Annotated in this window: 85 protein-coding genes and 2 pseudogenes; 48 read left to right on the plus strand and 39 right to left on the minus strand. The window is 55.5% G+C overall.

What is annotated here, in order from left to right; all coding sequences use genetic code 11:
• The first annotated feature begins 214 nt into the window (after nucleotides 1-214).
• Entirely contained in the window at nucleotides 215-1864 is a 1650-nt protein-coding gene (locus WD071_RS00560) for an aminotransferase class V-fold PLP-dependent enzyme (protein WP_368046332.1), read from the plus strand.
• Nucleotides 1865-1870: 6 nt separating this feature from the next.
• Here WD071_RS00560 and WD071_RS00565 read toward each other — a convergent pair whose 3' ends face one another.
• Nucleotides 1871-2809, minus strand: a complete 939-nt coding sequence (locus WD071_RS00565; RefSeq protein WP_368046333.1) for an NAD(P)-dependent oxidoreductase — start codon at nucleotides 2807-2809, stop codon at nucleotides 1871-1873.
• 132 nt (nucleotides 2810-2941) lie between these two features.
• Between WD071_RS00565 and WD071_RS00570 the strand changes: the two genes are divergently transcribed.
• The 11 genes and pseudogenes from WD071_RS00570 (at nucleotide 2942) to WD071_RS00620 (ending at nucleotide 15069) form a co-directional block, all read left to right on the plus strand.
• Nucleotides 2942-4051 carry an ABC transporter ATP-binding protein gene (locus tag WD071_RS00570; protein ID WP_368046334.1) on the plus strand — a complete coding sequence of 370 codons (1110 nt, stop codon included), beginning with the start codon at nucleotides 2942-2944 and terminating at the stop codon, nucleotides 4049-4051.
• Nucleotides 4039-5139, plus strand: coding sequence for an ABC transporter ATP-binding protein (locus WD071_RS00575; protein ID WP_368046335.1), 1101 nt, complete (start codon nucleotides 4039-4041; stop codon nucleotides 5137-5139). The genes WD071_RS00570 and WD071_RS00575 overlap by 13 nt, the downstream gene beginning before the upstream one ends.
• Nucleotides 5140-5198: 59 nt before the next feature.
• The gene (locus WD071_RS00580) at nucleotides 5199-6095 is read left to right on the plus strand and encodes a carbohydrate ABC transporter permease (RefSeq protein ID WP_368046336.1); all 897 of its coding nucleotides are present in this window, start codon (nucleotides 5199-5201) and stop codon (nucleotides 6093-6095) included.
• A gap of 65 nt (nucleotides 6096-6160) precedes the next feature.
• On the plus strand, nucleotides 6161-6913 hold the full coding sequence (locus tag WD071_RS00585; RefSeq protein ID WP_368046677.1) for a carbohydrate ABC transporter permease: 753 nt from the start codon (nucleotides 6161-6163) through the stop codon (nucleotides 6911-6913).
• A gap of 16 nt (nucleotides 6914-6929) precedes the next feature.
• Nucleotides 6930-7211: a DUF2160 domain-containing protein gene (locus WD071_RS00590; RefSeq protein ID WP_368046337.1), complete on the plus strand. Its 282-nt coding sequence runs from the start codon at nucleotides 6930-6932 to the stop codon at nucleotides 7209-7211.
• Between the two features lie 127 nt (nucleotides 7212-7338).
• Nucleotides 7339-8967 (plus strand): annotated as a pseudogene (locus WD071_RS00595) (ABC transporter substrate-binding protein); the annotation flags it as partial.
• A gap of 40 nt (nucleotides 8968-9007) precedes the next feature.
• Complete coding sequence (locus tag WD071_RS00600; protein ID WP_368046338.1) at nucleotides 9008-10618, plus strand: amidohydrolase family protein; 1611 nt, start codon at nucleotides 9008-9010, stop codon at nucleotides 10616-10618.
• A gap of 46 nt (nucleotides 10619-10664) precedes the next feature.
• Nucleotides 10665-11882, plus strand: a complete 1218-nt coding sequence (gene purT, locus WD071_RS00605; protein ID WP_368046339.1) for a formate-dependent phosphoribosylglycinamide formyltransferase — start codon at nucleotides 10665-10667, stop codon at nucleotides 11880-11882.
• Between the two features lie 42 nt (nucleotides 11883-11924).
• Nucleotides 11925-13610 (plus strand): GMC oxidoreductase, encoded by a 1686-nt coding sequence (locus WD071_RS00610; RefSeq protein WP_368046340.1) that lies wholly within the window; start codon nucleotides 11925-11927, stop codon nucleotides 13608-13610.
• Nucleotides 13611-13635: 25 nt separating this feature from the next.
• The gene (locus tag WD071_RS00615) at nucleotides 13636-14172 is read left to right on the plus strand and encodes a gluconate 2-dehydrogenase subunit 3 family protein (RefSeq protein WP_368046341.1); all 537 of its coding nucleotides are present in this window, start codon (nucleotides 13636-13638) and stop codon (nucleotides 14170-14172) included.
• 36 nt (nucleotides 14173-14208) lie between these two features.
• Entirely contained in the window at nucleotides 14209-15069 is an 861-nt protein-coding gene (locus WD071_RS00620; protein ID WP_368046342.1) for a TIM barrel protein, read from the plus strand.
• Here WD071_RS00620 and WD071_RS00625 read toward each other — a convergent pair.
• On the minus strand, nucleotides 15060-16043 hold the full coding sequence (locus tag WD071_RS00625; protein ID WP_368046343.1) for a winged helix-turn-helix domain-containing protein: 984 nt from the start codon (nucleotides 16041-16043) through the stop codon (nucleotides 15060-15062). The two genes, WD071_RS00620 and WD071_RS00625, sit on opposite strands and share 10 nt — an antisense overlap.
• 191 nt (nucleotides 16044-16234) lie before the next feature.
• Here WD071_RS00625 and WD071_RS00630 point away from each other — a divergent pair, with 191 nt between their 5' ends.
• Entirely contained in the window at nucleotides 16235-16759 is a 525-nt protein-coding gene (locus WD071_RS00630) for a DUF4329 domain-containing protein (protein WP_368046344.1), read from the plus strand.
• Between the two features lie 62 nt (nucleotides 16760-16821).
• Here WD071_RS00630 and WD071_RS00635 read toward each other — a convergent pair whose 3' ends face one another.
• Genes WD071_RS00635 through WD071_RS00645 form a run of 3 tightly spaced genes read right to left on the minus strand, consistent with a single transcriptional unit; the run spans nucleotide 16822 to nucleotide 19822 of the window.
• Entirely contained in the window at nucleotides 16822-17568 is a 747-nt protein-coding gene (locus WD071_RS00635; RefSeq protein WP_368046345.1) for a DUF1080 domain-containing protein, read from the minus strand.
• Between the two features lie 29 nt (nucleotides 17569-17597).
• Nucleotides 17598-18665: a sugar phosphate isomerase/epimerase family protein gene (locus tag WD071_RS00640; protein WP_368046346.1), complete on the minus strand. Its 1068-nt coding sequence runs from the start codon at nucleotides 18663-18665 to the stop codon at nucleotides 17598-17600.
• On the minus strand, nucleotides 18662-19822 hold the full coding sequence (locus tag WD071_RS00645; protein WP_368046347.1) for a Gfo/Idh/MocA family protein: 1161 nt from the start codon (nucleotides 19820-19822) through the stop codon (nucleotides 18662-18664). Before WD071_RS00645 ends, WD071_RS00640 begins: the two co-directional genes overlap by 4 nt.
• 200 nt (nucleotides 19823-20022) lie before the next feature.
• Here WD071_RS00645 and WD071_RS00650 point away from each other — a divergent pair, with 200 nt between their 5' ends.
• Together WD071_RS00650 and WD071_RS00655 are read left to right on the plus strand one after the other, a co-directional pair.
• Nucleotides 20023-21303, plus strand: coding sequence for an MFS transporter (locus WD071_RS00650; RefSeq protein ID WP_368046349.1), 1281 nt, complete (start codon nucleotides 20023-20025; stop codon nucleotides 21301-21303).
• The gene (locus WD071_RS00655; protein ID WP_368046350.1) at nucleotides 21287-22204 is read left to right on the plus strand and encodes a hydroxypyruvate isomerase family protein; all 918 of its coding nucleotides are present in this window, start codon (nucleotides 21287-21289) and stop codon (nucleotides 22202-22204) included. Before WD071_RS00650 ends, WD071_RS00655 begins: the two co-directional genes overlap by 17 nt.
• Before the next feature lie 27 nt (nucleotides 22205-22231).
• On the opposite strand, the gene WD071_RS00660 is transcribed toward WD071_RS00655, so the two are convergent.
• Nucleotides 22232-23194 carry a glucokinase gene (locus tag WD071_RS00660; RefSeq protein ID WP_368046352.1) on the minus strand — a complete coding sequence of 321 codons (963 nt, stop codon included), beginning with the start codon at nucleotides 23192-23194 and terminating at the stop codon, nucleotides 22232-22234.
• 304 nt (nucleotides 23195-23498) lie between these two features.
• Here WD071_RS00660 and WD071_RS00665 point away from each other — a divergent pair, with 304 nt between their 5' ends.
• The 6 genes from WD071_RS00665 (at nucleotide 23499) to WD071_RS00690 (ending at nucleotide 30891) form a co-directional block, all read left to right on the plus strand.
• Complete coding sequence (locus tag WD071_RS00665) at nucleotides 23499-24521, plus strand: Glu/Leu/Phe/Val dehydrogenase dimerization domain-containing protein (RefSeq protein ID WP_368046678.1); 1023 nt, start codon at nucleotides 23499-23501, stop codon at nucleotides 24519-24521.
• A gap of 53 nt (nucleotides 24522-24574) precedes the next feature.
• Entirely contained in the window at nucleotides 24575-25681 is a 1107-nt protein-coding gene (gene pdhA / locus WD071_RS00670; protein ID WP_368046353.1) for a pyruvate dehydrogenase (acetyl-transferring) E1 component subunit alpha, read from the plus strand.
• Between the two features lie 103 nt (nucleotides 25682-25784).
• The gene (locus WD071_RS00675; RefSeq protein ID WP_368046679.1) at nucleotides 25785-26750 is read left to right on the plus strand and encodes an alpha-ketoacid dehydrogenase subunit beta; all 966 of its coding nucleotides are present in this window, start codon (nucleotides 25785-25787) and stop codon (nucleotides 26748-26750) included.
• 9 nt (nucleotides 26751-26759) lie between these two features.
• Nucleotides 26760-27893 (plus strand): dihydrolipoamide acetyltransferase family protein, encoded by a 1134-nt coding sequence (locus WD071_RS00680; RefSeq protein ID WP_368046354.1) that lies wholly within the window; start codon nucleotides 26760-26762, stop codon nucleotides 27891-27893.
• 95 nt (nucleotides 27894-27988) lie between these two features.
• Nucleotides 27989-29029, plus strand: a complete 1041-nt coding sequence (locus tag WD071_RS00685) for an endonuclease/exonuclease/phosphatase family protein (protein WP_368046355.1) — start codon at nucleotides 27989-27991, stop codon at nucleotides 29027-29029.
• 155 nt (nucleotides 29030-29184) lie between these two features.
• Nucleotides 29185-30891, plus strand: a complete 1707-nt coding sequence (locus tag WD071_RS00690) for a hypothetical protein (RefSeq protein WP_368046356.1) — start codon at nucleotides 29185-29187, stop codon at nucleotides 30889-30891.
• A gap of 90 nt (nucleotides 30892-30981) precedes the next feature.
• On the opposite strand, the gene WD071_RS00695 is transcribed toward WD071_RS00690, so the two are convergent.
• Nucleotides 30982-31758, minus strand: coding sequence for an SDR family NAD(P)-dependent oxidoreductase (locus WD071_RS00695; RefSeq protein WP_368046357.1), 777 nt, complete (start codon nucleotides 31756-31758; stop codon nucleotides 30982-30984).
• 437 nt (nucleotides 31759-32195) lie between these two features.
• On the opposite strand from WD071_RS00695, the gene WD071_RS00700 reads away from it, so the two are divergent.
• The 5 genes from WD071_RS00700 (at nucleotide 32196) to WD071_RS00720 (ending at nucleotide 38251) form a co-directional block, all read left to right on the plus strand.
• Nucleotides 32196-32645 (plus strand): Hsp20 family protein, encoded by a 450-nt coding sequence (locus tag WD071_RS00700; protein WP_368046358.1) that lies wholly within the window; start codon nucleotides 32196-32198, stop codon nucleotides 32643-32645.
• A 184-nt stretch (nucleotides 32646-32829) separates the two neighbouring features.
• Nucleotides 32830-34476 (plus strand): hypothetical protein, encoded by a 1647-nt coding sequence (locus WD071_RS00705; RefSeq protein WP_368046359.1) that lies wholly within the window; start codon nucleotides 32830-32832, stop codon nucleotides 34474-34476.
• A gap of 132 nt (nucleotides 34477-34608) precedes the next feature.
• Nucleotides 34609-35613: a zinc-binding alcohol dehydrogenase family protein gene (locus WD071_RS00710; protein ID WP_368046360.1), complete on the plus strand. Its 1005-nt coding sequence runs from the start codon at nucleotides 34609-34611 to the stop codon at nucleotides 35611-35613.
• A gap of 40 nt (nucleotides 35614-35653) precedes the next feature.
• Nucleotides 35654-36610 (plus strand): NAD(P)H-dependent flavin oxidoreductase, encoded by a 957-nt coding sequence (locus WD071_RS00715; protein WP_368046361.1) that lies wholly within the window; start codon nucleotides 35654-35656, stop codon nucleotides 36608-36610.
• A 21-nt stretch (nucleotides 36611-36631) separates the two neighbouring features.
• Nucleotides 36632-38251 carry an FMN-binding glutamate synthase family protein gene (locus WD071_RS00720; protein ID WP_368046362.1) on the plus strand — a complete coding sequence of 540 codons (1620 nt, stop codon included), beginning with the start codon at nucleotides 36632-36634 and terminating at the stop codon, nucleotides 38249-38251.
• Nucleotides 38252-38280: 29 nt separating this feature from the next.
• Here WD071_RS00720 and WD071_RS00725 read toward each other — a convergent pair whose 3' ends face one another.
• The 4 genes from WD071_RS00725 to WD071_RS00740 all read right to left on the minus strand — a co-directional run bounded on the left by WD071_RS00725 (nucleotide 38281) and on the right by WD071_RS00740 (nucleotide 44862).
• Nucleotides 38281-38865, minus strand: a complete 585-nt coding sequence (locus WD071_RS00725; RefSeq protein WP_368046363.1) for a MaoC family dehydratase — start codon at nucleotides 38863-38865, stop codon at nucleotides 38281-38283.
• 244 nt (nucleotides 38866-39109) lie between these two features.
• A complete protein-coding gene (locus WD071_RS00730) occupies nucleotides 39110-39742 on the minus strand; it encodes a cytochrome c (protein ID WP_368046364.1) in 633 nt (210 codons plus the stop codon).
• A gap of 78 nt (nucleotides 39743-39820) precedes the next feature.
• Nucleotides 39821-42361 (minus strand): TonB-dependent receptor plug domain-containing protein, encoded by a 2541-nt coding sequence (locus tag WD071_RS00735; RefSeq protein WP_368046365.1) that lies wholly within the window; start codon nucleotides 42359-42361, stop codon nucleotides 39821-39823.
• A gap of 329 nt (nucleotides 42362-42690) precedes the next feature.
• The gene (locus tag WD071_RS00740; protein WP_368046366.1) at nucleotides 42691-44862 is read right to left on the minus strand and encodes a winged helix-turn-helix domain-containing tetratricopeptide repeat protein; all 2172 of its coding nucleotides are present in this window, start codon (nucleotides 44860-44862) and stop codon (nucleotides 42691-42693) included.
• A gap of 521 nt (nucleotides 44863-45383) precedes the next feature.
• Here WD071_RS00740 and WD071_RS00745 point away from each other — a divergent pair.
• The 3 genes from WD071_RS00745 (at nucleotide 45384) to WD071_RS00755 (ending at nucleotide 49282) form a co-directional block, all read left to right on the plus strand.
• Nucleotides 45384-46955, plus strand: a complete 1572-nt coding sequence (locus WD071_RS00745) for a flavin monoamine oxidase family protein (protein WP_368046367.1) — start codon at nucleotides 45384-45386, stop codon at nucleotides 46953-46955.
• Between the two features lie 99 nt (nucleotides 46956-47054).
• Nucleotides 47055-47447: a hypothetical protein gene (locus WD071_RS00750; RefSeq protein WP_368046368.1), complete on the plus strand. Its 393-nt coding sequence runs from the start codon at nucleotides 47055-47057 to the stop codon at nucleotides 47445-47447.
• A 194-nt stretch (nucleotides 47448-47641) separates the two neighbouring features.
• Nucleotides 47642-49282 carry a long-chain fatty acid--CoA ligase gene (locus WD071_RS00755; RefSeq protein WP_368046369.1) on the plus strand — a complete coding sequence of 547 codons (1641 nt, stop codon included), beginning with the start codon at nucleotides 47642-47644 and terminating at the stop codon, nucleotides 49280-49282.
• Nucleotides 49283-49434: 152 nt separating this feature from the next.
• On the opposite strand, the gene WD071_RS00760 is transcribed toward WD071_RS00755, so the two are convergent.
• Both WD071_RS00760 and WD071_RS00765 read right to left on the minus strand, forming a co-directional pair.
• Nucleotides 49435-52476 (minus strand): efflux RND transporter permease subunit, encoded by a 3042-nt coding sequence (locus WD071_RS00760; RefSeq protein ID WP_368046371.1) that lies wholly within the window; start codon nucleotides 52474-52476, stop codon nucleotides 49435-49437.
• Nucleotides 52473-53588: an efflux RND transporter periplasmic adaptor subunit gene (locus WD071_RS00765; protein ID WP_368046372.1), complete on the minus strand. Its 1116-nt coding sequence runs from the start codon at nucleotides 53586-53588 to the stop codon at nucleotides 52473-52475. Before WD071_RS00765 ends, WD071_RS00760 begins: the two co-directional genes overlap by 4 nt.
• A gap of 136 nt (nucleotides 53589-53724) precedes the next feature.
• Between WD071_RS00765 and WD071_RS00770 the strand changes: the two genes are divergently transcribed.
• The 3 genes from WD071_RS00770 (at nucleotide 53725) to WD071_RS00780 (ending at nucleotide 59430) form a co-directional block, all read left to right on the plus strand.
• On the plus strand, nucleotides 53725-54357 hold the full coding sequence (locus tag WD071_RS00770; RefSeq protein WP_368046373.1) for a TetR/AcrR family transcriptional regulator: 633 nt from the start codon (nucleotides 53725-53727) through the stop codon (nucleotides 54355-54357).
• Between the two features lie 87 nt (nucleotides 54358-54444).
• A complete protein-coding gene (locus WD071_RS00775) occupies nucleotides 54445-56235 on the plus strand; it encodes an acyl-CoA dehydrogenase (protein WP_368046374.1) in 1791 nt (596 codons plus the stop codon).
• Between the two features lie 324 nt (nucleotides 56236-56559).
• Entirely contained in the window at nucleotides 56560-59430 is a 2871-nt protein-coding gene (locus tag WD071_RS00780; protein WP_368046375.1) for a TonB-dependent receptor, read from the plus strand.
• A 110-nt stretch (nucleotides 59431-59540) separates the two neighbouring features.
• Here the strand turns inward: WD071_RS00780 and WD071_RS00785 are convergent, their stop codons facing one another.
• Nucleotides 59541-59747 carry a cold-shock protein gene (locus WD071_RS00785; protein ID WP_070115710.1) on the minus strand — a complete coding sequence of 69 codons (207 nt, stop codon included), beginning with the start codon at nucleotides 59745-59747 and terminating at the stop codon, nucleotides 59541-59543.
• A gap of 353 nt (nucleotides 59748-60100) precedes the next feature.
• Here WD071_RS00785 and WD071_RS00790 point away from each other — a divergent pair, with 353 nt between their 5' ends.
• The 3 genes from WD071_RS00790 to WD071_RS00800 all read left to right on the plus strand — a co-directional run bounded on the left by WD071_RS00790 (nucleotide 60101) and on the right by WD071_RS00800 (nucleotide 63739).
• The gene (locus WD071_RS00790) at nucleotides 60101-61381 is read left to right on the plus strand and encodes a serine hydrolase domain-containing protein (RefSeq protein ID WP_368046376.1); all 1281 of its coding nucleotides are present in this window, start codon (nucleotides 60101-60103) and stop codon (nucleotides 61379-61381) included.
• A 62-nt stretch (nucleotides 61382-61443) separates the two neighbouring features.
• Complete coding sequence (locus WD071_RS00795; protein ID WP_368046377.1) at nucleotides 61444-62583, plus strand: beta-ketoacyl-ACP synthase III; 1140 nt, start codon at nucleotides 61444-61446, stop codon at nucleotides 62581-62583.
• A gap of 16 nt (nucleotides 62584-62599) precedes the next feature.
• Nucleotides 62600-63739, plus strand: coding sequence for a hypothetical protein (locus WD071_RS00800; RefSeq protein WP_368046378.1), 1140 nt, complete (start codon nucleotides 62600-62602; stop codon nucleotides 63737-63739).
• Between the two features lie 19 nt (nucleotides 63740-63758).
• Here WD071_RS00800 and corA read toward each other — a convergent pair whose 3' ends face one another.
• Entirely contained in the window at nucleotides 63759-64709 is a 951-nt protein-coding gene (gene corA / locus WD071_RS00805; RefSeq protein WP_368046379.1) for a magnesium/cobalt transporter CorA, read from the minus strand.
• 75 nt (nucleotides 64710-64784) lie between these two features.
• A complete protein-coding gene (gene ilvD, locus WD071_RS00810) occupies nucleotides 64785-66464 on the minus strand; it encodes a dihydroxy-acid dehydratase (protein ID WP_368046380.1) in 1680 nt (559 codons plus the stop codon).
• A gap of 221 nt (nucleotides 66465-66685) precedes the next feature.
• Here ilvD and WD071_RS00815 point away from each other — a divergent pair, with 221 nt between their 5' ends.
• From WD071_RS00815 to WD071_RS00825, 3 genes are read left to right on the plus strand one after another with little or no spacing between them, the layout of a single operon-like run.
• A complete protein-coding gene (locus WD071_RS00815; RefSeq protein ID WP_368046381.1) occupies nucleotides 66686-68512 on the plus strand; it encodes a PQQ-binding-like beta-propeller repeat protein in 1827 nt (608 codons plus the stop codon).
• 28 nt (nucleotides 68513-68540) lie between these two features.
• The gene (locus WD071_RS00820) at nucleotides 68541-70703 is read left to right on the plus strand and encodes a PQQ-dependent dehydrogenase, methanol/ethanol family (protein ID WP_368046382.1); all 2163 of its coding nucleotides are present in this window, start codon (nucleotides 68541-68543) and stop codon (nucleotides 70701-70703) included.
• Nucleotides 70700-71197 carry a methylated-DNA--[protein]-cysteine S-methyltransferase gene (locus WD071_RS00825; RefSeq protein WP_368046383.1) on the plus strand — a complete coding sequence of 166 codons (498 nt, stop codon included), beginning with the start codon at nucleotides 70700-70702 and terminating at the stop codon, nucleotides 71195-71197. The genes WD071_RS00820 and WD071_RS00825 overlap by 4 nt, the downstream gene beginning before the upstream one ends.
• 12 nt (nucleotides 71198-71209) lie before the next feature.
• Here WD071_RS00825 and WD071_RS00830 read toward each other — a convergent pair whose 3' ends face one another.
• Entirely contained in the window at nucleotides 71210-72178 is a 969-nt protein-coding gene (locus WD071_RS00830) for a diguanylate cyclase (RefSeq protein WP_368046384.1), read from the minus strand.
• Complete coding sequence (locus WD071_RS00835) at nucleotides 72172-73200, minus strand: response regulator (RefSeq protein WP_368046385.1); 1029 nt, start codon at nucleotides 73198-73200, stop codon at nucleotides 72172-72174. Before WD071_RS00835 ends, WD071_RS00830 begins: the two co-directional genes overlap by 7 nt.
• A 372-nt stretch (nucleotides 73201-73572) precedes the next feature.
• Between WD071_RS00835 and WD071_RS00840 the strand changes: the two genes are divergently transcribed.
• Both WD071_RS00840 and WD071_RS00845 read left to right on the plus strand, forming a co-directional pair.
• Nucleotides 73573-74973 carry an MATE family efflux transporter gene (locus WD071_RS00840; RefSeq protein ID WP_368046386.1) on the plus strand — a complete coding sequence of 467 codons (1401 nt, stop codon included), beginning with the start codon at nucleotides 73573-73575 and terminating at the stop codon, nucleotides 74971-74973.
• Nucleotides 74974-75018: 45 nt separating this feature from the next.
• Nucleotides 75019-75987, plus strand: coding sequence for an XdhC family protein (locus WD071_RS00845; RefSeq protein WP_368046387.1), 969 nt, complete (start codon nucleotides 75019-75021; stop codon nucleotides 75985-75987).
• Between the two features lie 22 nt (nucleotides 75988-76009).
• On the opposite strand, the gene WD071_RS00850 is transcribed toward WD071_RS00845, so the two are convergent.
• The 3 genes from WD071_RS00850 to WD071_RS00860 all read right to left on the minus strand — a co-directional run bounded on the left by WD071_RS00850 (nucleotide 76010) and on the right by WD071_RS00860 (nucleotide 79332).
• Nucleotides 76010-76633: an inorganic pyrophosphatase gene (locus WD071_RS00850; RefSeq protein WP_368046388.1), complete on the minus strand. Its 624-nt coding sequence runs from the start codon at nucleotides 76631-76633 to the stop codon at nucleotides 76010-76012.
• A 123-nt stretch (nucleotides 76634-76756) separates the two neighbouring features.
• The gene (locus tag WD071_RS00855; RefSeq protein ID WP_368046389.1) at nucleotides 76757-78175 is read right to left on the minus strand and encodes an amidase; all 1419 of its coding nucleotides are present in this window, start codon (nucleotides 78173-78175) and stop codon (nucleotides 76757-76759) included.
• Between the two features lie 62 nt (nucleotides 78176-78237).
• Nucleotides 78238-79332, minus strand: coding sequence for a CaiB/BaiF CoA transferase family protein (locus WD071_RS00860; protein WP_368046390.1), 1095 nt, complete (start codon nucleotides 79330-79332; stop codon nucleotides 78238-78240).
• 102 nt (nucleotides 79333-79434) lie between these two features.
• Between WD071_RS00860 and WD071_RS00865 the strand changes: the two genes are divergently transcribed.
• Both WD071_RS00865 and WD071_RS00870 read left to right on the plus strand, forming a co-directional pair.
• A complete protein-coding gene (locus tag WD071_RS00865) occupies nucleotides 79435-80205 on the plus strand; it encodes an SDR family NAD(P)-dependent oxidoreductase (protein ID WP_368046391.1) in 771 nt (256 codons plus the stop codon).
• An 11-nt stretch (nucleotides 80206-80216) separates the two neighbouring features.
• A complete protein-coding gene (locus WD071_RS00870; protein WP_368046392.1) occupies nucleotides 80217-81380 on the plus strand; it encodes an acyl-CoA dehydrogenase family protein in 1164 nt (387 codons plus the stop codon).
• Nucleotides 81381-81410: 30 nt separating this feature from the next.
• On the opposite strand, the gene WD071_RS00875 is transcribed toward WD071_RS00870, so the two are convergent.
• From WD071_RS00875 to nirB, 8 genes are all read right to left on the minus strand, one after another.
• Entirely contained in the window at nucleotides 81411-82607 is a 1197-nt protein-coding gene (locus WD071_RS00875) for a GGDEF domain-containing protein (RefSeq protein ID WP_368046393.1), read from the minus strand.
• A complete protein-coding gene (locus WD071_RS00880; RefSeq protein WP_368046394.1) occupies nucleotides 82507-83244 on the minus strand; it encodes a molybdenum cofactor guanylyltransferase in 738 nt (245 codons plus the stop codon). The genes WD071_RS00875 and WD071_RS00880 overlap by 101 nt, the downstream gene beginning before the upstream one ends.
• Nucleotides 83245-84510 carry a hypothetical protein gene (locus WD071_RS00885; protein WP_368046395.1) on the minus strand — a complete coding sequence of 422 codons (1266 nt, stop codon included), beginning with the start codon at nucleotides 84508-84510 and terminating at the stop codon, nucleotides 83245-83247.
• 72 nt (nucleotides 84511-84582) lie between these two features.
• The gene (gene cobA, locus WD071_RS00890) at nucleotides 84583-85377 is read right to left on the minus strand and encodes a uroporphyrinogen-III C-methyltransferase (protein WP_368046397.1); all 795 of its coding nucleotides are present in this window, start codon (nucleotides 85375-85377) and stop codon (nucleotides 84583-84585) included.
• Nucleotides 85371-88067 (minus strand): molybdopterin-dependent oxidoreductase, encoded by a 2697-nt coding sequence (locus WD071_RS00895; protein WP_368046398.1) that lies wholly within the window; start codon nucleotides 88065-88067, stop codon nucleotides 85371-85373. The genes cobA and WD071_RS00895 overlap by 7 nt, the downstream gene beginning before the upstream one ends.
• Nucleotides 88064-89311 carry an NAD(P)/FAD-dependent oxidoreductase gene (locus tag WD071_RS00900; protein ID WP_368046399.1) on the minus strand — a complete coding sequence of 416 codons (1248 nt, stop codon included), beginning with the start codon at nucleotides 89309-89311 and terminating at the stop codon, nucleotides 88064-88066. Before WD071_RS00900 ends, WD071_RS00895 begins: the two co-directional genes overlap by 4 nt.
• Nucleotides 89312-89322: 11 nt before the next feature.
• On the minus strand, nucleotides 89323-89679 hold the full coding sequence (gene nirD / locus WD071_RS00905; protein WP_368046400.1) for a nitrite reductase small subunit NirD: 357 nt from the start codon (nucleotides 89677-89679) through the stop codon (nucleotides 89323-89325).
• The gene (gene nirB, locus WD071_RS00910) at nucleotides 89679-92204 is read right to left on the minus strand and encodes a nitrite reductase large subunit NirB (RefSeq protein ID WP_368046401.1); all 2526 of its coding nucleotides are present in this window, start codon (nucleotides 92202-92204) and stop codon (nucleotides 89679-89681) included. The genes nirD and nirB overlap by 1 nt, the downstream gene beginning before the upstream one ends.
• A 614-nt stretch (nucleotides 92205-92818) precedes the next feature.
• On the opposite strand from nirB, the gene WD071_RS00915 reads away from it, so the two are divergent.
• Genes WD071_RS00915 through WD071_RS00925 form a run of 3 tightly spaced genes read left to right on the plus strand, consistent with a single transcriptional unit; the run spans nucleotide 92819 to nucleotide 96099 of the window.
• Nucleotides 92819-94156, plus strand: coding sequence for a CmpA/NrtA family ABC transporter substrate-binding protein (locus tag WD071_RS00915; protein WP_368046681.1), 1338 nt, complete (start codon nucleotides 92819-92821; stop codon nucleotides 94154-94156).
• Nucleotides 94157-94196: 40 nt separating this feature from the next.
• Nucleotides 94197-95198, plus strand: a complete 1002-nt coding sequence (locus tag WD071_RS00920) for an ABC transporter permease (RefSeq protein WP_368046402.1) — start codon at nucleotides 94197-94199, stop codon at nucleotides 95196-95198.
• A gap of 22 nt (nucleotides 95199-95220) precedes the next feature.
• Nucleotides 95221-96099, plus strand: coding sequence for an ABC transporter ATP-binding protein (locus tag WD071_RS00925; RefSeq protein ID WP_368046403.1), 879 nt, complete (start codon nucleotides 95221-95223; stop codon nucleotides 96097-96099).
• Nucleotides 96100-96112: 13 nt separating this feature from the next.
• Here WD071_RS00925 and WD071_RS00930 read toward each other — a convergent pair whose 3' ends face one another.
• From WD071_RS00930 to WD071_RS00940, 3 genes are read right to left on the minus strand one after another with little or no spacing between them, the layout of a single operon-like run.
• A complete protein-coding gene (locus WD071_RS00930; RefSeq protein WP_368046404.1) occupies nucleotides 96113-97375 on the minus strand; it encodes a nitrate- and nitrite sensing domain-containing protein in 1263 nt (420 codons plus the stop codon).
• Nucleotides 97376-97411: 36 nt separating this feature from the next.
• Nucleotides 97412-98527: a PilT/PilU family type 4a pilus ATPase gene (locus WD071_RS00935; protein WP_368046405.1), complete on the minus strand. Its 1116-nt coding sequence runs from the start codon at nucleotides 98525-98527 to the stop codon at nucleotides 97412-97414.
• A gap of 41 nt (nucleotides 98528-98568) precedes the next feature.
• The gene (locus tag WD071_RS00940; protein ID WP_368046406.1) at nucleotides 98569-99582 is read right to left on the minus strand and encodes an aspartate carbamoyltransferase; all 1014 of its coding nucleotides are present in this window, start codon (nucleotides 99580-99582) and stop codon (nucleotides 98569-98571) included.
• Nucleotides 99583-99719: 137 nt separating this feature from the next.
• Between WD071_RS00940 and sbcB the strand changes: the two genes are divergently transcribed.
• Both sbcB and WD071_RS00950 read left to right on the plus strand, forming a co-directional pair.
• Entirely contained in the window at nucleotides 99720-101174 is a 1455-nt protein-coding gene (gene sbcB / locus WD071_RS00945; protein WP_368046407.1) for an exodeoxyribonuclease I, read from the plus strand.
• Between the two features lie 113 nt (nucleotides 101175-101287).
• A complete protein-coding gene (locus WD071_RS00950; RefSeq protein ID WP_368046408.1) occupies nucleotides 101288-102442 on the plus strand; it encodes a 1-acyl-sn-glycerol-3-phosphate acyltransferase in 1155 nt (384 codons plus the stop codon).
• Between the two features lie 32 nt (nucleotides 102443-102474).
• On the opposite strand, the gene WD071_RS00955 is transcribed toward WD071_RS00950, so the two are convergent.
• Nucleotides 102475-104682, minus strand: coding sequence for a DUF349 domain-containing protein (locus tag WD071_RS00955; RefSeq protein ID WP_368046409.1), 2208 nt, complete (start codon nucleotides 104680-104682; stop codon nucleotides 102475-102477).
• Between the two features lie 103 nt (nucleotides 104683-104785).
• On the opposite strand from WD071_RS00955, the gene dinG reads away from it, so the two are divergent.
• On the plus strand, nucleotides 104786-107020 hold the full coding sequence (gene dinG, locus WD071_RS00960; RefSeq protein ID WP_368046410.1) for an ATP-dependent DNA helicase DinG: 2235 nt from the start codon (nucleotides 104786-104788) through the stop codon (nucleotides 107018-107020).
• Nucleotides 107021-107038: 18 nt separating this feature from the next.
• Here dinG and WD071_RS00965 read toward each other — a convergent pair whose 3' ends face one another.
• The 6 genes and pseudogenes from WD071_RS00965 to WD071_RS00990 form a co-directional block, all read right to left on the minus strand.
• Nucleotides 107039-107263, minus strand: a complete 225-nt coding sequence (locus tag WD071_RS00965; RefSeq protein ID WP_368046411.1) for a hypothetical protein — start codon at nucleotides 107261-107263, stop codon at nucleotides 107039-107041.
• 4 nt (nucleotides 107264-107267) lie between these two features.
• Nucleotides 107268-108191, minus strand: a complete 924-nt coding sequence (locus WD071_RS00970) for a peptidylprolyl isomerase (RefSeq protein WP_368046412.1) — start codon at nucleotides 108189-108191, stop codon at nucleotides 107268-107270.
• A gap of 77 nt (nucleotides 108192-108268) precedes the next feature.
• Complete coding sequence (locus tag WD071_RS00975) at nucleotides 108269-108844, minus strand: NTP transferase domain-containing protein (RefSeq protein WP_368046413.1); 576 nt, start codon at nucleotides 108842-108844, stop codon at nucleotides 108269-108271.
• 61 nt (nucleotides 108845-108905) lie between these two features.
• Nucleotides 108906-110084 (minus strand): annotated as a pseudogene (locus tag WD071_RS00980) (ribonucleotide-diphosphate reductase subunit beta); the annotation flags it as partial.
• 340 nt (nucleotides 110085-110424) lie between these two features.
• Entirely contained in the window at nucleotides 110425-113274 is a 2850-nt protein-coding gene (locus WD071_RS00985) for a ribonucleoside-diphosphate reductase subunit alpha (protein ID WP_368046415.1), read from the minus strand.
• A 203-nt stretch (nucleotides 113275-113477) separates the two neighbouring features.
• Entirely contained in the window at nucleotides 113478-115337 is a 1860-nt protein-coding gene (locus WD071_RS00990; protein WP_368046416.1) for a putative bifunctional diguanylate cyclase/phosphodiesterase, read from the minus strand.
• Nucleotides 115338-115343: the final 6 nt, after the last annotated feature.

Here is a 115343-nt window from a genome sequence, read left to right on the forward strand (position 1 = left end):
AAACGAGAGTCTTGAAACGAGAGTCTTGAAACGAGAGTCTTGAAACGAGAGTCTTATAAGCGAAAAAATATCTCTTAAATATATATTAATATGAGATAAAGTACCATTATAAGGCCGTTATATGGCACAAATGGGAACAATGTTTCATGGCATTTTGTTTATGATGAGCTTTAAATGACCACTAACAGCCCATCCGTTCCGATCTGAGACCACCATGAACAAGCTGATTCAGAAAATTCGTGAGGATGTCATTGGCCAGCGCCTGTCCATCGCCACACCCTTTGGTGACAAACCGCTGGTCTATGCCGACTACACAGCGTCGGGCCGTGGTCTTGGTTTTATTGAGGACTATATCCGTGAACAGGTATTGCCGTACTACGCCAATACCCATACTGAGACTACGTTTACCGGCGCGCGCACGTCGGCGTTGCGAGAGTCGTCGCGGCAGATCATCCGGCGGGCCGTTAACGGGAATGCCGATGACAAGGTGATTTTTTGTGGTTCCGGTGCGACCGCCGCCATCAACAAATTGATTGATGTCCTGAACCTGCGTTTGCCCGCTGATCTCGATCAGCGTTGCCGATTGACAGCGGCGCTGCCGGAAGACGAAAGACCGGTGGTTTTTATTGGCCCCTACGAACACCATTCCAATGAGCTGCCCTGGCGTGAAAGCATCGCCCGGCTGGAACTGATCCCACTGGACAAGCTGGGCGGCATTGATCTGGCGGCACTGGAGCGGGCGCTGGTCAGGCATCAGGGGCGCCGTTTGTTGATCGGCAGTTTTTCTGCAGCCTCCAACGTCACCGGCATCAGGTCGGATGTGCCTGCCGTCACCGCATTGCTCAGGCGTTATGGCGCACTGGCGTGCTGGGACTATGCTGCTGCGGGGCCTTACGTACGCATCGATATGAACGGTGAACAGCCACTGGATGCGGTGTTTCTGTCGCCGCACAAATTTGTTGGCGGCCCGGGTACGCCAGGTATTCTGGTCGCCAAGCGGGCGGTATTCCACAACACCGTGCCGGCCATGGTGGGCGGCGGCACAGTGTCTTATGTCACGCCGCAAGACCATGTTTATGTCACCGATATCGAGCGCCGGGAAGAGGGCGGCACACCGGCCATTGTGGAATCCATCCGTGCTGGCCTGGTGTTCTCCCTGCAGCAGCAGGTGGGCATCGACGAGATCCAGGCACGGGAGCAGGCAATGGCGGCCACCGTGATGAAACGCCTGCAGGCCTGCCCCAATATTGAAGTGCTGGGCAGTGCCAATGCGCACCGGCTGCCGATATTTTCGTTGCGCTTCTGGCACGGCGACAAGGAGCTGCACTACGGCTTTGTGGTGTCTTTGCTTAACGACCTGTTTGGCATTCAGGCGCGCGGTGGTTGTTCCTGCGCCGGGCCGTACGCGCACAGCCTGCTGGGCATGGACATGGCCTTGAGCAAGCGCGTGGAGGCAGCAGTGGTGTCAGGTGCGGGTTTGATGAGACCCGGCTGGGTGCGTCTCAATTTTAATTACTTCATCGATGCAGACGAGCTGGACTACCTGCTGGGTGCGCTGGCACTGGTGGCTGAACATGGCTGGCGCTTGCTGCGCTGCTATCGATATGATGCCGTGCATGGCGTGTGGCGGCATCAGGATGCCAACAGCGTGCGTCCGGATCCGCTGGCCGGCCTGGACTGGCAACAGGCGAAATCGGCAGTGGCAGCATCGGCTCATTCAATGACGCTTGTCGACGAACTGGCGGCTGCCGAAGCGCTGCTGTGCAGCAATGAGGTGGTGTCATCACCCTGCACAATGACCTTGTGTGCTGAGCACGAAGCCATCCGCTGGTTTGTGTTGCCGCGCGAGACCCAGGTGCCATAATCCGTGTTAATGATCTGCCACGCCCTTGCGCAGATTGGCGGCAGTCAGTTCCACCACGTTCTGCCGTGCTTCCGGCGTTATCCAGGCATTGTGTGGCGTGACAATCAGGTTGAGTTTCTCTGCCAGTGCTGACAGCAGGGCATGACCATGCCGGGGCGGCTCTGTGGGCAGAACATCAACACCCAGGCCGCCCAGCCGGCCCCGGCGCAGGGCCTCAAGTGCGGCTTCGTCATCAACGATGCCGCCACGGGCGCAGTTGATCAGCAGTGTGCCTGGCTTCATGGTGTCAAGCATGGCCTGGTTGACCAGATGGCGGGTATGTTCGGTGAGCGGACAGTGCAGGCTGATCACATCGGCCTTGGGGGCCAGCTCTGCAAGAGGTCTGCGTTGATCATTGGTTTCGTTACCCGGACGTGCACAAAAGCTTGTCTGCATGCCAAACGCTGTGGCCAGTTGCGCCACCCGATGCCCCAGTTCTCCCTGTCCGACAATCACCAGATGTTTACCATCAAGTTGCAGGGTGCGGTGATCCATCAGGCAAAAGGCCGTGCTTTGCTGCCAGTGCCCGTTGCGGACATCCTGTTGATAGAGTGGCAGGCGGTTGGCCAGCGCCAGCATCAGCATCAGGGTGTGTTGCGCGACGCTGGCGGTACCGTAGGCAGTGATGTTGCGCACGGTGATACCCAGTCTGGCTGCCGCGTCGGTATCAACATTGTTGGTGCCGGTGGCCATCACGCAGATCAGCTTGAGTTCGGGCAAGGCTGCCAGCGTGTCCGCCCCCAGCACCACCTTGTTGGAAATCGCGATCTGGGCGTCGGCCAACCGGGCGATACACTGGTCTGCCTCGCTGTGCGGGTGAATGACCAGTTCATCCACTGCCGCTGCCATCGGTGTCAGATCAACATCGTCGCCCAGACTGGTGGCGTCAAGAAGCACTGCTTTCATTCGAATATCCTGTCAGGTACTGCAAAAGCCCAGTTTAATGTGTTAATAATGCAGGAGCAAAATAACAACAGAACATAACAACACAACCGTCCGCAACAATTTACGACGACGATAACAAAGATAGGACAGGGGATGCTTGAACTGGCAGGCGTGAGCAGGCGACTGGGCAACGAGGATCATATCCACGATGTCAGTCTGCAGCTGGAACGCGGATCGATGAATGTGCTGTTGGGGCCAACCCTGTCTGGCAAAACCAGTCTGATGCGCCTGATGGCCGGGCTGGACAGACCGACCTCGGGCGACATTCTTCTGGATGGTGTCAGTGTCCTGGGTATACCCGTGCAGAAGCGCCGTGTGGCCATGGTCTATCAGCAGTTCATCAACTATCCCACCTTGACCATCTACGAAAATATCGCCTCGCCGTTACGAGTCGCACGCCTGGCCGCAGCCGAGATTGACCAGAAAGTGCGCCACGCTGCCGACCTGCTCCGGCTGACTGATTTTCTGCATAAGCGTCCCGCGGAACTGTCCGGTGGTCAGCAACAGCGCACCGCCATTGCCCGAGCGCTGGTAAAACAATCACAACTGGTATTGCTGGATGAGCCGCTGGCCAATCTGGATTACAAGTTGCGCGAAGAGCTGCGCCAGGAGCTGCCCCGTATATTTGCCGAGCTGGGCGCCATTCTGGTGTATGCCAGTACGGAGCCTTCCGAGGCACTGTTGCTCGGTGGTAACACTGCCACCCTGCATGAGGGGCGTGTCACCCAGTTTGGCCGCACCATCGATGTGTTCCAGCGACCGGTCGATCTGGTCACTGCGCAAACGTTTTCAGATCCCCCGCTTAATGTGGCCAGAGTCAGCAAGCACGGCGCGCAGTTGCGTTTGGATCAATTTGTGATTCCCCTTTCTGACGCGCAGGCAGCGCTGCCTGACGGTGACTACACGCTGGGCCTGCGCCCCTGGCATCTGGCGCTGGAACCGGAGCAGGATCAGGATAAGGGTGATGCTGCAGTCCCGGCCGGGTGCGCATTGGACGGATTGGTGAAGGTCACCGAAATTACCGGATCGGAAACCTATGTTCATGCGCAGGTCGGTGCGCAATCCTGGGTGAGTCTCAGCCATGGAGTACGGCATCTGGACGTGGGCACGGCGTTGCCGCTGTATTTTTCCCCGGCGAAAATCTACCTGTTTGATAATACGGGCCGCCTGGTGCTGGCGCCGGAGCAGTCATGGCAAAAATAACACTCAATAATATTGCCCATTCCTATGATGGCGGTGCGAACTACGCCCTGAAGCCCTTGTCCCATGCATGGCATGACGGTGGCGCCTACGCCTTGCTGGGCCCATCGGGCTGCGGCAAAACCACACTGCTCAATGTCATCTCAGGGTTGCTGCAGCCCAGCGAGGGTCAATTGTTTTTTGATGATGTGGATGTCAGCGCGTTGCCGACAGAGCGCCGCAATATTGCTCAGGTATTCCAGTTTCCAGTGCTGTACGACACCATGACGGTGGCAGAGAATCTGGCTTTTCCGCTGCGCAACCGGCGCGGCACCGACAAGCTCGCTGCGGCAGACATTCAACAGCGGGTGCAGCAGGCCATCACCCTGCTGGGCCTGGAAGTGCTGGCTAATCGCAAGGCCAGGGGCCTGAGCGCAGACGATAAACAGAAGATTTCCCTGGGCCGTGGCCTGGTCCGCACTGATGTCAACGCTATCCTGTTTGATGAGCCTCTGACAGTGATTGACCCGCATCTGAAATGGCAGCTTCGCACCCAGCTCAAGCAGATTCACCGCCAGTTTGGACACACGATGATTTACGTGACACATGACCAGACAGAAGCACTGACCTTTGCTGATAAAGTAGTGGTCATGCTGGCCGGTGAGGTGGTGCAGATGGGCACGCCGCAGGAACTGTTTGATGCACCCCGGCATACCTTTGTGGGCAGATTTATCGGGTCGCCGGGCATGAATATTCTGCCTTGTGAGTTGCAGGGCGCAGAAGCGATCATTGACGGCTATGCGGTTGCGCTGGCGCGTGAGTATCCCGCGTTGGCGGGTGTCATCGAGCTGGGCATACGCCCTGAGTTCGTTCGCCTCGCTGGCACGGGCGGTGACACGGGCGCACAGAGTGGTGAAGGCCTGCCGGTGCAGATTGTCGGCGTTGAGGATGTGGGTCGCCACCGCATTGCGCGGGCCAGACTGCACAGCCATACACTGGATATCATTGTGCCGGAGCACCAGCCGATCCCCGCTCAACCCCGGGTGGTGTTTGATCAAAGCAGAATCTGTATCTACCAGAATTCGCAGTTGGTGAGCTGGGAGGACGATTGATGAAGACCTGGAGCTGCCCATGAAAACCTGGAGCTATTCATGAAGACCTGGAGCTATACATGAAAACCTGGAACAACAAAGCCTGGTTTTTTGTGCTGCCCGTGCTGTTGCTGGTTGCCTTCAGTGCCATTATTCCGCTGATGACGGTCGTCAACTATTCGGTTCAGGATTCGTTTGGCAATAACGAGTTCTATTGGGTCGGGCTGGAATGGTTTCAGGAAGTGCTGGCGTCAGAGCGCTTCCACAATTCATTGATGCGCAATCTGTTGTTTTCCGCCATCATTCTGCTGATCGAAATACCGCTGGGCATCGCCGTGGCGCTGGCCATGCCCAGGCGTGGCTGGGGGGTCTCGGTGTGTCTGGTGTTGATGGCCTTGCCGTTGCTGATTCCCTGGAACGTGGTGGGCACCATCTGGCAGGTATTTGCCCGGGTAGACATTGGCCTGTTGGGCCACACCCTGACGGCCCTGGGCGTGGATTACAACTATACCCAGGACACCTTTGATGCCTGGGTAACACTGATTCTGATGGATGTCTGGCACTGGACCAGTCTGGTGGTGCTGTTGTGTTATTCCGGTCTGGTGTCGATTCCTGATGCGTACTATCAGGCCGCTCGCATAGACGGTGCTTCGCGCTGGGCGGTGTTCCGTCATATTCAGTTGCCCAAGATGCGGCGGGTACTGGTAATTGCGGTGCTGCTGCGTTTTATGGATTCTTTCATGATCTACACCGAGCCGTTTGTGGTCACGGGTGGCGGGCCCGGTAATGCCACTACGTTCCTGTCCATAGATCTGGTGCAGATGGCAATTGGTCAGTTTGATCTCGGGCCGGCTGCTGCCATGTCGCTGATTTATTTCCTGATCATCCTGGTCATCAGCTGGGTGTTCTATACCGTGATGACCCATCAGGACAGCGAGTCGGTGACCGACAACAGACAGGGAGGGGGTCAATCATGAGCGCTGTGACCGGTGCCGGAACCAGCAAGAGCTGGTTGCTGCCTACGTTCTATATTCTGTTTCTGATGCTGCCGTTGTACTGGCTGCTGATGATGAGCTTCAAAACCAATCAGGAAATTCTCTCGACGTTTTCGTTGTGGCCACAGGAATTTACCTTGCAGAACTACCGGACCATTCTCACCGACGCGAGTTGGTACAGTGGTTACATCAACTCCATGATTTATGTGGTGATGAATACGGTCATCTCTCTGGCGGTGGCCTTGCCTGCTGCGTACGCTTTTTCACGTTACCGGTTTCTTGGCGACAAGCATCTGTTCTTCTGGCTGCTGACCAACCGCATGGCACCACCGGCGGTATTTGTGCTGCCCTTTTTTCAGCTGTATTCCGCTTTTGGATTGATCGATACCCATATTGCAGTGGCACTGGCGCACTGTCTGTTCAATGTGCCGCTGGCGGTGTGGATTCTCGAAGGATTCATGTCCAGCGTGCCCAAGGAAATTGACGAAACTGCCTACATAGATGGTTACTCCTTTCCCAGATTCTTTGGCAAAATATTCATGCCGCTGATAGCGTCAGGCATTGGTGTGGCGGCATTTTTCTGTTTCATGTTTTCCTGGGTGGAGCTGCTGATCGCACGTACCCTGACAGTCACTGATGCCAAACCGATCTCGGCAATCATGACCCGAACCGTATCGGCATCAGGTCTGGATTGGGGCGTGCTGGCTGCGGCGGGAATATTAACAGTGATCCCCGGGGCATTGGTGATCTATTTTGTGCGCAACCATATCGCCCGGGGTTTTGCCCTCGGGCGTGTATAGACGGACAGGAGAGGCAATGGATTTATCGTGGATGGCCTGGACTACTCCCACAGCAATTTTTTTTGCTGTCATTGGCGGTCTCATTGTCGCGATGTGTGTCTGGGAAGCAATCAGCCCCGGTGGTCAACCGCGTAAGGGAATTCTCAGATTCGAAACCACGCGTGGTGATCGTCTGTTTGTCACCTTGCTGGGCAGTGCTTTTATTAACCTGGCGTGGCTGGCGGTGGCCGGTCCGCCGCTGTGGTGGGCGCTGCTGGCGTGTGTATTGTTTGCACTGATGGTATTTCTGCTGGTCTGAAATTTTTCCGAATCATTACAATAACTGGAGACGTGTCATGTTGCATAAAAAAACGGCTATCGCTGCGCTGGTCGGCGCGGCCAGTCCGCTGCTGCTACTGTCGGCATCACCCTTGCTGGCCGATACCGAAGCGGCCCAACGCTGGCTGGACGAGTTCCAGCCGTCAACGCTGAGCCGCGATGAGCAGATGAGCGAACTGCAGTGGTTCATTGACGCGGCGCAACCTTATCGTGGTATGGAAATCAAAGTGGTCTCGGAAACCCTGACCACACATGAATATGAGGCGCAGACGCTGGCGCGGGCGTTTACCGAGATCACCGGCATTGAAGTGACACATGACCTGATCGGTGAAGGCGATGTGGTGGAAAAACTGCAGACACAAATGCAGTCCGGTGAAAATATTTATGATGCCTATGTCAATGATTCAGATCTTATTGGCACGCATTTTCGTTACCAGCAGGTGCGTAATCTTACCGACTGGATGGCTGAAGAAGGCCGCGATGTAACCTCGCCGACGCTGGATCTGGAAGATTTTATCGGGCTGTCGTTTACCACGGCCCCGGACGGGAAAGTCTACCAGTTGCCTGATCAGCAATTCGCCAATCTGTACTGGTTCCGTTACGACTGGTTTACTGACCCGGAGATTAAAGCGCAGTTTCAGGCCAAATATGGTTATGAACTGGGGGTGCCGGTGAACTGGTCTGCCTATGAGGACATTGCTGAATTTTTCACCAATGACATCGGCACCATTGATGGACGTCGGGTGTACGGCCATATGGACTACGGCAAAAAGGATCCCTCGCTGGGCTGGCGCTTCACCGATGCCTGGCTGTCCATGGCCGGTGCGGGTGATGTGGGTATCCCCAACGGCCTGCCGGTAGATGAGTGGGGCATTCGTGTTGATGGCTGTCGCCCGGTCGGCTCCAGTGTTGAGCGCGGCGGTGCCACCGACGGCCCGGCGGCAGTCTATTCGGTGACCAAATATGTCGAATGGTTGCAGAACTATGCGCCACCGGAAGCGGCCGGCATGGTGTTCAGTGAAGCCGGGCCGGTGCCGGCACAGGGTAACATCGCGCAGCAGATTTTCTGGTACACCACCTTTACCGCCGACATGGTCAGGCCAGGTTTGCCGGTCATGAACGAGGACGGTACTCCCAAGTGGCGCATGGCACCGTCGCCGCGCGGCGCATACTGGGAGGAGGGGCAAAAACTGGGGTATCAGGATGCCGGGGCCTGGACGCTGATGAAATCCACACCCGTTGATCGGGCCAGTGCGGCCTGGCTGTACGCGCAGTTTGTCACCTCAAAAACGGTGTCGCTGAAAAAGAGCCACGTGGGCCTGACCATTATCCGTGACTCTGATATTCGTCACGAAAGCTTTACCGAACGCGCGGATGAGCTAGGCGGTCTGGTGGAGTTCTACCGCTCGCCGGCGCGGCTGCAGTGGACACCCACTGGCACCAATGTGGCGGACTATCCCAGGCTGGCGCAGTTGTGGTGGCAGAATATCGGCGATGCCGCCTCGGGTGCCAAAACGCCACAGGAGGCACTGACCTCGCTGGCCGCAGATCAGGACCGTTTGATGCAGCGCCTGGAACGGGCCAATGTCCTGGGCGAATGCGGACCACGGCTGAACGAGCCACAGAGTCGTGAATACTGGTTTGCCCAGCCTGGTGCGCCCAAGCCACCGTTGGCGAATGAAAAGCCGACGCCATTGACCGTGGACTATGATGAGTTGGTGCAAAGTTGGCAGTGATGCAATTGCCCGTTATCACAATCTGGAGTAGAGTCAGAGCATGAAAATACTGTCCCGGATAGCCGCTATCGCGTTGTTGACCTCCTGTTCTGTCGAGCAGGAGGAGGTTACTGTCGAACCACTGGATATACTGCTTACGGGCGGCATGCTTTATTCCGGTCTTGATGCGCCACCGGTAGCCGGCGACATCGGTATCATTGATGATCGCATTGTTGCCATCGGCGAGCTTGGTGGCAGAGAGTCAGCATTGACGCTGGATGTTTCCGGCCTGGCGGTTGTGCCCGGGTTTGTTGATATCCACAGCCATGCGGTGCGCGATGATCTGAATGACGGCATTTTCCGCTGGCCTGATGCCGAGAACCTGATTCGTCAGGGAGTCACTACCATCGTCGGTGGTCCAGATGGCAGTTCCCCGTTACCGATTACCGACACCTTTGATGCATTGGCGGCGGCGCCGGCAGCGGTCAATTTCGCTACCTTTGTCGGACATGGCTCCATTCGTGGCCTGGTTGTTGGCGAAGATGACAGGCCGGCAACAGAGGCTGAGCTGGAGCTGATGCAGGAGCAGGTCAGACTGGCAATGGAAGCAGGTGCTTTTGGTTTGTCATCGGGTCTGATTTATGCGCCGGGACGTTTTGCCCAGACCGACGAGGTGATTGCACTGGCCCGGGTGGCGGCGGCGTATGACGGTATCTATATCAGTCATATGCGCGAGGAAGGCCTGGCTGTGCTCGACAGTGTTGCCGAGACCATACGCATTGGCGAAGAGGGCGGCTTGCCCACGCAGATAACGCATCACAAAATTGTCGGCGCGCCGATGTGGGGCAATTCAGTGGAAACCCTGCGTCTGGTTGATGAAGCCATGGCCCGGGGTGTGGACGTTTCCATTGATCAGTATCCCTACACGGCATCATCAACCAGTCTGACCATTCTGTTTCCGGGCTGGAGTCTCGACGGTGGGCGTGCGGCCCTGTTGGCGCGCATGGATGACCCCGATCAACGCCAGCGCCTGAAAGACGACATTGTGTACAATATCGAGGTAGATCGTGGTGGCGATGATCCGGCCAACGTCGGCATTGCCAATTGTCCGCATGACAATACTATCAACGGTCTGAATCTGAGCGAGATTCTGCGCCTGCAGGAGCGTAATGTCAGTCATCAGAATGCCGCCGAGCTGTTAATGGAACTGGTTTACGCGGGCAATTGCAGTGCTGTGTTTCACGCCATTGATGAGGACGATGTGCGCAATATCATGCGCCATGAACGTACCATGATCGCCTCCGACGGTGGCATTGAGGGGCCGTCGGAACGGGTGCCGCATCCGCGTAACTATGGCACCTTTGCCCGTGTGCTGGGACATTATTCACGCGACGAAAATGTGCTGCCGCAATATACGGCCATCAACAAAATGAGCATGAAACCGGCCGATCGAATCAATCTGTATGATCGCGGACGCCTGGAGATCGGCGCCATGGCTGATATAGCGGTCATTGATCTGGCTGAGGTGATTGATCGCTCAACGTTTGACGCACCGCATCGGTATGCCCGGGGAGTGCAGCATGTCTTTGTCAATGGCCAGGCAGTGCTGCTGGATGGCGATATGACAGGGGTGTTGCCCGGCAGAGTGCTGCGTTCGGGTGATTACCGCTGATTAAAAACGTTAACGTAGCTCTGCCTGATTTAGTCTGGATTAATCAATGACAAACAGTTCTGTTCCGAATACATCGTCGAGCTCCATCACGCTGGGCACCCCTCTTGCTCCTCATGCGACCCGGATCATGTTTCTGGGCAGCGGCGAACTGGGCAAGGAAGTTGTGATTGAATTGATGCGTTTCGGGTGCGAAGTGATCGCTGTAGACCGCTACGCCAACGCGCCTGCCATGCAGGTCGCCCACCGCAGTCACGTCATCAACATGCTGGACGGGGCCGCCTTGCGCGCGCTGGTAGAAGAGGAGCGGCCCCATCTTGTGGTGCCGGAGATCGAGGCGATTGCCACCGATGAACTGGTGAGTCTGGAAAGCGAGGGATGGCATGTGATTCCATCGGCGCGGGCGGCACGCTTGACCATGAACCGGGAAGGTATCCGGCGCCTTGCGGCTGAGGAACTGGGCCTGTCCACCTCACCGTATCAGTTTGCCGAAACCAGAGCGCAATATCTGAATGCCATCAACGACATCGGTCTGCCCTGTGTCATCAAACCCATCATGTCGTCCTCAGGCAAAGGTCAGAGCACAGTGAAAAGTGCCGAAGATATTGAAAGCGCCTGGGATTACGCGCAATCAGGTGGTCGCACAGGCAAAGGCAAGGTCATTGTTGAAGGCTTTGTTGACTTCGACTACGAGATTACACTGTTGACCGTGCGACATCGCGATGGCACCAGCTTCTGCGCGCCCATAGGACATCGACAGGAACAGGGCGACTACCGTGAATCATGGCAGCCGCAAGCCATGAGTGCCACGGCACTTGACGAAGCGCAACGTATTGCCGCTGCCGTCACAGAGTCCCTTGGTGGTTTCGGACTGTTTGGGGTCGAGTTGTTTGTCAAAGGCGACAGTGTCTATTTCAGTGAAGTGTCGCCGCGTCCCCACGATACCGGCCTGGTCACCCTGATTTCACAGAACCTGTCGCAGTTCGCGCTCCATGCGCGCGCAATTCTGGGTCTGCCGATTCCGGTGATCCGGCAGTTGGGGCCATCGGCCTCGGCTGTGCTGCTGGTGGCCGGTGATTCCAACGATATGCAATATGGCAATCTTGAACAGGCGCTGGCTGAACCGGATACCGATCTGCGGCTGTTTGGCAAGCCGGAAGTACATGGCGAACGCAGGCTGGGTGTCGCGCTGGCACGTGATGAAAACATTGATGGTGCTGTTCAGAAGGCTCTGCACGTTGCGCGCAGCATCAAGGTCAGTCTCTGACCATTGTGAATGATACTGATAACAATAACTCACGGGAATCTTATGAACCACAACGAGTATGACGCAATCGTAGTTGGCTCCGGTATCAGCGGCGGCTGGGCAGCGAAGGAGCTGGCAGAAAAAGGTCTCAAGGTTATCATGCTGGAACGCGGGCGAAGCCTGGAACACGTCAAGGACTACGTCAATGAAAACAAGGAAATCTGGGAGTTCCCGCATCGTGACATGCGTACCCGGGAATTGATTGAGGACTACCCTGTATTGCGTCGCGACTATCCCTTGAACGAGCAGACGCTGGGCAGTTGGACCAATGAACAGGATTCACCTTATGAAGAGATCCAGCGCTTCGACTGGTATCGTTCCTATCAGGTGGGTGGACGTTCGCTGCTTTGGGGTCGGCAAAGTTACCGTTGGAACAAGATGGATTTTGAGGCCAATTTGCGCGAAGGCATCGCGGTTGACTGGCCGATCCGGTACGAGGATCTGGCGCCCTGGTACGACTATGTTGAAGGTTTCGCCGGCATCAGTGGCTCCAAAGAAGGGCTTGATGTATTGCCCGATGGTAACTTTCTGCCGCCGATGGATCTCAACTGCGTCGAAAAAGATGTGGCGGTACGTATCAAGTCTCACTTTAACGGCGAGCGCCACCTGTTTATTGGTCGCGTGGCAAATATCACAGAGTCCCGTCCGGAGCAGAACCGGGTGCAGTGTCAGTATCGCAACCGATGCTGGCGTGGTTGCTCATTTGGCGCATTCTTCAGTACTCAGTCCACGACCTTACCGGCAGCGATGGCCACGGGCAATCTGACCCTGCGGCCTTTTTCCATTGTCACGCGCGTGTTGTATGACCGGGACACGCGCCGCGCGACCGGGGTTGAAGTAGTGGATGCGGAAACCAATGAGGTCATTGAGTACAAGGCCAAAGTGGTGTTCCTTAACGCATCGGCATTCAATTCTACCTGGATTCTGATGAACTCTGCCACCGATGTCTGGCCAGACGGCCTGGGCAGCAGCAGTGGTGAGCTGGGACACAATGTCATGGATCATCACTTCCGTCTGGGCGCGTCTGGCCGGGTGGAAGGCTATGAAGACAAATACTATTATGGGCGTCGCCCCAATGGTTTTTACGTGCCGCGCTTTCGCAATATCGGTGCTGACAGACGTGACTACGTACGCGGCTTCGGCTATCAGGGGGCAGCCAGCCGCACCGGTTGGAGTCGCGATATCAGTGAGCTGAATATTGGTGCCGATTTTAAACAGGCGCTGACGCAGCCGGGGGACTGGACCATCGGTATGACTGCGTTCGGGGAAATGTTGCCGTATCACGAAAACCGGATTTTCCTGAACCGGGAAAAGACGGACAAGTGGGGGCTGCCGATTCTGTCTTTTGATGTCAGCATCAAAGACAATGAGTTTGCCATGCGCAAAGAAATGATTGCCGATGCGGTGGAAATGCTGGAGGCAGCAGGCGTCAAGGATGTCCGGGGACGTGATGCCGGCTATGCGCCCGGCATGGGGATTCATGAAATGGGCACCGCCCGTATGGGGCGTGATCCGGCAACCTCTGTGCTGAATGAGCACAATCAGGTGTGGGACGCCCTGAACGTGTTTGTTACCGATGGTGCGTGCATGACGTCGGCATCCTGCGTGAATCCCTCGTTAACCTATATGGCGCTGACCGCCCGGGCAGCGGACTTCGCGGTAGCAGAATTGAAAAGAGGAAACCTGTGACATGAACAGACGTGAACTTTTAACAATGATAATGTCCGCAACCGGTTATGCCATGATTGGCAGCCCGGTTCTGCTTTCCGCCTGCACCAGCAACGCAAACTCTCGCAGCGAAGCAATCGCCGGCAGCGACGAGAGTCTGTTGTCAGATATTGCCGAAACCATCATCCCGCGTACTGACACACCCGGCGCTAAAGATGCCGGGGTGGCGCCGTTCATGATAAAAATAGTTGAAGACTGTTATAGCGCCGAAAATCAGGCTGTTTTTTATCAAGGACTGGCCGAGTTCCGTGAACAATGTCAGGTGCGGTTTGGGCTGGCGTTTTCCGACCTTTCTGCGCAACAGCGCACCGGGTTTGTCAGTGAACTGGATCAGGTGGCCAGAAGTTATCCAGGTGCGCTGAGCGATCCGGCGCATTATTTCATCATGATCAAACAACTGACGCTGTTTGCCTATTTTACCTCGGAAATTGTACAGACCCAGGTTTTGCGGCTGGTGCCGGTTCCCGGTCGTTATGATGGTTGTTTTCCCTATCAGGAAGGCGAGACTGCCTGGGCGATTTGATTCAATTGCACGTATTTTTCAATGGAACTTATGCAGATGCAACGAAGAAACTTTCTAAAAATGAGTGCTGCACTGGCCGGGCTGAGTCAATTGACTTTGGCTGGCTGCTCATCGGATTCCAGTCAGGATTCCTATCCTTTTGGTATTCAGCTGTATACCCTGCGTGATGACATGCCCGCCGATCCCGATGCCGTATTGCAGCAGCTGGCGCAGTTCGGCTACCGACAGATACAGAGTTATGAGGGCCCGTCAGGTATGTTCTGGGGCAGGTCACCGACGGATTTTGGTCGCTTTGTGCGTGAACTGGGTATGGATGCTGTCGCCAGCCATTGCAGTATAGGAGACAGCTTTGAACGCAAGGCCAACGATGCAGCAGAGGCAGGCATGCAGTATCTGATCTGTCCCATGATAGGGCCGCAGGACTCACTTGATGAGTACCGTCGCTTTGCTGACCGTTTCAACCGGTGTGGTGAAATTTGCCGTGATGTGGGGCTGCGATTTGCCTACCACAACCATCACTACACGTTCTTTGCATTGAATGGCACCCTCCCGCATGATGTGTTGATGCAGAATACAGACCCCGATCTGGTGGACTTTGAGCTTGATATTTTCTGGCTGGTGGCCGCCGGGCAGGATCCGCTGACCTGGATTCGCAGATACCCGGGCCGGTTTGCTTTTTCTCATGTAAAAGATCGCTTGCCAGATATGCCCGCAGACTCGTTTTTGGCTTCAACCACACTGGGGCAGGGCATTATCGATTACCCGTCCATTCTGCCGGTGGCTTATGACCATGGCATGCGCTATTTCATGGTGGAACAGGAGTCGTACGCGGGTACAACACCGCTGGAAAGTGCACGGATCAATGCGGGGTATATGCGTCAGTTTGATTATGCCTGAGCCAGTTCGTTGCTGACACGCTTTGCGATGAAGGACTGCACCCTGAGCGGTGAACTCAACGGGACTTCAAAGCTGCCGCTCCACACCAGAATGGCGTTTTGCGTTTCTACCAACTGCAGGTTTATCCGCGCCTGCTGCTGATAAATCCGGACATTGCCACCCAGAGTCAGCTCCGGTTGCAATGCCGCACTATCCGATTGACTGACAACCTGAAACGACGGTTGCTGCGCCAGTTCATGTTGCAGATCCGCCGTCAGTCCGGCAGCGAACGCGCGAGTCTGGTCATCGTCGGTAAGGACTGTCAGGGGCGCCAACAGGATTTGTCTGTAGTTACCGTCGAGCAGTTGGCCTGTTGCGTTGCCGACGTTAAGGGCATTACTCATGGATGCCAGCTCCCTTTGCAACTTCAGCTGCGGTGCAGATTGTGCTGAATCCAGGCTGGCTGATGTCACTGGCCTGGCATCCATCCGTGCCCAGAAATCATAGCTGATCAGGGTCACCACCAGAACGGTGGCTGACATGAGGCCCGGTCGGGCAATCCACATACCCGCAACGTGCCATGCTGTCAGTCTGGCGTGAGTCTGTTTGCGCGGCACATCGTGGCGCTGGTCCGGCGGGGTTTCAGCACTGACGGCTACTGCCGGCATCACCAGCATGTAACCGCGCTTGGGAACAGTTTTGATATAGCGCCGCTCACGGCTGACATCTCCCAGTAAAGTCCTCAACTCGGAAATGGCCCGTGTCAGCACCTCTTCATTAACAACCACCCGGGGCCAGACTTCACGCAATAATTCGTCGCGGGTCACCAGCCTGCCCTGACTCCGAATCAGGCACAGCAGAACGTCCATGACCTTGGGTTCGGCATGCATGCGGAACTCACCCTTCACGAGCATCCCCGGGCCTGCCCATACCTGCCAGTCGCCCAAGTGATAGATCGTGTCGTTGTGTCGGGAACAAGCGTCGGAGGGTGCCATGATTGACTCCGTGATTTTTACGCTAATAAACCCCAAAAGCCTGATGCCGTCAATACCCGTGCCGGAAAACGAAGGTTTTCCGAAGGTTTTGCCATGACTTCGAGACGGTCGGGGAGCATTCTTGAGGTTTTGCGCCGGTAATTGCAGGTCTTGTCCCGCGACACTGTGTCTCCCAGCAAAGGAGATATATCATGCTTTCAATTACATTGGCGATGATGTGCGCGGGTTTCATGGTAGTCCCCGGTGCCATGGCTGTGACTGAAAACGGCGCATTGGTTCAGGGGCCCCGGTTTCATACCGAATTGGCTGCTGTCCAGGACGCAGTGGCTGTCTATAATCCCACATCGGTGGTCAGGGACATTGAATTCATGGGCGCCATATTTCTGCAGGAAATCAATGAGCAGATGTTATACGGTTACACGGTGGGCTCAGGAGGAGCCGGGCAGGATAAGGTCAGCGTGTCGATTCGGCTGCCTGAGCACAGTCGACTGGTAGCGTTCTGGCATACTCATGGTGCACACCACTGGACCCGGCGGTATTTTTCCGGAACAGATACCCGTCTGGCCAATGACTGGGAGGTGCCATTTTATCTGATGAATGCCGAAGGCGAGCTGCGCGTTTATCGCCCGGGCGATCCGGTTATGGGCAGACTGCAGTCGCGCCGTATGGGGTTGAGCGACAGTGGCGATGTGGCAGAAGGGCGGTTGCTGAGTTAGAGGTGCCCAGGGAGGATGTCAAGGGGACGGAGCTAACGCTCAGTCCCCGGTGAGTGGGGTGCTCAGAGTTCGCGAATTTTTATATTGCGGTATTTGACTACGTCGCCGTGATCCTGCAGACCAACGTGGCCTTGTTGCAGGGCGCCGAACTCATTGTGCTCACGAAATTTGCTGTCGCGCAGCATGGCAAACCATTCCACCGTCCAGCGCTCGTAGTGCAGCACGCGTTCTCCGTTGAGCCAGTGTTCCACAAACGGACCCCGGGAAATAATGCGAACCTCATTCCATTGCCCAAAAGGCCGCGCTGTCTTGGGTGAGATGGGCAGCAGATCATACAGGGAACCTGCCTGACGGTTGCCATTGACGCCGAGAAAGCTGTCAGGGTGGTTCTCGTCATCCAGCACCTGCATCTCCAGCGCTGACCAGTAGATGGCTTTGCTGGGCTGCTCCAGGATGTGATAGAAAATACCACTGTTGCCGCCTTCCTCGACCATCCATTCAAGCTGAAGCTCAAAATCACGGAAAATTCGTTTGCTTATGATGTCGCCGGTGGCCCGGCCATCGGCACGGGGTCGCAGCACCAGTGTTTCATCTTCAATCACCCAGCCTTCAGATGGGAAATGAGGGGCATTGTAAAGCCGCCATTCATCGGTGGAGCTTCCGTCGAACAGGGTGATCCATGAACCTTCGTCCTGGTCGTCTGAGTGGTCGTCTGCGTGATCATCAGCAGCAGCATAGTGACGCACGGGCGTAAACAAGATCATCCCGAACAGGGCAGTAACGAGGGTGAGCGTGGTAACAGGTTTCATGGTCCAGTCCTCATGGCTGTGGCGCGGTATCAGGATGAGAGTCCCAGAATTTTTCTGTTCAGTTCGGCGTCGGCGGCCTGGCCGGCAAAGTCGTCAAAGGCTTTGTCGGTCACCGTAATCATGTGATCCCGGATGAAGGGAGCACCTTCTGCGGCACCCTGTTCAGGGTGTTTGATACAACACTCCCATTCCAGCACAGCCCAGCCGTCGAAACCATGCTGACTCAGCTTGCTGAATATACCTCCAAAATCCACCTGGCCATCACCCAGGGAACGGAAGCGCCCGGGGCGATCTATCCAGTCCTGATAACCGCCGTAAATACCGCTGCGACCAGAAGGATTGAATTCGGCATCCTTGACATGAAACATGCCAATCTTGTCGTGGTAAATATCAATGAACTGCAGGTAGTCCATCTGCTGCAATACAAAATGGCTGGGATCAAACAGAATACGCGCGCGTGCATGATTGCCGCTGGCTTCCAGGAAGCGTTCGTAGGACACGCCATCATGCAGATCTTCGCCGGCATGGATTTCATAACAGACGTCGACGCCGTGCGTGTCGAACTCATCCAGAATGGGCAGCCAGCGCCGTGCCAACTCGGCAAAACCCTGTTCAACGAGGCCGGCAGGCCGCTGAGGCCATGGGTAGACGGTATGCCACATCAGTGCACCCGGAAAAGTCGCGTGCACATCAATGCCCAGGTGACGACTGGCCTTGGCTGCCATTTTGAGTTGATTCACCGCCCATTCAGTGCGGGCTGTCGGCTTGCCACGCAGGTGCTCAGGCGCAAAGCCGTCGAACATTTCATTGTAGGCCGGATGCACCGCAACCAGCTGACCCTGTAAATGTGTGCTTAATTCGGTGATCTCCAGGCCCCGCTCGGCAATTTTGCCCTGATACTCTTCGGCATAGGTTTTGCTCGCCGCCAGTTTCTCCAGGTCAATCAGCCGCGTGTCCCAGGTCGGAATCTGGATGCCTTTGTAGCCCAGCGACGATGCCCACTCGCAGATGTTGTCAATGGTATTAAACGGTGCCTTGTCATCAGCAAACTGGGCCAAAAAAATGCCAGGGCCCTTGATTGTCTTCAGAGTGCTCATAAAGTGATAGCCGTCCATTTTTGCGTGGATTTCGCTGACGCCTGCATTGCCGTGATAAATGCCATGCCGCGCAGACCTTCGTTTATGGAAGGGAAGTCGTAGCCGGTGGCGGACAATTCTGCAGGAGAAGGTGTGTCCCCGGCATTGCGCAGCCTGCGGGCAAAACTGCTGTAGATATTGGCAAATGCCTCGATAAAACCTTCCGGGTGCCCCGGCGGCAAACGGCAGTTGTTGGTCGCTGCAGCAGACAGATACGAGGCGCCACGGCGATAAATTTGTGGTGCCTGTTCATGCATCCTGAGCAGTAAAGAGTCTGCATCCTGATGAGACCATTCCAGCCCGCCCAGTTCCCCATAGACGCGGATGCTGAGGTTATTCTCTGCGCCGGTCGCCACCTGGGTTGCGATCAATGTGCCGGTGGCGCCACCGGCAAAGCGCAGCAGGGCGGCGGCATCATCATCGACTTGCCTGTCGTCGACCACGGTATTGAGTTCTGCGCACAGTTCCGTGATGAACAGGCCGCTGATATATTCGGCCAGATGCGCGGCGTGTGTGCCGATATCGCCTATGGCGCCGGCGCCGGCACGATCGGGATCTGTGCGCCATGACGCCTGTCGGTTGCCGTCCTGCTCAATCGGGTGGCTCAGCCAGCCTTGCGGATACTCCACCAGTATTTTACGGATGCGTCCCAGCTTGCCCGACGCTACCAGTTGTCGTGCTTCCTTCACCATGGGGTAACCGGCATAGGTATGGGTAAGGGCCAACTGGCAGCCGGTGGTCTGCATGACCTGCTGAATCTGTCTGGCTTCGTCCAGGGTTAACGCGAGAGGTTTGTCGACGATGACATGAAACCCATGCTGCATGGCTGCCATGGCGGGTGCGGCATGCAAATGATTGGGCGTTACAATAGCAACAGCCTGCATACGTTCAGCATCGGGGAGTGCCGCTTCCCGACGGAACATGTCGGTATAGGACTCATAACTTCGCGCTGAGGGCAGGCCCAGTGCGGCACCCGTATCGGCGCAGCTACGCGGGTTACTGCTGAACGCGCCGCAGACCAGTTCATAATGGCCGTCCAATGCGGCGGCTTTGCGGTGCACGGCACCGATAAAAGAGCCGCTGCCGCCGCCCACCATGCCGAGTTTCAGTTTGTTCATAGGGTTCTGGCCAGGCAAATTTGTGTATAAACTGTTTGCACAACTATTTTGCACAACTACTTGAACCACTGTAAGTGCGCAGAGACGTGTGAGCAGCGTGTCATAAAAATTCCGGATTCTGATAGTCGTTTCTTGTTAACATCAGAGTCTAGAACGAATGTAGTCGGCAAACAATAACAAGCAGACCGGGAAGCTACTTTATGAGTTCAGATCGATACGTTATTACCCGCCTCAGCGTGATGATGTTCCTGCAGTTCTTTGTCTGGGGGGCATTCTTTGTCACCATGGGCAGTTATCTGTTGTCTGTGTTCCAGGGCGAAACCGGCATTAACAGTATTATAGGTCAGGCTTATGCCACTCATAACTGGGCTGCATTACTGGCGCCACTGTTTGTAGGATTGCTGGCTGACCGCTACTTCAATGCCGAGCGTCTTAATGCTGTTTGCCAGCTCGCAGGTGCCGGGCTGTTGTGGTACGCCGCCTCCGTAAATGATCCGGGTACATTTATCTGGGTGATGTTCGTTTACTTTATGCTCTATATGCCGACCCTGGCGTTGGCCAATGCCATTGCGTTTTCCAATATCGCCAACCCGGAACGACAATTCCCCGCTATTCGGGTCTGGGGCACGATCGGCTGGATTGTGTCAGGTTTTGTGGTTGCGCAGACAATACTGGGTTGGGTGGAAATTCCGTTACTGCAGGTGATAACCGGCGTGGACAATGCGCAGGCGTCCAATGTGCCATTAAGAATGGCGGCGATTGTGTCGCTGTTTTATGGGGTATACAGCCTGACCTTGCCGGCCACACCGCCACAGGCTAAAGGTGAACGTTTCAGTCTCAGCAGAACCTTTGGTCTTGATGCCGTCAAATTGATGGCCGAGCGCAATTTTTTTATTTTTGCACTCAGCAGTTTTCTGATCAGTATACCTCTGGCATTTTATTATGCCCGCACCAACGACTTTGTGGCCGCCATGGCCTTTGGTGAACAGTCCGCTTCGTTCATGGCCATCGGGCAGATGAGCGAAGTGCTGTTCATGCTGCTGGTGCCGTTCTTCCTGATACGTTTTGGTTTCAAATGGATGCTGGTGGTCGCTATGGCGGCGTGGGCACTTCGCTACCTGGTATTTGCCAGTTTTCCTGAGTCTGCGGCGCTGTTGATTTTTGGCATTGCCTTGCACGGTATTTGTTATGACTTCTTTTTTGTCACCGGTCAGCTGTATGTGGACCGCAAGGCGCCGACGGCAATTCGCGCCAGCGCCCAGGGGCTGTTCGCACTGCTGACTTATGGCGCCGGCATGCTGGTCGGCAATTATATGCTGGGCTGGTGGGGCGACAGCATCGCACTGGACGGTTCGTCAATGGCAGGCTGGCAACAAAGTGCTTTTGCATTCTGGATCATGCCTGCAGCGCTGGCCCTGGCCATACTGCTGTTTTTTACCTTCACATTCAAAAGCGAGAAAGATCATGAGCCAGTCTCTTAACCGGCGTGAATTGTTAAAGCGGGCGGCGCTGAGTTCGCTGGCACTGGCGGCCGCGCCCACCGGAAGCGTGTCCGCTCAGGCGATGTCGCGGGATCAGGGCAGTTTTGTTGGCAGAGGCAATATAAAGCACTCAGTCGCACAATGGACGTATGACTTTCTGTCGCTGGAAGAACTTTGTCAGGTCGTCAACGAGATCGGGTTTTCCGCGATAGATCTGATTGGCCCTGAACAATGGCAGATATTAAAGAACCACAATATCGACTGCTCCATGTGCAATGGGGCCGAGATCAGTTTGACTGAAGGCTGGAACCGGCCCGACTATCATGGCAGATTGATTCAGAACTATACCTCACATATAGAATTAATGGCGCAGGCCGGCTACCGTAACCTGATCTGCTTCAGTGGCAACCGCGATGGCATGGACGACGAAAGCGGTCTGCAGCACTGTGCTGATGGTTTGAAGCAGATCATGGCCCTGGCTGAGCGGCACAATATTGTGGTTCATATGGAACTGTTCAACAGCAAGATTGATCACCCCGACTATATGTGTGACAGCTCGCAATGGGGTATTGCTTTGTGTGAACGTATCGGGTCACCCAATTTTAGATTGTTATACGATATCTATCACATGCAGGTACAGGAAGGGGATGTGATTCGCACAATCCGGGATCACCATCAATGGTTTGGTCACTACCATACCGCCGGTGTGCCGGGGCGCAATGAAATTGATGACAGCCAGGAGTTGTATTATCCGGCTATCATGAAGGCGATCCTGGCGACCGGTTTTGATGGTTACGTGGCGCAGGAGTTCATACCGCGTCGGGATGGCCCCGATGGTGTGCGCAGCGATGAGGCGCGAATTGCCTCACTGGCGCAGGCGGTGACGATCTGTGATGTCTGAATACCTCTTCCGGGTTTGAGCAGATTGTCAGCGCTGACTGAAAGCGGCGCACCCCCTCAGCCCCGGATCGGTGACGTTGACCATGGCCACTGGCACACGCTGGCACCAGCTGCTGAAACTGCCTTTGTCGGTAAATGCGGCAATAAATAACGCTTTATTAAATAAAGTGCCAAGTTTTTGCAACATGGCACCGGACAGGAAAAAACCACCGAGGCTGCCCATGTTTAATGCGATATCACCGCAAACGGCGCCCAGTATTCGGGAAAACTCGTCGAGACTTTGCTGCGCGATCTGATCGCCGTGCCGGGCGGCCGACACAATGTCGGCTGCTGACGTTGTGTCGGCGGATTTGCCCGTGTTCAGGACAAAAATGGCCGAATAGATATTGCCAAGGCCGGGTCCCGACAACAAATAGTCCGCGGTCACGCGCGGGTAGCTGTCCCATAAATGCACCAGAATGGCGAGTTGTCGCGGCGTCAGCGGCGCGAACGCGCATTGGCCGGGTTCGGACTCAAGCACTTCCCGACCCAGGGTCATGGTGGCGGCGCCAAAACCGGTGCCGGGACCGGCGATGCAACGGTTACCCTGTGACCAGTGGATGTCATCCGGGCCGACCGGCTGTATCCACGTGACATCAGCCTCGCGCAAACCAGGCAGACACCAGGCCTGCGCGGTGAAATCATTGATCGTGGTCACGGGCATGGCAAAAGCCTGTGTCAGCGCATGTTGGCTGAACTGCCAGTGGTTGTTGGTCAGCTTTATCATGTCCTGATCAGTTGCTGCCGCTACGGCCAGGCAGATGCGTTGCGGCTGTCGGCTCTGACAGCTTTGCAGGTAGGTGGTGATTGCCCCGTTTATATCATCAAAGTCCTGGCAGCGCAGTGATGTCACATTGCTGAGTACCTGATCAGGGCCGCTCAGTGCAAAGCGGGCGTTGGTTCCGCCGATATCGGCCACCAGCACCGTATCAGTGGTGGTTATTGGTTGCACTGCTGAAGTTGATGATGTACTGCCTGCCTGCATCCTGATGTCATCCGGGCTAAAAATTGCAACCTTTTTAGCGAGCCTGCGAAACACTGTCAAGTTCAACTCATCGGTACTCGCAGGCAACAGTCTGGCACGCTGGCTGTAGACAGCCGTCTTTGGGCGATATATGCTCAGGACTTCAATCATCCGGCCCGGATATCACCACCCCCGATACCCAGGCTTGTGCGAAAGACCTACAAAGTCTGAATGCACCCAGGAGACAGCCATGAGCAAGCCAGACCGCGTGTACGCGCCTGCGTACGACGGTATGTTCGACAAAATCGAACGTGCTGATCTGAACGAACTGCATTTCCGCCACGATAAATCCTCCGGCCTGCGTGCCATTATTGCTATCCACAATACCCGACTGGGTCCCGCTCTGGGTGGTTGTCGCTTCATTACCTATGACAGCGATGATGATGCCATAGAGGATGTGATCCGGCTCGCACGAGGTATGAGCTACAAAGCTGCCATCGCCAATGTACCGCAAGGCGGTGGCAAGGCGGTGATTCTTAAACCGCTGGAGCCGTTCGACCGACAGGAATTGTTCCAGGCCTTTGGCAGCTTTATCCATGATCTGGGCGGCCGCTACATCACAGCTGTAGACAGTGGCAGTCTGATCACAGACATGGATGAGGTGGCCTTGAATACACCGTATGTATCCGGAACCACCAGAGACGGTCACGATCCGTCACCGGTGACCGCGCTGGGTGTTTACGCCGGCATTTGTGCTGCCGTGCAGCATCAGCTGGGCAGGACGTCGCTCAAGGGTCTGCGCATTGCCGTGCAAGGCCTGGGAAACGTCGGGTATGCCCTGGCTGCTCTGTTACATAAGGATGGTGCCCGTCTGATCGTCAGCGATATTGATGAGCGGCGGGTACAGCGCTGCGTCAGCGAGTTTGGTGCCGAGGCGGTGGACAGTAACAGTATCTATGGAGTTGACTGTGATCTGTTTGCGCCCTGCGGTCTTGGCGGCGTTATCAATGCCAGGACCATTCCGCAGTTGCGCTGTTCGATTGTGGCCGGCGCTGCCAATAACCAGCTCAGCGATGACGGGCAAGGTGAGGTGCTGCACAAGAAGGGCATTCTGTATGCCCCGGACTATGTCATCAATGCCGGTGGACTGATTCAGGTGTCCTTGGGCTACCTGAAAAAACCAGCCAGTGAAATCAATCAGCGAACACTCGCCCTGGGAGGCACGCTGACGGATCTGTTTGAGCGCAGCCGCGCCGACAATGTTTCCCCCGAACAGATTGCCAATCGGGTGGCCGAATCTTTGTTGTTTGACTAGCAATTCGCTAGCTCAATCATTTTTGCGGCCACAGGGTCGCAGAGGAGCAGAGCATGTTCGATGATCTTGATCAGGCCCCCGGTAAACTCGGATTCATAGACGCCAGGGGCAAGTCAGTACGGACCTTGCCAGATGATATCGATGTTGCCTGGTTGCAGAAAAGTTATCAGCACATGGTGCGGATCAGGCAGCTGGATAAAAAAGCGGTTGCCCTGCAACGCACCGGGCAGATGCATACCTACCCGTCCTGTCTTGGGCAGGAAGCAATAGGTACGGGTATCGGCATGGCCATGCAAAATGAGGATGTGCTGGTACCGTACTATCGGGACCAGGCTACTCAGGCGATACGGGGTGTCAGGCTGGAGCAGATCCTGCAGGTATGGGGCGGTGATGAACGAGGCAACCTGTTTGAGGGCGTAGCGGCCCGGGATTTTCCCAATAGTGTACCGATTGGCACACAAATGAGTCATGCCGCCGGCATAGCGGCAGCGATGAAGAGTCGGGGTATTCGCCAGGCGGTGGTTGCCAATTGTGGTGATGGTGCCACGTCACGCGGTGATGTGTATGAAGCGCTGAACCTGGTCGGTGTCTGGCAGTTGCCCATGGTAGCGGTGGTCAATAACAATCAATGGGCCATTTCGGTGCCGCGCAGCCTGCAGACTGCGACCCGGACCCTGGCGGAAAAAGCGCTGGCGGTCGGCATTGAAGGGGTGCAGGTAGACGGCAATGATGTGGTGGCCGTGTATCAGGCTGTCCGCAGCGCCCTGGCAAGAGCGCGCTGCGGCAAGGGCGGTACCTTGATCGAAGCAGTCAGCTACCGCCTGAGCGACCATACCACGGCTGATGATGCAACCCGTTACCGAGAGGCCAGCGAGGTGAATAAAGCCTGGGACTTTGATCCGGTCAAACGCCTGCAGACCTATATGCATGATCTCGGGCAATGGACGCCCGCGCAGGAGCAGGCCTTGCTTGTGGCAGTGAAGCAGGAAGTGGATGCAGCGGTAACTGCCTATCTGAAGACACCGCCCCAGGCGGCTGACGATTTCATGGCTTATGTTTTTGCCAACATGACACCGCCTTTGCTGGCACAACGTGAACATTTGCTGGCCCGTCTGGAACGTGACAATGCCGCGCAGGGAGGGAAACATCATGACAGTTGAATCTGCAACCAGGTCTGTCAGTCGGCCCGGAAAAAAGCCCTCAGATTCAAAAGCTACGAAAGATGCAGAGGCAACCAAGCGCGACAATGTGCATGTAGTAACCATGGTGGAGGCTGTAAATCTGGCCTTGCGTCGTGCGCTGAATGATGACCCCGATGTTGTGGTATTGGGTGAAGATATCGGTATCAACGGTGGCGTATTTCGTGCCACGCTGGGTCTGCGTGAGACCTTTGGTTATAAGCGCGTTATTGATACCCCGCTGGCCGAGGCCTTGATTGCGGGCATTTCCGTCGGCATGGCCAGTCAGGGCATGCGCCCCGTCGCGGAGATTCAGTTCATGGGGTTTATCAATTCCACCGTAGAACAGATGCTGAGTCATGCCGGGCGTTTGCGCAATCGTACCCGGGGCCGGCTCAGCTGTCCCATGGTGTTGCGGGCACCGTTTGGTGGTGGCATTCACGCACCCGAACATCATTCGGAAAGCACTGAGGCCATGTTTGCCCACATGCCCGGTTTGCGTGTGGTCATACCCTCATCACCGACCAGGGCTTACGGTCTGCTGCTGTCAGCCATTCAGGACCCCGACCCGGTTGTGTTTCTGGAACCAAAACGCATTTATCGAATGGTGCGGCAACAGATTACAGATGATGGCCAGGGCCTGCCGCTGGACACCTGCTTCACTTTGCGCCAGGGCAAGGATCTGACGCTGGTGTCATGGGGCGCCATGATTCATGAGACCCTGCTGGCGGCTAAAGAGCTTGAACAGCAGGGCGTGGATGCAGAGGTCATTGATGTTGCCACCATCAGTCCGCTTGATATGGACACCATACGCCGATCAGTGGAAAAGACCGGCCGCTGTGTGGTCATTCAGGAGGCGCCACGCAGTTTTGGTGTGGGTTCGGAAATCAGCGCGCGAATTGCTGAAGAAGCGTTATTGTATTTGCGTGCACCGGTCCAGCGTGTGACCGGCTACGATACCCCCATGCCGTACCCACAAAACGAATCCCTGTACATGCCGTCGACCCGCGATATTGTCGAAGCGGCCAGGGTGACACTGGACAATGCATAAGGAGCTGGCATGAGATACTTCAAACTGCCCGATCTCGGCGAGGGTCTGCAGGAAGCCGAAATTGTAGAGTGGCATATCAAGGCCGGTGATACTGTCGCGGAAGATCAGGTGATTCTGTCGGTAGAAACTGCCAAAGCCATTGTTGATGTACCATCGCCATGCGCGGGTAAAATTCTGACCCTGTTTGGTGACGCAGGTGACCAGGTGCATGTTGGTGAACCGTTGCTGGAGTATGCGGATGCGCAGGATGACGACAGTGGCACAGTTGTTGGTAAAGTAAAAACCGGTAGCCGGGAAGTTGAAACCGAAGACTTTATTATTGGCAGCCCGGAGCAGAATGTTTCTGTGCAGGCGGGTAGCCGCAACAGTGACCGGATACTCGCCACACCGCTGATCAAGGCACTGGCCAAACGCCTGGATGTTGATCTGACCCAGGTGGCAGGGTCGGGCACTCACGGACTGATCACGGCCGATGACGTGGAAAAGGCAGCGCAGGTGCGTGATGACTTTGGTACAGCACATACATTGAAGGGCGTGCGCCGGGTCATGGCCAAAAATATGGCACGGGCGCATTCCGAAGTTGTGGGTGTCACGTTATACGATGACGTTGATATTCATGCCTGGAAAAAGGGTGAGGATCCGACCATGCGCCTGGTACGCGCCATCGGTGTTGCCTGTAAGGAGGCGCCACAACTCAACGCCTGGTTTGATGGCAACAATTTGTCTCTGCGCCTGATCGAGCGGGTTGATCTGGGTATTGCTGTGGATACGCCTGACGGCTTGTTTGTGCCTGTGCTTCGGGATATTTCCGGACGTTCGGTAAAGGATTTGCGCAAGGGCCTGGACAATCTGCGTGAGGCCGTCAAATCCCGCAAAATACCACCGCAGGAGATGAGCGGGGCCACCATTACCTTATCGAACTTCGGTACGATTGCCGGACGTTACGCCAATCCGGTCATTGTGCCGCCAACGGTCGCCATTCTGGGTGCTGGCCGCATGCGTGACGAGGTCGTGGCGGTTGATGGTAAACCGCTGGTTCATCGCATGCTGCCGCTGTCACTTACCTTCGATCACCGCGCGGCGAGCGGCGGTGAAGCGGCGCGTTTTCTGGCCATTGTGATGCGGGATCTGGCCCAGACCTGAATACGGGCTTGGTCATCCGCCTGTGCGGGGTGGCGCGTCAGTGGCAGATAGGCTAGTGTGATTGTCTGTACTTGACTAACTAGAGCGACCGCCAGATGAACACTGTTTTGCTGTGGGCAAACATTCTGCTGATATTCGCCTGTCTGTTGCCACTTTCGCGTAATGAACATTGGCTGATACGGTCGCTGGATTTCCCTCGCCTGCAATTTTCCGTGGCCCTGCTGATCATGGTGGCCGCAGACCTGGTCGTACTGGATTTGACCCGGGGCTGGACCTGGGCGCTTATGGCAGCGCTGCTTTTTTGTCTGTGTCTCCAGGCATGGTGGATCTTGCCCTATGGCCCCTGGCATAAAAAGGAGGTCGGCGATGCCCGGTCGCCAGATCCTGACAACACACTAAGCCTGATCACAGCAAATGTACTGACCACCAATCGCGATGCTGAAGCGCTGATAGCGCAGGTGCGCGCATTCAAGCCTGATATTCTGGTGACCCTTGAGTCGGACAGCTGGTGGCAGCAAAAACTGGATGCCCTGGAAACTGACTACCCCTACAGCATCAAGTGTCCGCTGGACAATCTGTACGGCATGCACGTCTATTCCCGCCTGCCGTTAGTGAATGCCCGCACGGAATATCTTGTGGAAGAAGACGTTCCGTCCATGTACGCGGATGTCGTGTTGCCATCCGGGCAACGGGTTCAGGCGCATTTTCTGCACCCGGCGCCGCCCAGCCCTACCGAGAATGCGACTTCGGGGCCACGCGACAAGGAACTTGTGCTCGTTGCGCGGTTGGCCGATGGTGCGGGCGGGCCGCGTCTGGTAACCGGTGACCTCAATGATGTTGCCTGGTCGGAAACCACGAGGTTGTTTCGTAAAATCAGCGGCTTGCTTGACCCGCGTGTTGGTCGGGGCATGTTCAACAGTTTTCATACAAAATACTGGTTCTGCCGCTGGCCGCTGGACCATCTGTTTATCAGTCACCACTTTACACTGTCCGGGATGCAGCGACTGGCACCTTACGGTTCGGATCATTTTGCCATTTTTGCCGAGATTGTGTTTGTCGCGGAAAACGGGCAAAAGGATAACGGGCTGGAAGCGGACAGCGACGACAAATCCATGGCACGGGATAAAATTTCATAATCCGTTAAATCTTTATCAGTATCCGGCAGCATAAACCCACTCTGCGTGCTTAAATCGCGTTCAATGACAACACAAGGCGACAACGGGATAACGAATCAGAGAGAGTCAGCTACATGCTTCATCGTAATGTTCTTTTTATTTGCAATAATTTAAAAATGGCTGTTTTGGTGCTGGCCGGGATGCTCTGGATTGATGCTCATGCCAGTGGCGATTTTGCTTTGCTCGATCAGCACGGGCAGTTTCATCAATTGAGCCGGTACGCAGAACACGATGCTGTGGTGATGCTGGTTATGGCGGACAACGATGACACATCGATGCGCGCAGCGTCGGCACTGCGACAGATTCAGCAACAACTGAAGCAGCAATCGAGCGATGTCAGGGTACTGTTTTTCCTGTTATATGCCGGGACTGACCCTGACCGGATGGCTGTGCAATCAATGGCAGCGGCGCAAAATGTCGACATCCCGGTATTGATTGATGAGGCCCAGATTGTCTTGACGACGCTGTCGGCCCGACATCTTGGTGAGGTGTTTGTATTTGACCCGGGCTCGCAGGATGTTCTGTACCGAAGCGCTCTTGGCGCGACGGGCAACATCGGTGAAGAGCAGGCGGAGCATCTGCAGAACGCGCTGAGGGAGATTCTTGTCGGCGACAGCGTTACCGCGGATACGATGGTGGCTTCCGGCGCCGAAATTGACTATCACTTTCGGCGTCAGTTGCAGGCGCAACCGGTCTCCTACCAGCACGATATAGCGCCGTTGTTGCAGCGCAGGTGCGCGCACTGCCATGTTGAGCAAGGCCTGGCGCCCTGGGCAATGAACCGGCATCTGATGGTACTGGGATGGAGCCCGATGATGCGTGAGGTGGTGATGACCCGGCGTATGCCGCCAGGTCAGATTGACGGGGCCATCGGGGACTGGCAGCAGACGCACGAACTGCCACCGGAAGAGCTGGCCATGTTAATACACTGGATTGATCAGGGCGCCCCTCAGGGTGGCGACATTGACCCGCTTGCTGAGCCTGTGCCGGAACAGGATATCTGGCCGCTGGGCGAGCCAGATCTGATTGTTGAGGTGCCTGCACAGGCATTGCCGGCCACAGGCGTGGTGGATTTTCTGTTGGAGAGTGCAGACTTGTCGCTCCCTGAAGACAAATGGTTGAGAGCAGTCGCATACGACGTTGGCGACAAAAGTGTGCTGCACAGCCTGATGATCTACGCACGTGATGCAGCGGCTCCAATCGAAGCGGACGCAGACCTGATTGACCCCGTTGTGTCGGAGTACGTCAGCATATTTGTGCCGGGTGAGCGGGTCGATGCATTTCCGGATGGCTCCGCTTATTTGCTTGAAACCAACCGGAATCTGGCGTTCAAGATTCGATATCTGACGTCCGGTCGTGAGACGGTGGATCGCACTCGTATAGGCCTTTATTTTCAGGACCAGGCACCCGGGATGACGGTTGACAGTATTGTCATCGCTAATCAGGCCATCAATATTCCTGCCGGAGCTGCTGAACATCGGGAGATGGCGCAGAGCAAAACACTGGACGCCGATGTTTACCTGAGCAGTTTTTCGCCGCATGCACACGGGCGTGCCAAAAGCATGCAGATGACAGCGATTTATCCCGATGGTGAGCGTGAACTGATCGCGAATGTGGCCAATTACAACTTCAATTGGCAGCTCACTTATCGCTTGCAGCAACCCATGCTGCTACCGGCGGGTACCCGCCTGGAAGCGGAAACAGTCTACGACAACTCACTGGCCAACCCGCTTAATGCCGACCCGGACGTGTCCGTGCAATGGGGCTTGAGCGATCAGGATGAAATGTTTAACCACTATGTGCGTATTCTGCGCCCACGCTGATGGCTCTCCGTGTCCACGCTGAATGGGTCTTTACATCCGCGCTGAGGGCTCTCTGCATCCACGCTGAGGGCTCTGGCCCGGGTTACGTTGTCAGGTCGATGCTGATGCAGCCATGGAGCGGTCTGTTTTCAGCGGCCCCCAGGCCTGACAAAGTGGCATGATCTCCATGGCATTGATATTGACATGCGGGGGCACGCTGCACACCCAGTAAATGATATCCGCAATATCGTGTGCGGTCAGGGGCTGGGTGCCGTCATAGACAGTGTCGGCTTTGCTCTGATCCTGCTTGAAACGCACCAGTGAGAATTCGGTTTCCGCCAGCCCCGGCTCGATATTGCTGACCTTGATGTTTTTGCCCAGCAAATCCGCACGCAACTCGCGGCTGAACTGCTGCACAAAGGCCTTGGTCGCGCCATAAACATTGCCACCGGGGTAGGGCCAGTTACCAGCGGTAGAGCCGACATTGATAATGTGGCCACGATTCTGCGCCACCATGCCGGGCAGCAACAAACGGGTCATGCGTACCAGCGCTGTGATATTGGTATTGATCATGGTTTCCCAGTCCTGCATGTCGGCTTCGTGAGCGGATGACAGGCCCAGTGCGAGGCCGGCATTGTTAATCAGTATGTCCGGCGTTCGACACCAATCCGGCAATGTCTGCACTGCCTGCGTCAATGCGTCCGCATCAGTGAGATCGATTCCTACGGTATGCACACGGACATGGCCTGACAGTTCTGTCTGCAACCTGTCGAGGCGTTCAAGCCGGCGCGCCATTAAAACCAGATTGTCTCCGGAGGCCGCAAATTTTCGTGCACAGGCTTCGCCAAAGCCAGAAGACGCGCCGGTAATCAATACAGTTCGGGTCATTACTTTTCCTCGATTGGGCACTCCTGTTTTGCCTGGGTGCGATAGTGGTCTGTCAGTCAGGAACAGACTATCGGTCATGTGCCTGTGTTCTGCAAGCGCCGTAGACATCGCGTGGGTGGTCAGCAAAAAAGACCGGGGGCATTGTGTCCGCGCAGGATTCAATGCCCCCGGAAACCAGGCCAGCAGGAAGCAGTGCAGGCCCGGCCGCCTACCGTCCGTGACAGGCTTCAGGCGTCGTCCGTGCGCCCACTCTGTTTATAGATCACCCGTTCGATGTCTGCCAATTTTTTTCGGTCGGCGCTTGAAATCAAATTTTTTGCCCCTATAAAAGTTGACAGGGCAGGCGCTCATGAAGAGGCCGGCCCCTGATGCCCGATCCTGGTGATGGGCATGGCAAATTAACCGTAACAATTGTATTGCTTGATGAGGATATAACGATGAGAAATTTTGATTTTGCACCCCTGTACCGTTCCACAGTAGGTTTTGAACACCTGAGCCAGCTGCTGGATTCCATCGCCCAGCGCGACCAGAACCAGCCCAGTTATCCGCCCTACAATATCGAGCGGCTGGATAAGGATGAATACCGTATTACCATGGCTGTTGCCGGATTTAATCAGGATGAGCTGAGCATCCAGTCCGAACAACAGACACTCAAGGTGCGTGGCGACAAGGCTGAAGACAGCACTGAGCGCCAGTACCTGCACCAGGGCATTGCTGCACGCAATTTTGAACGTGTCTTCCAGCTTGCCGAGCATGTGAAAGTGGTCAACGCGAACCTGGAAAACGGCCTGTTGCATATCGAGCTGCGCAGGGAAGTGCCCGAGACCATGAAACCCAGGCAGATTCCGATCGGCCTGTCTGCCGACAAACTGATTGAAGGCCAGTAATGTCAGCGAGCTGACAACTCCGTGAAAGAAGGTTAATTCCAGGCAGCCTCCGGGCTGCCTTTTTTTGTCCGCAGCCAGCATTCATTACAACGGTGCGACAATACGTCGCAACCTTCTGCCTCCCTTTGCCTGATGCTATCCGTTAAACTGAAGACCCTTAAATCCCTGAGTGTCGGCGAGTTCCATGTTAAGTACAATTTTCAGAATATGCCTGATGAGCGCCCTGGCCGTGGTGATATCCGGTCACGCCGGACAGCTCAGCGCGAATAGCGCGGATATCGCGTGTCGCGAGGCCAGCGTGATCTCGGTTGATTGTGGTCAGACACCCAGTGCCGATTACGACAGTGACGGGCGGCTATGGGTGATTTTTGCTCATGAACAGCATGCCTACGTGGTTAGCTCTGGTGATGACGGTGTCACTTTTTCAGCGCCCGTCCGAGTGAATGACAGTCCGGAGAACATCGAAACCAACGGCGAGAACCGGCCCAAAATCGTGATTGACGATACGCAGGGCATGATCTACGTGTCCTGGACCATGAAAACCGGGGGGCAACATACCGGGGATATCCGTTTTTCCCGGTCCGCCGATGGTGGCCGGAACTTTGAGCCGGTGCAAACCATCAATGACGATGGTCTGCTGACCAGTCACCGGTTTGATAGCCTGTTTCTGGCCGCGTCTGGCGATCTGTACCTCACCTGGCTGGACAAGCGTGAACTCGAATATGCGGCCCAGCGCGGTGACAGCTACACGGGCAGCGGCGTGTTCTACACGGTTTCACAGGACCAGGGCAAGACCTTTGCCGCTAATCGCAAGGTCGCAGACCACAGCTGCGAATGCTGTCGCATCGCGGTAGCACCGTACGGTGATGATGGTATGGCTCTGATGTGGCGTCATGTGTTTGACGGCACCACCCGCGACCACGCGATTGCGGGTGTGGGGCCCGACGGGGTACGGTCGGTTTTCAGTCGGGCGACAGTGGATGACTGGCAGATCAATGCCTGCCCGCACCACGGGCCATCCATGGTGCTGGGCGCTACCGACAGTGACGAAGCAGCCTATCATATGACCTGGTTCAGTGCCGGTGATCGCCACAAGGGTATTTATTATGGCAGACATGGTCTGGGATCGGGTGACACCCGGCAGCTGCGCCAGATTGATGGCAGTGCGGGTGCCAGCCACCCGCAAATTGCCGAGTGGCAAGGCGTGCTGCATCTGGTCTGGAAACGCTTTGATGGCATTGAAACACGGTTGATGTGGATGTACTCGCGTGATGAGGGGGGCAACTGGAGCGAGCCCCGATCTTTGGCCAGTACGATGGGTGCATCCGACCATCCAATATTGGTGACAGGGCCGGATGGTTTGAGGCTGAGCTGGCATCGCCGCAATGAGGGTTATCAACTGCTGGCACTGCCTGAGCCGGGACTGGACATCAAGCCATTTACTGCCGTGAGTTTTGCGCAGATCAAGGCTGTGCGGGAAGGGCAGCCGTTTGTACTGGCGCTGTGGTCAGTGGATTGCCCGCCATGTATGGTCGAGCTGGATCTGCTCGGACGCATGCGTGAACAACATCCCGCGTTGCCACTGGTGCTGGTGTCCACCGATGCCATTGAGTTGCAGGCCGATGCCGAAGACTTTCTGAAGGACTACGGGCTTGCTGACATGACATCGTGGATGTTTGCCGATGACTACGCTGCGCCCTTGCGTTACAGCATTGATCCGCAATGGTTCGGGGAACTGCCGCGCAGCTACTATTTCGATGCTGATCATCAGTTCGAGGCACACAGCGGCATCATGACGGAAGCTCAGCTGCGCGCCTGGCTGGGCTTGTAACGGAATAGCCGGGTGCATTTGTCGACCGCCCTGATCCATAGGCCAGACATTGGATTATAAATGACTCTTTGACGAACGCTGCCTGTTTGTACTTTAATCAGTGCCTGATAAAAGTTTGAACAGGATAGTCATATGAAAGCTGTAGGATATACAGACGGACCGTTGCTCGATTTTGATACCGATAAGCCTGATCCGGGCCCCCGTGATCTGCTGGTTGCCGTTACTGCCATCGCCGTCAACCCCGTTGATACCAAGATTCGCGAACGTGTCAAACCGGAGGGTGGTAAGCCCAAGGTGCTGGGTTGGGATGCTGTGGGACGGGTCGTCGCCGCAGGCGCCGAGGTGACAAACTTCAAGGCCGGTGACCGGGTCTGGTACGCCGGGGACGTCAGCCGTAGCGGCTGCAACGCTGAATACCAGTGTGTTGATGAGCGTATTGCCGCGGCGGCACCTGAGTCTCTGAGTGATGCCGAGGCGGCAGCGCTGCCGTTGACCACAATCACTGCCTGGGAAATGCTGTTTGATCGCCTGCAGATTCCCGGCGGTGATGAAGGCGCCGATCGGGTATTGCTGATCGTCGGCGGCAGTGGCGGAGTGGGGTCCATGCTGGTGCAACTGGCGCGACAGTTGACCCGGGCGACAGTGATTGCCACCGCGTCGCGTCCGCAGAGCAAAGCCTGGGTAGAGCGTCTGGGCGCCCACCATGTGCTTGACCACTCCAAATCCTTGCACGCTCAACTGGCCAGCACTGGTCTGGCTGATATTACCGATGCTGCCTGTGTCAATCGCACTGGTGAGCACTATGCCGATATTGTGTCCATGATGCGCCCGCAAGGTCGTATTTGTCTGATAGATGACCCGGCGGAACCGCTGGATATCAAATTGATGAAGCAGAAAAGTCTGTCTCTGCATTGGGAATTCATGTTTACCCGTCCCTTGTTCTCCACATCGGACATGAGCGCCCAGCATACATTGTTGAGCGAGGTGGCCGGCCTGCTGGACAAGGGGGTACTGCAAACAACGCTGGGGGAACATTACGGCACGATCAATGCTGCCAATCTGGAGCGTGCGCATCATGCGATGAAGACCGAACATACCGTCGGCAAAGTTGTGCTCGAGGGTTTTAGCGCCTCATAGTTACCAACCTGCCATCCCTGTAAATTTAGCCGGAGCCATCATGTCCCGTTTGCCACCTGTATTGCAAAACCTGCCATTTCCTGTTGTGGGATCACCGCTTTTTATTATCAGTAACCCGAAACTTGTCATTGCCCAGTGCATTGCCGGTGTGGTCGGCTCCATGCCCGCCCTGAATGCCCGTCCGGCCGAGCAACTGGATGACTGGCTGGCGGAAATTACCGAGACCCTGGCCGCTTATAACAAAGCCAATCCGGATAAACCGGCGGCGCCGTTTGCCATCAATCAGATTGTGCATCGCAGCAATGACCGCCTGGATCACGATATGGCACTGTGTGAAAAGTACAAAGTGCCGATCATTATCACCAGCCTGGGTGCCCGTGAGGATGTCAACCGGGCAGTGCAGGCCTGGGGCGGTATTGTGCTGCATGACGTGATCAATAACGTGTTTGCCCACAAGGCCATTGAAAAGGGCGCAGACGGCCTGATCTGCGTCGCTGCGGGTGCCGGCGGTCATGCCAGTGTGAAAAGTCCGTTTGCCATGGTGCAGGAGATCCGTGAGTGGTTTGACGGACCGTTGTTGCTGGCCGGATCCATTGCGACCGGTAATGCCATTCTGGCCGCGCAGGCCATGGGCGCTGACCTGGCCTACATCGGTTCGCCGTTTATTGCCACCGATGAAGCGAGGGCAGTCGATGATTATAAAAAAATGATCGTGGAGAGCAATTCGGACGATATTGTCTACAGCAACTTCTACACCGGTATTCATGGTAATTATCTGAAAGGCAGTATCCGCAATGCCGGCATGGATCCCGATAACTTACCTGAATCCGACCCCAGCAAAATGAATTTTGGCGGTGGCGGTGAAAAGCGGGCCTGGCGTGATATCTGGGGCTGTGGTCAGGGCATTGGCGCCATCCGGGAAGTGGTGCCGACTGCGGTGCTGGTCGAGCGCCTGCAGCGCGAATACGCCGAAGCCAAAACTCGTTTGTGCCAGTAAATTCCCGGGTGGAGTAGGCAGATGACAGCGGCAGTGCGTTTTTTCTGGCTGTTTGTGGCGCTGATGTTGCCACTGAGCTTCTATTTATTGCTAAGCGCGACGCAGTGGTCTGTCTGGCCGCTGGCCCTGGTGCAACATCCCTGGCAATTGCTGCTGTTTCTGGTGGTCGTGGTATTCACTGCGACCGGCCTGTCCGATCTGTTCATTGCGGACAGCAATCTGCGCAAGAACTACCCGGTGTTTGCCAATATCCGCTTCCTGCTGGAAGGGATACGTCCGGAAATTCGTCAATATTTCATTGCGGATAACCTGGAGGAGGCACCGTTCAATCGTGAAACGCGCGATCTGATCTACCGGCGTGCAAAGCGGCTTGATGATACGCTGCCCTTTGGTACCGAACGGGATATTCTGGCGGAAGGTTATCTGTGTATTTTTCATTCCATCAATGCCCGGCACATCAACCCTGATCACGCCCGTGTGGTGATTGGCGGGCCTGCTTGCCGCCAGCCTTACAGTTCGGCGCTGCTGAATGTTTCGGGCATGAGTTTTGGTGCTTTAAGCAACAATGCCATCAGCGCACTCAACAAAGGGGCGAAGCTGGGTGGTTTTTCCCACAATACCGGTGAGGGCGGTATCAGTCCTTATCACACGGAACACGGCGGCGACCTGGTATGGCAGATTGGCACCGGTTATTTTGGTTGTCGCCACCCGGACGGACGTTTTAGTGACGAGGCATTTCGCCGCGTGGCAGCCAGTGAATCCGTCAGGATGATTGAGATCAAATTATCGCAGGGTGCCAAGCCCTCCCACGGCGGCGTGCTGCCGGGCGCCAAGGTAAGCGCTGAGATAGCAGCCATCAGGCTCGTTGAGATAGGTAAAACAGTTTACTCACCGGCCTCGCACCCGGAATTTGATACCCCGCGTGGGCTGCTTGAATTTGTGCAGCGTTTGCGTGATCTCAGTGATGGCAAACCAGTCGGATTCAAACTGTGTATCGGCAAAAAATCTGAATTCATGGCCATTGTCAAAGCCATGGTGGAAACCGGTATATTGCCTGACTTCATCAATATTGACGGCGCAGAGGGCGGAACAGGCGCTGCGCCCATGGAGTTTTCCAACAGGCTTGGTATGCCGGTGCTGGAAGCCACCTATTTTGTTGAGCAGGTATTGAAGGGCGCCGGCTTGCGGCAGGATATTAAACTGATCGCGGCGGGCAAGACCGCCAGTGGTTTCGATCTGCTGGCTAAAATTGCATTGGGGGCGGATGTTGTCAACTCCGGGCGGGCGATGATGCTGGCGCTTGGCTGTATTCAGTCCAAGACCTGCAACACCAACAAGTGCCCTACGGGTGTTGCTACCCAGGACCCTTCGCGGGCGAAAGCAGTCCATGTTGACTTGCGTGCGGTGCGGGTACGGAATTATCAGGCCGGCACCGTGGCGGCTTTTCTTGAACTGTGTGGTGCGCTAGGGTACGAGTATCCCGGCCAGTTAAAGCCATCCGACCTGCATCAACGCACGGACAAAGGGCTGCGTCATTTTGATCAGATATATACGCCACTGTCACATGAGCAATTACTCGTCGGCAGGGTTCCAGAAGCGTATGAAGAGGATTGGCACAAGGCGAGCGCCGACAGGTTCTGACAGCCAGCCTGGCTTTTTAGCGCAGGTATTCAGAGTACGTACATGACTATCCAGTCAGCAATCAAGGCAGGTTTGTCCTCGCCTTCAATTTCGATGCTGACGGAGTGCCGCATCAGCACTTCCTGTTCAGAACGTTCCTGTGCACTGATCAGGGTAAAGCGCCCGCGAATACGTTTGCCGATGCGAATCGGACTGAGGAAGCGTACACGATCCAGGCCATAGATGATGGACTGTTTGGTACCCAGTATTTTCAGTGAGCACTGTGTGGCAAAGGTAGGGACCAGTGCCATGGTGAGCATGCCGTGTGCGATGGTGCCATCGTAGCAGGTCTCACGCGCTGAACGTTCTTTATCAATATGGATAAACTGGAAGTCACCGGTGGCTTCGGCGAAGCGATTCACGCGTTTCTGGGTGACAGGGAACCATTTTGTAACGCCGACTTCTTTGCCGAGATAATGCTGGGCTGTTTCCAGGCTGACTCTCAACGGCAGAGATTTGTCATCCTGAGTCAGGCAGGTCGTTTTTACGTAATTGCGTAACTGTGATGCAGGCGTAATGGTTGCCGAATCATTCAGATAGTCGCGCAAATCCTGTAAAAAATCATGTTGTGGCATAGGGCTTTTTTTATTTTAGATTGGTGCTGAACAGTGCTTTCACGCCGTCATGCAATGACAAGATGAACGGATTATGGGGCAGATATCAGGTGACCGCAACAAGGAGGGAGGACTTTCGATAGAGCGAATGTTCGTGCTCAGAATCGGGCACTGCTGCGCACAAAAACTGTGCAATTTAACGTCAGATAAATGACATTGCCGGATGAGGTTGTGACCTCATCCGGCAATGAATGGCCAGGCGGAATTATCGGCCGAAAGTGTTTATGTAGCTGACTATATCTTTCATGGCGGCTTCGTCGCGAATGCCTTGTGCCATCATGCCCATCTGGGTGCCATAACGGTCCTGGGCATCATAACCACGATAGCCTTCTTTGAAATTGACCAACTGGTTCATCAGGTACCAGTCATTTTGTCCGGCAAGAGCAGGCGCATTCATGGCCTCGTTGCCTTCGCCCTGGGCACCGTGACAGGCTGCACAGGTTTGGTATAGTTGTCGGCCGCGCTCTGCGTCGCCGTCGGTAATAGTGATTTCAGCAGGCTCATATTCCCAGGTGCCTACCCAATCGATAATGTCGGTGATGCTGTCATCGCTCAGGATAGCTGCCATGGGCTGCATTTCCTGGCCCGGAATATCTTCAGGATGCGTGCCGCGGTGTCCGTCACGGAAAAGCTCAAGTTGTCGTTTGAGATACCAGGGCTCCATGCCGGCAAGGCGCGGTGCATCGATCCCCTGATTGCCCTGTCCGTCGGTGCCGTGACAGGTCAGACAGAATCGGTCACTGACTTCTACGCCGTCTACGGTTGCGGCCTGAGCGCTCAGGCTCAGCGCGGTCCCCAGCGCCAGACTAAACCAGAATCCTGCTTGTCGCTTGTTCATAGTGTTTTATCTCTCGTTGAATTAAAAAAGGGACGGGGCGAACCCCGTCCCTTTGATTTACAACCTTCTAACAATATATCAGAAGTTTACCTGCACACGTGAGTACACAAAACGGCCGTTCGGGCTGAAGGCGCCGCCAGTGATGTACTTGTTGCTGGTAGTGTTGCTGAAGTCAACCGGACGTACGCGCTCCGGCATGGTGTTGAACACGTTATCAGCACCGAGGATAAAGGTGTAGCGGTCGCCCCACATGTAGGCAACTTCTGCACCGAATATCGTTTTCGCGCCTACATCGTAGTCGCGGCTTGGATCGGCATTGCTTGGTACTGACAGGTATTCACCGTAGTAGTTCGCCTGCAGCGTAAAGCGCCAGTCAGCCACATTGTGGTTCGCGCGGAAGTTGATACGGTCAGACGGGATACCGTCTTCCAGATCAGCCACGTTAGCGCGGGTCAGCAGGCCAGGCGTGAAGTCTTTCAATTCCTGCTTGGTCCAGGCGTAAGACGCAGAGAAATCGGTAGTACCCATTTCCTGCCAGTCCATGGACCAGGAACCAACCACTTCAATACCTTCGTTGGTGGTGCTCATGTCGTTGGTGTAGTAGTTGAACGACACGATGCTACGTGCGCCAGAGATACCTGAGTCTTCCAGTTCCTGGGCAATTTCCGGCGTAATGTCGAAGGTTGCCGAGTTCAGGATGCGGTCGTCGATATCGATTTTGTAGTAATCGACAGACAGATCCAGGCCGCCGATTTCAGCGGTCCAGCCGATGCTGAAGTTGGTGGCGTCTTCCGGTCCCAGTTCCTCACCGCCGAAGCGCTGTGAAATCGGGTTGGTTGGTGGAATCTGACCCTGTGTGACCGGGATGGAATCCACAACACCGGTTGAGATGTTGGAGATGTTAGCCTGGCCTGGTGACGGCGCACGGAAACCGGTGCTCACGGTGCTACGCAGGTTCATGGTGTCAGTCAGGCGGAAACGGGCACTCAACTTGCCATTGGTGGTGTCACCAAAGGTGTTGTAGAAGTCCTCGTAACGCAGGGCTGCACCCAGCAACAGGCGCTCGGTGACGTCCACTTCGAGGTCAACATAGAAACCCCAGTTCTTGCGATCCCAGCTACCCTGCTGGTCCAGACCGAAGCCCTGGAAACCGTCAGAACCCACGCCGAAGCCCTGGTTTGCATAGGGTCCGATGCGGAATGAATCCGGATCTTCCGAGCGAACCTTGAAGATCTCACGGCGCCATTCGATACCGTATGCGACGTTCAGATCAGAGTACATGCCCACATCAAACCCTTTTACCAGGTCCAGGTTGACGTTGTTCTCGATGGTGGTATAGATACCGGGCTCAAAATAGGTCGGTGAGTCCGGGCCCATGGATGGGTTGGTGGTGCCGTCCAGGAAATAGGTCATTTCCGAGAAACCATTGCCTACGCTGAGGTCATAGCCGGTACCGTCGTCGAATTCGCCACGGATACCGGTGACGTTGGACATGTCGGTGTTGCTGCCACCAAACAGCGGCGTGTAACCGCCGGGGAACCACTCAGTGAACGAGAAGCAGTTGGGGTTGTTCATGCTGGCATCACGCGCAGCCAGTGAGCTGGTGACGCCTGTCTGCGGGTTGACGCCACGGGGAATCACCGGGCAATCCTGACCGTCGTTTGGTGTCAGATCAGCAAACAACTGGTTGGCACCGCTGGTAAATACGCCACCACGGTTTTCCGGGTTACGGAAGAAGAAACCGAGTTCAACGTCTTTTTCAGAGTAGCCGCTGAAGGAATACAGTTCCTGGTCGTTGCCCAGATCCAGACCCGCGTTGATGAAAAAGTTCATCATCTCAGTGTCTGGCAGGCCCTGGTGCTGTGCGTTGACACGCACGGCATTGTTACCGGCATCAATCAGTGCCTGGGCGTCGCCACGCTGAATGGAGCGGTCGCTGCGGCGCTGGTCAGTCTTGTCGAAGCTGATGCTGGCAAAACCGTTGTCGCCCAACCCGAAACCCACGTTACCGGCAAAATAGTTCAGCATGCCGTCGTCAGTTTCACTCAGGCGACCGTGTTTGGCTTCGAAGGTAGCACCTTCGCGGTTTTCTTTCAGGATGAAGTTGATCACACCGGCGATGGCGTCAGAACCGTACTGGGCTGATGCGCCGTCACGCAGAACTTCCACCTGGCGCAGAGCGATAGGGGGGATCTGGGCAACATCCGGGAAGTGCGTACCGTTACGGCCGTACTGGATGGCCGCAGAACGATGACGACGCTTGCCGTTAATCAGCACCAGCGTATCGTCAGCTGGCAGACCGCGCAGGGTAGCGGGGCGTACCAGAGAGTTGGAGTCGTTAATGTCCTGAACGTCAACGTTGAACGTCGGGATCAGGTTACGCAGCAGGTCGTTCATATCGGATGTACCCTGGTCCTGGAAATCCTGGGCCGAGAATACGTCGATGGGAGCAGCAGATTCGAGGGCTGTTCGTGGAGCACCCCGAGAACCGGTTACCACAACTTCTTCAAGTTCCGGTGCAGCTTCCTGAGCAAACGCTGACGGAGCGCCAACGGCAGTCAGGGAACCAAGCAACACCAGCGTGGAGGACAGTGTGCAGAGTTTTGGAGACTTGTTCATTTAATTTTCCTTCTTCTGTAGTAAGTGCGTCTTTTTCTTGAACCGAGTAAGAGCCTGCCGTTATTAATTTATTATTAGGTTACGCAATACGGCAATCCGATTATGGTGACATGAACGCGCGAAAGTCCTCCTAAAAACCTTCTCAATACCTCCTAAAACGCTCTCGGAGCCCGCTAACACGGGGGTTATGAGCAGGTCCGGATGCTTTGCTTTGACAAGTTGTCAACGTGCAGCCGCCAAAAACCGGATTTCCGTATATAAACACAGATTTAAAATAAAAAACATAAGGATATCGGTATTTTAAGTCGATTTTTGACCAGGGACCGATTTTAGTGGACGCGCGCCGCATTGAGAGTCGACGCCTGGGCCAGGCGCTGAGAGAGGAAGTGCTCATGCTCGTTCCAGTCCTGCTCAGTCCACAGGTTGTTCCTTATCATCATGCGGCCGTTGTCATAGGCGCTGCGGGACTGCCTGCTGAGGCCTACACCGGTAACCGGTTCCATGGCGATGACGCCTTCCATCAGGCGGCGTTGCCACTGGATACCGGCGCCCAGCGAGTCAAGCAGGGTGAGATACTCGGATGAAGAGAGCACCTCGTCGGGGAAGTACTTTTCAGCGGCATGGGTTACGTTGAAAAGGCGACGTAAGTGCACCGGCTGCAGGTTCTGCCAGTAGTGCACGCCACGTTCGATGTCGCCGACCATAAAGGCCAGCATGCCGTTATTGTAGTAAAAATCCGGGTCATCACGCAGGGCATTGTAATAACTGGGGCTGTCAGCCTGAATATCGCCGGCCAGAAAGCCCATGACGACTTCCGAGTAGTGCGTCAGTATCCCTTCCAGGTCAACCTCGCGTTGTTGATTCAGGTATATCTGCGCCTGTCTGAAATCACCGAGTGTCGCCAGATTGACTGCGACAGAGCCCAGAAAGGCAACGTGGTAGGGACGCTGCTGCAGCTGATTCTTGCGGGCCAGCACGGTCTCGGCGGGAGTCAGGATATTGGTGCGGTAACTCCATGCCTCGTCAGGTGAAATTTCAAAGGGGCCTGCCTCTGTGGCCTGTGCCAGGAATCGGGCTGCTTCGTCATACATGCGCGCACCGATTAACAGCAGCGCGTAGTGACTCAGGGCAAAATTTGGTGGATTGCCGGACAGAATCTGTTCGCGCAATTGCATTTCCTGCTGAACGTAGCTGGAGCCACGCAGACGTAGTTTGATGGCTTTAATGGAATCCAGGATATCGCTGTCCGGATTGATCTGCGAAATCTGTCTGTGGGTATCCAGCACCAACTGGTACATTGCCTCAATCTTGTCTGCGCCACTGTACACCGCCAGGTTGTTCGCAGCCGTGGCTACGCCGTGATAGGCATTCAGGAAAGTCGGATCAAGCTCAATGGCGGTCTGGTGGTGCTCAATGGCTCGCTCCCAGTCCGCCGGATTGAACTGGTTGTTATAGAACTCTCCGCGCAAAAAACTCTCATACGCGAGCGCATTGGTGGTTCCCCAATCGTGCATCTGGGTTCGTTCACCTTCATTGAGGTAGACCCGCAGGGCACTGGTGACGTTGGAGACAATCTGATCCTGCACCGCGAAGATATCGTTCATCGGCATATCGAACTGGTCCGAATATTCACGCAGGCCATCGCTGGCGCGCACCAGTTGTACAATGACGCGCAGTTGGCCGTCCGATGTCATGACACTGCCCTGCAGCACATGATCCGCCTGCTGCAGGTAACTGTCTGCGTAGCGGCTACTGGTCTCATGAAGCTCGGCATTGCGGGCGGGGGACAATACCTGCAGGTGCCTGAGTTTGGACAGGCCGTGAATCAGGGATTCACGCAGTCCTTCCGCGAGGATCTGATTCTCGTTGCTGAAATCCCGGGAGGCAAATGGCAGAACCGCCAGCTTTACCACACCATCTGCTTCGGATGTTGTTTCCGTGCTGCGCATGAACAACGGTGCGCTGATGACAATGGCGCTGAGCACGGCGGCGACCGCGAGCTTTCGCAACAGGTTGAGTCTGCGCCCCCGAAGGCCGGTATGCCCCGGCGTTTGCTGCTGCTCCGCAGTATTTTCTGTTGCCGTTGAGTCAGGGTTGGCTGATTTGATCTGATCGTGCTCATCGGTGTGCGCACTGGTCTCCGGCAATGGGTTCGATTCTGCCGAAATCCGGGCTATGAGGCAGTAGCCACGTTTGGGTATGGTTTTGATATAACTTGGATTGTGAGCATTGTCCTGTAGTGCACTGCGCAACTCGGCAATGGCTTTGTGGACAGCGTGATCGGTGGCGATTGGTGAACGCCAGATGGTTTCCAGGAATTCACCGGGGCTGACGACGCCGCCAGCGCGTTCAATCAGCAGTCTGAGTACATCCATGCTGCGTGGCGTAATTTTGGTTTCTTCACCGTTTTTTTCGACCGTGCAGGCACCCGGTGAGACCCGCCAGTCACCGATTCTAAGAACTTGATACTCTTGCGTTATTGATGTCGTTTGTTCAGCCATGGGCATGTTTTCTTTTTGTATCAGTATGCAAACAAATACTACGTCAAAGGTCAAGATTTAACGTCAACGATTTGACTTCTGTTTAACCTGGCTCAACTGCATCAGAAAAGTGTTATTCTGACCTTATCAAGAAGCGCCATCAGCCCATATGTCAAGTTTGGTTCATTTTATGCTTGGTCTTGACTGGTTTGCTGGTTCTGGTTTGCAGATGCAATTTAGAGGCCAGCGGGAATCCCCCTCTGCATCAGCAGCGGCCGTGGATGGCATTGGAAAAAATGCATTATTTTGGTGCCGGGCATACCGATGCGCACCGAATCAGGGCCTGGCTTGAGTTGCAGGGTTAAATTAAAGTAGGTTTTGGGAATCTTTCGGGCAGGACTTTGTTTCCCTGTCCGGGCGATAATGCCAGAGTAGAAGCAGTCCGGGGATGCACATTTGCTAACCTTGCACCCCCGATTTACAAAAACCCGTTTTGCAAGAACCCGTTTTGCAAGAATTTGAGATCGCAGAGGACTACATCCGTGTCAAAACCCGTTTCTCGTCGAGAATTTTTAAATCTGATTGCCGCTACCGGCGGCGTAGCCACTGTGTTGGGCATTGGCGGCGCATTGGGTCTGATCCCGGCCAGCACCTCAGCCAGTGTCCCCAATCTGATGGCACTTAATGGCCAGCGCAAGCGAGTGGTGATCCTGGGTGGCGGTATTTCCGGCCTGACCACGGCATATGAGCTTGGTAAAGCCGGTTATGACTGCACGGTGCTGGAAGCCTCACACCGCTGCGGCGGACGGGTAATGACGCTGCGTCATGGCGATCTGATTGATGAAATCGGCAACCCGCAAATCTGTCAGTTTGATGATGAGCCGCATCTGTACTTCAACTGTGGTGCGGCCCGTATTCCAAGTTCACACAGGAATGTGCTGAATTATTGCAAGGAGCTGGGCGTTGAGCTGGAGATGTTCATCAACGAGAACAAACATGCCCTGGTTCATGATCCTGAGTTGAACGGTGGCAAGCCGATGCGCAACATCGATATCAGCACCAACCTCAAAGGGTTCATGGGCGAGTTGATGTTCAAGGGTTTCAGCAATGCCGAGCTGGATCAGCCGTTCAGTGACGCCGAGGCGGAAAAACTGCTGGCTGTGATTCGCCAGTTTGGTGATCTGAATGCAGATGGCCGGTATGCCGGCAGTTCACGCAATGGTTACGCCGAAGGCGGATTTATCAGTGACGGTGTACAGCGGGAAATGATCAATATTCGTGATCTGCTAAAGGCCGATACCGGCCTGTTGCGCTCTGTACTGTTGGAGAACGAGGGCGAAACCGCACCCATGCTGATGCAGCCAACCGGCGGCATGGACAACATCATCAAAGGCTTCACGCGGCAGCTCGACGGTAAAATCGAATACCACGCCATGGTCGCCGGCGTCTATGATCACGGCAACATGGTTCATGTCCTGTATGACAAAGACGGCGAGCGCCACCGCCTGGAAGCAGACTATGTCTTCAACTGCATCCCGGCTCACCTGATGGTGGGCATAGATGCCAACTTCCCTGAAGAATATCGCACTGCCATGAAGCAGATTCGTCGGGGCGAAGCCTTCAAGGGTGCTTTCCAGATGAAACAGCGTTTCTGGGAGGATGAGGAAATTTATGGTGGCATCACCTGGACCAATCAGCCGATTCGTCAGATCTGGTATCCCTTCCACGGGCTGCTCAAACAGAAAGGCGTGATGCTGGCGGCATACGACTACGGCGGCGGCTCGGGCTTCATGCGCATGACCCACGAAGAGCGTATTGAAGCCATGCTGACGCAGGGCGAGAAGATCCACCCGCAGTACCGTGAGATGGCTGAACATGGCGTTACGATCGCCTGGCACCGCATGAATCACATGCTGGGATGTTCTGCGCGCTGGGGAGCAATGACGGCGGAAAATGAAGCTCACTACAATACCCTGCAACAACCTAGTGGCCGACACTACTTTATCGGTGACCAGATCAGTCGCAAGGCGGCATGGATGGAGAGTGCCATTCAGTCTGCGCATTGGGCCATGGCGCACATGGATCAGCGGGTCCGGGCTGAGGCGGGTGTCTGATTTAAGGGCTGTTTGATCTGCATCAAAACCCGATGCTCCCGCTGAACTTAGTATGCGGTGGTTTGTTTAATCACCGCATATTGATAGTCGGGAGAGCCCATGACAAGAACATCATTTGTTTTCAAGAGTCTGCTAGTGTCCAGTCTGTTGTTTGCCGGGCAGACGGCACTGGCTCAGATTGAAGGTGTATACAAGTCCGACAGCGATGACGGCTGTATGGTGACAATTTCAGAGATCAATATCCCTGCACCCAAGTTTGGTGATGCCTACTACCGGATCGAGTCCCGCGGTGTCGCCGCCTGCATGTGGGACGGCGTGGGCATTTCCATCTCGACCAATCTTGCGGGTGCCTATATTACCTTGCCGCCAGTCCACAATCGCGTGAATATTCATGCCAGATGGCTGTTCGGGCCTACCAGTCCCAAGGTTGAAATCATACAGCGCAATGCTGACGGTGAGCATCTGCTGACAGGTACCTTCACCCGGCAATGATGCGCTGCGTCCTGCTGGTTTATGCAAAACTGACATCACGCGGGAGCTGTGGTAAGCAGCTCCCGTGTCCCGCCACTGTACAAGCTCCGGAATGCCTCGCTGGCAAGTTGAATGCATTCACAATCTGTTGAACTGAGGCACAAGCTGGTTTAGTCTTCCTGTTTCGCCGAACAACCGTGTCAGGAGCAGAATAAATGACAATGCAACAGACTCCACTCTTAATGCACAGACTGATGGATCGGGGCGCCATGCTGCAGCCCGATGTTGAAGTCCTGACGGCTACCGCCGATGGTGCCCGCAGCCAGACCATGCTGGAAACCCGCAACCGTGCCCATCAACTGGCTCATGCATTAAATGACGCCGGTATCCAGATCGGCGACCACGTTGGCACGTTCATGTGGAATGGTGCCCGCCACCTCGAGGCCTACCATGCTGTCGCCTGCATGGGTGCAGTCATCCACACGCTCAACATCCGTCTGTCTCCGGTAGACCTCGAGTACATCGTTAATCATGCTCAGGACAAGATTATAATTGTTGATGCCGACCTGCTGCCTGCGCTGGAGAAACTGGCCGGTAAAATGCCCAGCGTCGAGAAGATTGTCGTCGCCGCTGAGCCTGGTTTCGAAAACTGGGAAACCAGTCTGCCCAATGCCATCGACTACGAAGACTTCATCAAAGACAAAGCAACAAAATACCAGTGGCCCGAGATCGATGAGAATTCGCCCATGGGGCTGTGCTACACCAGTGGCACGACAGGCAAGCCCAAAGGCGTCATGTATACCCATCGCGCCAATTATCTGCATACTGTTGCCATTGCCATGACCGATGTCATGGGACTGTCGGCAACCGATACCTTGCTGGGTATTGTGCCCATGTTCCACGCCAACGCCTGGGGTCTGCCCTGGGTCGCCACCATGCTGGGCATGAAGCAGGTGTACCCACACCGCTTCATGGTGCCGGATCATCTGGCGCGCCTGATCATGGATTACGACGTCACCATCTCGGCCGGTGTGCCTACTATCTGGCAGGGCGTCCGGGGCCTGATCGAAGCCAATCCGGATAAATACAAATTCAAGGCACTGACGCGCCTGACCTGTGGTGGGTCTGCGCCACCGCCGTCGCTGATCGAATGGTTCTGGGACGCACTGGGTGTGGAAATGGTGCAAGGCTGGGGCATGACCGAGACCAGTCCGCTGGCGACCATCAGTCGCCGTACCGGCAAGCGCAAACACCTGGACATGGGTGATGCGGAACGCGCCGCCAATCAGGCCAAGGCTGGTCTGCCGATTCCGGGACTGGAAATTGAAATATTCGATGACAAATGGAATGTGCTGCCGCATGACGGCAAAGCCTTTGGTGAGTTGTTGATCCGTGGCCCGTGGATTTGCTCGGAATACTTCAACAACCCGCAGCCGGACAAGTTCCACGATGGCTGGTTGATCACTGGCGATGTAGCCAAGATTGACCCTGAAGGCTATATCATCATCACCGATCGCTCCAAAGACCTGATCAAATCGGGCGGTGAGTGGATATCATCGGTTGACCTGGAAAACCATATCGCGGGCATGTCTGCCGTAGCACAAGCCTGTGTGGTGGCACACCCGCATCCACGCTGGGACGAACGTCCGGTGGCACTGGTCATCAAGAAGCCGGATGCCGAGTTGACAGCGGAGCAGGTGATTACGCACTGCGATGGCAAGTTCGCCAAATGGCAACTGCCCGACGATGTATTGTTTGTGGCTTCGATTCCGCTGACGGCGACGGGCAAGATGGACAAAAAAGTCGTCCGCGCCCAGCTCGAAGCCGACGGCTACCAACTCCCCGACCAACGCTGATCAGCTCTGTGGCAAGGCCTTGATCGCATACAGTGCGACGTTCGCACAAGCCTGTCGGGGCTGGGGGATGCCTGAAGGGGCTTATGCGGCAGGGAAGCCGCATAAGAGCCCCCAGGGACGGGTTCACGGCGTCCCCTGAAGGCATCCCCCAGTCACGACAGGCGTTCTTGAACGACTCCACGTCCAAGTTCGGCCTTGACCGGTTTTAAGGTCAAACGACACACCGCCGGCACCACCAGCAGCGTCTGCACCGTCGACGCCAACAACCCCGAGATGATCGCCCAGGCCATCGGCGGCCACAACGTAGATGCCGACAATGCCAACGGCAGCAACCCCGCTACTGTTGTCGCCGTCGTCAGCAAAATTGGCCGGGTGCGCCGGGTCACCGCATCACTGACCGCCTCATTGACCGTCACGCCGTCCAGCAAGCGCTGATCAATCCGGTCAAGCAAGACAATCGCGTTGTTGACCACAATACCGACCAGAGCAATGATGCCCAGCAAGGGCTGGAAACCGAAAGGTGAATCAGTCAGTATCAGACCCGGAAAGATGCCAGCAGCAGCCAGTGGCACCGTCAGCAGAATGATGCCAACACGAGTGAACGAATTGAACTGCAGGATCAGGAAAAACAATAACAGTAATATACCAATAGGTGCAGTATTAAGAATCGCCTGATTGGCCTCTCCCGAACCCTCCAGATCGCCGCCCAGTTCCATGCGTGTGCCTGCTGGCAAGGGCTCTGCGGTCAGCTGCGCGTTCAATTCATCAAGTATCTGGTTGAAGTTATAACCCGGTGCCAGTCCGGCGGTGATGGAATAGACGCGCACACCGTTTCTATGCTGAATGCCGGCTTCCTGCCAGTCCGCTTCAATTCTGGCGATCAGGCTGACAGGAATGGCGTCGCCCGCGTCGTTGTAGACATAGCTCGACAGGAGTTGCGAAATGCTAGTGTCGGGGCCGTCCGGTGAGCGCAGTACAATGGGAATCGGATCCAGTTCCTGCCGGTACTGCTCTGCATCGACGCCGAAACTGCGGGCGAACAGGGTCTGTGCGACATCAGCTCGACTGACGCCATGGCGCTGGGCACTGGCATCATCCACAATAGCGCGCAGAACGGGGGTGCCCAGGTCTATATCGTGCCGCACGTCTACGGCGCCAGGTATAGCTTTAAGAAGGCGGAAAATATGCTCAGCCGCTGCCAGTCGGGTATTGTTGTCTGCATGATAGAGACGTACCTCAACCGGTGCCACCCGGGGCGGGCCCTGAGCCAGGGTGCCGGCAACGATATCCACTTCGGGCAAGGTCGTTGCTGCATGTTCCCGCGCCCAACGAATCAGACTGTCCGTATCGTCGAGGCTTTGCATGTTCACGACCAGACGGGCCCGGTTCGGCGCCCGCGTCGAGTTGGGCAGGTTGTAGTAAAAGCCCGGGCCGGTGAAGCCGACAAAGCGATGCACCGACACGACATTGTCCTGTGCTCTGGTCAGGCGCTCAAAGTCTTCTGAGATCTGATCGGTATAGGCCTGGTCGGTGCCTTCGGGCAGGAATATTTCGATAACGACCTGGGGGCGGTCAGCGTTGGGGAAAAACTGAAAGTTCAGAAAATTACTCAAGAACAGGCTGCCACCGACGATCAGGAGCCCGGCTACAATGATTAATCGGGGCCAGGCCGCACTGATTGCCGCCAGGCGTGCGCCGAACCTGTCGAACCAGGCGCTGCGCGGGGTTTGTTCTGGGCGCAAAAACCAGGCCGCCAGCAACGGTGCAACACTGATGGCAAGAAGATAGCTGATGCTCAGGGTCAGCATGATCATGACCGGGATGCCACGGGTAAAGTCTGCGGTGCCGCCACTGGACAACAACAACGGTGTGAAGGCGGCGAGGGTGGTCCCAGTGGAAGCTCCCAATGGCCCGGCCAGCTCCCTGACCGCAAGCAGCATGGATTGCTGCCGGGTGTTGCCATCACTCAGGTGATTCTGAATGTTTTCCACCATCACAATGGCATTGTCGATCAATATACCGAGAGAGATGACGAGGCCTATCACGGCGATCTGATGTAGCACGCCACCGCCCATATCGTAAACGCCCAGGCTGATCAGGGTTACCAGTGGCAGCATGGCGGCGACCAGAACGCCCATACGCCAGCCCATGCCTGCAAAAACCACCAGAGTGATAATCAGCATGCTCAGCAGCAGGCTGCCCTGCAGATCGCTCAGGCGTGATTCAACCTGGTCCGGTTGAAAGAACAACTCGTTGATCTCCAGTGGCGCAAATGCTGGCGCCAGCTCTTGTATTCGTGCGCGCAGGTTTTCACCAAATCCGATGGCATCAACCTGGTTTTCCTGGATGAAAATATTCAGCGTCACCACCCGCTCACTATCCATCCAGGTGGCGGGTTGCTCGGGTTGCGCCGGCGTGCGATTGATCTCAGCGATGCTGGCCAGGGGCACGTGACCGCCACCGGGCAAAGCAATCTGGGTGCGGCGAATGGACGCGACATCTTCGAATTCATTATTGGACAGCAGGCTGACACGTTTGCTATCAACTACAATAAAACCACCGGGCGATACCTGATTGCGCTGCCCGATCAGATTGGCCAGGTAAGCGGGGGTGATGCCAAGGCGACTGAGTTCAGCATCCTGCACGGCGATGGTGATCTGTTCATCGGCATCGCCCTCAATTTCGATGCGGGAGAGCCCGGGCAGATCAGTTAATTGACGTTTCAGGCGCTCCGCTGCATCAGACAAGGTCACCACCGATGGATCACCGGCAAGCGCCAGCACCACCGCCGGATTGGATGTCATGCGGTCATCCAGTTCCATTTGCCTGACGCCGGCCGGAAATTCCAGTCGCGCCCTGTCCATGGCCTGCCGAACGCGTTCCCAGGCCGGATCGGTATCGTAAATATTGTCCTGCAGGCCAATGTTGATGAGAGCGACGCCACTGCGCGCCACGGCGGTAAATTCGAGTACTTCCTCGACCTGCGATATTTCATCCTGCAAGGGTTCGAGAATCAGGCGCTCCAGTGCATCTGCTGTGGCACCGGGGTACAAAACGGTGATCAGGCCATTGCGCGACGGGAAGACCGGGTCTTCCTGGCGTGCCATGTTACCGAAGGAAGCCAGGCCCGCCAGCGTGAGCATGATCACTACCAGCAGAATCAGTCGCGGTCTTAGCAGGATGTCCGAGATCATGGCAGCACCTTGACCATATCACCGTCAGCGAGACGGGTAAGCCCGGCATAAACCACAGCATCCTGCGGGCTGAGATTGCTACCCGTGATCACGGCATGATCACCAAGCAGTTCGCTGACCTGAATCGGAACGCGGCTCACGGTAGTGCGGCCGCCTGCCGGGTTGAGCCGGAACACGGCAAGACCTTCGGCCGAGCGCATCACAGCAGTGATGGGAATCACCAGGGCCGGTTCGGTCCGGCGTGGAATGCCCACCTCATAGGCCTCACCGGCGCGAATTTCGCTACCGTCCAGACCGACCACCAGCGGGAACAAGGTATTGGCCCCTGAACTGGAAGAACCGATTTCCAGTACCTGCCCGTTGCGTTGCGCTCCGGTCAGTCCGGACCACACGGGCAGGGTTTGCCCGATGCTGAGTTCGCGCAGCAGGTGGGCCGGCGCCCGTATCTCGATTTCCATGCCATCCCGGGCGGCCAGGCGAATGACCGGCTGCCCGGCCTGGGCGAATTCCCCGGGCTCCAGCAGCACCGCTTCAATATTCCCGGAAAATGGCGCACGCAAAGCATTTTCAGCCAGCAATCCCTGTGACTGCTGCAGAGCTGCCTCAGCGTTGCTGACGGCGGCGACCAGGCTCTCAACCCGCGAGCGCTGCTGCTCCAGGTCCGACAATGGAGACACGCCGCGTTCATACAGCTGCTCTGTGCGCTCCAGATCGCGCCGAGCCTGAGCAATATCCGAGCTGAGTTGTTCAAGTCTTGAACGTGCTGCATCCCGGGCGGGTTCGAGCTGCGGATTGTAGAGCTCAGCCAGTATTTGCCCGGCCTCCACCTGTTGGCCGATATCAGCTGCGCGGCTCCGGAGAACCCCATCGACCTGAAATGTCAGTGAGGCACGTTGTCGGGCCCGGCTGATGCCGGCAAAACGCAGGGTTTCGTCACTGCTGCTCAGGCTGGCGCGGGCGACTCGCACCGTAACGGCCTGGTCACGGGCAGCAGCGGTTGCTGTGTCACTGTCAGTGCTGTCGGATGCCTGATTGCAGGATGCCAGTCCAATGCTCATGGCGAGCATAACGGCATACCGGATCAGGGGTTTCGGGCGTGACATGGCGCGCATGAGGGCTCTCCGGCAGAAACGATTTGTTGACATGATGTCAGTAAATGACATTATGTCAACAAAATTCGCTGCTGGTATTCAAAAGCACGATGCAGGAGAATTCATGCCCGGGTATAAAAGGGAAGGGTGAAAGGGAATGACAGTACGCAGGCGAAGGGCAAAAGAAAAACAAGAGCGTCACGATGAAATACTGGATGCTGCTGAACTGACTTTTTTCGAAAAAGGTTATGAACAGACGTCGATGGATGATATCGCACGTGCTGCACAGCTCAGCCGGGCGCTGCTGTACGTGTACTTCAAAGACAAGGCTGCGATCATGCGCGGCGTCATGCTGCGCGCAGCGCAGTCCCTGCAACGCCGTTTTGAGTGCGCGATGGCAGCCGGAGACACCGGTGTTGCGCAGATTGAAGGAATTGGTCATGCCTATCACGCATTTTCAGTTGATGAAGCCAACTATTTTGATGTGCTGACAAGTATGGCAACTTTTCCGGGTCCTGATGAGACCGATGCACAGCTGTTGGCCATGGATCATTGTCGTGAACGCGTCAATGATCTGATGGTACAGGCGCTGCAAAACGGCATCCGGGATGGCAGCCTGAGCGCGGTGCACATCAACAACCCCTTGCAGACTGCATTTTACCTGCAGGGGGCACTGCACGGCGTAATCATGCAGACCCGTGGCGCCAAATCGCCGCAAGGCAGCTACCCGGAAGCACATGATCTCATCAAATACACCATTGCGATGCTAACGAATTCCATTGAGCCCTGATTCCTGAACTCTGAACTCTGAACTCTGAACCTTGAGCCCTGAGCCCTGTTTGTACATGCAACCCTGAACCTGCCTGGACGCCTTTTTATGTCTTCATTGATACTGAGCCGACGCGATATTGACTTCATGCTGTACGAATGGCTGAACGCCGAGTCGTTGACCGCCTTGCCGCGTTATTCTGATCACTCACGGGAAACCTTTGATGCCGTTCTGGATCTGAGCGCACAGATAGCCACACAACATTTTGCCAGCCACAACAAAAAGAATGACGCCAACGAACCCTGGTTTGATGGTGAAGTCGTGCACATAATCCCGGAAGTCAAAGCGGCACTGGATATATTCGCCGAGGCAGGCCTGATTGCAGCCGGTCAGGATTATGATCTGGGTGGCATGCAACTGCCAACGCTGGTGGAAAAAGCCTGCTTTGCCTGGTTTCTGGCGGCAAATGTGGGCACGGCCGCCTATCCGTTTCTGACCATAGGCAATGCCAACCTGTTACTGGCCTATGGCAGCGAGCAGCAGCAACAGACCTGGGTGGCGCCAATGATGGACGGGCGTTTTTTTGGCACCATGTGTTTGTCCGAACCTCAGGCCGGGTCTTCGCTGGCCGATATCAGGACGCGAGCAGAGCCCGACGGCGAAGATCGTTTCCGGGTATTTGGCAACAAGATGTGGATATCCGGGGGCGAGCACGGCTTGTCAGAGAATATCGTGCACCTGGTGCTGGCCCGTCTGCCGGATGCCCCGGCGGGCGTAAAAGGAATTTCGCTGTTTATTGTGCCCCGGCACCTCCTGGATGCGGATGGTAATGTTGCCGAGCACAATGATGTTGTGCTGGCCGGTTTGAACCACAAAATGGGTTATCGCGGCACCACCAATACGCTGTTAAACTTCGGGGAAGGAAAATACAATCCCGATGGTAAACCGGGCGCGGTGGCCTACCTGGTTGGTGAGGCACACAAAGGCTTGTCTTACATGTTCCATATGATGAATGAGGCGCGTATCGGTGTAGGCCTGGGCGCGGCCGCGCTGGGCTACACCGGTTATCTGCATGCGCTGGACTATGCCCGCGAGCGCAAACAGGGCAGGGCGCCGGGTGCCAAAGATCCTGCGCGAGCCCCGGTTCCCATTATCGAGCACACTGATGTCAAACGCATGTTGCTGGCCCAGAAAGCGTATGTGGAAGGTGGCATGGGACTTAATCTGTACTGTGCACGTCTGGTAGATGAAGAACGCACAAGTCAGGGCGATGACAAAACCCGCGCCACATTGCTGCTTGATATGCTGACACCGGTTGCCAAAAGCTGGCCATCACAATGGTGTCTGGAAGCCAACAATCTGGCCATCCAGGTGCACGGCGGCTATGGCTATACCCGGGACTACAATGTTGAGCAGTTCTACCGGGACAATCGTCTGAATCCCATCCACGAAGGTACCCATGGTATTCAGGCACTTGATCTGCTTGGGCGTAAAGTGGTGATGCAGGATGGACTGGGTCTGGATTTGTTGCTGAATGTGATTCAGGCCTCCACAGCCCAGGCTGCGGAACTTGCCGAGCTGGCTGAGCTGGCGGCACAGCTCGATGCGGTTGTGTATCGCCTTGCTGATGTGACCCGGAAGCTGCACGGCAGCGGTGAGCCGGCGGTGACGCTGGCAAATGCAGCTGTATATCTGGAGGCCTTTGGACACACTGTGGTTGCCTGGATCTGGCTGGAGCAGATGCTGGCCGCGGCCGGGAAGGCGGGTGATTTCTACGCCGGGAAGAACCAGGCCGGGCGCTGGTTTTTTGCCTGGGAGCTGCCCAAGACCGAACAATGGCTGAACCTGTTGGCCAGTCTTGATGATACCTGTCTCAACATGCAGGAAAACTGGTTTTAAACAGCGCGACAAATTTGTAACAGCTTGTATCTTCGGTTCGAAGTCCGGGCCCGCTTTTCAGCGGGCAGCCGGATGTCAGAAAGAAGCAAATTCGGCCTGAAATATCACCCCGCATTGCTTTTAACCTACCTGAAAACCTACTTTTTCCCTACCCGAATGGTTACGCATTTGTGACTTATCATAATAATTTGTCGTTTTGAAGACAGGCAATACAAGGGCTGGCACTACACTCAAGGCGATGTACCCGTGTTTTGCCGGAAATGGCGAACACCGGGTATGTCCGGCTTGGTCCCAAAAAGCAAAATAACAGGAGAGAGACTTAAAATGCCCATAAAAAACCAAAAATACTATCTGAGAACCATGATTCAGGCACTAGTGAGTGGTTCCTTGCTTGTGCCCGCCTTAGCGCTTGCGCAGCAAAGCGATACACCAGAGGTAGAAGAAGTCGTGGTGACTGGTTCCTTTATCCGGAACAGCGCTTTCGCCCAGAACAACCCGGTGGACACGGTCACCCAGAGCGACATTCTGGAGTCCGGTGCCGCCAGCATGGGCAACTATATCCGCGACCTGCCTTACACGCAGAACACAAATACCGTTGCCAACGTTAATGCAGGCAACAGTGGTGCCCAGTCCAGCGTGGGCACTACCTTTAATCTGCGCGGTCTGGGGGAGAACAGCACCCTGACCTTGATGGATGGCTCACGTTCCGTTGATTCCGGCATTAATACGCTGTTGCCGGAAATTGCCATCGACCGCCTGGAAGTAGTGCTTGACGGCGGTTCCGCACTTTATGGTTCGGATGCGGTAGCGGGTGTTGTCAACCTGATCCCGGTAAAGGACTTTGATGGTTTTCGTGTCCGCCTGTATCACCAGTTCGATGAGCCGCAGGACTTTGAAGACAACAAGATCGGGGTGATGTTTGGCCGTAACTTCAGCAATGGCATCAACTATGTGTTTGCGGCTGATTATGCCCGCACCACGCCCCTGATGATGTACGAGCGCCCGCGTACCTTGCGCGCAGCCTACGGCTGGGCCAACTCGGGTAATCCGGGGGTCTGGCGTGAACTGGACGGCGCTACGCCGAATCCGGGCCAGGTGCATGGTGGGGAACTGGTTGGTGGCAACCTGAATGATCCGAGCTGCGGGACTTTTAATGACGTCACCGATTTTGGCGCCGCCAACAACAATCCCAGCGGTATCGTGCGCCCGGGCAACAACTGTTTCTTTAACTACAATGCGCAGTGGCCGTTGGCAGAAGGCAGAACCGAGTACAATATTTTCCAGAACATGACCTTTGATGTCAGCGACCGGGTGCAGCTGGAAGCCCAGATGTCGCTGGCCAATCGTGAGAGCGAAAACCACAACACACTGTCCTATCAGCTCAACGCCAATAACCGTGAAGGTCTGGTGGTCCCAGCGGCACACCCGGCCAACCCCTTTGACGTCGATGTAGGTCCCTGGCTGTGGCGGCCATTTGCTGCAGCGGGCACTTTGCCCAGCTACACTGACCTGAAAACCGGTGCTCGCAAGCAGACTTACGACGATACAATCCAGCGTTACAAAGTGGGAGCACGCTTCGATCTGACCAATTCCTGGACAGCGAACAGCTCATATTCCTGGCAGCGTACACATCGTGACTATACGGCGCGCATGATCAATATGCCTAATCTGGCTTCGGCGCTGATCGGGCAGGGCGGCCCCAATGGCAACGAATGGTTCAACCCGTTTGGTTCCGCTGATATGCGCTCACCGTTTTATGATGCCGCCACCACGGCCAACAACCAGGCACTGGTGGACTGGATTGCACCAACAGTGCCGTTCAGAACATCACAGCGTGAGCTGGCCGTGTTTGAAGTGAACACAACAGGTGATCTGTATGAATTGCCGGCCGGCATGGCGCAGATGGCGATTGGTTACCAGATGCGTGATATTGACGAATGGAACTATGCCAACCCATTGTCAGCAGCAGGGACGGACTACAACACCAGTATCATCGATACGCCACCGACCAGTCGCAACTACGGCAGCCGGGTGCAAGCCGCGTATCTGGAGTTCGAGGTACCGTTACTGGACACGCTGGATGCACAGATTGCAGTACGTCATGAAAATTTCACCACCTACGATCTGCAGACCACAACACCCAAAGTGGCGCTGCGCTGGGAAGCACTGCCCGAACTTGCGATTCGTGCGTCAATTGGCGAAAGTTTTCTGGCACCAACGCCAGCCGATGCGCGACCGTTTGATCCCAATGAAAACTGTGGCGAGATCTTCTTTGGCAACGATCCGATAACCGGTGGTGTACTTAATGGCGGGGCAACCTGTTCCTCCGGTAATCCCGGGCTGGCGCCGGAAACCTCCGATATCTGGAACGTCGGCTTCACCTGGGAGCCCTTGGATGACCTGACCCTGAGTATGGATTACCAGTCCATTGAGTACACGGATCGTATTCGTACGCTGGGCACCCTGGACATCGTTGCCATCGAGTTCGAAGAAATGCTGGCGGCAATCGGTTCCACGCCGGCAGCTTATGATCCGACACCGGGCTCTGCGACACGTGAAGCTGCCAATGCCTGGATTGCCGGCGGTGGCTTGTCCAATGTCACTCGTGATATCAGTGACAACCAACGGGTATCCCGTGTTGTCAGCCAGGCCCAGAACGTCAGCACGGTGTGGGTGGATTTGTTTGATGCCCGTGCCAGCTACACCATGGATACCAATAATTGGGGTTCATTTACGACGTCATTGAATGCAACATACAACACCAAGTATGAATATGCTGATGGTGGCGAGGTGGTTGACGCGCTGGGTAAACAGAATGGCCGCACGGGTATTGTGGCACCGGTACCCAAAGTGAAAGGTCAGGCCCGCCTGAGCTGGATTCGCGACAAACACAGCGCGTCGGCAAGCTGGAACTATCAGCACCACGTTGAATTTGATGACAACGTGAACAACGCACTGACCGGTACACCAGCGCCCGCCGATGGTAAAATCCGCGCTCAAGGTATTGTCAATGCGCAGTACACTTACCTGATGGATCAGTACTTTGACAGTGAAGTCACCTTCAGTGTCGGGGTCAGTAATCTGTTTGACGAATTGCCGCAGCGCCTGCCGGTGCTTGGTGGTTTCGAGAGTCGCCTGCATAGCCCCTGGGGGCGCCAGTTCTGGATCTCTGCCGATTGGCGTCCGGGCTTTTAAGCCTGGCGCCTGAACGTAAGGCATAAAAAAAGGGCTGTCACTTTCGTGACGGCCCTTTTTCTTTGAATTCGCGTTAGCTTAACAGCGCGGCGATTTCAAACGTTGCAGTCTTACAGACCGATAACGTTTTCTGCCTGAAGGCCTTTAGCGCCTTTAGTCACGGTAAACTCAACACGCTGGCCTTCAGCCAGTGTTTTGAATCCAGCAGATTTGATGGCACTGTAATGTACGAATACATCGGCGCCGCCGTCTTGCTGAATGAAGCCGAAGCCCTTGGATTCGTTGAAGAATTTAACCTGACCTGTCACTGTAGACATAAAATATTCCTTAAAATTACTTAATTTAGATTTGCACCGAAAGCTGGCTTTGAGGAGCTGGTCAGAAAACTGATACAGCAATGCCTCCTACCGACATTCGGTAAGCAGAAAGATACGATTACATATACATTTACAGGACGAGGGTCTACTTGCGGCACTTCGTATTGCAGATATAAATATAGCCGGTATTCTGGCTTGCCTTGCAGTCTACAGTAACCCCGGGCCAAGTCAATGACTATTTATCTGCAGCTTACGCAACCCGGCAGTTTCTCTGCGATTCCGACGCTATTACATTATGGCTGGGGCTGGGTTATCATTCCTGCAAAATCTAATAATCATAAGGGAGTAAATTGATGCATTTCAAATCATTGCGATCAACTCTGGTACTCGCCACAGCCTTGATCGGCCTGGCCGCACAGGTATCAGCCCAGAATCTGTCTTACGACTCCCCGGAATCGGTAGGCATGTCCCCTGAGCGCCTGGAACGTATCGCGCCTGTGTTGCAACAGTATGTTGATGACGGCGAGCTGGTAGGCGTTGTCAGCATGCTGGCCCGCCGTGGGGAAATAGTGCATTTTGAAGAGTTCGGTAATCTGAACAAGAACACCGGACAGGCGTTGGCAACGGACAGTATCTTCCGCATTTACTCCATGACCAAGCCCATTACCACATTGGCCGTGATGATGCTGTACGAAGAGGGCAAACTGCAGCTCACCGATCCGGTCGAGCGCTACCTGCCGGAATTTGCCAACATCCGTGTAGCCGGTCCCGGCGGATCACTGGTTCCTCCGCAGCGCCCCATGACAGTCCAGATGTTGATGACGCACAGCGCAGGACTGACCTATGGTGTCTTCGGCGACACCATGGTGGATCGTCAGTATCGCGATGCCAATGTCATGACAAGTCCCGACCTGGATACATTTATTGCACGTCTCGGACAGATCCCGTTGCAGTATCAGCCGGGCACGCGGTTCCATTACAGCGTTGCGACTGACGTACTGGGCGCGCTGGTGGAAGCGGTGTCCGGTCTGTCGCTGGGTGAGTTCTTCCAGCAACGGATTTTCGGACCGCTGGAAATGGAAGACACATTTTTCCAGGTACCTGCTGACAAACTCAACCGCTTTGGTACTAATCATACCTATAACCCGCAGACGGGGGAGCTTGAGGTCAGCGACAGCCCTGATGCCAGTAACTTCGTTAACCGCCAGACGTTTGAGTCAGGTGGTGGCGGCTTGCTGTCAACCGCTGAAGATTATATGAAGTTCAGCCAGATGGTGCTCAACGGTGGTGAGCTCGACGGGGTCCGTATCATTGGCAGCAAAACACTTGAATATATGACACAAAACCATTTGCCGGGCATCTTTGGCGATAACGGGCAACATGCGCCTGATACCTTGCCGGGCTTTGTCAACGGCACCGGTTTTGGACTGGGTTTTGCGGTGATTGAGGATCCCACTGCTGCCGGTGGTATCGGTTCGGAAGGGGAGTACTACTGGGGCGGCGCTGCCGGCACCATATTCTGGATTGACCCGGTGGAGGAACTTATTGGTGTGGTCATGATTCAGCACATGAATGTGCAGGTGCCGTTGCGCGCTGCATTCAAGGCGCTGGCCTATGGCGCGATCGTCGACTGACAGGTTGCGGGTTTCGCAGAGAGCCGGCTATAAAATAGAAATGGGGAGAGAAGGAATCAGTCATGCGCTTGCATCAGGCAGGTGATCGTGTCGTTATCAGTGGCGTAGGCCTCTGGACACCGGATCACGTTGTAACAAACACAGAGCTGGTGCAGGCGTTGAACGCTTATGCCGACAAATACAATGACACGCATCAGGCGGCGATCGAGGCCGGTCATGTAAAACCGGTGATGAAGTCTGATCCCGGGTTTATCGAAAAAGCCAGCGGCATCAAGCAGCGCCATGTTTATGTCAAGGCGGGAATACTGGACGTGGATCATATGCGTCCGCTGATTCCGGAGCGTGCTGATGATGAATTGAGTCACCAGGCCGAGATTGCCTTGAACGCCGCTCGCAGCGCCCTGGCCGCTGCCAACAAAAAGGCAGAGGACATTGACGCGGTTATCGTCAGTTGTGCCTATACTCAGCGCGCTTATCCCGCTATTGCTATTGAGGTGCAGAATGCGCTGGGTATCGACGGATTCGGGTTTGACATGCTGGTCGCGTGTTCGGCTGCGACATTTGCCCTGCACCGAGCCTGGGAAATGGTGAAATCGGGCAGTGCGAGAGCGGTGCTGGTCATCAATCCGGAACTGGTATCACCGCAAGTCAATTACTGCGACCGTGACAGCCATTTTATTTTTGGTGATGTGGCAACAGCCGTGGTTATTGAGCGCGCCGAGACCGCGGATAGCGAACACAGTTTTGAAATTCTGGGGACGCAGGCCAAGACTCTGTACTCCAATAATATTCGTTCCAATTTTGGTTATATGTCCCGCGCCTACGGCAGTGACCCCTTCGCCGCGGACAAGTTATTCCATCAGGAAGGACGCTCCGTATTTAAAGAGGTCTGCCCGATGGCAGCAGAGCACTTGTCGGAGCACCTGGCGTTGCACGGACTGGTGCCGGGCGACGTTCGACGCTGGTGGTTACATCAGGCCAATATCAATATGAATCAACTGATTTCCAAAAAGCTGTTGGGCAGGCTGCCGGATGCCGACGAGGCACCGATTGTGCTGGATCGGTATGCCAATACTGCGTCCGCAGGTTCAGTTATTGCCCTGTCACTTTATCATCAGGACCTGAAGCAGGGCGACATTGGTGTCCTGTGTTCGTTCGGTGCCGGTTATTCAATTGGCAGTCTGTTGTTAAAAAAACAATGAACCACGGAGCAGTTGCGTGAGCATGGTATTTTCCAGACAAGGCAGGTTTATTAATTCAGTAGCGGCAGCGGCACTGGTTGTTTTCTCCACTTCGGTGTCCACCTCTTTATATGCTGCCACACCCGCAGAGCGCGGCCAGTGGATGGCAACGATGGGGGAGGCCGGCCTGCGCGGCTTTTATGCTTCCGGCAGCGACCTGGGTGAAATGGTCAATCGTGCTGTCAGTTACCAGACGGCACAGCGTGTTTATACCCGGAATCAGGCAAATCCGGTGACTGCGGGCAGACCACAGGATATGCGCTCGCGCTCGGATACCTGGGTGATGCAATCGGATTCTCTGGTGCCGGTGGCCGACTCACTGGAACGACCTTTGTTCGTGCGGGCGCTGGTGCGTTCCGCGGGCCGGGATGAAGATGCACGCGTCAGAAGTCGCAATGACAGGCTGGACCTGGGTTTGATTTACGCGCCCTCATCGAGCGCCTTTGTCAGTTTCGGCATCGCTGGTGAGCTCACGCAGGCTGATATTTATTATGTTACCGGTGAAACCACCGGCACTGCATGGGGGCCTCGGGTAGATGCCGGTCTGGTGCTGGGTCCGGTTTGGGCTGTTGGTATTCGCGCAGATTATCTGGCGTTTGACGGTGATAATGAAGTGTCGGTAATGACCGGTGCCGGGCTGCTCAACATCACGCGTGATGTAGAATACGAACGACGCTATTTGCAGATGGATGCGATAGCCCGCTTTAACCAGACCGCTTTGCCCTGGCTGCCGGATGGTTCAGCATTGAAGTGGACTAACAGTTTTCGACATCTGCATATTCGCAACCAACCGACATCCAATAATCTCGGCCAGCCTGTAGTTGAACCCTTTGGCGAGCGAAACCGTTTGAGTGTTGTCAGCACGGGACTTAATCTGTCATATCCGCTGAGTGCCGATGGTCGCTGGAGTATGTTTGGCGACATTGCGCTGGACTATGAACTGGAGACCAATATGAATTCCCCCATTGATGATCGCACTGCGGTTACCCTGGGCTCGGGCATCGTGCGCCAGCTGGCCCGGGGTAAAAGGATGTTCCTGCAGTATGAACGGTATCAGCATACCCGGGGCACGCGCTCGCGCAATAACCTGTCATTGATTGCGACCATCGACTTTTAGTATTGCGCGCGTTGATGGCTCAGAGCCAGCCTTTTACTTTGAAAAAGACATATGGCGCTATACCGGAAAGAACCATCAGGCCCAGAGCCCATGGATATCCCAGTTGCCAGCCAAGTTCCGGCATGCTGTCAAAGTTCATGCCGTAAACACTGGCGATCACGGTGGGTGGTAAAAATACCACAGCAGCAATTGAGAAAATCTTGATGATTTTGCTTTGCTGAATGCTGATAAAGCCCTGCGCAGCATCCATCAGGAAGTTGATCTTGTCGAATACAAAGCTGTTGTGCGGCAGCAGGGAGTCGATATCCCGTAACAGTTCACGTGCGGTTTCGGCATGATCAGCAGACAGTTTGCCGCGGCGCAGCAGGAAACTCAGGGCTCGTTGAGTATCCATCAGACATAATCGAACCTTGCCGTTGGTGTCTTCCTGGCGCGCCAGTTCGTCCAGTGCATCTTCAATCGGACTGTCGTTGTCCTCCAGCACCAGGTTGCTGGTATTCTCCAGTTGCGTGTAAACCTCCTCAAGTGTATCGGCGAGGTCGTCTATCTTGATCTCGAACAGCGCCAGTACAATCATCACCGGGTCTTCCACCAGCCCATGCAGGCGACGCGCACGCATGCGCATGAGGCGAAAAGCCGGAATCTCGCGTTCGCGCAGGGTAATGAGCTGGGTATCGGTGAGCGTAAACGCTACACTGGTATTGCGGTGGCGTTCGTCCACTTTGTGCAGAAACAATGAATGCACATGCAGACCGGCTTCGTCCTGATAGGAGCGCGCACTGGCCTCGATTTCCTCGACATCTTCAGTGTCAGGCAGGGGCTGGCTGTTAAGGCTTTCCACCAATTGGCGTTCGTCATCATCGGGGTTGACCAGATCCAGCCACATGGCTGCCGCCAGCGCTTCACGGGTGATCTCGCCCTGGGTTGAAACCAGGTATTTCTGGTCATCAAGTTGATAACGAATCAGCATGCCATGTCCTGCCTGTTCAGTCGTCCGGGGACGTATTTAACTCTGTGTAAATCTAACGTTGTCTGATATCGCTGGTCAGGTATCGCGATCGGTCACCGCGCCTTCGGATGCTGACGATACCGTTCGTGCATACTTGGCCAGTACGCCGCGTGTGTAGCGCGGTGCCGGTTTTTTCCAGCTGGCCAGACGCGCAGCGATTTCAGCGTCGTCAAGATGCAGTCTGACTTCCTGTTGTTCCGCATCGATGGTGACCTGGTCGCCGTTTTCGATAATGGCGATCGGACCGCCGTCAATGGCTTCGGGTGTCACATGGCCGACAACAAAACCATGGCTGCCGCCAGAGAAGCGACCGTCAGTGATCAATGCCACATCCTTGCCCAGGCCGCGGCCCATGATGGCAGAGGTGGGGCTCAGCATTTCGCGCATGCCCGGTCCGCCTTTAGGACCTTCGTAACGAATGACGATGACATCACCAGCGACAACAGTACCGTCAAGAATTCCTTTCATGGATTCTTCTTCGGAGTGGAATACCCGCGCTGTGCCGGTAAAGCGCAGACCTTCCTTGCCGGTGATTTTGGCTACTGCACCCTGAGGCGCTACGTTGCCACGCATGATGACCAGGTGACTGTCGGGCTTGATCGGATCGTCAAAACCACGAATGATCTCCTGGCCCTCAGGGTAAGGTTTCACGTCGGCGAGATTTTCCGCCAGGGTTTTGCCCGTTACGGTGAGGCAGGTACCATCCAGCATGCCTTGGTCCAGCATCATTTTCATCAGGGGCTGGATACCGCCGATCTTGATCAGCTCTGACATCAGAAAGCGGCCGCTGGGGCGCAAATCAGCCAGCATGGGTGTGGTTTTGCCCAGGCGCGTGAAATCGTCCAGCGTGATACTGACGTTGATGGTGTGCGCCATGGCAATGAGATGAAGCACGGCATTGGTCGAGCCGCCCAGCGCGATAACAACCTTGATCGCGTTCTCGAAGGCCGCTTTGGTCATGATGTCAGACGGTTTGATGTCTTCACGGACCAGGTTCATGATGGCTTCACCGGCACGGACGCAGTCGTCTACTTTTTCCTGCGAGATGGCATCCTGGGCCGAGCTGTTGGGCAGGCTCATGCCCAACGCTTCGATTGCCGAGGCCATGGTGTTGGCGGTATACATACCGCCGCAGGAACCGGGTCCGGGAATGGCGGTTTCTTCGATATTCTTCAACTCGATATCAGATACAGTGCCGGCAGCATGGCCACCAACGGCTTCGAATACCGACACAATGTCGGTATGGTTTTTACCCGGTTGAATGGTGCCGCCATAAATAAAGATGGCAGGGCGATTCAGGCGCGCCAGACCCATGAGACACCCGGGCATGTTCTTGTCGCAGCCACCGATGGCGATGATGCCATCATGCCCCATGCAGCCGGATACTGCCTCGATCGAATCGGCAATGATCTCGCGTGACACCAGAGAATATTTCATGCCCTCGGTGCCCATGGAAATCCCATCTGAGATGGTGATCGTATTGTATATGACACCTTTGCCCTGAGCGGCATCAACGCCGCGATTGACATCGTCGGCAAGCTTGTTGATGTGCATGTTGCAGGGGGTGACCATGCTCCAGGTGGAGGCGATACCAATTTGTGGTTTGCTGAAGTCGGCATCGGAAAAACCGACTGCGTGCAACATGGCGCGGCTGGCTGCGTGTTCAACGCCATCGACAACCTGGCTGGAGTACTTTCGGGTATTCTTATCACTCATGACAGTGTCCGTAATGCTGTGTTAAGCGGGTTCCATATTTGCGCGAACTATACACCAATACGGGCTGTCACGGCCAGCACGCGGTGGCTACTGCCCTTCGCAAATGACGTTCTGACGCATAGCCGGTTCGTTTTGTGTGACGATTCGGGTAACATCGGCAACTAATTTTGGGCAGCTTGATCTGGCCATTCATTACACAGCAGGAAGAGGTTCTAGACACGATGAGAAAATTCACAAGCATGCTGGCTGGTGTGGTCCTGGGTGCAACCGGTTCTCTGGTGCTGGCTGCGGAAAACCTGGATGGTGCCAGCCTCTATGCAGAGTACTGCGCCACTTGTCATGCCGATCCGCAGGATGTCCGCACGCCAACCACTGAGGCATTGGCGGCCTATACCGCCAACAGCGTCTTTGATGCTTTGACTGAAGGTGTCATGCAGGCCCAGGGGGCGGCGCTGAGTAATGAACAGAAGGCGGCCCTGGCTGAGCACCTGACCGGCAGCCGCATGCAGACCGACTCGGTCGCCGGTCTGGCCCGCTGCGAACAGCCGATGCCTCAGTTCGAGCTGTCGCTTGACAGCAACTGGAACGGCTGGGGCAATGGCCTGAGCAATGAGCGTTATCAATCTGCGCAAGGCACTGCCATTAGCGCGGCCAATATCGACCAGCTCGAGCTGGCGTGGGTGATGGGGCTGGAAAGCTCGACCGTCGCGCGGGCCCAGCCGACGGTGATTAACGGTATCATGATTATGGGCAGCCCGTCGGGCAGCGTTCATGCCATGGATCTGGCATCGGGATGTGTCTACTGGACTGTTGAGGTGCCCGGCGAGGTGCGTGCTGCGGTAACGGTTGCTTTCTCCCAGGAACTGGATCGTTACCTTGCCGTTATCGCGGAAAATTCCAATCACATTTATGTGGTGGATGCACGCAATGGTGAGCCACTGTGGGATACGGAAGTGGACGACAACCCCTTTGCCCGCAGCACCGGTTCGCCGGTGGTATACGATGGCAGAATTTTTGTGCCGGTGTCATCCATAGAGGTGGGTGCAGCCGGGCGGCCAGACCACCATTGCTGTACTTTCCGGGGCAATATGGCGGCCTTTGACCTTGCTACCGGTGAAAAGCTCTGGCACACCTACATCATGGAGGAGCCGTCGCTGGTTGGCGAGAACAGCGCCGGTAATCCGGTATATGCGCCTTCAGGTGCGCCCATCTGGCAGGCGCCCAGCATTGACCCGGCGCGCAATCTGGTTTACGCCGGGTCCGGACAGAACTACAGCCGCCCGGCCAGCAACACCAGTGACTCGGTCATTGCGTTTGATTTGGATACGGGTGACATGGAATGGGTGTATCAAACCACTGGTGATGATCAATTCGTGATGGGTTGCAATCCCAATGGCACCCACCCCAATTGCCCGGACCCGGGCCCGGATCTCGACATCGGTGCGCCTATTGTTACCACGACGCTGTCCAACGGGCAGGAAATTGTGGTTGCCGGCACCAAGGGTGCGGAAATTTTTGGCCTGGATCCGGTTGGCGACGGCGAAGTGTTGTGGCGTACCCGTGTTGGCCGTGGCGGTGCGCTGGGAGGCGTGCATTGGGGCATGTCGTTCAAGGATGATGTGGTTTACGTGCCGGTATCGGATCGCAGTGGCATTACTGACGAAGGCGAACCGCGGCAGCCGGGTCTGCATGCCATTGACATGAAAACCGGCGAGGTGCTCTGGTATGCCCCCGTGCCTGAACGCTGCGTCGGCGAGCGCGGCTGCATGGATGCCTACTCGGCGCCGATCACCGCAACTGATGATCTAATCCTCGCCGGCTCTCTCAGCGGCTACCTGTTTGCACACGATCCCGAGACCGGCGCACTGCTGTGGGAGTACAATACCGTGCAGGACTATGACACCATCAATGGTGTTGAGGCCAGCGGTGGCTCGCTTGACGCTACCGGCCCGGTCCTCTCCGGTGACTATATGGTCGTCAACAGCGGTTATGCAACATTCGGCCAGTTACCAGGCAATGCGGTACTGGTATTCAAGCTTAAAAATTAAAAACTGACGCAGATTCAGGGGACACAACATGAACAAGCATAAACACCTTTCTGTACTGGCAGCAGCGGTCCTGGCACTGGCTGCATGTGGTCCGGCCGAGCAGCCCGATACCACTGCCAGTGCACCTGAGGCGCCAGCACCGGCACCCATGCCAAAGTACAGTGCGTCGGTGACTACAGAACGCCTGGTAGCCGCTGATAGCGAGCCGGGTCAGTGGATGTCAACCGGGCGAAATTACTGGGAGCAGCGCTTCAGCCCGCTGGATCAGATCAATGTCGACACGGTAGATCAACTGGGTCTGGCCTGGTCGGCAGACCTTGATACCAGTCGCGGGCAGGAAGCCACGCCGATCGTTGTGGACGGTGCTATCTACATCACCACCGCCTGGAGCATGGTCAAAGCGTTTGATGCAGAAGATGGCAGCCTGCTGTGGGAATTTGACCCCGAAGTGGATCGTGCCCGGGGGGTGGATGCGTGTTGTGATGTTGTCAACCGTGGTGTTGCTGCGTGGGACGGGAAAATATTTTTTGGTGCGCTGGATGGGCGTTTGATTGCACTGGACGCGACAACCGGGGAGCAGATCTGGAGCGTGGTCACCACCGATCAGTCGCAGCCATACACCATTACCGGTGCGCCGCGTATTGTTGATGGCAAGGTCATTATTGGCAATGGCGGCGGTGAATATGGGGTACGTGGTTATATTACGGCCTATGATGCAGATACGGGGGAGGAGCACTGGCGTTTCTACACGGTGCCGGGCAATCCCGAAAACGGCTTTGAACAACCCGAACTGGAAATGGCCGCAGAGACCTGGACCGGCGAGTGGTGGGCGATGGGCGGTGGCGGCACGGTCTGGGACTCCATGGCCTACGACCCGGATTCAAATCTGATGTACATCGGTGTTGGCAATGGTTCCCCGTGGAATCAGTCACTGCGTAGCCCCGGCGGTGGTGACAACCTGTTCCTGACCTCGATTGTGGCCATCAATCCCGATGACGGCAGTTACGTCTGGCACTACCAGACCACACCAGGGGAAACCTGGGATTACACTGCTACCCAGCAGATCATTGTGGCTGATCTCAATATCGGCGGTGAAGATCGGCGGGTGGTCATGCAGGCACCGAAAAACGGTTTCTTTTATGTGCTGGATGCCCTGACCGGGCGGCTGTTGTCGGCTGAGAATTTTGTGCCGGTGAGCTGGGCGACCCACATTGATCTGGAAACCGGGCGGCCGGTAGAAATTCCCGAAGCCCGCTACGATGTCACCAAGCAACCCATCATTGTCCAGCCGGGGGCGCTGGGCGGACACAACTGGTACCCGATGTCTTTCAGCCAGAACACTGATCTGGCTTACCTGCCGGCGACTGAAAACTATATGGGTTACCACGCGCAGGAAGAGTTTGAACGGTCTGACCGTGGCTGGAATACCGGCACAGATCTGGCCGAAGGCGCTCGTCTGGTTGCCGCTGCCGGGGATGCTGCACCGGAGCGCAAAGCTTATCTGCTGGCCTGGGACCCGATTGCACAGGAAGAAGTGTGGCGTCAGCCGCAATTGTCGCCGACAGCGGCTGCGGGTGTGATGTCGACTGCTGGTGGCCTGGTGTTTCAGGGCAATGCGGCGGGCGAATTTGTCGCCTACCGTGACACCGACGGCGAAAGACTGTGGAGTGCGATTACGCAGTCTCACACTGTGGCTGCACCGGTCAGCTATGCCATTGACGGGCAGCAGTACGTGGCGGTGTTGACCGGCTCACGTGCGTTACCGCAGGACGGACCCGGGGCCATCGGATCCACAACGCGTGAATCCAGCAATAATTCACGTTTGCTGGTCTACACGCTGAACGGTACTCATCAGTTACCCACTGAGGTTGCCGTTGCTGAAGACCGCGAACTCAACCCGCCGCCTTTGCTGGCCAATAACGAAATGCTGGCGCACGGCGAGCAGGTTTATGGTCAATACTGCAGCGTGTGTCACGGTAACAATGCTGCCAGCGATGGTGCGGGTGTGTTCCCGGATCTGCGCTACACGGATCGATTGCATGATATTGAGGACTGGAATGCGGTGGTTCTTGAGGGCGAACTGGCATCGGGTGGCATGGTGTCTTTTGCCGGGCAGCTGGAGGAATCCGATTCCGAAGCTGTGCTGCAGTATGTGATCCTGCGTGCCAACGCTTTGCTGGAGTCTCAGTGAGCGAAACGTTCTACAGTTACTATGATTCACCCGTTGGCAAATTATTGCTGGCGGGTGATGAAAGTGCATTGGCACTGATCAGCTTTCCAAGTGGCAAAGCAGCCCGGCAACCGGCGCCGGACTGGCTGCGGCGCAACGAATTGTTCAGTGCCGTCAAACACCAGTTGGCTGCCTATTTCGCAGGTGAGCTGACTGAGTTTGATCTGACACTGCGGCCGGAAGGTACCGGCTTCCAGTTGCAGGTGTGGCAGGCTTTGCGGCAAATACCTTACGCCGAAACCAGGAGTTATGGTGATATTGCCGCGCTGGTTGGCAAGCCGGAAGCAAGCCGTGCGGTAGGTGCTGCCAATGGCCAGAATCCCTTGCCCATCGTGATTCCCTGCCATCGTGTGATCGGCAGCAATGGCGACCTGACCGGTTTTGGCGGCGGACTGGCGTGCAAGAAATTCCTGTTGGCGCTGGAACAGACCCATACGCCGTTCACATTACAATGATGCCTGTCTGATTCAGGTGGCAGGCACACTGCTTCGATTACGTCCGTTTTCCTTGGCCTGGTACAGTGCCTTGTCACTCAGCTCCAGCCAGTCCTGATAGTCTTCAAGCTCATCGAAGTATTCCGCGACGCCCAGGCTGACGGTAACTCTGAGCGGGGTATCCTCCCAGTCAACGATCGTATTGGCTATTTTCTCTCGCAGTCTCTCGGCGAACAGCAAGGCCTGATCCTGATTGGTTTCCGGCAGGATGATACCGAACTCTTCGCCCCCATAGCGGCCGGAGATGTCAGTAGCGCGCTGTTCATGACTGACGATTTGTCCTACGTGCCGCAGTACTTCATCGCCGGCAGCATGTCCGTGGGTGTCGTTAAACGTCTTGAAATGATCTATATCAAAAAGAATTAACGATGCCGGGCGTTTGCTGCGCTGGCACCGTTTGAACTCCTGTTCCAGTCGCTCTTCCCAGTGACCCCGGTTGAACAGGCTGGTAAGTTTGTCGGTGCGACTCAATTTCTTGAGTGTTTTGTTGGCGAATTCAAGTTCATTCTTGCGCGTCGCAATTTCCGTGACATCGTAAACCAGCAGGCAGACATTGGTGATGTTGCCATTTAGGCCGCTCAACGGTATCAAGGTAATATTCTGATACATCAGGGCCGAATGCCCGGTCAGCGGACGAGTGCTTTTAAAGTTGAACATGCGCGGATGTTCTTCCCAGGTGCAGAAGGCGCGGCTTTGCAGGCTGAACACAGAATCTATCTTTCGCTTTAACCAGCTTTCCGGCAATTCAGGAAATAACTTGAACAGATTCTGGCCGCGGGCATGACTGGTGGGTATCCCGCTATGATTCTCCATGAAACTGTTCCATAACTGAACCTGATAATCGGTATCCAGCAGAATCAGTCCATTATCGAGAGTCTGCAGCAATTGCGTGAGCAGATGCAGGCTGTCCATGTCGGTGCCGGGGGTTTTATCCTTTAGCATGATGTCCCGTCCAGCGAGTCGTGCATCAGGATTTCAACCCTGGCGCGCAGTGCGGGTATTGAGTCCTCCGTCATCAGTAACAGCAGATGACAGTCCATATCCGGCGTTGACAAATGAAAAGAGATATTGACGGCAAGAACGGTTAATGGATTTGCCTCGCAATCAAGCAAAATGGGGCATTCATGTCCATGTCCCAGCATGACCGGGTAGCTGTGATTGAATTCAATATCCAGTTGTTGGCTGATACCTTTGAGACAGGATCCCACGAGTAATTCTGACAGGTCGGTCAGAATTCCGGTTTCCGAGTTACTGCCTTCCGGCATGTCCAGTGCCACCAGTGACTCAAGATCGGAAAAACCATCCGATCGTATCAGGACGATGGCCTCGCCCGCCACACCATTGCCACTGAATCCGTGTGACACGGCACTCATGGGGGTGCCGTCATCATACGGGAGATGACGGGCAAGTTTCTCGTAAGGTGTCGTGACTACATAGGGTACCGGCAGCTGTATGAATGTTCCCAATAACTCGCTGAGCCGGCTGCCGGCCTGACCCATGGCGATATTAACGACTTCGCCAAATGCCTGCAGGAAATCCGCTTTTGGTAAATCGACCGAATGTGATCCGCCCGGTATATGATCCTTGCTACTGGCAATTGACAATATGCCGTACCGGTCCAGGACTTCAGAGATTTGCTCAGGGGCGACGGGTTTTCTGAGAAAATCAAGCGCACCTGTCGCCATGACCCGGTTGCGAGCCTCAGTCTGAATATCGCCGGAGACGACCAGAACCATGGTTGGCAGGTCCTCACGACGGATCTGATCCAGCACTTCGTAGCCGTTCATTACCGGCATATTCAGGTCAAGAAACAGCAAATCTGCTTTACCCTGATGAATCGCATTAATCGCCTGTTTGCCATCCTCAGCAAAACTGACGGCGATATCCCAGTTCGAGGGCAGGGATCGGGCCATCTGCCTTCTGGCCATGGCAGAATCATCACAAATCAGAACGGCTAAAGTCACGCGGGTAAAATCCGGAATTTGATAGTAAATTACCTATTACAGTAACATATTGTGACAATTAAAGCTGCAGACAAGGCGCTAATTGCAGATTATAATTCTACCTGAAATGATGCTGCCAGGCATCGTACTGCAGGAGCGCAGGCCCATGAAGCTAATAACCTCAGGCTTTCCCAAAGCCGCTTGAGACGCCGTCGTCATTTAGCGACGCGGTTCTCGTTTCCAGTTCCAATGCTGGCACAGATCACTGTGATCGGGTGTCCTTCAAGAATATAGCTTACCGGTAACATAAAATGCTGCCCCCCGGCAGCCAGCGTTGGTTGTTGTCAGCGCAGCAGGTGTAGCAGGCAATCACCGGTTAACAGGGTTAGTTTCATGTTCAGAAAAATCAGGGCTGGCCTGAGCCTTTTTAAACAGGCTTTGGTGGGTAACGCCAGCATTAATTACACCGAAGGGTCCATCGCGCGGGCCACCTTCCTGTTGTCGGTGCCGATGATTCTGGAAATGGCGATGGAATCGGTGTTTGCTATCGTGGATATCTTTTTTGTTGCCGGGCTTGGCGCAGAAGCGGTGGCCACCGTGGGTCTCACCGAGGCCGTTATCTCATTGCTGTATGCAGTGGCTATCGGCTTGAGCATGGCAGCCACGGCCCTGGTGGCGCGGAGGATTGGTGAAAATAATCCGCAGGCTGCGGCCGTGGTGGCAGGCCAGGCGATCTGGGTAGGCCTGGCAGTATCCGTGCTGGTCGGTGTTTTCGGTTTCTTTTATGCCGGGCGTATCCTGACCTTGATGGGGGCGGATGCGGCGGTACTGGCAACAGGTGAAACCTACACCCGCATTATGTTCTCCGGTTCTTTCACCATTGTTTTCCTGTTCCTGAACAATGCAATATTCAGAGGCGCCGGTGATGCCAGTATCGCGATGCGTGCCCTGATACTGGCCAATGGTATCAATATTGTCCTGGACCCGGTTCTGATTTATGGCTGGGGGCCGTTTCCGGAAATGGGTCTGACCGGAGCTGCGGTAGCGACCAATATTGGCCGCGGTGTCGGTGTTGCCTACCAGCTCTATTATCTGTGCGCTCACAACCGCCGTATTCGTCTGGCACTGTCAGATCTTGTATTGCGCCTGACCATTGTGCGCCAGCTGTTGCGAATATCGGTAGGGGGTATCGCCCAGTTTCTCATTGCCACAGCGAGTTGGGTGTTCCTGATGCGGCTGGTATCAAATTTTGGCAATGAAGCGGTAGCGGGTTATACCATTGCCATCCGGGTCATCATTTTTGTGATTCTGCCGTCCTGGGGTTTGAGCAATGCGGTGGCAACACTGGTAGGGCAGAATCTGGGTGCCGGCAAACCTGATCGCGCCGAACGCACGGTCTGGCAGGTGGTGGGTTACAACGTTACCTATATGTTGCTGGTGGCGCTGGTGCTGATCTTTTTTCCAGTCTGGGTTATGGGATTCTTCAGTCAGGACCCTGATGTGGTCGCCAGTGGTATCCAGAGTCTGCGCATTCTGAGTTATGGCTTTGTGTTCCTGGCCATTGGTTCGGTAGTCACTCAGGCGTTCAACGGTGCCGGTGATACCATGACGCCTACCTGGATAAACGGATTCAGTTTCTGGCTGGTGCAGATACCACTGGCCTGGTCGTTGGCCATGGCAGCCGGATGGGGCGCTGAAGGTGTATACTGGTCAATCTTTATCGGGGATATGACCATGGGCATCATTGGGACGTATCTTTTTATGCGCGGCAGCTGGAAACGGCGCTCAGTGTAGTTGGATGTGAATACTGCCGGGCTGATTGTTAAACGAAGGTAAGCAATGCAAAGTAGTCAGCATCATATTATTGCCAGCGTCTCAGCATGGCTGGCGCAGGACAAACCTGTGTGGTTGTGCACGATTCTGCAAACCTGGGGTTCGTCACCTCGTCCGGTCGGCGCCATGATGGCCTGCACCGTAAGCGGTGAAATGGTGGGGTCAATCTCCGGAGGCTGTATCGAAGAAGATTTTCTTGAGCAGCTGCGACAAGGAAGCCTTAAACAGCGCTACGACAACGAGCGTAAGCCTTTTGTTGTGCAATATGGTGTTTCTGCCGAAGAGCAGGCGCGACTGCGTTTGCCCTGCGGCGGGCAATTGCATGTATTGGTTGAATTCATCGCTCCGGAGCAGGCGATGCAGGTGGTTTTTTCGCAACTGGACGCAGCCCTGAATGCCCACCAGCGTATCAGTCGGCATGTCGACCTGATCACCGGTGCTATCAGTACGCGCCAGGTCTCATCCGATGAGGCAGTACTGCTTGATGACAGGGAAATGCTGCATAGCCTGAGTCCCCGCTATCGTTTGCTGTTGCTGGGCGCGGGTGATGTGGCACGTTATGTCGCTGAACTGGCCCTGATCATGGATTATGAAGTGACGCTGTGTGACCCGCGTCCGTCATACCTTGACAACTGGCAGGTAGACGGCGTGCACCTGTCTGCGGATTTGCCTGATGATGTGGTACGCGACCACTTCAGCAACCCCTACAGCGGCATTATTGCCCTGGCACATGATCCGCGTGTGGATGATATGGCGCTGATGGAAGCACTGAAAACCGATGCTTTCTACATTGGCGCCATGGGATCCGAGCGAACGTCGGCCAACCGGCGTCTGCGCCTGCCGGAACTGGGTTTGAGTACTGAAGAAATCGCGCGTCTGCATGCGCCTATCGGTTTTTCGATAGGCAGTAAAACGCCGGCAGAAATCGCGATTTCCATTATGGCAGAACTGACGTCGGTCAGAAATACGCAGTAAGACTCCCGTCAGATAAATGGCATCAGTCCTGTTGCAGGTGTCCGTAGTCTTCGTCGTAATCGGCCATGGACGCTGCCAGCACGGTGCAGGCATGGTCGAAACCATAGGCGGGGCCGATGGACACTTTATTGGTCTTGCCGGGCACCATCTTGTACGTATTGAAGTAGTGGGCAATACGCTCAACCAGGATGGGTGGCAATTCGGCAATATCATTCATGTGTCCGTAAGCCGGATCATCCTGCACAATGGCAATGATTTTGTCGTCGGCCTCGCCACCATCGTTCATGGGCAGACCACCTACGACTTTGGCTCTGATCAGAATCTCTGTGCGGTCAATCGGTCGCTCACTTATGACGCAGATATCCAGCGGATCGCCATCACCGCATTCAGCGCCCGGCATAAGATCACGCACCCGGTCGCCACAATAGGTGCGGGGAATAAAACCATACAGCGTGGGCTGTTGTGCCGACGTGCGCTGCGGACGATCAATACACAGGTAACCGGTGTCCTTGTCGATCTCATATTTCATCTGGTCAAATGGGCTGATTTCGATGTAGGCATTCACCACGCGAGGCAGGTCTGTGCCGACTTCAAGGCCGTGCCAGGGATGGGGGCGCCAGCGAGAGAACGAAGGGGACTGTTTCATGAGCAATTGAATCCTGTAGATGATACGGGGTGTTGGAAAATGGTGCTTCAGTAAAAGGCGCGCATTATAACAACAGGCTGATCTGATGTGTAGGCGCACGACTACCCGGACAGGACACTCGTATCACCTGGCGATTGGCACAATGTCGGGCAGGAGTTGATTGGCCAGTTGCAGCAGGACATGATCCTGGCCCCAGGCGGCACTGAACATGACCCCGATGGGCAGGCCGTCAGCATTTTTATGCAGGGGCAGGGAGATACTTGGCTGCCCGGTGCCGTTATACAGGGCGGTGAATGGGCTGTAGGCAGCATAGCGGCGCGCGTATTCACGGATATCGGCTGCGTTCATGTCCAGCCAGCCCAGTTCTGCCGGAGGTAGTGCCAGAACGGGTGACAGGACCAGATCATGGTTTTCATGAAAGGTGGCCATCTGTTGTTCGATCTGTTTAATGGTATCCAGCGCGGCCAGGTATTTTGCCGCCGGGGTATTGATGCCATGGGCTGCCATGCGTCTGGTAGATTCAGCCAGGTCGATCTGATCCAGGGTCCTGCCACTGATGTCCAGCCCGGTGCTGAGGATCTGTCCGACGTGCACATTGATCAGCGTCGACATTGCTTTTGCGGCAACGGTATAGTCGATGGGCGGCGCTATTTCTTCCACGTAGTGGCCTGCGTTTTCACACTGGCGGGCGGTAAAATCGACCGCATGCAGGCAGTCCTGATGCACATCAAGTCCTGCCGGGTGCTGACGCTGAACGGCAATTCTGAGTTTTTTGGGCTCGTGCAGATAAGTCTGGTAATAGGATTCGTCAAACGCGGGCAAGGCGAACAGGCCGGGTTTCCGTAAGCGCAGCAGATCCAGAAAAGCGGCACTGTCGCGCACAGAACGACTCAACACATGGCCGACGCTCATGCCGCTCCAGGCACTGCCAAAGTCAGGCTCAACCACGCTCAGGCCACGGCTTGGTTTCAGTCCGACCAGTCCGCAGCAGGCAGCAGGAATGCGGATAGAGCCTCCGCCATCGCTGCCGTCTGCTACCGGTACGATGCCGGCGGCAACCGCAGCGGCTGAACCGCCACTGGAACCGCCGCTGCTGTGATTGAGCTGGTGAGGATTGCGGCTGCTGCCAAATACCGAGAATTCAGTGGTGATGGTCAGGCACAATTCGGGTGTATTGGTGCTGCCAAAAGGGATCAGACCGCCGTCCCGGTAGCGGCGCACGATGGCGCTGTCACTGCTGGCGACGTGCTGGCGATAAACCGCGGTGCTGCGGGTATGCGGCCAGCCGGCCACCGCGTTTACTTCCTTGATCAGAAAGGGGACGCCCGCCAGCAGACCTTCGGGTGTTGATGTGTCCATCTGCTGCGCGAGCTGACGGGCGTGTTCCCGGTCCTGATGCACAATGGCATTGAGCTGTGGATTGAGTTTGTCGCTCTGGGCGAAGGCGCATTCCAGTAGTTCGCTGGCGCTGGTCTCACCGGTCTGACGCAATTTCGCCATGGCGATGGCATCAAGTCGGGTATATTCGTCAATAGTCAGCATAGTGTCTGTCGTCCGGTGTAGTCCGCTGTAGTCGGGCATTTCGAGCATGCCATTTCAAAAAGTCAGTTTGTGTCTGACAGCCAGTCGCGCAGGATCGCGTTACGTTGCTGGTCCGGCGCTGGTGGCGGCCCTTTGATCGTTGCCGGTGTTCTGCTGAAACGCGGGGCTGGTGCCGCCTGGGTAATGGAATCGCGAGTGACAAAGGTCTGCCGCGCCTTGTTGTGGGGATGTCTGGCGGCCTCGTGTGTATCCAGCACCGGGGCAAAACATACATCACTGCCTTCCAGCAGTGCGCACCACTCATCACGGCTGCGGGTTTTGAACAGGGCGGTGAGCTTCTGCTTCAAGGCTGGCCACTGCGCTGTGTCCATTTGCGCCTGAAAAGCCGGGTCATCGATCTCGCAGCGTTGCAGCAAGGCAGCGTAGAATTGCGGCTCGATGGGACCGATGCTGATGAATTTCCCGTCGGCGCATGTATAGCTGTTATAAAAGTGCGCGCCACCGTCCAGCATATTGGTGCCCGGCTCCGCTCGCCAGCTACCGTCGGCCTGCAGCCCATGAAACAGACTCATCAGGATGGCGGAACCGTCCGTCATGGCGGCATCAATGACCTGGCCCATGCCTGAACGGCTGCTTTCCAGCAGAGCCGCCAGCACGCCGGTGGCCAGCAGCATGGCGCCGCCGCCATAATCGCCAATCAGGTTGAGCGGCGGCGACGGTGGTTGTCCGTCGCGCGACATGGCGTGCAGGGCGCCGGTGAGGGCGATATAGTTGATATCATGGCCTGCCGCCTGTGCCAACGGACCGGTCTGTCCCCAGCCCGTCATCCTGCCATAGACCAGGCGGGGATTTTGATCCATGCACGGCGTCGGCCCCAGGCCCAGGCGTTCCATGACACCAGGTCTGAAACCCTCGATCAGGGCATCGGCCTGGCTGATCAACTGCAGTGCCGTGTCGATATCATTTGGCTGCTTCAGATCCAGTGCAATTGAGCGACGACCCCGGTTGACCGGGTTATCGGGGTGCATGACCGGGCTGCCTTTGCGGTCGATACGTACCATGTCTGCACCCATGTCCGACAGCATCATGCCGCAGAAGGGCACCGGGCCTATGGCTGCCATTTCGATTATTCTGAATCCCTGTAGCGGTCCGCTCATGTTTTATGAATTCATTCATTTTGTTATTGATTTTAGGCCTGTGATCTTACATTCTTGTCGCTTCGCTGACAAAAGACAGGCCGCCAGCCACGAGGTTTTACCATGCAATTAAAACAAAAAACAGCCTTTATCACCGGTGCAGCGTCAGGCCTGGGTCTGGCTGCAGCACAACGTTTTGTTAACGAGGGTGCCAACGTCATGCTTTTTGACCTGGATGCCGAGCGCGTTAAGGCGGCGGCGGCTGACCTTGGCAATTGCGCGAATTGGGCGGCCGGTGACGTCAGCGATGAGGCACAGGTCCAGGCTGCGGTGCAAAAAACCGTAGACACGTTCGGCGCTCTGCATATCAATGTGAACAGCGCTGGAATTGGCGCCGCCGCTAAAACCGTGGGCCGGGACGGGCCCATGCCGCTGGAACAGTTCCAGCGAGTGATCCGGGTCAACCTGTTGGGCACCTTCAATGTGCTGCGTCTGTGTGCGGCGGCCATGCAGAAGAATGCACCACAAACCGATGATGATGAGCGTGGCGTCATTATCAATGTCGCCTCCGTCGCTGCCTATGATGGTCAGATGGGGCAGGCTGCCTACAGTGCGTCCAAAGGCGGTATCGTATCCATGACTTTACCCATTGCCAGAGACCTGGCGCGTGACGGAATACGGGTGATGACGGTGGCGCCGGGCATATTCTCCACACCCCTGATGCAGGCATCACCTCAGCCGGTAAAAGATGCACTGATCGACATGATCCAGTTCCCTAAACGTTTGGGGCTGCCAGAGGAGTTCGCTGATCTGGCTGTTCACATTGTTGGCAGTTCCTACCTTAACGGTGAGGTTATTCGACTGGATGCGGCTATCCGCATGGCGGCACGCTAAGAGGATTTTTCATGACTGTACAGACACATAATCCACCCTGGATGAATGAAGAACTCAACATCATGCGCGAGCACATTGCGCGTTTTTTTTACCGGGAGTTTGTTCCGCATATCAAGCGCTGGGACGAGCAAGGGGTGGTCGACCGGGACGCCTGGCTGAAGGCCGGTCAGGCCGGTATATTGTGCGCCTCGATTCCTGCCGAATATGGTGGTGGCGGCGGTGATTTTCGTCATGAAATGGTCATCGAGGAAGAAATGGCACGCGCCGGAGTGACCGGCATCGGCAACTCGGTGCATTCCGGTATCGTCGCGCATTACGTGTTTAATTATGGATCTGAAGAACAAAAACAACGCTGGCTGCCGAGAATGGCCTCCGGCGAACTGGTAGGCGCTATCGCCATGACCGAGCCGGGCACGGGTTCAGATCTGCAAGCGGTGGCAACAACGGCAGTGAAGACTGATGGCGGTTATCTGGTCAATGGCCAAAAAACGTTTCTGACCAACGGGCAACTGGCCAACCTCATTTGTGTGGTGGTCAAAACGGATCCCGGTGCCGGCGGCAGGGGGGTATCGTTGCTGATGCTGGAAACGGATTCACCGGCGGTCAAAGACAGTTTCAAGCGTGGGCGCAATCTGGAGAAAATCGGACTGAAGGCGCAGGACACATCGGAGGTGTTTTTTGATGATGTTTTTATCCCGACGGAAAATCTGCTTGGGGCGTCCGAAGGGCTGGGTTTTGTACAACTGATGGAGCAATTGCCGCAGGAGCGTTTGATTATCGCAGTCAGTGCCTGTGTTGCCATGGAAAGGGCGCTGGCTTACACCTGCGACTACGTGAAGGAGCGCAAAGCGTTTGGTAAACGTATTCTGGACTTCCAGAATACACAATTTAAATTGGCAGAGCGCTTGACCGAGGCGCGCCTGGCCCGTGTTTTTGTCGACGATTGTGCCATGAAGTTACTGGAAGGAAAGCTAGATGCGTCTACGGCGGCCATGGCCAAGTGGTGGACAACACAGAAGCAGTGCGAGATTGTTGACGAGTGCCTGCAGTTCTTTGGTGGTTACGGTTATATGATGGAATATCCCATCGCCAAGATGTATGTCGATGCCCGTATTCAGAAAATATACGGTGGCAGTAACGAGATCATGAAGTTGTTGATTGCCCGCGATATATGACGCGCTTGACAGGTTCGGGTAAAGCGCTGGTCATGCAGCAGATTCAGCAGCCATCACCCGGTCGCGGCCAGCACGTTTGCCTTTATACAGGGTTTCGTCAGCACGACGAATGATATCGCTGATTTCCGAGTCCTCTGCTCTGACCTCGGTCATAGCGAAGGTTGCTGTGATGTGAATGGTCTGGCCATTTTTGATGATGCCAATCGAGCGAAGCGATTCCCGCATGCGTTCGGCAACCTGAACAGCCTGTTCAAGTCTGGTGTCAGGCAGGATCAGTATAAATTCTTCACCACCAAAACGGCCAAGGATGTCGCCGCTGCGCAGGGGCTCCTGCAGTGCCTCGGCAACCGCATTTAATATCTGGTCACCGAACTCATGGCCGTGTTCATCATTGATATGTTTGAAATGATCCAGGTCGATCATGCCAAGCGCAATCGGTGTGCCGTGGCGTCTGTGTCTTTCGAGCTCGCGTCGGAACAACAACTCGTACTGACGACGATTGCTCAGACCGGTCAGGGGATCGGTCAGCGCCTGACGCTGCAGTTCGGTCTCCAGGGTTTTTCGGTAATCTATCTCTTGTGTCAGGGCCTTATTGATACTTTCCGCCCTGACAAGTGCCGCAAAAGCCTTGCGGTTGCCGGTGTTGATGCGTTGTGCCGCAGCGAAACCAATGGCAATCGGCCAAGCCAGTACCATGACTACCAGCACGGTTTCCACCACGCTGCCTCCGGCGATGATGACATTGAGCATGACCATGCCAACACCGACCGCGGCAATCAGATTCATCAGTTTCAGCCGGTTGGGTACAAAAATATACAGGCTCAGCATCATCATCATCATGATCGCCAAACCGAAAGCACCATCGTCGGGCAAAATATAAGGATAGACAAAAAACAAGGGGTAGCCGGCAATGGATACCAGGGTGACAGGCCAGCCCAGTGTCGCCCAGTGCGGTTTGTAAGACAGCATGAGCGCCAGCCAAAGCAGCAGGCAGACATGGGCGATGCGCAAGGAGAGCAGGATAAAAAAACCGTCACTGTAGCCCAGTGCCAGCCAGTCCGGCCAGGCAAAAATAAGCAGCAGGAAGGCCCATATTTTCAGGGCGCGGCCAAGGAAAAGGGCTACGTCAGCCTCGACGTGCCTGTGATATGCGGCTTCTGCAGCCGGATCGAGGAATTCGGCGTGCCAGCGGGAGATCGTGTAATCTTGTATTTTTGTATCGATCATTCGCAAGAGTATAACGGATTTTCTCTTTTGTAACAGCTGTCGTGATGGTCTTGCCGTTGAGCATCATCAGCTCCGCAGGGTTATTCACGTTCATGAAATCCGTTGTGTTCCCGAAATGTACATAGTTTACCGGCTTGTCGCGCAGCCAGTGTCTGACGCCATAGTGGCCATGATCAAGCTGTGCCGACAGATCATCGGCCCAGCGCCGGGGATAAAATGCGCAACAAAGTGGCTGGTCCTGCCTGCCATCATGGACCACGGCGATATCGTCAGCCGTGTTCAAGCTTGCCAGCAAGCGTTCGGGCAGGTCGGACGGAACGTTCGGCATATCGCAGGGTATGACGACCACCGGTGCTGCCTGCCGGCCATGGATACAGGCCTCGATACCTGCCAGTGGCCCGCATGGTGCGGACCGCAAGTCGGACAACACGTCATAACCAAGCGCGGCATAGCGTTGCCGATGGCGGTTTGCGCTGATCAGGATATTCACCTGCGGCTGATCGGCAAAGCGGTCCAGCAAAGCGCTGACAAACGGTATACCGGCAATCGTGAGCCAGCCTTTATCGGCGCCTCCCATGCGGCTGCCTTCGCCGCCGCAGAGGATGATCAGGGTGTAAGGTCCGGTCATGGCTGGCATTCAGAATCTGGCCTCTGCCATCAGCCACAGCTTTTGTGTATCGCTACCGAAGCCATCCGACTGATAATCGGCGTACTTCAGCGTCAGTGTATACCGCTCAGCAAATACCCGGTGGGCCTGCAGATTCCATTCGCTGCCCAGCGACATGGCATGGGTGTCTGACTGGTAGTCGTGCCACGTTGCACTCAGGCGAGTGCCTGATACCGTCCCCGACACCGAAATACTGTTGTCTTTAATCCCAACCGCAGGTGTTGTCAGAAACTGATCAGCCCAGCCCTGAAAAGCATGCAGGGTCGCCAACGGAGTCTGTACGGAAGCATTGTTACGACTGTCTGCGCCCAGTATTTCGTGAGTGAATCCGATACGGATGCCATGGGCCGTGAGGCCTGCCGATGCCAGCCAGTACATTGCATCGTAATTCACCGGATTGTTACCGTAGTCATCCTGCCGCGCCGCTTCCAGTCGATAGTCCAGTCGGCTGTTGACGGCATCAGCGGCGCCGCTCAGGGTCAGGCCTGCGGTACGCGAAGACAGCGCAGGGGCCTGCTCGAAGTCAAGTGCGTAGTAATAGGCGTTGATGTTGATGGCATCACTTATGGCCATGCTGGCATCGAGCAAATGATGATTGCTGGCCAGTTTTGCCGCTGGTGTGCCTTTGTCGGGGCCGAAGATTCGACGGGTATTGTCAATCCAGGCATAACTGAACTGAGTTCTGGCGCTCGCCTGCCAGGACAGGTTGAGCGCATCAAAGGTCTGTTCGTTCTGCCGCCAGCCAACGCTGCCAATAAAGCGCTGGTTGCCCCGCACCAGTCGTTGGCGTCCCATGACTGCGCTGCCGGTGTCAAAACGATATCGCAAGGCGGCGATATTCAGATCAGCACCGTCCGGGTCCGGAACGGTAGCGTAAAGAAACTGATTGTTGCGCGTATTATTGAATTTTTCATTGCCAATGGTGGCAACATAGTCCATCTCCAGAGTGGCATCCAGGCCTGACCAACGGGCACTGGTATAGGTCAGCCTGGATCTCAGGGTATTGGCCGTTGCGTCGCGTGAGGGCGTATCAACCTGTACGTCTTCATGACGCAGCCGGAATGACAGCGTGGTGTTGCCCTGGCTGAGAGCGGCGGCAAGGCTGTCGGCTGAATTCTCCGCAGCCATCAGTGGCAGGGATACCAGCAGTGCAGTTGAAAATATACTGCCAGCGAGCAGCCTGATCAGGGTTTTACAGGTGTTCATGTTAGTGTTCTGTTTTATGTCCTGTTTCATGTTCTGTCCTTTTCTGCGTTCTGTTGGCAAACGATTGCAAACCCGCTTTCCCCTTGATGAGTGCTGAAAACTTCAGGCTGCTGATACAGCTCTGTTCTGGTTCTGGTATTCCTCTGCCAGACTTACCACGTTGCCGACGACCAGCAGGCACGGGGTCTGTAATTTATGCTGAGCCGCCAGATCGGCGATTTGACGCAGACTGCAATAAACCGTGCGTTGCTGGCGTTTGCTGCCGTTTTCGATCAGCGCGCAAGGTGTATCAGCGTTCATGCCGTGCTGTACGAGGTTGTTGCGAATTCGGCCAAGAGCAGACAGCCCCATGTAGAAAACCAGCGTCCGCGAACTGTCGCCAGCCAGTGATGACCAGTTGCTGGTATCGCGTTCGTCGCAATGATGTGCGGTGGTCAGGCAGACATTGTTCGCGGTATGGCGTTGCGTCAGCGGGAAACCGGCCGATGCGGCACAAGCTGATGCCGCCGTGATGCCAGGCACCACATGTGTCCTGATACCGGCGGCGCGCAAGGCCAGCATTTCTTCCCCGCCCCGGCCAAAAATGAAAGGATCGCCACCTTTCAGACGTACCACTGATTTGCCCGCGCGCGCGTGGCTGATCAGCATGTGTTCAATCTCCTGCTGCGGCACCGGATGGTGCCCCGGTCGTTTACCAACATCAATGCACAGGGCATCCTTACGACGCTCATCGATCAGCTCCGCGGCGACCAATCGATCGTGAACAACCACGTCAGCCTGTCGGATCAGTCTGAGTCCACGGACACTGATCAGTTCAGGGTCGCCCGGTCCGGCGCCGACAAGCCAGACTTCACCGACAGGCAGCTGGTTCTGGTGTTGTGATAGCAGGCTTAACATACGTTCTCCGTGGTTGCTGTAGCGGTCGTTGTTGATGTTTTTGTGGATAAAGTGGTCGTTGTTGATGAGGTTGTCAGCAAGGCTGTGATCTCTGGTATACAGGAGCCGCAGTTGGTGCCGGCTCGCGTTTTTTCGCCTACGCTCTCAACACTGCGGCAACCGGATACGATGGCGTCGACAATAGTTGACTCGCGTACCTGATGGCAGCTGCACACCAGGGCGCCACTGGCGAGTTGCCCGGAGGCTCTGCCAGCGGCCAGTTGAAGGGCATTCAGCGTGGTGGCGTGCATTGCAGCCACCAGCCAGGGTTCGTCAATATCAGGTGCGGTCTCGCGCTGCGAGGCAAACCAGATAACGGGCTTGTTATGGTCATAGGCCAGCAGTCGGATTTCATCGCCGCTGCCATCGTCCATTTCTGCCCAGGTTCTGCCCGGTGACGCCCACTGTGTCTTCAGTGTGGCAATATCCAGGTCGCAATCACCGGCGAGCGTTGTAATATGCCAGTCGGTATTGCGGCGACTGCTCCAATAAACGTGCGTGGGCAGATCAATACGGTGGCGGCTGATCAATGTTGCGTGCCAGCGGCACGGCAGGGGGCTAACAGCAACACCGGTTTGTTTGAACGCAGGTTGTCCGGAAATGGCATCAAATCGGGATTCAATCAAAACGCAGGGGCGGGCAGCGGTGGTAAAACAATCATTCCAGTGTATTGGCATGAATGCGGTGCCGGTTTGCTGGGCCGTTGTTGCCCTGGCTTTGACTGTGCAGCTACCCAGCTCGTTACGGACTTGCACCAGTTGCTGAGGCTGAATGCCAAGCCTGGCCATATCGTCCGGATGCAATTCCACGAATGGTTCTGGTACATGCTGCTGCAACCGGGCACTCAGACCTGTTCGTGTCATGGTATGCCATTGGTCGCGTATACGACCGGTATTGAGCACTAAAGGCCACCGCTTGTCGCTGCTGTATGCCTGGCAGGGAGTGGTGTCAACAAATTGTGCCCGACCGGATCTGGTAAAAAAACGACCGTCTTCAAACATGCGTGCCCGGCCGGCTCTTGCCGCGACGGGGTAGGGCCATTGCGTCGGTGCAAGCTGGTCATAGGCATCGTTGTCGAGCATGGCCAATCCACTGATATCAAAATCGCGACCACCAGCGTTGTCCTGACCCGACAACAGCGCGTGTTCGCGAAATATATCGGCGGCGCATTGATAGGGAAACTGTTTACCAAGGCCCAGTCGTCTGGCGACTGCCGTGATAATCCACCAGTCCGGTTTTGCGTCGCCCGCCAGCGGCAGGAACGCGCGTTGCCGGGAAATACATCGCTCCGAGTTGGTCACCGTGCCGTCTTTTTCGCCCCAGCCAGCAGCCGGTAAACGGATGTCTGCCAGACGCAGGGTATCGGTGTCAGCCACACAGTCAGAGACCACGACACAGTCGCAGTTCGTCAATGCCTTTTTGATTTTGTCGGCCTCGGGCATGGATACCACCGGGTTGGTTGCCATGATCCAGATAAACCGGACCTTGCCATCGGCCACAGCATCAAACAGTTCGACAGCCTTCAGGCCGGGGCGCACGGGAAGTCTGTCACTGCCCCAGAAATTTCCCACAATCCGGCGGTGCGCCGGGTTCTCGATATCCATGTGCGCGGCCAGCTGATTCGCCAATCCGCCCACTTCGCGCCCGCCCATGGCATTGGGCTGGCCGGTAATCGAGAATGGACAGGCACCGGGTTTACCGATTCTGCCGGTGGCCAGGTGGCAATGGAGTATGGTGCTGGCCTGACTGACACCGTTGATCGATTGATTGATGCCCTGTGAGAAAACGGTCACAGTTTTTTCTGTCTGAGTGAACCAGTCGTAAAATGTCTGCAGCTTTTCCCTGTCCAGCTGACAACGCTGTGCCGTGGTTGCCAGGTCCATCGCAGCGGCGCGACTTCGATGTTGTGCGTCTTCAAACCCTTCGGTGTGTTTGTCGATAAACGAGTGATCAAGCGCGTCTGAAGCCAGCAAGTGTGAGAACAGGCCCGTAAACAGGCTGGCGTCGCTGCCGGGCGCCAGGTCCAGATGCAGATCCGCGATGTCAGCCGTGGCGGTGCGGCGCGGGTCAATGACCACGATGCGCATTTCCGGGCGGGCCTGTTTGGCTGCGGCGATACGTTGATAAATGACCGGGTGTGTCCAGGCCATGTTGGAGCCGGTAATGATCAACAGATCTGCCAGCTCAAGGTCCTGATAACAACCAGGAACGGTGTCACTGCCGAGCACACGTTTGTGGGCAGCTACCGCAGTTGACATGCAAAGACGGCTGTTGGTATCGATGTTGGCAGTGCCCAAAAAGCCTTTGATCAGCTTGTTGGCAACATAATAATCTTCGGTCAACAGCTGCCCCGATACATAAAAGGCCACTGAATCAGGGCCGTGTTCCCGAATACAGCGCTGTAATCGCTCGGCAACCTCGTCCAGCGCCTGCTCCCAATCAACCTCGTTGCCGTAAAGCTGAGGTTTGAGCAGTCGTGTTTCCATGCCCAGCGTTTCATGCAATGAGCTGCCCTTGACACAAAGCCTGCCCCGATTGGCCGGATGTTGCTGATCACCGGTGAGTTTGGCGATATGCTCTTGTGTGTCTGTCGGGTCAGCAATCAGGCCACAACCAACACCGCAATAGGGACAGGTGGTACGTTTGTTCATGCGCTGTCCCCCAGGCCGAACATTTCCTGGCTGCGGGATGCCACTATGCGTTGGGTTTCGATCAGTTGCGCATAACGATTGCCATCGCTGACGTCGCCGAACATGACGACTGCCTGGAGGGTATTGTCGCGCCACCATAGGCGCCGGTAGTGACCTTGTTGCGCATCACGCCAGATCATGCTCTTGTTGTGTGCGCTGGTGTTGATATCGCCGGCGGAAAAAACATCAACGCCGCTGACTTTGAGCCGGGTTGGCGTGGGCTGGTGATGGTAACAGGGCAGAGCCCTGATATTGGCATTAGCGTAGGATGACGCGCAGGTGTTCAGTACCATGGCAAGAATGCGTGCCTGCTGATAGACAGGTGCTACCAGACCGAACACGTCTTCGCCGATCTGGCAGCATTCTCCGAGGGCAAAGATGTCAGGTTTACTGGTTTGCAGCCAGGCATCTACTTTTATCGCCCGGTCTGTCTTCAGCTCGATGGTATGTGCCAGTTCGACCTCCGGGGTAATACCGAGCGCCATGATGGCAATCGAGCAAGGCAGAACAGTGCCGTCCGCCAGCTCCAGGCTCGCGAGTTGACTGCCGTTATCGGTGGTGTTGAAATGAGAGCAGTTTGCGTCGCCGTGAAAACGGATGCCGCGCAGCCGCAAACTGTCGGCAAGGTGGTTGCCTGCTTCTTCATCCAGCTGCCGGTTCATTGGCCATCCGGCATTGTGCACCACGGTCACAGACATGCCCTGATCAGCCAGGCTGCAGGCGGCCTCCAGGCCCAGCAGGCCGCCGCCGATGACAACGGCGCTGGCGTCTGGGCGAATCAGTTTATGAAGGTCTCTGGCATCCTGCAACGAGCGCAGACACATGACGCCGTTAGCTTCGCGACCTGGCACATTGAGCCGGTTCGCACGGGACCCGGTTGCCAGTACCAGGTAGTCCCAATCGATTACGTTTTTTGTGTATGTTGTAATCTGTTTCTGTTTGCAGTCAATATGGATGACCGGGTCATTGTCATACACGCGTATCTCATGTCGCTGATACCAGTCACGGGTCGCCAATGCCATTTCGGCTTCGCTGACCTGTCCCGATAGCCACGACGAGAGCAGGATGCGATTATAGGCTGGACCCGGTTCGGCGCCGATGACGGTAATCGACAACTGTTCGTTGTCGAGCTTGACCAGCTCCTGCAGCAAACGGCTGCCAGCCATGCCGTTGCCTATAATGACAAGTTTCTTTGTTTGTTTCATGGGCCGGGCTCTTATCGTTGTATCGCGATCTGGACGCGGTCATCGCTGATATTGGTCGGGTACACGCTCAGCGCTACGCTGTCATCTTCCAGGCACTGCCCGGTATTGAGGCAGAAATGCTGTTTGTAGACTGGCGAGGCAACAACCAGTTGACCCTTGATGTCGCCGACAATACCTCTGGCGATCACATTGGCCTGGCTGAACGGATCGTGATTGTCTATGGCATACCAGCCGGCGCGCGTATTAAAAATGGCAATCTGTTTACCCTCGACAAGTGCCGCAACGCCGGTGTTGGCAACAACATCACTGGCAGCGCAGATATCAATCCATTCAAGGTTTTGCTGACGTGCGGTAGCATGAGTACTCATCAGACTGTCTCCACCAGGGTTATGTTGTTGGTCTCTTCAGAGCGTGCGGGGCGTTTCTGGCCGCGCTCACGAACGTAGACTACCTGTTCATCCGCACTGTCGGCGTTGATGAAGGGGCGGAAACGTTTCAGTGCGTCAGGGTCCTCAATGGTCCGTTTCCATTCGCAGGCGTAGGTATCTATGACAGCCTGCATCTGAGTTTCAAGCTCCTCGGCTATGCCCAGTGAGTCATTGATGATCACGTCCTGCAGATAGTCCAGGCCACCCTCCAGGTTGTCGCGCCAGACTGATGTGCGTTGTAGCCGGTCTGCGGTCTGGATATAAAACATCAGCAGCCGGTCAATGTATTTGATCAGTGATTCATCATCCAGGTCACTGGCGAAGAGTTCGGCATGACGCGGTCGCATACCGCCGTTGCCACAGACATACATGTTCCAGCCTTTCTCGGTGGCAATAATGCCAACATCCTTGCTTTGTGCTTCGGCGCACTCCCGGGTACAGCCCGACACGGCCATTTTAAGTTTGTGCGGCGATCTTAGGCCGCGATAGCGTTCCTCAACAAAAATGGCCATGCGCACGGAGTCCTGGACTCCGTATCGGCACCAGGTTGAACCAACGCAGGATTTGACCGTGCGCAAGGATTTTCCGTAGGCATGCCCGGATTCGAAGCCGGCATCGATCAGCTCTTTCCATATCAGGGGAAGTTGGTCAACTCTTGCACCAAACAGATCAATTCGCTGTCCACCGGTGATTTTGGTGTACAGGTCGTATTTTTGTGCAACCTGAGCTAACACCAGCAGCTTGTCGGGGGTAATTTCCCCACCGGGTACGCGTGGGACCACTGAATAACTGCCGTTCTTTTGCAGATTGGCAAGGAAGTTGTCGTTGGTGTCCTGCAAACCGACATGTTTCGGGTCCAGGATATAGTCGTTCCAGCACGAGGCCAGAATTGAAGCTGCAGCGGGTTTGCAGATGTCACAGCCCTCACCGCTGCCAAAGCGACTCACAAGCTCGTCGAAACTGCGGACCTGATTGACGCGCACTACATGATAGAGACCCTGCCGTGTATAGGGGAAATGCTCGCACAGGTGATCATTGACATGGATACCCTGACGCTTCAGCTCTGCGTTCAGAACCTGCTTGACCAACGTGGCGCAACCGCCGCAGGTAGCAGAGGCCCGGGTTTCTGTTTTTAATGCACCCATGCTGGTACACCCGGCGCTGATGGCCTCACACAGCGTTGCTTTGCTGACGTTGTTGCAGGAACAGATCTGGGCACTGGCAGGCAGGGCATCCACACCCAACACCGGCTTGTCGCCGCTGTCCGGCAAAATCAGCGCCAAGGGTGAGGGAGGCAGCTCAATCCGGTTCAGACAGTACTGCAAGAGGGTATCGTAGTCTGAGGTATCACCGACCAGGACAGCGCCGAGCAGGAGCCGACCATCCTCGCTGATGATCAGTTTTTTGTAGGTGCCGGTGCTGTTGTCATCGACGGCGCAAATCTGTGCACCCGGTGTTCTGGCGTGGGCATCACCAATGGAGCCGACGTCGACGCCCAGCAGTTTAAGCTTTGTGCTCATGTCCGCACCGGCAAACGCAACCGTTGCATCGCCGCATAGCAGCGTCGCCAGTTGCTGAGCCATATTATAACCGGGCGCAACCAAACCGAAAACACTGCCTTGCCACACAGCTACTTCTCCGATGGCATAGATATCAGGGTCAGAGCTGCGACACTGGTTGTCAATCACGACCCCGCCACGCTCGCCCATCTGCAGGCCGCATGCTTTGGCCAGCTCGTCTCTGGGCCGTATGCCGGCGGAAAACAACACCAGGTCGGCTTCCAGTTCACCTTCGGAGAAAACCAGTTTGTGTCGGTGGCCGTCGCCGTCATCTATTAACTGCGTGGCCTTGCCGGTGTGAATTTCGACGCCGAGTTCTGTCACCTTCTGGCGCAGCAGCTCGCCACCTCGACTGTCGAGCTGGACTGCCATCAGTTGTGGTGCGAATTCGACAACATGTGTTGTCAGGCCGAGATCTTTGAGCGCTTTGGCGGCCTCCAGACCCAGCAGGCCACCGCCAATTACGACACCTGTTTTGCTGGATTGGGCCGAGTTTCGTATGGCGTCCAGATCGTCAATTGTGCGATAGACATGACAGGCCTCCCTGTCGCGGCCTGGAATGGGCGGGACAAAGGGATATGAGCCGGTGGCGAGAACCAGCGTGTCATAGTCAATATTGGTGCCCTGGCTGCCGACAACAGTTTTACTGTCGCGATCAATTCGGGTAACGGATTCGCCACACAGGAATGAAATGTTGTTGTCGGCAAAGAAAGTGTCACTGGCAAGCGAGAGATCTTCCGCGCTGGCGTGTGAAAAATAGGAGCTCAATTGAACCCGGTCATATGCCGGACGGTTTTCTTCACAGAATACCGTGATGTCAAAACCGTGATGATGCGTGATCAATTCTTCGAGAAACCGCTGTCCTACCATCCCGTTGCCAATAACTACCAGTTTTGGCCTGTTCATTATCTGTCTCCTTGTCGAGCCGAATATCGAGCTGAATGTCAGGCATAAAAAAATGGCGCTCATGACACGAGAGTTTCGTGTTATGAGCGCCATTGCCCTGTAGTCGTTATGGTCTGATTCTGTTGCGGATCAAATTCCCGTCATTGGTAAACAGATCCACTTACTGGGTACTGAGCAATTCCCGTGCCACTGTGCCCAAGGCCCGTAGAGTCAGTGTTTTTCCGAACCGGGGGAATCTGAAACGCGGTTTTTGTGCCATTTGTTTGTGCGTCGCGCACCAAAAAAAAGCATATACCTGCCTGTTCGGGCAGTGCATCAGCCGGCATCCCATGCCCGGTGGAAACCGACGCAGAAGCTAAACAGCGAGGTATAGACAGGTCGGCAGGACCACTTGTCACGTTTTAAGGAGGGAGTGGCATGGTAAATGCATCGTCAGGTTTGTGGCCTGGTGTAATTAGCACCAGACATAATTCGAGTCGGGCAATGGCGCCTATAGACGATCGGAGTTCCGGTCAGTCTGTAGGCGTTTTTTTTTGGACGAACGGCCAGATGTTGAGGACTTTATCATGACGGATACCTTGTTAAGTTATAGGAAATTACTGTTGCTGTGGACTATGACCGCGCTCTGGACACTGACAGTATCGCTGCAGGCCAACGCCGACGAGGCGCTGGGCTGGCCTGAGAAGGATGAACTCACGATAGGGTTTATTAAACTCACAGACATGGCGCCTCTTGCGATCGCATACGAAAAGAGATTTTTTGAAGACGAGGGCCTCTATGTCACCTTGCAGCCACAGGCGAACTGGAAAGTTTTGCTGGACGGTGTGATCGGCGGGCAGCTTGATGCGGCTCATATGCTGGCGGGTCAGCCCCTGGCTGCGACCATAGGATACGGAACTGAAGCCCACATCGTGACACCATTGAGCATGGACCTGAACGGAAATGCCATTACGGTCTCCAACGAAGTATGGGCGCAGATGAAACCCCAGGTCAGGCAGGACAATGGCAAGGTGGTCCGCCCGGTTGGAGCAGATGCTCTAAAACCAGTGGTAGAAAACTATCGCAATGCAGGCCAGAACTTCAATATGGGCATGGTGTTTCCAGTGTCCACCCATAACTACGAATTGCGCTATTGGTTGGCCGCCGGAGGCTTGCACCCCGGCTACTATGCTCCCCATAAAGGTGATGTGTCCGGTACCCTGCAGGCCGATGTGCTGTTGTCAGTGACACCGCCGCCGCAGATGCCCGCAACGCTGGAAGCGGGTACCATCATGGGGTACAGCGTCGGAGAGCCCTGGAACCAGCAGGCCATCGTCAGAGACATTGGTGTGCCTGTGATAACCGACTACGAGATCTGGAAAAACAACCCTGAGAAGGTTCTGGGTCTGACTCAGGCGTTTACCGAAGAAAATCCCAATACCACGGTACGCCTGGTCAAAGCCATGTTGCGTGCCGGCAAGTGGCTTGATGAGAACAACAACGCCAACAGGGAGGAGGCTGCAAGAATACTGTCGCGCAGTGAATACGTGGGCGCTGACTACAACGTCATAGCAAACTCCATGACCGGCACCTTCGAATACGAGAAGGGGGAGGTACTTCAGGTACCCGATTTCAATGTTTTCTTCCGCCATCATGCTACCTATCCCTTTTACTCTGATGCCATCTGGTACCTGACCCAGATGCGTCGCTGGGGTCAGATATCTGAGCCCCGGTCGGACGAGTGGTACCTGGAAACAGCGGCCAGTGTCTACAAGCCGGAAATTTACCAACGTGCTGCAGAAGCGCTGATTGCAGATGGACTGATGACGGCTGCTGACTTTCCGGACTTTGAGAGTGAAAGTGGCTTCAAGGAAGCGCAGGACGACTTCATCGACGGCGTAAAATATAACGGTAGATTCCCTAATGCCTATCTCGAATTATTCGAGATAGGTCTGAAGGAGGATGTGCTTTGATTTTCCCAGACAGTTGTTCATACGTATCAGGTGTATCTCTATGAATCGGGTAAACAGTTTGATCAAACGTTTCTACACCCTGCCCGGAAGTATTGACCTGTCTCCCGGATCGGCGTTCTCACAGGCTTTGCGAGGTGTGATACTGTCCATGTGTGGTGTCCTGGTGTTTCTGTTGTGCTGGCAGGCGGCTGCCAGCAACATAAATACCTCACTAGGGCAGTTTCCGGGCCCTGCTCAGGTAGTTGCCCAGGCCCAGAATCTCTATGGCGACTATCTGCGGGAGAAAGACCGGGAGCGGGACTTCTATATCAGGCAGGAGGAGCGAAATGCAGACCGCCTGGCACAGGACCCCGATGCCGACGTCAGAATCAGGGAATACACCGGTCGCCCAACCTTTATTGATCAGATAGGCACCAGCCTGGTTACTGTCGGGTTTGGTTTTCTGATTGCCATGATGATTGCGATCCCCCTGGGTATCATGTGTGGCTTGAGTGAGTCCATCTACAGCGCTGTGAATCCGATCATCCAGGTGTTCAAGCCGGTTTCCCCGCTGGCCTGGCTGCCGCTTGTCACCATGGTGGTCAGTGCACTGTATGTAAGTGAGAATGAAATGTTCAGCAAGTCCTTTGTGACTTCGGCGATAACCGTGGCGCTGTGCTGTCTCTGGCCGACGGTGATCAATACCACGGTAGGCGTGGCCAGTGTTGACAAGGATCTGCTGAATGTCAGTCGCGTCATTCGCCTGCCGACATGGAAGCACGTGCAAAAGATAGTACTGCCTTCCGCCATACCCATGATTTTTACCGGTATGCGACTGTCGCTGGCGACCGGCTGGATGGTATTGATTGCGGCAGAAATGCTGGCACAGAATCCGGGCCTGGGAAAATTTATCTGGGATGAATTTCAGAATGGCAGCTCGGACTCGCTGGGTCGGATCATGGTAGCGGTATTGGCCATTGGTATTATCGGCTATGCACTGGATAAACTGATGTTGTTACTTCAGCGCAGGATTAGCTGGGACAAACAGTCAGTATTGAGATAACGGAAGTAAGGAGTAAAAAATCATGTCAGCGTATTTACAGTTAAGCGGGGTAGGGGTCGAATTCAAGACGGACAACAAACCGTTTCGTGCTTTGGCAAACATCAATATTAATGTCGCCAAAGGTGAATTCGTTTCCCTGATTGGTCACTCCGGGTGCGGCAAATCGACGGTGTTGAACATCATCGCGGGTCTGCTTCAGGCCACTGAGGGCGGTGTTATCCTGGAGGGAAAACAGGTTGATTCACCCAGCCCGGATCGGGCGGTTGTGTTCCAGAGCCATGCCCTTATGCCATGGTTGAGTGTTTATGACAATGTGGCGCTGGCCGTGAAGGAGGTCTTCAAGGGCAGGAAAAGCGCAAAAGAGATGAAGGAGTGGATTCATTACAATCTTGGGTTGGTGCACATGGCACATGCCATTGATAAATATCCCCACGAAATATCCGGTGGCATGAAACAGCGTGTGGGTATTGCTCGCTGCCTTGCCATGGAGCCTAAAGTACTGTTGATGGATGAGCCCTTTGGTGCTCTGGATGCGTTGACGCGTGCGCACCTGCAGGACGAAGTGATGAAGATTCACAGTAATCTTAACAGCACTGTCATCATGATTACACACGATGTGGATGAGGCAGTGTTGCTGTCTGACAAGATTGTCATGTTGACCGTGGGGCCCGATGCAACCGTGGGTCAGATACTTGATATTGAACTGGATCGGCCACGCGACCGTCTGGCACTGGCCGAAGATGCTACCTACAACCACTACCGGCAGTCAGTGTTACGCTTTCTGTACGACAAACAACGCGGTGACAAGCAAAGCGGTATTGAGCAGCCGGACGGGGAGCAGCCGGACAGGGAGCAGGGCGTGGACAGGAAGGCAGAAGAGAAATCGCGCGCAGCCGCCTGACGATCTGGCCAGCTCAGCGCCAGTTGCTTTCGCTGTCACATAGTGCGCGTGCGATATCTATCAGTCGCCGGCTTTGGTTCATGGCCATTTCCCGGAGCAAGCGATGCGCCTGCTCCTCGGTCAGAGCGCGATGTTTCATTAGCAGCAGTTTGGCGCGGTCCATGACCTTGCGCTCTTCCAGCGCCGAGCGCGCCGAGTCCAGTTCGCCCTGCATGCTCTGCAGTCGACGGGATTGTGACTGCAGGAGTTCGATCAACGAACGACCGCTGTTGCTGCCAGGGGTCTGTGCGGGCAGGATACTGGCTCGCACCAGCAGGAACGATTCCTCACTGCCAGTGCCATGTTGCGGCAAGGATTCAATGACCATTTTGTTGATATCGAGGCCTTCGCGGGCTTCTTCCAGTTTTTCCTTGCATCGTGTGGCAAGATTCTTGTGCAAGCTGTTTTCGATTTCTTTCATTGCGTCGATGCGCAGGGTTTGTGCAGTAAACCAGCGCTCTGCGTAAGTGCTGTTTAATATCGGGTTGTTACCCTGGGTGCAGGCATAATGCCGCAGCTCATTGATTTCGATCATGCAGGGGGCTGTCGACAATGTGTTCCAGTCTGTGAGCGAAGCATTGTCAGCAAACTCCCTGAAAATCTCAAAGCAGCGTTCCTGCGCCTCAATCAGATGCGCTAAATGAGCAACGTGTTTATTGCTGAACTGACCCGCAGCGAAACCCGCGGCACCTGATGCCCGTTCCTGACCGGAAAGTTCCTTACCTTGAATGAAATTGAATATGGCAACCAGTGCGCGCGACAAGGCAGGGCTGATAACGGCATTCAATGCTGAGTCGGCAGTTTCAAAGACGATGTTGAGCAAAGATTGGACAACGGCGCTGTACAGATCAGTACAGTCGACCGTCGTGAGCTCGTTGTTGTCAACCTGCCGGCGCATTTGGTCGACAGCGGACAACAAATGGACCGCGTAGGCGATATGGCTGAAGAAGCGGCTTGCCGAAGGAATCTGCAGGTGATCCTGATCGAGAGATTTCAGTACTGTCTCGAAAGCCTGCACCTGTTGGTCTGCCATGGCGCGCAAGGCGGTCAGTTCGGGGACGTAACGCGCGCCGGCAGAACCCAGAACCAGGTTGGAGGCACCCCGTTCGCGCTGCAGTTCATGTATCAATGAGCTGGTTGTTGACACCAGATCGCTGAGGACAAGGAAATTTTCCAGACCTTTTATTTCACAGTATCTGGCTCTGAGCAGGTAATCGGCAGCATTTGACCTTTCCATGATCATCTCCTCTGTGTTCTCCCTGAGTACTCAGCTTCAATCCTTGGGTCGCAGTGAAAGTCCTGAATCATTTGTCTGAGGCGTTGATAATGACCCATCGGCCAGCTCGATCTTCAAGCGCAGGTTATTCCTGGAATCAGCGTTTGCCAATGCATCATCCAGCGTGATACGACCGCTCTGGTAGAGCGACAACAGGGCCGCGTCAAAGGTCATCATACCCTGCCCGGAAGACTTTTCCATGGTTTCGCGGATTTCTTCAATCTTGCCCTGTTTGATCAGATCACTGACGCGCGGTGTGCCCAGCAAAATTTCAAACACGGCTGCGCGCTTGCCATCTGAAGACGGAATCAGTCGTTGCGAAATCAGGCCTCGTAAATTCAGTGACAGGTCCAGAAACAGTTGTTTATGGCGTTCTTCCGGGAAAAAATTGATGATACGGTCCAGCGCCTGATTGGCATTGTTGGCATGCAGGGTGGAGACGCACAGATGACCGGTTTCGGCAAAGGCCAGTGCGTGCTCCATGGTTTCGCGGCTGCGGATTTCACCGATGAGGATAACATCCGGCGCCTGGCGTAAGGTATTTTTTAACGCGGCTTCATAACTGACCGTATCCAGTCCGACTTCGCGCTGACTGATAATGGATTGCTTGTGTGGGTGCAGGAACTCAATAGGGTCTTCAATGGTAATGATGTGGCCGTCGGAGTTCCGGTTGCGATAGTCGATTAATGCAGCCAGCGAGGTGGATTTGCCAGAACCGGTGGCGCCAACAAAAAGCAGCAGGCCGCGCTTCTCCATCATTAATTGTTGCAGTGTCACAGGCAGGCCAAGGGTCTCAGGTGCAGGAATGTCGGTTTTAACATGCCTGATCACCATGGCGAGGTGGCCGCGCTGACGGAAGATGTTGACCCGAAAGCGACCGATGTCCGGCTCGGCAATGGCCAGATTGAGTTCCGGCTCTTGGGCAAACTGCTCACGTTGATCGGCAGACATGATGGCGAAGGCGGTCTTTTCCACCTCAACAGCGCTCATGGTGTGCTCAGAGAGCGCCTTCATGTGCCCGAATACCTTGATGCTGGGGGCAGCATCAGCGGTAAGGAAAAGATCAGAGGCTTCCTGTGCCACCATGGTCTTTAACATGTCTGAGAATTGCATTCGATTGCTCCGGCTGTGATTGTGGCGTTCTCAGGTGTTGCTCAGAAACGTCGTTCGGTATACCAGTTGACTTCGCGCGAAGATTTGTCGATTTGCTCACAAACGTCCAGTGTCAGTGCGAACAGAGCCATGCGAACCAGAACACCGTTGTCAGTCTGCCGGAAGATTGCCAGGCTGGGGTGCTGATTGAGATCGTTGTCCAGCTCATTGGCATCCTCGCGCGAATCGCGGGGCAGGGGATGCATGATGACGGTATTGGGCTGACAGTATTGCGTATAGATAGCCTGGTTGAGACGGAAGCGTCCCCGGTAAAGGTCGGCTTCCGTTTTGCTGCCAAATCGTTCTTCCTGAATACGGGTGAGGTAAACGATGTCATTGCTGACCAGGCCTTTTTCCATGTCTTCGGTTTCGACCACCTCATGTCCCCGCTGCCGCAAGGCATCGACTGTGTCGGCTGGCATGGCTAACTCGGCGGGGGATATCAGGGTAAATTTGACCTTTTCGTAAAGACCAACAAGCTTTGACAGTGAATGCACCGTGCGGCCATGTTTGAGATCGCCGATCATGGCGATATGCATGCCATCGATAGTCTGCTGCCGTGATTTGAGCTCTTTCTTGATGGTATACAGGTCAAGCAAAGCCTGGCTGGGGTGCTCATTGGGGCCATCGCCGGCATTTAACACCGGCACCCGGCTGGCCCTGGCAAATTCGGCGACCGAGCCCGCCTGTGGGTGCCGCATGACAATAATGTCGCTGTAGCCACTCATGACCCGGCCTGTGTCATACAGGGACTCACCTTTGGTCAGTGAACTGGCTTTGATGTCCGTGGTTTCGCGTACTTCACCGCCCAACAGGTTGAAGGCGCAGCCGAAGCTCACCCGGGTGCGGGTGCTGGGCTCAAAAAACATATTGCCCATGATGGCGCCGTCCAGCACCTTGGTCATGCGCTCCCGGTGCGCATAGGGCCTCATGTTGTCTGCGACCTCGAAGATGCGTTCCACGTCGGCGCGCTCGAACTGGGTGACGCTGAGAATATGGGCTCCGGGGAAACGCATAGGGCAAGATCCTTTTTTCATCGGTTAAACGGCTGTTGCAAATAGTACTACATCTGACGACGAGCCGCCGAATGCTATGCAAAAATTGTCTGTGTTATAGTCGTTGTTTTAAGCGCCCGGAGCAGGACGGATACGGCATGGCAGCAAGTATTTACTGGCACGACTACGAGGCTTTTGGCAGCGACGCCCGACGTGACCGGGCATCGCAGTTCGCCGGCATCCGCACCGATCTCGATCTCAACGAAATCGATGAGCCTCTGGTCATCTATTGCCAGCCTGCCGCCGATATGCTGCCGCACCCCCAGGCCTGCCTGATAACGGGCATCACACCGCAGCTGGCAGGTCAGCGGGGCTTGCCCGAAACCGAATTCATCCGTCAGATTCATGAGCAGTTCAGTCGGCCGCAGACCTGTGTTGCAGGTTACAACAGCATCCGCTTTGATGATGAGCTGACGCGTCAGCTGTTGTACCGCAATTTTTATGATGCCTACGAGCGGGAGTGGAAAAACGGAAATTCACGCTGGGACATTATCGACATGTTGCGCCTGTGTCATGCTGTGCGCCCGGATGGTATTGTCTGGCCACGGAAAGATGACGGCAGTGTATCGTTCCGCCTGGAAGAGCTCAGTGCAGCCAATGGCATCGCACACCAGGATGCGCACGATGCCCTGTCTGATGTGCGCGCGACCATTGCTATGGCAAAGCTGGTGCGGAACCGGCAACCACGCTTGTATGACTATGCTTTTGGCTTGCGCAGCAAACACAAGGTCAACGAATTGCTGGATATCGCAGCTCACACGCCAGTATTGCATGTGTCTTCCATGTACCCGGCACGTCTGGGCTGTCTGGCGTTGACCATGCCATTGGCGGCGCATCCGGTGGATAGCAATGGTGTGCTGCTTTATGACCTGCGGGTTGACCCGGCGCCGTGGCTCGCTATGAGCACGGAACAGCTGCGGGCTAGCCTGTTCACCTCACGTGATGAGCTTGCTGAGGGGCAGTCGCGGCTGCCGGTCAAGGTGTTGCACACCAATCGCTGTCCGATACTGGCGTCGCCTGCGGTGCTGGAAGAAGACCGGGCACAACAACTGGAAATTGATATGGCGCAGGCACGCGAGCATTGGCAGGCCATATATGCCGCGCCTGAGTTTATGGCTCGGGTGGTTGAGGCTTTCGCCGCTCGTCCGGAATTCGCCCCTCTCTCGGATCCCGATTTTATGTTGTATGCCGGTGGCTTCTTCAGTGCTACGGATAAGCGGTTGATGGCAAAGGTTCGACAGATGACGGCGCAGGAATTGGCATCCGAGTCTGCACAACTGGTAGCGGCGTTCAGTGACGCCCGGTTGCCGGAAATGCTGTTTCGCTACCGGGCGCGTAATTTCCCACGGTCATTGACTGAGACGGAGCAGCAGGCCTGGCGTGAGTTTTGTCATCTTCGATTGACACGGAGCAGTGATGTGCCGGGTGCCGGGCCGGATCTGGCAACGTTTGATGAATTGCTGGCTGAATTACAGCAAGGCAGTGCGGATAGCTCTCAGCGCCGGCTTCTGGCAGACCTGCAGCAGTGGCGCAACGATGTTTGCCAGGTCTGAGGAAAATGGTTAGAATCGCGCGCAATCTGATCACAGGTGCTGTTTTAGCTGTGTTTTAAAACCCGCGGACAAGAGCCCGGTTACTAGCCCGGCAACAGACTGGTTGACCCATCATGGATCCATTCAAGGATATAAGGCCCTACCATGACGAAGAGATTCGTCCGGTGCTGGATAATTTGCTGACGGACCGCGATTTCATCCGCAGCATCGCCAGTTTCACTCACCCGACACTCTATCGCTGGTTGCCATCCCTGTTGTTGTTATTGACCCGGCACAGATTGACCACCCAGTTAAAAAGTGTCAACAGCGTTAAATCGATGCAGGATGTTATTGCCGGTTACATGGACCAGATGATCGAGCGCACTACCTCGCGCCTGACCAACAGCGGCCTGGACAAGCTGTCACATGACAAATCCTATCTGTTTATCAGTAATCACCGCGACATTGCCATGGATCCGGCGTTTGTCAATTACATGTTGTACCACGCCGGGTTTGACACGCTGTATATTGCCATCGGTGATAATCTGTTGAAACGTCCGTTTGTTACGGACCTGATGCGGTTGAATAAAAGTTTTATTGTGAAACGCTCATTAAAAGGGCGCGATTTATTGAGATCGTCGAAACAGTTGTCCGAATATATTCATCATTGTGTTGATATCAAACGCAATGTCTGGATCGCGCAGCGCGAGGGCAGGGCCAAAGACGGTATTGATCGTACGGATACCGCCTTGCTGAAAATGTTAGGCATGGCACGCCGGCCTGAGGCGCTGGGTGATGCGCTAAAACCGCTGCATATTGTGCCGGTATCGATATCATATGAGTTTGATCCCTGCGATGCTCTCAAAGGCGACGAACTACATCAGAAGCAGGAAACCGGCGTGTACCAGAAAGATGAACAGAGTGACATCAACAGCATTGTCACTGGTATGGTGGGCTTCAAAGGCCATGTACATGTCGCGTTTGGTGATGAGCTGGTGCTGGATTCCGCGATGGATGATGAAACGATTGCCACGAAGGTTGATCATCAGGTCGTGACCAATTATCTGCTGCAGCAGACCAATCTGTTGGCTTTGCAGCAGTTACAAAAGCATTCACCCGCTTCGGTTCCGGAACTGTCAGACGAAGGCAGGCAGGCATTGGAGAATTTCAAGCCCGATCCCGCCGTCCTGACACAGTTCAATGAGCGTCTGGCGATAATGTCACCGGGCGTACAGCACCATGTCAGGCTGATGTATGCCAATCCGGTGATCAGTCGCTACACTGACTGAAAGCGGGATTTTGGAAACGCCCGCTGCCAGCATCAGATTTTCTGGCGAATGTGCTGCAGTCGATTTTGCAGGGTGCTGCGGCTGAGCGGAAGCAAAGGGCCAATGCACAAGAATTCCAGATCGGTCTGCTGCATTTGTTGCAACTTGTCCTTCTGTGTGAGCGGCATGCGCCCCAGGCCACGCTGCAGCTGGTTGAGTTGTTGCTGCATACGGATGGCTTTGTCGGATGACGGCGTGTCAACTCCGCTCATGATCTCCGCCGCCACACATAATTCACGTGCTCTGGTTTCCTGTTTTGCTGCCATGGCTGGCCATTCAGTCGGTTTTTCCAGTTGCTGCAGCAATTGGGTGAAACGTTTTTTCATGGCTTTTTCAATGTCTGCATCACCAATGCGTTCCAGTTCGTTCCAGGCAGTTTCCAGTGCTTCGCTGGATATTTCCGGCGTGGTTCCGGTCAACAGCGTCTCCTCATGCGCCTGACACAGTGCCGCTTTGGCCTGTACCTGCTGCATCAACTGCAGATCCTTTTTGTCGGGTGTGGTACGTAGCCGTGTTTCGTACTTGCGGCTGAGCTGGTTAAATTGATCCTGCAGAGGTTTTCGCTCTGCTTTCAGGTCAGGCGTCAGCGCGGCGCGGAATTCCCGTGACAGTGTATTGAACTGACCACGTGACTGGCTGAACTCTTCGTCGCTCAGGCTGAGCAATGCGGCGATATTTTTTAAATGGTCGCGTGCGACAGACGATACCTGGCGCTGCTGTTGTTTCTGTTCCTTGCTGATGGCATCGCGGCGTGCAAACAGCGCGTCGCAGGCAGCACGAAAGTCAGTCCACAGTTTGCGGTCATCCTTGAAGGAGCCCGCACCCAGGGCTTTCCAGTCCTGCTGCAGGGTTTTTGCCTGTTGAATGGCTGCCGGTAAATCTTCTTGCGTAAGCAATGCCTGAGCCTGCTCAATCAATGCCTGTTTTTGGGCGTTGTGGGCCTGCAGGGCATGACGCTTCTTCTGGCGCAGGTCGCTGAGCACAGTATTGAATCGTTTTTGCAGATTTTTGATTTTGGCCTGTGCCACCGGCGCGTATTTTTTCCAGTCTTCACGCGCCTGGTTTTCCAGCTTTGATACTTCGGCCAGGTCGACCGCGTCCGCGTCCATGGTCTCAGCGTAGGCTTCGAGCTGTTCACAGATATTGTTGCGCGCTATCAGGTTGGCTGCCTGCTTTTCTTTGCGTTCCTTGAAGTATATCTTGCAGGGTTCAAACGCGACTTTGGCCAGCTCGCTGAAGCGGGTCCATAACTCATCATTGTCGTCAGAGTGGCCCAGCAGCTTCCATTCGTCCTGTAGTGCACGTATCAGTTTGGCTTTCTGTGGCGGCGCCGATTCGTCTGTGGTCAGGGCCTCCATTTTTTCGATTAATTCTTTTTTCTTTTCCGAGGAAGCAAACTTTTTCCAGTCCAGCAGTTTGTTCAATTCCAGCTTCAAGGGGGCCAGCTGTGCCTGCAAGCGTTCCTGCTCGTCGGTGGCCAGACGCTTGATTGAGTTCTGGCTGCGGTCCCAAAGGCTTTGTGCTTCACGCACACGTCCGTCTGCAATATATGAGCTCATGGTGGTAACAGAGCGCTCGACTTCATTGCTAAGGGTCTGTTGCCAGGCATGATGTTCGGCTATTAACGCCCCCAGCTGTCCGGCAACCTGGACAAGATCTTCATCTGTTTGCGCGGTGGTCGGGTTTGAGGCGGCAGTATTTTCCGTCGGCCCGGTATCATGCTCTGGCACATCCGGGTCGTTCGCTGTGTGCTCTACATCTACATCAGGTGTCATCAATCGTTGCAGGCGTTTCTGCAACGACAGCAGTGTAGGCAGATCTTTGTAGGAGGTCGCGGCGGCCGCTTTCTGCAGTTTTTCTTTTTCCGACAGTTTTACCACTGTCGGCTGCGGAGTTGCGGTGTCGCTGGTGGCACTTGAATCGTCGCTGGTGGCATTTGAGTCATTGCTGGTGGCACCTGAATCGTCGCTGGCGCTGGCACCCTCGTCGGTATGCCGCACGTCGCCGGTGCTGTCAGTGGCCGTGGTGTCAGCGGGTGACGCATCCAACGCGGCGTCGTCATTGGCATTGGCCTGGTCACGCGGCCCGGGAGCAGCGGTCTGTGGCTCTGCTGCCGGTTCTTGTATTGGCGTCTCTGACTCTGACTTTGATGCTGTCTGGTTCACTGGCTCAGTGTTTCCCGGTTCTGTTGACGATGTCATATATCACTGCTCTCCCTACTCGGCCACGTATAATAACAGACAGGTGCTATAATCACAGCAGAGTCTTTTTTTGCACGCACACCGCAGCTACCAGGTCTGTTTTATGCTCCCCGACCAGATTAAAGAAGAAATTCAGCAGGCGTACAAGCAGATACTGGCCAGTAAGTCCCTGCGCCCACGATATGGTCAGCGCCTGATGATTGCTGAAATCGCACGCGCTCTGTCGGCAATCGAAATGCATGATGATGCGGGCGATGAGTCCGCGTCTGATCAGGATTCCGGCCCTGGCCCTGTTTGTGTTATCGAGGCGGGCACTGGCACTGGCAAGACCCTGGCCTACGTGCTCGGGACCTTGCCATTGGCCCGGCAGTTGGGCAAGAAAGTGGTGTTGGCCACTGCTACGGTGGCTTTGCAGGAACAGGTAACACAACGTGATCTGCCTGATATCGCGCGGCATAGCGGGTTGAGCTTTACCTACACGCTGGCCAAGGGCCGGGGGCGCTATCTGTGTCTGTCCCGTCTCGATCAGATTTTGCAAGGCAATGACAGTGAAAATGCGATGCTGGCCCTGTTCGGCGAGGACGTCAGCGAGCTGGGTGCGCAGATGCCTGGCGACAAGGCCCTGTACGAAAGCATGCTGGAAAAGATCAGCCGGGGCGAGTGGCATGGGGATCGCGACGACTGGGATGGTGTGCTGAGAGACGCGGACTGGTCGCCGGTTACCGTGGAGGCCGGACAGTGTGCGGGGCAAAAATGCAGTAACTACAGCCGCTGTTTTTTTTACCAGGCCCGGGAGCAGGTGCAGAAAGTGGATTGTGTGGTAGCCAACCATGATCTGGTTCTGGTCGATCTGGCACTTGGCGGCGGTGCAATCCTGCCAGCCCCGGAAGACACCATCTACATATTCGATGAGGCGCATCATCTGCCGGCAAAGACCAATCAGCATTTTTCATCCTCCACACGTTTGCGTGCCACGCTGCAGTGGCTGGACACAAGTGCCAAAACGCTCGCGCGGCTGGCCGCAGACACGGTCATAAACGACAACGGCGTGATTGCCCGTGAGCACAATGACATCAAGCCCCTGTTCCGGCAGCTGACTGAAGAGCTGGGAGCCGCGTTGCTGCTGCTTGAACCTTTGCTGCAGGAAACCGGACAGAAAAATTCCGCTGGCAACAATGGTGTCAGCTACGGCGGTGCCGACAGCGGGGAGGCGATGACCTTTGCGCTGGGCGTTGTGCCGGTTGAACTGCGTGAGCAGGCTGTCCAGCTCGCATCCCGATTCTATCGGCTTACCCGGGGCCTGAAGGAGATTTGCACGGTGCTGCGTCGGCAAATGGAGGAGGCTGATTCGCTGCCTGGCCGACAGCATGCTGAACAGTGGTTTCCGCTGCTGGGTAGCATGGCTAACCGGGCGGAGGCCTGCGAAAAACTGTGGCAGGCCTTCGCCAGCCAGGACGCGGCCGGTCAGGCACCATCGGCACGCTGGCTCAGCCGTGTTGAGCAGGGGGACAGCAGTGACCTTGTGTTGAGTTGCAGTCCGGTGCTGGCGGCACACACCCTGACTGAACATCTGTGGCAACGCTGCGCAGGTGCCGTACTCACCTCGGCAACCCTGTCGGCGCTGGAAAAGTTTGATGTGCTTGCCATGCGCGCAGGCCTGCCCGAACGCACTGTTTATCATCGCATCAGCAGCCCGTTTGACTATGCCAGCGCGGCGCGCCTGATCGTGCCGAAACTTAATTGTGACCCCTCTGATAATCGCGCACATACTGCGGCTATTGTTGCCTTGCTTCCGCAGTTGCTGGACAAGAGCGAGGCCTCATTGATGTTGTTCAGTTCGCGCCGGCAGATGCTGGATGTGCTGGATGGCATGAGTGATGAATGGCGGCGCATTATTCTGTGTCAGGACGACTACCAGAAAGCGCAACTGTTGAGTTTTCACCGGCAGCGTATTGATAAAGGTGAAGCCAGCGTCATTTTTGGCCTGGCAAGTTTTGCCGAAGGTGTGGACTTGCCCGGCAAGTATTGTGAGCACGTGTTGATTGCAAAAATTCCGTTTGCTGTACCTAACGATCCTATTGAAGCCACGCTGGCGCAGTGGCTGGAGCAGCAGGGAAAAAATCCGTTCATGACCCTGGCGGTGCCGGAAGCTGCGTTTCGACTGGTGCAGGCCAGTGGACGCCTGCTGCGCAGTGAAACTGACAAGGGACGCATAACATTGTTCGATGAGCGTGTGATCAGCAAATTTTATGGCAAGTCGATTCTGGCGTCGTTACCGCCTTTTACCCGCGATATCTTTCCTGCGTATCTGACCTTGCCTGATGCCGCACCGGCCTGATTGCCGATGGGAATGACGTCATGTTTTACGGCGGGTGTAGGCAATGTTGTTTTTTTTGTCAACGTAGTAACCGGTAGCAACACCTGCCAGCAGCCCCAGTGCGGTGACCAGCAGCACATTATCCATGAGTGCACCCAGGCCAAAGCCCAGGAAGAAGCCGGCGGTTGCACATAAAGCCATAACGCTTACCGGTTTCACTTTGCGGCTGGTTTTGATGGGTTTTTTTCGGGTAGTTCTGGCCACCTTGTCAGTCTCCTGTCTGTTTGTTGATGTGTCTGACCTGGTAGATGCGCGTGCTGGCAGCCGGCCTGCGACTGATCTGTTGCACCGTATCCAGTCCTGAAACCACCCGGCCAATAACAGTGCTGGTGCCGGTTAGCCAGGGTGTGTTGTCCAGGGTGATAAAAAACTCCCCATCGTTGGTGTCGGGACCACGATTGACCATCATCACACTGCCAGCTCCCGGGCGCCTGGACGGCAGGCTGCCATTGTAGCGATAGCCCATCATCTCATGAAGCTGCAGCAGGTTCATGGTCTGCAGGCGCTGAAGCACATCCGCCTGCCGGGATTGCAGGTCGTCCTGGCTGCGTATGCCCATGTTGTCATAGAGCGGCACCAGCACGGTTTGTTTGAAATCGGTTTGCCCGCCGATATTCAGCCAGGGATGGGGGCGACCGCTGGCGTCGAGCACGGGTTGTTGCTCCAGGCCCAGGCCGCGGGCGTTGATCTCGTCGGCCACTGTCTGCGCCGGTCGCTGGCGATTCGCGCGCTCCGGGGCACCTGCCTGAATCAGGGTGTTGTTGATGACGCGATGGAAGGTCATGCCATCATAGTAGTGCACTGGTTCTGCATCAGATGGGTTGCCCTCGCTGACGGGCACCGGCAGTTGCGCTTCGGCCAGGTCGATGAAGCGCTGAACATTCAGCGGCGCTGCCTCCGGGTACAATTCAAGATGGACATCGCCTTCGCTGGTCCGGATCAGAACCAGCGGATTGCGCGGGTTTTCCATGCTTGCGCTGATACTGGTTGGCAGATCTTCATCAACCGCATTGCCTGTATTGATGTCATTGCCCTGCGCACTGGCAGCCACGCTGACCGATACCAGGATCAGTGCGCCAAGCAGTCTGGCAATGTAGTTAAAGTTTGAAATAATGCAACTGAGAGTGGTCACGCCATTAAATCCTGTTATGGGCGCACGACATCGGTGTGCGCCGAATTTCTGGATCATTTTAGGTAAGCCGGGCGTTGCTAGCAAGCAGGCAGGTCCTCTGGCGTATCGATATCCTGCAGGATGCCGATGTCGTCCAGTTCAACAAGCACTAGTTGATCTGGGTGATTTTTAATGACATCACGGCCGCCGGTGTCGCCCCGGCTTTGCGTCAGTTCAGTAAAAAAGTCCCGGCCGAAGGCGACCGGATGGCCACGCTGTTGCTGGTAGGTGGGGATGAGTATGCGATCTCTGCTGGCTCTGGTGTGAATTTGTTGCAGTGTTGATGCGTTGATAAACGGCATATCAGCCAGGCAGACCAGGCAGGCATCCCAGTGGGCAGGCAGGGATCGAATACCGAAGGCCAGACTGTGTCCCATGCCTTGGTCAGCATCCGGGCAGACAACAATCTGCTGCCGAGTGAACCCGGTATTGGCCAGAACACCCGCGTCAAGTAGAGCAGGGCGTGTCACCACAATAATCTCGCTGATATTGCTCTGCAATAATCGGCTGGTTTTTTCCAGCAATGTGCTACCGTCAGGTAACAACGCATTCAACTTTATGCTGCCGAAGCGGCGGCTGAATCCAGCCGCCAGCAGAATGGCTCCGGTTGTCATATGAAACGGCTCCGGGCTGTCAGCAGCGTTGTCTCGTGCTACGGCAGTGTGATGAGCTTTTTTAATCCCAGCTCAACGCGCCGCCGGTCTGATATTCAATAACACGCGTCTCAAAGAAGTTCTTCTCTTTACGCAGGTCCATGATCTCGGACATCCACGGGAACGGATTTTTTACACCTTTGAATTGCTCTGGCAGACCGACCTGCACCAGGCGGCGGTTGGCGATGAACTGCAGGTATTCTTCCATCATGACCGCATTCATGCCCAATACACCGCGCGGCATGGTGTCGCGGGCGTATTCGATCTCCAGCTGCGTTGCCTGCAGAATCATCTGCGTGGTTTCGCGCTTCATGGCGTCATCCCAAAGATGCGGGTTCTCGATCTTGATCTGGTTGATCATGTCGATACCGAAGTTCAGGTGCATGGACTCGTCACGCAGAATGTACTGGAACTGCTCCGAGGTTCCGGTCATCTTGTTGCGTCGACCCATGGACAGAATCTGGGTAAAACCACAGTAGAAGAAAATACCTTCCAGGCAGCAGTAAAACGCAATCAGGTTCTTCAGCAGCGCTTTGTCCGTTTCCGGTGTGCCGGTGGTAAAATTCGGATCATTGAGTTCTTTGGTGTACTTCAGGCCCCAGGACGCTTTTTTCGCCACTGATGGAATCTCATGGTACATGTTAAAGATCTCACCCTCGTCCATGCCCAGTGATTCAATGCAGTACTGGTAGGCATGGGTGTGGATGGCTTCCTCAAATGCCTGGCGCAGGATGTACTGACGGCACTCCGGATTGGTGATCAGGCGGTACAGTGCCAGCACCAGATTGTTGGCCACCAGGGAATCTGCCGTCGAGAAAAAGCCCAGGTTGCGCTTGACGATCAGACGTTCGTCCGGGGTCAGGCCGTTGCTGCTTTTCCACAGCGCGATATCCGCGTTCATGTTGATTTCCTGCGGCATCCAATGGTTGGCGCAACCATCCAGATACTTCTGCCAGGCCCAGTCGTACTTGAATGGCACCAGCTGGTTAAGATCGGCGCGGCAGTTGATCATGCGCTTGTCATCAACCGTGACGCGTTCGGTCCATTCGCCGATTTCCTGTTGCGCCACTTCAACATCCAGGTCTTCCAGTTGGCTGGCGACCTGCTGCATGATCTGGTTGTTCACAGCCTCGGCAGCCGCTTCCGATTCGTTGCGACTGGTCGAAGGTTCGGCGACGTAGGCGGGTCTGGCGGCAGCGATGGCATCACTGTAGCTTTGTTCGGCCTTCGCTGCCTGCGCTGCTATGGCGGACGGATCCGCGTGGGCGGTGTTGCTGTTTCCCGAAACGGCGGAACCCAGCGTGGCGCCATTGGCGGCAGAATCAGGTCCGCGCAATGACGGGGAGGGCGCCGGGTTGGCTCTGGCCACTTCCGCCTTCGCTACCTGTGCCGCTACGGCGGACGGGTTTGAACGATTATTGCTGGCCTCATTTGGCGCAGGCGCGGTCCGGCTGTCACCGGATGTATTGGCATCCAGTGGTGTCGGGTCGTCGTAGAACTCATCCCAAGATATCATCGTAATCCCCTGATAGTATTGTTTATTACTGACATGCTTCGCAGTCAGGGTCGTCAATTGAACAGGCTTGCGGCACGGGTGCCGGACCACTGGATACTGCGTTCAGCTTGCTGCCGGATACCGTTGACTTTTCGGTGCTGGTTGCCGCCAGAGAGCGCAGGTAATAAGTGGTTTTCAGACCTCGCAGCCAGGCCATGCGGTAAGTGACATCCAGTTTCTTGCCGTTGGCGCCGGAAATGTACAGGTTCAGTGATTGTGCCTGGTCAATCCACTTCTGACGTCGACTGGCGGCGTCCACCAGCCAGCGAGGTTCGATTTCGAATGCAGTCGCGTACAGATCCTTGATGTGCTGTGGAATACGATCGATCTGCTGCAGGCTGCCGTCGTAGTATTTCAGGTCGTTGACCATGACGTTGTCCCACAGGTCCAGTGCCTTCAGATCACGCACCAGATAAGGGTTAACGACGGTAAATTCACCAGACAGGTTCGATTTCACATACAGGTTCTGATACGTCGGCTCAATGGACTGCGACACGCCGGAAATATTGGCAATAGTCGCTGTCGGCGCAATGGCCAGTACATTGGAGTTGCGCATGCCCACCTGAGCAATACGCTGACGCAGGCTCTCCCAATCCTGGGTCTGCGTCATATCGACCTCAAGGTACTTCTCGCCGCGCACTTCCTGCAGCATCTTCAGTGAGTCGATGGGCAGTATACCCTGATCCCACAGAGAGCCTTTATAGGTCTGGTAGGGACCACGCTCCTCAGCCAGATCCGTTGACGCCTGGATGGCATAGTAGCTGATGACTTCCATGGAGCGATCAGCAAAGGTCACCGCATCGTCAGATGCGTAGGGAATGCGCTGGGCGTACAGGGAATCCTGAAAGCCCATGATGCCCATACCGACCGGGCGATGCTTCAGGTTTGAATTTTCTGCCTGCGGCACCGAGTAATAGTTGATATCAATCACGTTATCCAGCATACGCACAGCTGTTTTAATGGTGCGCTGCAGCTTGTCTGTGTCCAGACCGGTCTCGGTTACATGATTGACCAGGTTGATCGAGCCCAGGTTACACACGGCAATCTCGTCTTCGCTGGTGTTCAGGGTAATCTCTGTACACAGGTTGGAGGAGTGGATGGTGCCGACATGCTGCTGCGGCGAACGCACATTACAGGCATCCTTGAAAGTGATCCAGGGATGACCGGTTTCAAACAGCATGGACAGCATCTTGCGCCACAGGTCCTTGGCGCGCACGGTTTTGTAGATTTCTACCTGACCGGCTGCGGCCTTGCGCTCATACTCTTCATACGCGTGTTCAAATGCCATGCCATGCAGATCGTGCAGATCCGGCACATTATTGGGGGAAAACAGCGTCCAGTCGCCATCTTCAAACACACGTTTCATGAACAGATCCGGGATCCAGTTCGCGGTATTCATGTCGTGGGTACGACGACGGTCATCACCGGTGTTCTTGCGCAGTTCCAGGAACTCCTCAATGTCCAGGTGCCAGGTTTCCAGGTAGGCGCAGACCGCGCCTTTGCGCTTGCCACCCTGGTTAACGGCGACGGCGGTATCATTGACTACTTTGAGGAAGGGCACGATACCCTGTGAGGAGCCATTGGTGCCCTTGATATGGGCACCCAGTGCCCGTACCGGTGTCCAGTCGTTACCCAGGCCGCCGGCCCACTTGGACAGCATGGCGTTGTCCTTGATGGCGCCATAAATGCCGTGCAGGTCGTCCGGCACGGTGGTCAGGAAGCAGGACGAAAGCTGAGGGCGCAGCGTGCCGGAATTGAACAGCTGTGGTGTCGACACCATGTAGTCAAAGCTGGAGATCAGGTTGTAGAACTCGATTGCACGAGCCTCACGATCGGTTTCGTTGCTGGCCAGACCCATGGCGACCCGCATATAGAAAATCTGCGGCAGCTCAAAGCGAACGCCGTTGCTGTGGATAAAGTAGCGGTCGTACAGTGTCTGCAGGCCCAGGTAGGTAAACTGGGTGTCACGCTCGGATTTAAGCGCCTCGCCCAGCACATCCAGGTCATATTCCAACAGGTGGGGGGACAGCAGTTCCAGCTCCACACCTTTCTCGATATAAGGGCGCAGAACGCCCGGATAACGGTAATTCATTTCGCTTTGTGTCGCACTGTCGGCTATCCCCAGGAAACCCAGTGCTTCGGAGCGCAGGGTGTCAAGCAGCAGGCGTGCCGTCACATAAGAGTAGTTGGGGTCTTTTTCCACCATGGTGCGTGCGGTCATGACGGCGGAAGTGCGCACGTCATCCATTTTGACACCGGGGTACAGGTTTTTCAGTGTTTCCTGGTAGATGTCATCGCTGGACACGCCTTCCAGGCCGGCACAGGCTTCGTCAATCACCGTGCGCAGACGGGCGTTGTCCAGAGGCCCCTGGGTGCCATCGGCAAAGGTGACCTGAATGGTGGAGACTTCTTCGCTTTCGCGGGCTCGCTGCTGATCACGTACGCGCGCATGTTCGGCGCGATACAGCACGTAGGAGCGGGCAACCTTGTGTTCGCCGGTGCGCATCAGCGCCAACTCTACCTGATCCTGGATTTCCTCGATGTGGATGGTGCCACCGGAAGGCATGCGGCGTTTGAAAATGGTGGTGATCTGGCTGGCCATTTTACCCACGGTTTCATGAACGCGTGAGGAGGCTGCAGCAGTACCACCTTCAACGGCAAGATAGGCTTTGGTGATGGCGACGATAACCTTGGATTCGTCGTAGGTTACGACGGCACCATTGCGCTTGATGACGCGAAGTTGCCCAGGAGCAGTAGCGGGCAAATCCTCATTCGCGCGTGTGCCTGAGCGGGGATTGGCAGTGCTGCTGCCATAGCTGGGGGTACTCGTTTGCATCGGATTCTCCGTGATGTTGTCATTAATCCCGTGCGTGCGCCGTGGAAATACAATATATAGATGGTTTTTGCGGACAAGACACAAGATAGAGCGCTGCGACGTGGATTGCAAGCCCTTTTTGTGTGGATAGCATGTGGATAAGATGTGTGTATCTGGGTATTCACGCCACTAGATATAGTGGTGCCAGTCTCCCGATGGGTTTGTCAGAGGGCGACCAGCGGCATGGCAGACTGCGTGCCCGCACTGAACCGGCCTTTCATGTGCGCGATGTGATGTGGCAGATCTTCGGCGCTGACCGGATGGCAAAACAGAAAGCCTTGCAGGATGTTGCACTGATGATCGGTCAGAAAGCTGGCTTGTGGTTCAGTCTCAACCCCCTCGGCGACGACCTGTAACCTGAGGCGTTGCGCCATGGCGATAATGGCTGTTGTGATCGCACTATGACGGGGGCTGTCAGGCAGATTGCTGATAAAAGAGCGATCAATCTTGAGTTTATCCACCGGCAACTGGGTCAGGTAGCTCAGTGATGAATAACCGGTGCCAAAATCATCAATGGCAATGGCAACGCCCAGCGCCTTGAGTTCGCTGAGAATGTTGATGGCCTGGCTGATATTGTCCATCAACATGCTTTCGGTGATTTCCAGCTCCAGCCATTGTGGCTCCAGCCCGGTTTCAGTGAGCACGCGGCGTACCATCTGCACCAGGTTATGGTCGCGGAACTGGCGTGCGGACAGGTTGACGGCAACAGTCTGATCGGTGATGCCGGATGCCTGCAGGGCTTTGAGCTGCAAACAGGCTTGCCGAAGCACGATCTCGCCCACTTTTATGATCAGGCCGGTTTCCTCTGCGACCGGGATAAAACGATCCGGGGGAATCACATCAACTTGCTCATGGCGCCAACGGACCAGGGCTTCATAACCACATATTCTGCCTCTGGACATATCAATCTGGGGCTGGAAATGCACAACAAAGTCCTCGTTGCTGACGGCAATCCGCAGTTCATTTTCCAGGGACATGCGCGCCAGCGACTCGATGTTCATATCATCAGTAAAGTACTGGAAATTATTCCGGCCCTGATCCTTGGCGCGATACATGGCCAGGTCCGCGTTGCGCATCAGGATGCTGGCATTCATGCTGTCTTCGGGGGCCACGGTGATACCTATGCTGCAACTGACTGTCACTTCCTGGGTGCTCAGAGTGACAGGCTCCAGCAGTGAGCGCAGAATTTTGCGGGCTACCAGTCCGGCGTCATCGGCGTTTTTGATGTTGGCCAGCAGGATGGTAAATTCGTCGCCACCCAGGCGGGCGACAATGTCCTCTTCGCGCACACAATCACGCAAGCGCTGGGCGACCGTGCAGAGCAGTTCATCACCGGCATCGTGGCCAAGGGTGTCGTTGATGCGTTTGAATTGATCAAGGTCAAGGAACAGCAGCGCCATGGCTTTTTTGTTGCGTCGCAAATGCTTGAGTTCCTGTTCCAGGCGATCACGAAACAGGCGGCGGTTCTCCAGACCGGTCAGGGGGTCGTAGAACGCCAGCTTCTCCATCTGGGCCTGGGTTTCCACCCGGTCGCTGATGTCTTCGATATTAAGCACGATATGGCTCAGGGCGCCCAGGTCATCAAAGATGGGGGAGGCGGTGACCTGTTGCCAAAAGTCGTCGCCGTCCTTGCGTCTGCTGACCATGAAGGTTTCCCAGCTGGCGCCCAGCTGCATGGCTTCCTGCAGGGTGATGTTATTGACATCTGTGAGTCTGGGGTTGTTCAGCAGTTCCGCCACCCGGCCCAGCGCCTCATCCTTGCTGTAGCCGGTAATCTGAGTGTAGCGCGGGTTCACATAGTCGATGACGCCGGCGCAGTCTGCGATTATGACGCCGCTCTGACTCTGCTCCACTGCGCTGGAGAGAATTCGCATGGATTGAGCATTCAGCCTGGCTTTCTGGCGCTGACTCTCCGGCGTTGCCGGACGCCAGCCTGCCAGCAACAACAGGGGAATGACAACAACGGCGGACACGGCGAATATCAACACGCCTTGGGCTAAAAATCCCTGAGTCAATATGCTCATTACCTG

The organism is Pseudohongiella sp., from assembly GCF_040877505.1.
GTDB lineage: Bacteria > Pseudomonadota > Gammaproteobacteria > Pseudomonadales > Pseudohongiellaceae > Pseudohongiella.

What these genes read in the sequence shown, in the direction of transcription:
- WD071_RS00560 (WP_368046332.1), top strand. Translation starts at nt 215, where the DNA reads ATGAACAAGCTGATTCAGAAAATTCGTGAGGATGTCATTGGCCAGCGC.
- WD071_RS00565 (WP_368046333.1), bottom strand. Translation starts at nt 2,809, where the DNA reads ATGAAAGCAGTGCTTCTTGACGCCACCAGTCTGGGCGACGATGTTGAT.
- WD071_RS00570 (WP_368046334.1), top strand. Translation starts at nt 2,942, where the DNA reads ATGCTTGAACTGGCAGGCGTGAGCAGGCGACTGGGCAACGAGGATCAT.
- WD071_RS00575 (WP_368046335.1), top strand. Translation starts at nt 4,039, where the DNA reads ATGGCAAAAATAACACTCAATAATATTGCCCATTCCTATGATGGCGGT.
- WD071_RS00580 (WP_368046336.1), top strand. Translation starts at nt 5,199, where the DNA reads ATGAAAACCTGGAACAACAAAGCCTGGTTTTTTGTGCTGCCCGTGCTG.
- WD071_RS00585 (WP_368046677.1), top strand. Translation starts at nt 6,161, where the DNA reads ATGCTGCCGTTGTACTGGCTGCTGATGATGAGCTTCAAAACCAATCAG.
- WD071_RS00590 (WP_368046337.1), top strand. Translation starts at nt 6,930, where the DNA reads ATGGATTTATCGTGGATGGCCTGGACTACTCCCACAGCAATTTTTTTT.
- WD071_RS00600 (WP_368046338.1), top strand. Translation starts at nt 9,008, where the DNA reads ATGAAAATACTGTCCCGGATAGCCGCTATCGCGTTGTTGACCTCCTGT.
- purT (WP_368046339.1), top strand. Translation starts at nt 10,665, where the DNA reads ATGACAAACAGTTCTGTTCCGAATACATCGTCGAGCTCCATCACGCTG.
- WD071_RS00610 (WP_368046340.1), top strand. Translation starts at nt 11,925, where the DNA reads ATGAACCACAACGAGTATGACGCAATCGTAGTTGGCTCCGGTATCAGC.
- WD071_RS00615 (WP_368046341.1), top strand. Translation starts at nt 13,636, where the DNA reads ATGATAATGTCCGCAACCGGTTATGCCATGATTGGCAGCCCGGTTCTG.
- WD071_RS00620 (WP_368046342.1), top strand. Translation starts at nt 14,209, where the DNA reads ATGCAACGAAGAAACTTTCTAAAAATGAGTGCTGCACTGGCCGGGCTG.
- WD071_RS00625 (WP_368046343.1), bottom strand. Translation starts at nt 16,043, where the DNA reads ATGGCACCCTCCGACGCTTGTTCCCGACACAACGACACGATCTATCAC.
- WD071_RS00630 (WP_368046344.1), top strand. Translation starts at nt 16,235, where the DNA reads ATGCTTTCAATTACATTGGCGATGATGTGCGCGGGTTTCATGGTAGTC.
- WD071_RS00635 (WP_368046345.1), bottom strand. Translation starts at nt 17,568, where the DNA reads ATGAAACCTGTTACCACGCTCACCCTCGTTACTGCCCTGTTCGGGATG.
- WD071_RS00640 (WP_368046346.1), bottom strand. Translation starts at nt 18,665, where the DNA reads ATGAGCACTCTGAAGACAATCAAGGGCCCTGGCATTTTTTTGGCCCAG.
- WD071_RS00645 (WP_368046347.1), bottom strand. Translation starts at nt 19,822, where the DNA reads ATGAACAAACTGAAACTCGGCATGGTGGGCGGCGGCAGCGGCTCTTTT.
- WD071_RS00650 (WP_368046349.1), top strand. Translation starts at nt 20,023, where the DNA reads ATGAGTTCAGATCGATACGTTATTACCCGCCTCAGCGTGATGATGTTC.
- WD071_RS00655 (WP_368046350.1), top strand. Translation starts at nt 21,287, where the DNA reads ATGAGCCAGTCTCTTAACCGGCGTGAATTGTTAAAGCGGGCGGCGCTG.
- WD071_RS00665 (WP_368046678.1), top strand. Translation starts at nt 23,499, where the DNA reads ATGTTCGACAAAATCGAACGTGCTGATCTGAACGAACTGCATTTCCGC.
- pdhA (WP_368046353.1), top strand. Translation starts at nt 24,575, where the DNA reads ATGTTCGATGATCTTGATCAGGCCCCCGGTAAACTCGGATTCATAGAC.
- WD071_RS00675 (WP_368046679.1), top strand. Translation starts at nt 25,785, where the DNA reads ATGGTGGAGGCTGTAAATCTGGCCTTGCGTCGTGCGCTGAATGATGAC.
- WD071_RS00680 (WP_368046354.1), top strand. Translation starts at nt 26,760, where the DNA reads ATGAGATACTTCAAACTGCCCGATCTCGGCGAGGGTCTGCAGGAAGCC.
- WD071_RS00685 (WP_368046355.1), top strand. Translation starts at nt 27,989, where the DNA reads ATGAACACTGTTTTGCTGTGGGCAAACATTCTGCTGATATTCGCCTGT.
- WD071_RS00690 (WP_368046356.1), top strand. Translation starts at nt 29,185, where the DNA reads ATGGCTGTTTTGGTGCTGGCCGGGATGCTCTGGATTGATGCTCATGCC.
- WD071_RS00695 (WP_368046357.1), bottom strand. Translation starts at nt 31,758, where the DNA reads ATGACCCGAACTGTATTGATTACCGGCGCGTCTTCTGGCTTTGGCGAA.
- WD071_RS00700 (WP_368046358.1), top strand. Translation starts at nt 32,196, where the DNA reads ATGAGAAATTTTGATTTTGCACCCCTGTACCGTTCCACAGTAGGTTTT.
- WD071_RS00705 (WP_368046359.1), top strand. Translation starts at nt 32,830, where the DNA reads ATGTTAAGTACAATTTTCAGAATATGCCTGATGAGCGCCCTGGCCGTG.
- WD071_RS00710 (WP_368046360.1), top strand. Translation starts at nt 34,609, where the DNA reads ATGAAAGCTGTAGGATATACAGACGGACCGTTGCTCGATTTTGATACC.
- WD071_RS00715 (WP_368046361.1), top strand. Translation starts at nt 35,654, where the DNA reads ATGTCCCGTTTGCCACCTGTATTGCAAAACCTGCCATTTCCTGTTGTG.
- WD071_RS00720 (WP_368046362.1), top strand. Translation starts at nt 36,632, where the DNA reads ATGACAGCGGCAGTGCGTTTTTTCTGGCTGTTTGTGGCGCTGATGTTG.
- WD071_RS00725 (WP_368046363.1), bottom strand. Translation starts at nt 38,865, where the DNA reads ATGCCACAACATGATTTTTTACAGGATTTGCGCGACTATCTGAATGAT.
- WD071_RS00730 (WP_368046364.1), bottom strand. Translation starts at nt 39,742, where the DNA reads ATGAACAAGCGACAAGCAGGATTCTGGTTTAGTCTGGCGCTGGGGACC.
- WD071_RS00735 (WP_368046365.1), bottom strand. Translation starts at nt 42,361, where the DNA reads ATGAACAAGTCTCCAAAACTCTGCACACTGTCCTCCACGCTGGTGTTG.
- WD071_RS00740 (WP_368046366.1), bottom strand. Translation starts at nt 44,862, where the DNA reads ATGGCTGAACAAACGACATCAATAACGCAAGAGTATCAAGTTCTTAGA.
- WD071_RS00750 (WP_368046368.1), top strand. Translation starts at nt 47,055, where the DNA reads ATGACAAGAACATCATTTGTTTTCAAGAGTCTGCTAGTGTCCAGTCTG.
- WD071_RS00755 (WP_368046369.1), top strand. Translation starts at nt 47,642, where the DNA reads ATGACAATGCAACAGACTCCACTCTTAATGCACAGACTGATGGATCGG.
- WD071_RS00760 (WP_368046371.1), bottom strand. Translation starts at nt 52,476, where the DNA reads ATGATCTCGGACATCCTGCTAAGACCGCGACTGATTCTGCTGGTAGTG.
- WD071_RS00765 (WP_368046372.1), bottom strand. Translation starts at nt 53,588, where the DNA reads ATGCGCGCCATGTCACGCCCGAAACCCCTGATCCGGTATGCCGTTATG.
- WD071_RS00770 (WP_368046373.1), top strand. Translation starts at nt 53,725, where the DNA reads ATGACAGTACGCAGGCGAAGGGCAAAAGAAAAACAAGAGCGTCACGAT.
- WD071_RS00775 (WP_368046374.1), top strand. Translation starts at nt 54,445, where the DNA reads ATGTCTTCATTGATACTGAGCCGACGCGATATTGACTTCATGCTGTAC.
- WD071_RS00780 (WP_368046375.1), top strand. Translation starts at nt 56,560, where the DNA reads ATGCCCATAAAAAACCAAAAATACTATCTGAGAACCATGATTCAGGCA.
- WD071_RS00785 (WP_070115710.1), bottom strand. Translation starts at nt 59,747, where the DNA reads ATGTCTACAGTGACAGGTCAGGTTAAATTCTTCAACGAATCCAAGGGC.
- WD071_RS00790 (WP_368046376.1), top strand. Translation starts at nt 60,101, where the DNA reads ATGCATTTCAAATCATTGCGATCAACTCTGGTACTCGCCACAGCCTTG.
- WD071_RS00795 (WP_368046377.1), top strand. Translation starts at nt 61,444, where the DNA reads ATGCGCTTGCATCAGGCAGGTGATCGTGTCGTTATCAGTGGCGTAGGC.
- corA (WP_368046379.1), bottom strand. Translation starts at nt 64,709, where the DNA reads ATGCTGATTCGTTATCAACTTGATGACCAGAAATACCTGGTTTCAACC.
- ilvD (WP_368046380.1), bottom strand. Translation starts at nt 66,464, where the DNA reads ATGAGTGATAAGAATACCCGAAAGTACTCCAGCCAGGTTGTCGATGGC.
- WD071_RS00815 (WP_368046381.1), top strand. Translation starts at nt 66,686, where the DNA reads ATGAGAAAATTCACAAGCATGCTGGCTGGTGTGGTCCTGGGTGCAACC.
- WD071_RS00820 (WP_368046382.1), top strand. Translation starts at nt 68,541, where the DNA reads ATGAACAAGCATAAACACCTTTCTGTACTGGCAGCAGCGGTCCTGGCA.
- WD071_RS00830 (WP_368046384.1), bottom strand. Translation starts at nt 72,178, where the DNA reads ATGCTAAAGGATAAAACCCCCGGCACCGACATGGACAGCCTGCATCTG.
- WD071_RS00840 (WP_368046386.1), top strand. Translation starts at nt 73,573, where the DNA reads ATGTTCAGAAAAATCAGGGCTGGCCTGAGCCTTTTTAAACAGGCTTTG.
- WD071_RS00845 (WP_368046387.1), top strand. Translation starts at nt 75,019, where the DNA reads ATGCAAAGTAGTCAGCATCATATTATTGCCAGCGTCTCAGCATGGCTG.
- WD071_RS00850 (WP_368046388.1), bottom strand. Translation starts at nt 76,633, where the DNA reads ATGAAACAGTCCCCTTCGTTCTCTCGCTGGCGCCCCCATCCCTGGCAC.
- WD071_RS00855 (WP_368046389.1), bottom strand. Translation starts at nt 78,175, where the DNA reads ATGCTGACTATTGACGAATATACCCGACTTGATGCCATCGCCATGGCG.
- WD071_RS00860 (WP_368046390.1), bottom strand. Translation starts at nt 79,332, where the DNA reads ATGAGCGGACCGCTACAGGGATTCAGAATAATCGAAATGGCAGCCATA.
- WD071_RS00865 (WP_368046391.1), top strand. Translation starts at nt 79,435, where the DNA reads ATGCAATTAAAACAAAAAACAGCCTTTATCACCGGTGCAGCGTCAGGC.
- WD071_RS00870 (WP_368046392.1), top strand. Translation starts at nt 80,217, where the DNA reads ATGACTGTACAGACACATAATCCACCCTGGATGAATGAAGAACTCAAC.
- WD071_RS00875 (WP_368046393.1), bottom strand. Translation starts at nt 82,607, where the DNA reads ATGATCGATACAAAAATACAAGATTACACGATCTCCCGCTGGCACGCC.
- WD071_RS00880 (WP_368046394.1), bottom strand. Translation starts at nt 83,244, where the DNA reads ATGCCAGCCATGACCGGACCTTACACCCTGATCATCCTCTGCGGCGGC.
- WD071_RS00885 (WP_368046395.1), bottom strand. Translation starts at nt 84,510, where the DNA reads ATGAAACAGGACATAAAACAGAACACTAACATGAACACCTGTAAAACC.
- cobA (WP_368046397.1), bottom strand. Translation starts at nt 85,377, where the DNA reads ATGTTAAGCCTGCTATCACAACACCAGAACCAGCTGCCTGTCGGTGAA.
- WD071_RS00895 (WP_368046398.1), bottom strand. Translation starts at nt 88,067, where the DNA reads ATGAACAAACGTACCACCTGTCCCTATTGCGGTGTTGGTTGTGGCCTG.
- WD071_RS00900 (WP_368046399.1), bottom strand. Translation starts at nt 89,311, where the DNA reads ATGAAACAAACAAAGAAACTTGTCATTATAGGCAACGGCATGGCTGGC.
- nirD (WP_368046400.1), bottom strand. Translation starts at nt 89,679, where the DNA reads ATGAGTACTCATGCTACCGCACGTCAGCAAAACCTTGAATGGATTGAT.
- nirB (WP_368046401.1), bottom strand. Translation starts at nt 92,204, where the DNA reads ATGAACAGGCCAAAACTGGTAGTTATTGGCAACGGGATGGTAGGACAG.
- WD071_RS00915 (WP_368046681.1), top strand. Translation starts at nt 92,819, where the DNA reads ATGACCGCGCTCTGGACACTGACAGTATCGCTGCAGGCCAACGCCGAC.
- WD071_RS00920 (WP_368046402.1), top strand. Translation starts at nt 94,197, where the DNA reads ATGAATCGGGTAAACAGTTTGATCAAACGTTTCTACACCCTGCCCGGA.
- WD071_RS00925 (WP_368046403.1), top strand. Translation starts at nt 95,221, where the DNA reads ATGTCAGCGTATTTACAGTTAAGCGGGGTAGGGGTCGAATTCAAGACG.
- WD071_RS00930 (WP_368046404.1), bottom strand. Translation starts at nt 97,375, where the DNA reads ATGGAAAGGTCAAATGCTGCCGATTACCTGCTCAGAGCCAGATACTGT.
- WD071_RS00935 (WP_368046405.1), bottom strand. Translation starts at nt 98,527, where the DNA reads ATGCAATTCTCAGACATGTTAAAGACCATGGTGGCACAGGAAGCCTCT.
- WD071_RS00940 (WP_368046406.1), bottom strand. Translation starts at nt 99,582, where the DNA reads ATGCGTTTCCCCGGAGCCCATATTCTCAGCGTCACCCAGTTCGAGCGC.
- sbcB (WP_368046407.1), top strand. Translation starts at nt 99,720, where the DNA reads ATGGCAGCAAGTATTTACTGGCACGACTACGAGGCTTTTGGCAGCGAC.
- WD071_RS00950 (WP_368046408.1), top strand. Translation starts at nt 101,288, where the DNA reads ATGGATCCATTCAAGGATATAAGGCCCTACCATGACGAAGAGATTCGT.
- WD071_RS00955 (WP_368046409.1), bottom strand. Translation starts at nt 104,682, where the DNA reads ATGACATCGTCAACAGAACCGGGAAACACTGAGCCAGTGAACCAGACA.
- dinG (WP_368046410.1), top strand. Translation starts at nt 104,786, where the DNA reads ATGCTCCCCGACCAGATTAAAGAAGAAATTCAGCAGGCGTACAAGCAG.
- WD071_RS00975 (WP_368046413.1), bottom strand. Translation starts at nt 108,844, where the DNA reads ATGACAACCGGAGCCATTCTGCTGGCGGCTGGATTCAGCCGCCGCTTC.
- WD071_RS00985 (WP_368046415.1), bottom strand. Translation starts at nt 113,274, where the DNA reads ATGCAAACGAGTACCCCCAGCTATGGCAGCAGCACTGCCAATCCCCGC.
- WD071_RS00990 (WP_368046416.1), bottom strand. Translation starts at nt 115,337, where the DNA reads ATGAGCATATTGACTCAGGGATTTTTAGCCCAAGGCGTGTTGATATTC.